95 protein-coding genes, 1 tRNA gene and 1 pseudogene (2 of these 97 running past the window's edge) are annotated in these 115,343 nt (G+C 31.6%); 54 read left to right on the top strand and 43 right to left on the bottom strand.

The window, feature by feature from the left end; all coding sequences use genetic code 11:
• The 3 genes from D6200_RS11185 to D6200_RS11175 all read left to right on the top strand — a co-directional run.
• Positions 1-958 carry the 3' portion of a DUF4302 domain-containing protein gene (locus tag D6200_RS11185; RefSeq protein WP_073182311.1) on the top strand. Its footprint begins 281 nt before the window's first position, so the window shows 958 of its 1,239 coding nt (coding positions 282-1,239); its start codon lies beyond the left edge, outside the window; its stop codon occupies positions 956-958.
• A gap of 136 nt (positions 959-1,094) precedes the next feature.
• On the top strand, positions 1,095-1,385 hold the full coding sequence (locus D6200_RS11180; protein WP_047787990.1) for an HU family DNA-binding protein: 291 nt from the start codon (positions 1,095-1,097) through the stop codon (positions 1,383-1,385).
• 293 nt (positions 1,386-1,678) lie between these two features.
• Positions 1,679-3,223, top strand: a complete 1,545-nt coding sequence (locus D6200_RS11175) for an Rne/Rng family ribonuclease (RefSeq protein WP_047787991.1) — start codon at positions 1,679-1,681, stop codon at positions 3,221-3,223.
• 58 nt (positions 3,224-3,281) lie between these two features.
• Here the strand turns inward: D6200_RS11175 and D6200_RS11170 are convergent, their stop codons facing one another.
• Positions 3,282-5,471, bottom strand: coding sequence for a patatin-like phospholipase family protein (locus D6200_RS11170; RefSeq protein ID WP_073182312.1), 2,190 nt, complete (start codon positions 5,469-5,471; stop codon positions 3,282-3,284).
• Positions 5,468-7,264 carry an excinuclease ABC subunit UvrC gene (gene uvrC / locus D6200_RS11165; RefSeq protein ID WP_073182313.1) on the bottom strand — a complete coding sequence of 599 codons (1,797 nt, stop codon included), beginning with the start codon at positions 7,262-7,264 and terminating at the stop codon, positions 5,468-5,470. Before uvrC ends, D6200_RS11170 begins: the two co-directional genes overlap by 4 nt.
• 66 nt (positions 7,265-7,330) lie before the next feature.
• On the opposite strand from uvrC, the gene moaA reads away from it, so the two are divergent.
• The 5 genes from moaA (at position 7,331) to D6200_RS11140 (ending at position 11,590) form a co-directional block, all read left to right on the top strand.
• Positions 7,331-8,320 (top strand): GTP 3',8-cyclase MoaA, encoded by a 990-nt coding sequence (gene moaA, locus D6200_RS11160; RefSeq protein ID WP_073182314.1) that lies wholly within the window; start codon positions 7,331-7,333, stop codon positions 8,318-8,320.
• 68 nt (positions 8,321-8,388) lie between these two features.
• On the top strand, positions 8,389-9,585 hold the full coding sequence (locus D6200_RS11155) for a molybdopterin molybdotransferase MoeA (protein ID WP_073182315.1): 1,197 nt from the start codon (positions 8,389-8,391) through the stop codon (positions 9,583-9,585).
• 34 nt (positions 9,586-9,619) lie between these two features.
• A complete protein-coding gene (locus D6200_RS11150) occupies positions 9,620-9,859 on the top strand; it encodes a four helix bundle protein (RefSeq protein ID WP_317039771.1) in 240 nt (79 codons plus the stop codon).
• Between the two features lie 143 nt (positions 9,860-10,002).
• A complete protein-coding gene (moaC, locus tag D6200_RS11145) occupies positions 10,003-10,479 on the top strand; it encodes a cyclic pyranopterin monophosphate synthase MoaC (RefSeq protein ID WP_073182316.1) in 477 nt (158 codons plus the stop codon).
• Positions 10,472-11,590 (top strand): NTP transferase domain-containing protein, encoded by a 1,119-nt coding sequence (locus D6200_RS11140; RefSeq protein ID WP_073182317.1) that lies wholly within the window; start codon positions 10,472-10,474, stop codon positions 11,588-11,590. Before moaC ends, D6200_RS11140 begins: the two co-directional genes overlap by 8 nt.
• Before the next feature lie 99 nt (positions 11,591-11,689).
• Here the strand turns inward: D6200_RS11140 and katG are convergent, their stop codons facing one another.
• Positions 11,690-13,972 (bottom strand): catalase/peroxidase HPI, encoded by a 2,283-nt coding sequence (katG, locus tag D6200_RS11135; protein ID WP_073182318.1) that lies wholly within the window; start codon positions 13,970-13,972, stop codon positions 11,690-11,692.
• A 182-nt stretch (positions 13,973-14,154) separates the two neighbouring features.
• Positions 14,155-14,238 (bottom strand) — tRNA-Leu (locus tag D6200_RS11130).
• A gap of 111 nt (positions 14,239-14,349) precedes the next feature.
• On the opposite strand from D6200_RS11130, the gene D6200_RS11125 reads away from it, so the two are divergent.
• The 3 genes from D6200_RS11125 to pth all read left to right on the top strand — a co-directional run bounded on the left by D6200_RS11125 (position 14,350) and on the right by pth (position 16,592).
• Positions 14,350-15,291: a ribose-phosphate pyrophosphokinase gene (locus D6200_RS11125; protein WP_047787999.1), complete on the top strand. Its 942-nt coding sequence runs from the start codon at positions 14,350-14,352 to the stop codon at positions 15,289-15,291.
• 21 nt (positions 15,292-15,312) lie between these two features.
• Complete coding sequence (locus D6200_RS11120; protein ID WP_047788000.1) at positions 15,313-15,888, top strand: 50S ribosomal protein L25/general stress protein Ctc; 576 nt, start codon at positions 15,313-15,315, stop codon at positions 15,886-15,888.
• Between the two features lie 68 nt (positions 15,889-15,956).
• Positions 15,957-16,592 carry an aminoacyl-tRNA hydrolase gene (pth, locus tag D6200_RS11115; protein ID WP_394364653.1) on the top strand — a complete coding sequence of 212 codons (636 nt, stop codon included), beginning with the start codon at positions 15,957-15,959 and terminating at the stop codon, positions 16,590-16,592.
• A gap of 31 nt (positions 16,593-16,623) precedes the next feature.
• On the opposite strand, the gene D6200_RS11110 is transcribed toward pth, so the two are convergent.
• The 3 genes from D6200_RS11110 to D6200_RS11100 form a co-directional block, all read right to left on the bottom strand.
• Positions 16,624-17,073: a 6-pyruvoyl trahydropterin synthase family protein gene (locus D6200_RS11110; protein WP_047788002.1), complete on the bottom strand. Its 450-nt coding sequence runs from the start codon at positions 17,071-17,073 to the stop codon at positions 16,624-16,626.
• Between the two features lie 267 nt (positions 17,074-17,340).
• A complete protein-coding gene (locus D6200_RS11105) occupies positions 17,341-17,886 on the bottom strand; it encodes a hypothetical protein (protein ID WP_073182319.1) in 546 nt (181 codons plus the stop codon).
• 3 nt (positions 17,887-17,889) lie between these two features.
• A complete protein-coding gene (locus D6200_RS11100) occupies positions 17,890-18,264 on the bottom strand; it encodes a lipocalin family protein (RefSeq protein ID WP_047788003.1) in 375 nt (124 codons plus the stop codon).
• Positions 18,265-18,419: 155 nt separating this feature from the next.
• On the opposite strand from D6200_RS11100, the gene D6200_RS11095 reads away from it, so the two are divergent.
• Positions 18,420-19,289 carry an AraC family transcriptional regulator gene (locus tag D6200_RS11095; RefSeq protein ID WP_164505164.1) on the top strand — a complete coding sequence of 290 codons (870 nt, stop codon included), beginning with the start codon at positions 18,420-18,422 and terminating at the stop codon, positions 19,287-19,289.
• A 266-nt stretch (positions 19,290-19,555) separates the two neighbouring features.
• Positions 19,556-20,425 carry a sterol desaturase family protein gene (locus D6200_RS11090; RefSeq protein WP_047788005.1) on the top strand — a complete coding sequence of 290 codons (870 nt, stop codon included), beginning with the start codon at positions 19,556-19,558 and terminating at the stop codon, positions 20,423-20,425.
• A 73-nt stretch (positions 20,426-20,498) separates the two neighbouring features.
• Here the strand turns inward: D6200_RS11090 and D6200_RS11085 are convergent, their stop codons facing one another.
• The 3 genes from D6200_RS11085 to D6200_RS11075 all read right to left on the bottom strand — a co-directional run bounded on the left by D6200_RS11085 (position 20,499) and on the right by D6200_RS11075 (position 23,074).
• The gene (locus D6200_RS11085) at positions 20,499-21,266 is read right to left on the bottom strand and encodes an enoyl-CoA hydratase/isomerase family protein (RefSeq protein ID WP_073182321.1); all 768 of its coding nucleotides are present in this window, start codon (positions 21,264-21,266) and stop codon (positions 20,499-20,501) included.
• Between the two features lie 24 nt (positions 21,267-21,290).
• A complete protein-coding gene (locus tag D6200_RS11080) occupies positions 21,291-22,625 on the bottom strand; it encodes an MATE family efflux transporter (protein WP_073182322.1) in 1,335 nt (444 codons plus the stop codon).
• 71 nt (positions 22,626-22,696) lie between these two features.
• Positions 22,697-23,074: a Fur family transcriptional regulator gene (locus tag D6200_RS11075; protein WP_073182323.1), complete on the bottom strand. Its 378-nt coding sequence runs from the start codon at positions 23,072-23,074 to the stop codon at positions 22,697-22,699.
• A gap of 79 nt (positions 23,075-23,153) precedes the next feature.
• Between D6200_RS11075 and D6200_RS11070 the strand changes: the two genes are divergently transcribed.
• Entirely contained in the window at positions 23,154-23,555 is a 402-nt protein-coding gene (locus tag D6200_RS11070) for a MerC domain-containing protein (protein ID WP_073182324.1), read from the top strand.
• A gap of 12 nt (positions 23,556-23,567) precedes the next feature.
• Complete coding sequence (gene folE / locus D6200_RS11065; protein WP_073182325.1) at positions 23,568-24,227, top strand: GTP cyclohydrolase I FolE; 660 nt, start codon at positions 23,568-23,570, stop codon at positions 24,225-24,227.
• A gap of 8 nt (positions 24,228-24,235) precedes the next feature.
• On the opposite strand, the gene mutS is transcribed toward folE, so the two are convergent.
• Positions 24,236-26,845: a DNA mismatch repair protein MutS gene (gene mutS / locus D6200_RS11060; protein WP_073182326.1), complete on the bottom strand. Its 2,610-nt coding sequence runs from the start codon at positions 26,843-26,845 to the stop codon at positions 24,236-24,238.
• A gap of 104 nt (positions 26,846-26,949) precedes the next feature.
• Here mutS and D6200_RS11055 point away from each other — a divergent pair, with 104 nt between their 5' ends.
• The 6 genes from D6200_RS11055 to D6200_RS15525 all read left to right on the top strand — a co-directional run bounded on the left by D6200_RS11055 (position 26,950) and on the right by D6200_RS15525 (position 33,417).
• A complete protein-coding gene (locus D6200_RS11055; RefSeq protein WP_073182327.1) occupies positions 26,950-27,480 on the top strand; it encodes an RNA methyltransferase in 531 nt (176 codons plus the stop codon).
• A 365-nt stretch (positions 27,481-27,845) separates the two neighbouring features.
• Positions 27,846-29,774: a tetratricopeptide repeat-containing sensor histidine kinase gene (locus tag D6200_RS11050; protein ID WP_125064416.1), complete on the top strand. Its 1,929-nt coding sequence runs from the start codon at positions 27,846-27,848 to the stop codon at positions 29,772-29,774.
• Positions 29,743-30,420 carry a response regulator gene (locus tag D6200_RS11045; protein ID WP_073182329.1) on the top strand — a complete coding sequence of 226 codons (678 nt, stop codon included), beginning with the start codon at positions 29,743-29,745 and terminating at the stop codon, positions 30,418-30,420. The genes D6200_RS11050 and D6200_RS11045 overlap by 32 nt, the downstream gene beginning before the upstream one ends.
• A gap of 711 nt (positions 30,421-31,131) precedes the next feature.
• Complete coding sequence (gene glpK / locus D6200_RS11040; RefSeq protein WP_073182330.1) at positions 31,132-32,616, top strand: glycerol kinase GlpK; 1,485 nt, start codon at positions 31,132-31,134, stop codon at positions 32,614-32,616.
• An 11-nt stretch (positions 32,617-32,627) separates the two neighbouring features.
• Positions 32,628-33,182 (top strand): pyridoxamine 5'-phosphate oxidase family protein, encoded by a 555-nt coding sequence (locus D6200_RS11035; protein ID WP_073182331.1) that lies wholly within the window; start codon positions 32,628-32,630, stop codon positions 33,180-33,182.
• Between the two features lie 100 nt (positions 33,183-33,282).
• Positions 33,283-33,417, top strand: a complete 135-nt coding sequence (locus D6200_RS15525) for a hypothetical protein (protein ID WP_255724753.1) — start codon at positions 33,283-33,285, stop codon at positions 33,415-33,417.
• A gap of 84 nt (positions 33,418-33,501) precedes the next feature.
• Here D6200_RS15525 and D6200_RS11030 read toward each other — a convergent pair whose 3' ends face one another.
• Positions 33,502-34,680: an acyl-CoA dehydrogenase family protein gene (locus tag D6200_RS11030; protein ID WP_047788017.1), complete on the bottom strand. Its 1,179-nt coding sequence runs from the start codon at positions 34,678-34,680 to the stop codon at positions 33,502-33,504.
• A 111-nt stretch (positions 34,681-34,791) separates the two neighbouring features.
• Here D6200_RS11030 and rnpA point away from each other — a divergent pair, with 111 nt between their 5' ends.
• The 4 genes from rnpA (at position 34,792) to purD (ending at position 39,971) form a co-directional block, all read left to right on the top strand.
• Positions 34,792-35,211 carry a ribonuclease P protein component gene (gene rnpA, locus D6200_RS11025; RefSeq protein WP_231128366.1) on the top strand — a complete coding sequence of 140 codons (420 nt, stop codon included), beginning with the start codon at positions 34,792-34,794 and terminating at the stop codon, positions 35,209-35,211.
• Positions 35,201-36,826: a S41 family peptidase gene (locus tag D6200_RS11020; protein ID WP_073182332.1), complete on the top strand. Its 1,626-nt coding sequence runs from the start codon at positions 35,201-35,203 to the stop codon at positions 36,824-36,826. Before rnpA ends, D6200_RS11020 begins: the two co-directional genes overlap by 11 nt.
• 40 nt (positions 36,827-36,866) lie before the next feature.
• Positions 36,867-38,546, top strand: coding sequence for a DUF6909 family protein (locus D6200_RS11015; protein WP_047788019.1), 1,680 nt, complete (start codon positions 36,867-36,869; stop codon positions 38,544-38,546).
• Between the two features lie 150 nt (positions 38,547-38,696).
• Positions 38,697-39,971 (top strand): phosphoribosylamine--glycine ligase, encoded by a 1,275-nt coding sequence (gene purD, locus D6200_RS11010; protein ID WP_073182333.1) that lies wholly within the window; start codon positions 38,697-38,699, stop codon positions 39,969-39,971.
• 39 nt (positions 39,972-40,010) lie between these two features.
• On the opposite strand, the gene D6200_RS11005 is transcribed toward purD, so the two are convergent.
• Positions 40,011-41,057 (bottom strand): sensor histidine kinase, encoded by a 1,047-nt coding sequence (locus D6200_RS11005; protein ID WP_073182334.1) that lies wholly within the window; start codon positions 41,055-41,057, stop codon positions 40,011-40,013.
• A 145-nt stretch (positions 41,058-41,202) separates the two neighbouring features.
• Entirely contained in the window at positions 41,203-41,901 is a 699-nt protein-coding gene (locus D6200_RS11000; RefSeq protein WP_047788022.1) for a response regulator transcription factor, read from the bottom strand.
• A gap of 172 nt (positions 41,902-42,073) precedes the next feature.
• On the opposite strand from D6200_RS11000, the gene D6200_RS10995 reads away from it, so the two are divergent.
• Positions 42,074-43,831, top strand: a complete 1,758-nt coding sequence (locus D6200_RS10995) for a DUF4153 domain-containing protein (protein WP_073182335.1) — start codon at positions 42,074-42,076, stop codon at positions 43,829-43,831.
• Positions 43,821-44,537 (top strand): 3'-5' exonuclease, encoded by a 717-nt coding sequence (locus D6200_RS10990; protein WP_073182336.1) that lies wholly within the window; start codon positions 43,821-43,823, stop codon positions 44,535-44,537. Before D6200_RS10995 ends, D6200_RS10990 begins: the two co-directional genes overlap by 11 nt.
• 7 nt (positions 44,538-44,544) lie before the next feature.
• On the opposite strand, the gene D6200_RS10985 is transcribed toward D6200_RS10990, so the two are convergent.
• The 4 genes from D6200_RS10985 to D6200_RS15330 form a co-directional block, all read right to left on the bottom strand.
• The gene (locus D6200_RS10985) at positions 44,545-46,407 is read right to left on the bottom strand and encodes an ABC-F family ATP-binding cassette domain-containing protein (protein ID WP_073182337.1); all 1,863 of its coding nucleotides are present in this window, start codon (positions 46,405-46,407) and stop codon (positions 44,545-44,547) included.
• A gap of 75 nt (positions 46,408-46,482) precedes the next feature.
• On the bottom strand, positions 46,483-50,730 hold the full coding sequence (locus D6200_RS10980; RefSeq protein ID WP_073182338.1) for a GEVED domain-containing protein: 4,248 nt from the start codon (positions 50,728-50,730) through the stop codon (positions 46,483-46,485).
• 240 nt (positions 50,731-50,970) lie between these two features.
• Entirely contained in the window at positions 50,971-54,456 is a 3,486-nt protein-coding gene (locus D6200_RS10975; RefSeq protein ID WP_073182339.1) for a M4 family metallopeptidase, read from the bottom strand.
• Between the two features lie 67 nt (positions 54,457-54,523).
• On the bottom strand, positions 54,524-57,220 hold the full coding sequence (locus D6200_RS15330; RefSeq protein ID WP_159432117.1) for a GEVED domain-containing protein: 2,697 nt from the start codon (positions 57,218-57,220) through the stop codon (positions 54,524-54,526).
• Positions 57,221-57,525: 305 nt separating this feature from the next.
• Here D6200_RS15330 and D6200_RS10960 point away from each other — a divergent pair, with 305 nt between their 5' ends.
• Genes D6200_RS10960 through D6200_RS10935 form a run of 6 tightly spaced genes read left to right on the top strand, consistent with a single transcriptional unit; the run spans position 57,526 to position 64,334 of the window.
• A complete protein-coding gene (locus D6200_RS10960) occupies positions 57,526-59,187 on the top strand; it encodes an ABC transporter ATP-binding protein (RefSeq protein ID WP_073182340.1) in 1,662 nt (553 codons plus the stop codon).
• Positions 59,188-59,244: 57 nt separating this feature from the next.
• Positions 59,245-60,261, top strand: a complete 1,017-nt coding sequence (locus D6200_RS10955) for a sugar phosphate nucleotidyltransferase (RefSeq protein WP_047788030.1) — start codon at positions 59,245-59,247, stop codon at positions 60,259-60,261.
• Positions 60,239-61,237 (top strand): tetratricopeptide repeat protein, encoded by a 999-nt coding sequence (locus tag D6200_RS10950; RefSeq protein WP_053056620.1) that lies wholly within the window; start codon positions 60,239-60,241, stop codon positions 61,235-61,237. The genes D6200_RS10955 and D6200_RS10950 overlap by 23 nt, the downstream gene beginning before the upstream one ends.
• A 20-nt stretch (positions 61,238-61,257) precedes the next feature.
• Positions 61,258-62,025, top strand: a complete 768-nt coding sequence (locus D6200_RS10945; protein ID WP_047788031.1) for a DUF4292 domain-containing protein — start codon at positions 61,258-61,260, stop codon at positions 62,023-62,025.
• Between the two features lie 2 nt (positions 62,026-62,027).
• A complete protein-coding gene (locus D6200_RS10940; protein WP_206337262.1) occupies positions 62,028-63,245 on the top strand; it encodes a murein hydrolase activator EnvC family protein in 1,218 nt (405 codons plus the stop codon).
• 54 nt (positions 63,246-63,299) lie between these two features.
• Complete coding sequence (locus tag D6200_RS10935; protein WP_073182341.1) at positions 63,300-64,334, top strand: AI-2E family transporter; 1,035 nt, start codon at positions 63,300-63,302, stop codon at positions 64,332-64,334.
• Between the two features lie 6 nt (positions 64,335-64,340).
• Here D6200_RS10935 and D6200_RS10930 read toward each other — a convergent pair whose 3' ends face one another.
• Both D6200_RS10930 and D6200_RS10925 read right to left on the bottom strand, forming a co-directional pair.
• Entirely contained in the window at positions 64,341-64,853 is a 513-nt protein-coding gene (locus tag D6200_RS10930; protein ID WP_047788033.1) for an acyl-CoA thioesterase, read from the bottom strand.
• Between the two features lie 59 nt (positions 64,854-64,912).
• Positions 64,913-65,803 carry an HU domain-containing protein gene (locus tag D6200_RS10925; RefSeq protein ID WP_047788034.1) on the bottom strand — a complete coding sequence of 297 codons (891 nt, stop codon included), beginning with the start codon at positions 65,801-65,803 and terminating at the stop codon, positions 64,913-64,915.
• A 95-nt stretch (positions 65,804-65,898) separates the two neighbouring features.
• On the opposite strand from D6200_RS10925, the gene dprA reads away from it, so the two are divergent.
• Complete coding sequence (gene dprA, locus D6200_RS10920; protein ID WP_125064415.1) at positions 65,899-66,996, top strand: DNA-processing protein DprA; 1,098 nt, start codon at positions 65,899-65,901, stop codon at positions 66,994-66,996.
• A 12-nt stretch (positions 66,997-67,008) separates the two neighbouring features.
• A complete protein-coding gene (locus D6200_RS10915) occupies positions 67,009-68,094 on the top strand; it encodes a hypothetical protein (protein ID WP_047788036.1) in 1,086 nt (361 codons plus the stop codon).
• Here D6200_RS10915 and D6200_RS10910 read toward each other — a convergent pair.
• The 8 genes and pseudogenes from D6200_RS10910 to D6200_RS10875 form a co-directional block, all read right to left on the bottom strand.
• Positions 68,091-68,951: a DMT family transporter gene (locus tag D6200_RS10910; RefSeq protein WP_073182342.1), complete on the bottom strand. Its 861-nt coding sequence runs from the start codon at positions 68,949-68,951 to the stop codon at positions 68,091-68,093. The two genes, D6200_RS10915 and D6200_RS10910, sit on opposite strands and share 4 nt — an antisense overlap.
• Positions 68,952-69,249: 298 nt before the next feature.
• Entirely contained in the window at positions 69,250-69,543 is a 294-nt protein-coding gene (locus tag D6200_RS10905; RefSeq protein WP_047788038.1) for a GIY-YIG nuclease family protein, read from the bottom strand.
• Between the two features lie 259 nt (positions 69,544-69,802).
• The gene (gene mfd, locus D6200_RS10900) at positions 69,803-73,177 is read right to left on the bottom strand and encodes a transcription-repair coupling factor (protein ID WP_073182343.1); all 3,375 of its coding nucleotides are present in this window, start codon (positions 73,175-73,177) and stop codon (positions 69,803-69,805) included.
• Positions 73,178-73,241: 64 nt separating this feature from the next.
• Positions 73,242-74,465 carry a hypothetical protein gene (locus D6200_RS10895; RefSeq protein WP_073182344.1) on the bottom strand — a complete coding sequence of 408 codons (1,224 nt, stop codon included), beginning with the start codon at positions 74,463-74,465 and terminating at the stop codon, positions 73,242-73,244.
• Positions 74,466-75,003: 538 nt separating this feature from the next.
• The gene (locus D6200_RS10890; RefSeq protein WP_073182345.1) at positions 75,004-75,303 is read right to left on the bottom strand and encodes a GIY-YIG nuclease family protein; all 300 of its coding nucleotides are present in this window, start codon (positions 75,301-75,303) and stop codon (positions 75,004-75,006) included.
• 149 nt (positions 75,304-75,452) lie between these two features.
• Entirely contained in the window at positions 75,453-76,682 is a 1,230-nt protein-coding gene (locus tag D6200_RS10885) for a hypothetical protein (RefSeq protein ID WP_073182346.1), read from the bottom strand.
• 244 nt (positions 76,683-76,926) lie between these two features.
• Positions 76,927-80,496 carry a hypothetical protein gene (locus tag D6200_RS10880; protein WP_073182347.1) on the bottom strand — a complete coding sequence of 1,190 codons (3,570 nt, stop codon included), beginning with the start codon at positions 80,494-80,496 and terminating at the stop codon, positions 76,927-76,929.
• Positions 80,497-80,851: 355 nt separating this feature from the next.
• A pseudogene (locus tag D6200_RS10875) lies at positions 80,852-81,223 on the bottom strand (nuclear transport factor 2 family protein); the annotation flags it as partial.
• 531 nt (positions 81,224-81,754) lie between these two features.
• On the opposite strand from D6200_RS10875, the gene D6200_RS10870 reads away from it, so the two are divergent.
• Together D6200_RS10870 and D6200_RS10865 are read left to right on the top strand one after the other, a co-directional pair.
• Positions 81,755-82,189: a tellurite resistance TerB family protein gene (locus D6200_RS10870; protein WP_047788045.1), complete on the top strand. Its 435-nt coding sequence runs from the start codon at positions 81,755-81,757 to the stop codon at positions 82,187-82,189.
• A 56-nt stretch (positions 82,190-82,245) separates the two neighbouring features.
• Positions 82,246-82,839, top strand: coding sequence for a transporter family protein (locus D6200_RS10865; protein WP_047788046.1), 594 nt, complete (start codon positions 82,246-82,248; stop codon positions 82,837-82,839).
• A 52-nt stretch (positions 82,840-82,891) separates the two neighbouring features.
• Here the strand turns inward: D6200_RS10865 and gltX are convergent, their stop codons facing one another.
• From gltX to D6200_RS10850, 3 genes are all read right to left on the bottom strand, one after another.
• Positions 82,892-84,409 carry a glutamate--tRNA ligase gene (gene gltX / locus D6200_RS10860; RefSeq protein WP_073182349.1) on the bottom strand — a complete coding sequence of 506 codons (1,518 nt, stop codon included), beginning with the start codon at positions 84,407-84,409 and terminating at the stop codon, positions 82,892-82,894.
• 354 nt (positions 84,410-84,763) lie between these two features.
• The gene (locus D6200_RS10855; RefSeq protein WP_073182350.1) at positions 84,764-85,609 is read right to left on the bottom strand and encodes a hypothetical protein; all 846 of its coding nucleotides are present in this window, start codon (positions 85,607-85,609) and stop codon (positions 84,764-84,766) included.
• A gap of 129 nt (positions 85,610-85,738) precedes the next feature.
• A complete protein-coding gene (locus tag D6200_RS10850) occupies positions 85,739-85,972 on the bottom strand; it encodes a hypothetical protein (RefSeq protein WP_073182351.1) in 234 nt (77 codons plus the stop codon).
• A 200-nt stretch (positions 85,973-86,172) separates the two neighbouring features.
• On the opposite strand from D6200_RS10850, the gene D6200_RS10845 reads away from it, so the two are divergent.
• The 4 genes from D6200_RS10845 (at position 86,173) to D6200_RS10830 (ending at position 92,833) form a co-directional block, all read left to right on the top strand.
• Positions 86,173-89,466, top strand: a complete 3,294-nt coding sequence (locus D6200_RS10845; RefSeq protein WP_073182352.1) for a DUF4175 family protein — start codon at positions 86,173-86,175, stop codon at positions 89,464-89,466.
• An 87-nt stretch (positions 89,467-89,553) separates the two neighbouring features.
• Positions 89,554-89,970, top strand: coding sequence for an rRNA maturation RNase YbeY (gene ybeY, locus D6200_RS10840; RefSeq protein WP_073182353.1), 417 nt, complete (start codon positions 89,554-89,556; stop codon positions 89,968-89,970).
• Between the two features lie 30 nt (positions 89,971-90,000).
• Complete coding sequence (gene mnmG / locus D6200_RS10835) at positions 90,001-91,878, top strand: tRNA uridine-5-carboxymethylaminomethyl(34) synthesis enzyme MnmG (RefSeq protein ID WP_073182354.1); 1,878 nt, start codon at positions 90,001-90,003, stop codon at positions 91,876-91,878.
• A gap of 61 nt (positions 91,879-91,939) precedes the next feature.
• A complete protein-coding gene (locus D6200_RS10830; RefSeq protein ID WP_083574784.1) occupies positions 91,940-92,833 on the top strand; it encodes a class I SAM-dependent methyltransferase in 894 nt (297 codons plus the stop codon).
• A 143-nt stretch (positions 92,834-92,976) separates the two neighbouring features.
• On the opposite strand, the gene D6200_RS10825 is transcribed toward D6200_RS10830, so the two are convergent.
• A complete protein-coding gene (locus D6200_RS10825; RefSeq protein WP_047788053.1) occupies positions 92,977-93,375 on the bottom strand; it encodes a hypothetical protein in 399 nt (132 codons plus the stop codon).
• Positions 93,376-93,506: 131 nt separating this feature from the next.
• Between D6200_RS10825 and D6200_RS10820 the strand changes: the two genes are divergently transcribed.
• Both D6200_RS10820 and D6200_RS10815 read left to right on the top strand, forming a co-directional pair.
• The gene (locus D6200_RS10820; RefSeq protein ID WP_047788054.1) at positions 93,507-94,433 is read left to right on the top strand and encodes an SPFH domain-containing protein; all 927 of its coding nucleotides are present in this window, start codon (positions 93,507-93,509) and stop codon (positions 94,431-94,433) included.
• Positions 94,434-94,435: 2 nt separating this feature from the next.
• On the top strand, positions 94,436-94,753 hold the full coding sequence (locus D6200_RS10815) for a heavy metal-binding domain-containing protein (protein WP_047788055.1): 318 nt from the start codon (positions 94,436-94,438) through the stop codon (positions 94,751-94,753).
• Between the two features lie 64 nt (positions 94,754-94,817).
• Here the strand turns inward: D6200_RS10815 and D6200_RS10810 are convergent, their stop codons facing one another.
• From D6200_RS10810 to rnr, 4 genes are all read right to left on the bottom strand, one after another.
• Complete coding sequence (locus D6200_RS10810; RefSeq protein ID WP_047788056.1) at positions 94,818-95,009, bottom strand: Sec-independent protein translocase subunit TatA/TatB; 192 nt, start codon at positions 95,007-95,009, stop codon at positions 94,818-94,820.
• Positions 95,010-95,042: 33 nt separating this feature from the next.
• Positions 95,043-95,720 carry a head GIN domain-containing protein gene (locus tag D6200_RS10805; protein ID WP_047788360.1) on the bottom strand — a complete coding sequence of 226 codons (678 nt, stop codon included), beginning with the start codon at positions 95,718-95,720 and terminating at the stop codon, positions 95,043-95,045.
• 78 nt (positions 95,721-95,798) lie between these two features.
• Entirely contained in the window at positions 95,799-96,419 is a 621-nt protein-coding gene (locus D6200_RS10800) for a hypothetical protein (RefSeq protein WP_073182355.1), read from the bottom strand.
• A gap of 19 nt (positions 96,420-96,438) precedes the next feature.
• Positions 96,439-98,634, bottom strand: coding sequence for a ribonuclease R (rnr, locus tag D6200_RS10795; RefSeq protein ID WP_073182356.1), 2,196 nt, complete (start codon positions 98,632-98,634; stop codon positions 96,439-96,441).
• Positions 98,635-98,750: 116 nt separating this feature from the next.
• Here rnr and D6200_RS10790 point away from each other — a divergent pair, with 116 nt between their 5' ends.
• From D6200_RS10790 to D6200_RS10780, 4 genes are all read left to right on the top strand, one after another.
• Positions 98,751-99,662, top strand: a complete 912-nt coding sequence (locus D6200_RS10790) for a diacylglycerol/lipid kinase family protein (RefSeq protein ID WP_073182357.1) — start codon at positions 98,751-98,753, stop codon at positions 99,660-99,662.
• Positions 99,663-99,737: 75 nt separating this feature from the next.
• Positions 99,738-99,902: a hypothetical protein gene (locus D6200_RS15325; protein ID WP_164505163.1), complete on the top strand. Its 165-nt coding sequence runs from the start codon at positions 99,738-99,740 to the stop codon at positions 99,900-99,902.
• A gap of 685 nt (positions 99,903-100,587) precedes the next feature.
• Positions 100,588-101,019 (top strand): ribose 5-phosphate isomerase B, encoded by a 432-nt coding sequence (rpiB, locus tag D6200_RS10785; protein ID WP_073182358.1) that lies wholly within the window; start codon positions 100,588-100,590, stop codon positions 101,017-101,019.
• Positions 101,019-101,459, top strand: coding sequence for a GNAT family N-acetyltransferase (locus tag D6200_RS10780; RefSeq protein ID WP_073182359.1), 441 nt, complete (start codon positions 101,019-101,021; stop codon positions 101,457-101,459). Before rpiB ends, D6200_RS10780 begins: the two co-directional genes overlap by 1 nt.
• Here the strand turns inward: D6200_RS10780 and D6200_RS10775 are convergent.
• Positions 101,456-103,045 carry a T9SS type B sorting domain-containing protein gene (locus D6200_RS10775; protein ID WP_073182360.1) on the bottom strand — a complete coding sequence of 530 codons (1,590 nt, stop codon included), beginning with the start codon at positions 103,043-103,045 and terminating at the stop codon, positions 101,456-101,458. The genes D6200_RS10780 and D6200_RS10775 overlap by 4 nt on opposite strands.
• 31 nt (positions 103,046-103,076) lie before the next feature.
• Entirely contained in the window at positions 103,077-103,652 is a 576-nt protein-coding gene (locus tag D6200_RS10770) for a pseudouridine synthase (RefSeq protein WP_047788063.1), read from the bottom strand.
• Between the two features lie 116 nt (positions 103,653-103,768).
• Here D6200_RS10770 and recA point away from each other — a divergent pair, with 116 nt between their 5' ends.
• Entirely contained in the window at positions 103,769-104,776 is a 1,008-nt protein-coding gene (gene recA / locus D6200_RS10765; protein ID WP_047788064.1) for a recombinase RecA, read from the top strand.
• Between the two features lie 87 nt (positions 104,777-104,863).
• Here the strand turns inward: recA and dut are convergent, their stop codons facing one another.
• Positions 104,864-105,295, bottom strand: coding sequence for a dUTP diphosphatase (gene dut / locus D6200_RS10760; RefSeq protein WP_073182361.1), 432 nt, complete (start codon positions 105,293-105,295; stop codon positions 104,864-104,866).
• A gap of 98 nt (positions 105,296-105,393) precedes the next feature.
• On the opposite strand from dut, the gene D6200_RS10755 reads away from it, so the two are divergent.
• From D6200_RS10755 to D6200_RS10745, 3 genes are all read left to right on the top strand, one after another.
• Positions 105,394-106,389, top strand: coding sequence for an NAD(P)H-dependent glycerol-3-phosphate dehydrogenase (locus D6200_RS10755; RefSeq protein ID WP_073182362.1), 996 nt, complete (start codon positions 105,394-105,396; stop codon positions 106,387-106,389).
• A gap of 228 nt (positions 106,390-106,617) precedes the next feature.
• A complete protein-coding gene (locus tag D6200_RS10750; RefSeq protein ID WP_047788067.1) occupies positions 106,618-107,277 on the top strand; it encodes a hypothetical protein in 660 nt (219 codons plus the stop codon).
• 3 nt (positions 107,278-107,280) lie between these two features.
• On the top strand, positions 107,281-108,549 hold the full coding sequence (locus tag D6200_RS10745; RefSeq protein WP_047788068.1) for an MFS transporter: 1,269 nt from the start codon (positions 107,281-107,283) through the stop codon (positions 108,547-108,549).
• Between the two features lie 79 nt (positions 108,550-108,628).
• Here the strand turns inward: D6200_RS10745 and amaB are convergent, their stop codons facing one another.
• The gene (gene amaB, locus D6200_RS10740) at positions 108,629-110,170 is read right to left on the bottom strand and encodes an L-piperidine-6-carboxylate dehydrogenase (protein ID WP_047788069.1); all 1,542 of its coding nucleotides are present in this window, start codon (positions 110,168-110,170) and stop codon (positions 108,629-108,631) included.
• Between the two features lie 110 nt (positions 110,171-110,280).
• On the opposite strand from amaB, the gene D6200_RS10735 reads away from it, so the two are divergent.
• Positions 110,281-111,333: an isoaspartyl peptidase/L-asparaginase family protein gene (locus D6200_RS10735; RefSeq protein WP_047788070.1), complete on the top strand. Its 1,053-nt coding sequence runs from the start codon at positions 110,281-110,283 to the stop codon at positions 111,331-111,333.
• Here the strand turns inward: D6200_RS10735 and D6200_RS10730 are convergent.
• From D6200_RS10730 to D6200_RS10720, 3 genes are read right to left on the bottom strand one after another with little or no spacing between them, the layout of a single operon-like run.
• A complete protein-coding gene (locus D6200_RS10730) occupies positions 111,330-112,712 on the bottom strand; it encodes an outer membrane beta-barrel protein (protein ID WP_073182363.1) in 1,383 nt (460 codons plus the stop codon). The two genes, D6200_RS10735 and D6200_RS10730, sit on opposite strands and share 4 nt — an antisense overlap.
• Before the next feature lie 3 nt (positions 112,713-112,715).
• Entirely contained in the window at positions 112,716-113,216 is a 501-nt protein-coding gene (locus D6200_RS10725) for an RNA polymerase sigma factor (protein ID WP_317125563.1), read from the bottom strand.
• 43 nt (positions 113,217-113,259) lie between these two features.
• Positions 113,260-113,664 (bottom strand): hypothetical protein, encoded by a 405-nt coding sequence (locus D6200_RS10720; RefSeq protein WP_047788073.1) that lies wholly within the window; start codon positions 113,662-113,664, stop codon positions 113,260-113,262.
• 104 nt (positions 113,665-113,768) lie between these two features.
• On the opposite strand from D6200_RS10720, the gene D6200_RS10715 reads away from it, so the two are divergent.
• Both D6200_RS10715 and D6200_RS10710 read left to right on the top strand, forming a co-directional pair.
• Positions 113,769-114,743, top strand: coding sequence for a LuxE/PaaK family acyltransferase (locus tag D6200_RS10715; RefSeq protein ID WP_073182365.1), 975 nt, complete (start codon positions 113,769-113,771; stop codon positions 114,741-114,743).
• A gap of 57 nt (positions 114,744-114,800) precedes the next feature.
• Positions 114,801-115,343 carry the start of a D-arabinono-1,4-lactone oxidase gene (locus D6200_RS10710; protein WP_073182366.1) on the top strand. The gene runs 744 nt beyond the window's last position, so the window shows 543 of its 1,287 coding nt (coding positions 1-543); its start codon is at positions 114,801-114,803; its stop codon lies beyond the right edge, outside the window.

The raw sequence follows: 115,343 nt of genomic DNA, 5'->3' as shown, positions 1-115,343 counted from the left end.
TAATATTTCACCAGTTGAAAGTGAATATACCATAGGTTTAAACACTACAACAACTTTAATTTTCACAACAAAAAGTGAACTTCATGAATTATCAGATTCTGGTAACTCAGCTCCATTGCCTAATTTTGGTGGTAGTGGATATAAAGGTGATTTTAACTTTATGTACTACGGTGTTGAAAACGATGAAATTGTTTTTAGAACTTCTAGAGATTTTATTGAGGTGAGATTTAAAAAAGCTACAGCAGAAGATTGGACAGATTTTCAAAAGTACCAAGACATGAAAGATTTCCTTAATAGTTCTTCTGGTCATTTAGCTTATGAAAATAATGGAACTGTTCACAATTTTTCTTATATCGGAAACGATGAAATAAGGTTTGCTACAAACCTTGAAGGTAATTCTTCGTTGAACTTCGGAGTAGGCTTCACGTCTAGTGGCATCGAAATTTCACCGGCGATTGATGTTAACGGAACAAAATATTCTGAGTTTACATTAAATGAAACGGAAAATAAATACACTTCGGCTGATGGAAGCTTTTCTATTTCTATAGTGTCTAGTCCTATCGACATGACTGTTACTTGGACTACAGCTGCTAGACCTGCATTTAGTAATCAAGAATTTATTGATACTTTTAACACAGTAAAACCTATCCACGACTCGTTATTTCCATCTTTCCCTTTAAATGACATATATCTTCTTGGTGAAGGTGAGATTACATTTTTAATAGGCTCTACTTCTGGTGTACATGGCATGTCTTTTTCTGGTGTCTTAGGCAATAAAGATTTATTAGCTATAGGTAAATTAGCCCCTGGTAGAAACTGGAGTTTACTACCACATTTAAATCCTCTAGTTGATTTATTAGTGAATAAATCTCCTTATAAAGTGCAGTTAATAAACCCTGATACTGCCATTTTAACAAGTGATGGCGACCCTAACTTTGTGTTTACAATAGTTAAATAAAAGCTTGTTCTCATTAAACTTACCCAAAAAACAATTGTTTTTTGGGTTTTTTATTCTTATTTTTTCCGGAATGAATTAATTATCATATATTTGCACCCTCAATTTTTTAAAAGAAAACAAACAAAATATATTTATAATGACAAAAGCAGATATCGTATCTAAGATTTCAGATAAGAGCGGAATTGAAAAAGCAGATGTTTTAGCCACTGTTGAAGCATTTATGGAAGAGGTAAAAGATGCATTAGAGAATGGTGACAATGTATATTTAAGAGGTTTTGGTAGCTTCATTATTAAAACTAGAGCAGAAAAAACTGGTAGAAACATTTCTAAAAATACAACTATCAAAATTCCTGCACACAACATACCTGCTTTTAAGCCTTCTAAAGTATTTACCGAAGGGGTAAAAACAAAAGTAGCTGTAAAATAATTAAAAAAGTATTAACCCAAAACCTTCAATAAAAAGGTTTTACAAAACATTTTAACTATGCCAAGTGGTAAAAAAAGAAAGAGAGCTAAAATCTCTACACACAAAAGAAAGAAAAGAGCAAGAGCAAATCGCCATAAGAAAAAGTAAGCAGTAGCTTACTTTTTCGTTGCTTTTATAAATTACGTTCATTGACATTAAGGTTTTAACACCTTAAATGGTATAAACAACATACCTGTTTACAAATTTTAATCCGTCTTCGTAAAAATTTACGATGGCACAAAACCATATTCAGAATGAAAACAGAATTAATAATTCGTTCCAATTCTTCTGATATTGATTTCGCCTTACTTAGAGATGGTAAACTTATTGAGTTAAACAAAGAAACGAGCGATCATAATTTTTCAGTCGGTGATATTTTCCTTGCTAAAATAGGAAAGGTAATGACTGGTTTAAATGCCGCTTTTGTAAATGTTGGTTATCCTAAAGATGGTTTTTTACACTATCACGATTTAGGTCCACAAGTACAATCTTTAAATAAATTCATTAAAAAAGTAAGCACAGGTAATTACAAAGAATTCACTTTAAAAAACTTTCGTTTTGAAGAAGATATCAATAAAGACGGAAGTATTAACGATGTACTAAAATCAGGTCAAAATTTATTAGTACAAATTGTAAAAGAACCAATATCTACCAAAGGTCCGCGTATTAGTTCGGAACTTTCTATTGCAGGTAGGTTTTTAGTTTTAGTTCCTTTTTCTAACCGCATATCGGTATCACAGAAAATAGCAGATCCGAAAGAAAAGGAACGTTTAAAAAAATTAGCAAAAAGTATCAGACCAAAAGGGTTTGGACTTATTTTACGTACTGTTGCCGAAGGTAAAAAGGTAGCAGAACTTGACAAAGATTTACAAAACTCACTTGATAGATGGAAAACTATGTGCAAACGCATAGCTAATAATAATACTCCTACAAAAATATTAAGTGAATTAAACAGAGCATCTTCTATTTTAAGAGATGTTATGAACGATTCTTTTACAAGTATTGTAACCAACGATGAAACCTTAAAAGTTGAAATTAAAGAGTACTTACAAGAAATATATCCTGAAAAGGAAAATATTGTAAGACATCATCGTTCTGATGTTCCTATTTTTGAAAAATATGGCATTGAACGACAAATTAAAACATCGTTTGGAAAAACAGTTTCAATGAGTAAAGGAGCTTATTTAGTTATTGAGCATACAGAAGCTTTACATGTTATAGATGTGAATAGTGGTAATCGCTCTAACAAATCCTTAAACCAAGAAGAAACTGCTTTAGAAGTCAATTTAATTGCTGCCAGTGAAATAGCTCGTCAATTACAATTACGAGACATGGGTGGAATTATTGTTGTTGACTTTATTGATATGAAGTCTGCAGAAAATAGACAAAAACTATATCAACATTTAAAAGATGCAATGTCTTTAGACCGTACTAAACATAAAATTTTACCTCCAAGTAAGTTTGGCTTAGTACAAATTACAAGACAACGTGTACGACCTGAATTAGAAATAAAAACACGTGAACCAAACCCTAATAAAAACGGAGAAGTTGAAGCTCCTATTGTTTTATTAGATAAAATAGAATCAGAATTAGAACGTATACTTAATAGCGGCAAAAAATATAAAGAAATCACATTAAATGTGCATCCGTTTATAGCTGCCTATTTAACAAAAGGCGTTAATTCAATTCGTTTTAAGTGGTTTATTCAACACAAAAAGTGGATTAAAATATTACCTCGAGATGCTTACCAATACTTACAGTATAAGTTTTATTTGAAAAAAAACAAAAAAAGTAAGTAAGGCAATCTTATTATGAAATAAAAATCCCATATCGTTTTGATATGGGATTTTTTTATTTTTAGAACCAAAAACCTAAATTAAACAACCAATAATGATCTGAATGATCAGGAGACCATGTGTATTTTAATTCTATAGGACCTAAAAATGTTTCTACACTGTACCCTATAGCATATCCTGATTTGGTGTTTTTAAACAAATCTCCATCCTCAAATATATCTTCTTCAACACGAGCATAATTTGCTATAAACATTGCATAATGTTTTTTATAAACCTCATAGCGTAAGTTAAATTCAGATCTTAAATAAGACTGATTGTTTAGCCCACCTGTATCGTATCCATACATTGGAATAAAATTATTAATATAATTTTGATTATATCCGCCCAAACGATAGTCAAATATTTCAAACGATTTTTTTCCGAGTGTATATCCTGCTTGTGAAGTATATTGAAATGTCAATTTATCATAAAAAGTAGTTGCAAACCCCAACGTACCACCCAATTGTGAAAACTGATGGAAAGGTTCACTACCTTGTATTAATTCATCCAGTCTATTATCTCTATCAGACCATATAAACCACTTAAAACCTATATCTGCATAAAACCCTTTTGTTGGAAACATCTCTTTGTTATAGGTGTCTAATTTTAAAAAAGCGAAAGTGTTTATATAATTGCTTTTATCAAAAAAATCTTCTTTTCCTTCAGTAGAAATGTTTTTTGTTCTTGCATTAATGTTTTTATGTTCTGTTCCTACACCTATTGCAAACTTTTTATCAAATGTTGTTTGCAAATATAAAGAGGTTGAAAAATCTCTATACTTTCCATTTATAATCCCTTTATTATATAAAAAATCACTATTAAAAGTATTATACCTTGTTCTTATTCCATAACTTGGAGATAACCCATTATCAATGAAATACTCTAAATTATACCTTATTTTATCACCAACTCCTACATCTAATGAAAGTTCATCATTCTGGAAAAGCAGCTTTTTATGATTATAATTAAGTAGTACTGCTGATTTGTATAGTAAATCATAATGTAAACCTAGTCTTAAAAAAGATTGTATTTTTTCTTCCTTTACAGTTATCTCTAATTTTTTTCCTTGAAAAGATTTTTCAAAATGATAATCTATTCTTTTAAAGTTTTTTGAAGCTGTTAATGTGTTTATTTTTTTAGAAATTTCTTTGTAAGACACACTATCTCCTTCACGTAGCTGTAGCTTTCCTAAAATATAATTATTAGTATAGTTTTTATTACCCTTTATAATAATTCTATCAACTAAAAACCTTTTTCTTTTTGGTGATATTTTTAGTCTTCTATTCTTTTTGGTTTGCATCTTAGCAATACTATCAAAAACCACTCTATACATTTTAGCTGTTTTTTCTCCTTCTTCTAAAATTTCTTTCTTAGCATCAAACGAAATAACACTGTAGTCAATTACATTTGGTTTTATGTAAACATCTAACAATTTAACCTGTTGGTCTGATTTCTGATACATTTGAAAATTAATTATTTGCATTAACAGAGAGGCCACAGAAGTTAATTCTTCTCTTTTCAATAATTCTCCTTGTACACTAACTCCAATAATTATATCAACACCTTTCTTTTTCATTACATCAACAGGAAAGTTATTAACTACACCGCCATCAACCAATAATTTATTGTCTATATCTACTGGATTTAACAACGAAGGAAAAGCAGCACTTGCTCTTAAAGCCAACGGTAATGAGCCATTCTCTAACACTTCTTCTTCACCTGTTTCTATATTTGTTCCTATACAATAAAAAGGTATTGGTAGTTTAGAAAAATCTGTAATATCATCAACTGGCGCTAATAACTCTGTTAAAAAATTCAACACGTTTTGCCCTTTTGACAAACCCAAAGGCAAGCCTAAACTTCCTTTTTTTATAGGTAACGAAACAGCATATTTTTCTCCATGTTCTTTATTAAAAAAAGGCTTTTGTCTTCTAGAAACTTTATCTTGTAATAAATCTATAAAATTAGTTTCTAAGACAGCCTCTTCTATTTGTTTGGCTGTATAACCAGAAGCATATAAGCCTCCTACTATAGACCCCATACTTGTACCACCTATATAATCTATTTGTACACCTGCTTTTTCAAGCTCTTTTAAAATCCCTATGTGCGCAATCCCTTTTGCACCTCCACCACTTAATACCAGTCCTACTTTAGGTTGGTTTTGCGCCAACATAAATGTTGGCAGCAGTAATAAAATTAATAACTTTTTCATTTCCCTTTTTTATGATAGTGTTTGTATATTTTTTGAGCCCTAGCATTCCCAACCACTTCTTTTAATTCTTCAAAAGTAGCTGATTTTACTCTTTTAGCTGATTTAAACTTACGTAGTAAGTTTGTAATAGTTTGCTTTCCTACATCTGGAATTTGCTCTAATTCTGATTGTATAGCACTTTTACTTCTTTTGTTTCTATGGAAAGTAATTCCAAAACGGTGAGCTTCGTTACGTAGGTACTGAATTATTTTAAGTGTTTCTGATTTTTTATCTAGATATAGCGGAATAGGGTCTCCAGGGTAAAAAATTTCTTCTAATCTTTTTGCAATACCAATTATAGCTATTTTACCCCTTAAACCTAAAGCATCTAAACTCTTTAAGGCTGAAGATAACTGTCCTTTACCTCCATCAATCACTATTAACTGTGGTAGTGGTTGATTTTCATCTAATAATCGTTTATATCTTCGATATACGACTTCTTCCATAGAAGCAAAATCATCAGGGCCTTCAACTGTTTTAATATTAAAATGACGATAGTCTTTTTTACTCGGTTTTCCATCTTTAAAAACCACACACGCAGCAACAGGGTTTGTTCCTTGTATGTTTGAGTTATCAAAACATTCAATATGACGTGGTTCTTTTCTTAGTCTTAAATCTTTTTGCATTTGTGCCATGATTCTTTTTACATGACGATCAGGGTCTACAATCTTTATTTGCTTAAACTGTTCTTGACGATAAAACTTTGCATTACGTTCAGACAATTCAACAATACGCTTTTTGTCTCCTAATTTAGGTATGGTTACTTTAATATCTTTACCAACATTTACTTTAAAAGGAACAAAAATTTCTCTTGATAACGAGTTAAATCGTTGACGAGTTTCAATAATAAACAACTCTAAAAGATCTTTATCTGTCTCTTCTAGTTTTTTCTTAATTTCTGTGGTATAGGATTGTACAATTGAACCGTTCATTATCTTGAAAAAGTTTGCATATCCATGCGACTCGTCAGAAATAATAGAAAACACATCTACATTATTAATTGATGGATTTACTATAGTTGATTTAGCTTGATAGTTTTGTAAAGAAGCTAACTTTTCTTTGATTTTTTGTGCTTCTTCAAATCGCATATCTGCAGCTAAATCAAACATTATTTTTTCAAACTGCTGTAAACTTTCTTTAAAATTTCCTTTTATGATATTTCGAATTGCTCTAATGTCCTCTAAATAATCCTCTTCACTTTGGTATGCTTCACAAGGGCCTTTACAATTACCTAAATGATATTCTAAACAAACTTTATACTTATCAGCATCAATCTTTTCTTGACTTAAATCATAATTACAAGTGCGTAGCGGATATAGTTCTTTAATCAAGTCTAACAATGCATATACAGTTCGTACATTAGTATAAGGTCCAAAATACTCCGATCCATCTTTAACAACTCTTCTTGTAGAAAATATACGAGGAAATCGCTCTTTCTTTATACAAATCCACGGATATGTTTTATCATCTTTTAACAAAACATTGTATCTAGGTTTATACTTCTTTATAAGATTATTTTCAAGAAGTAGCGCATCTGTTTCAGTATCAACCACCACATGCTCTATTCTAACAATTTTTTTTACTAGAACTCGTGTTTTACCATTCTCATGATTTTTAGTAAAGTACGATGAAACTCGTTTCTTTAAATTCTTCGCTTTTCCAACATAAATAATTGTATCATCTTTATCAAAATATTGATAAACTCCTGGTGAGTTCGGTAGTGTTTGTACTTGAAGTTCGAGTGATGTTGGCATACTACGAAAATACGATTTTTTACCCTTTTAAAAGGGTATGATTTTTAGTTTTACTACCTTTACAATATGAGCAAACTCATAGATAATTTTGGAAGACAAATTAGCTACGTTCGTTTAGCAGTAACCGACCGCTGTAACTTACGTTGTCAATATTGTATGCCTGCTCAAGGAATTGATATTGTTCCAAGAAAAGAGCTACTTACCTACAAAGAAATGTACCGAATAATTCGAGTACTTACTGAGTTGGGTGTTAACAAAGTTCGTTTAACAGGTGGAGAACCTTTTGTTAGAAAAGATTTTGTTTCTTTTTTAGAAATGTTATCGTATAATGATTTGTTAGAGGATATTAATATCACGACCAACGGAGCGCTTATTTCCAAACACATCAAAACGATAGAAAACCTTAAAAAGGTAAAGAATATCAATTTAAGCATTGATAGTTTACACCCTGAAAAGTTTGCTAAAATTACCCGTAGAGATGTTTTCCCAGAAGTATATAAAACCTTTGAGTTATTAGAAAAAAGTTCGTTGAATTTAAAACTGAATGTAGTTGTTCAGTCTGGATTTAACACTGATGAAATTAACAATTTTGTGCAGCTTACTAAAGACAAGGATATTGCAGTTCGTTTTATTGAAGAAATGCCTTTTAATGGTAGAGGACAACGAAATGCAGAAGAGGTTTGGAACTACAACAAAATCTTAGATGAAATCCAGTCTCAGTTCACTGTAACTAAGCTCCCCTCAAAAAAATCATCTACTTCTAGAAATTTTTCAATAGAGAATCATAAGGGAACTATAGGGATAATCCCTGCATTCACTCGTACTATTTGTAATGATTGCAACCGAATTAGGATTACCTCAACAGGAACTTTTAAAAATTGCCTGTTTGATGATGGCGTTTTCAACCTACGTGACTTTATTAGAAATGGTGCAAGCAATGAAGATTTAAAAGCCTTGTTTTTATCATTGATAAAAGAAAAGCCTGAAAATGGTTTTGTGGCTGAAGCAAATAGAAAAGGAAACGTAACCGAAAGTATGAGTACCATTGGGGGGTAATTTCAATGTATCAATTAGATAATTTGAAAATGTAACAATTAAACTTTTTAACAGTTACACTTTAACATATGATAACAGTAGAAGAAGCCAAACATATAGTTTTAGAAAACACACAAGATTTCGGAATTGAAGAAATTCCTTTTTTAGAAGCTGTCGGAAGAGTTTTAAAGGAAGATATTGTTGCTGATAGAGATTTTCCTCCATTCAACCGAGTGGCAATGGATGGTATTGCTATCAATCATCGTTTTTTTGAGCACGGTGTTCGCGATTTTAAAATTGAAGGAATCCAAGCTGCTGGAAGTCCACAACAAACACTAGATAATGCCGCCAACTGTTATGAGGTAATGACAGGAGCTGTATTACCTAACAATACTGATACGGTAATTCGCTATGAAGATGTTGATATTAATACGCTAGTAGCTACTATTACTATTGATGAAATTAAAGAAGGACAAAACATACACATACAGGGTTCTGATAAAAGTGAAGGTACAATTCTAATAAAAAAGAACACTATAATTTCTGCTGCTGAAATAGGGGTTTTAGCTACTGTAGGTAAAGCCACTGTTAAAGTTGCCAAACAACCTAAAGTAATGATTGTTTCTACAGGTGATGAATTGGTTGATGTAAATGAATATCCGTTAGACCACCAAATTCGTAGAAGCAATGTATACACATTAGTTTCCTTATTGAACGATTTAAAAATCCCAGCAGATACAGCTAATATTACTGATGAAAAACAAATTTTAAAAGAAAATATAGCGTCTTTTCTACAAGAATATGACGTGCTTTTATTTAGTGGTGCTGTTAGTAAAGGTAAGTTTGATTTTTTACCCGAAGTTTTAGATGAATTGGGTGTTAAAAAATTATTCCATAGAGTTTCACAAAGACCAGGAAAACCTTTTTGGGCTGGTGTTACCGATAACTGCAAAGTGTTTGCTTTTCCTGGAAATCCAGTTTCAACCTTTGTAAATTGTTTGGTCTATTTTTATCCTTGGTATTATAAATCTATAGGTGTACAACAAGAAAAACAAACAGCAACTTTAGCAAAAAACATTACTTTTAAACCTAATCTAAGCTGTTTTTTACAAGTAAAATTAACCTCGGAAAACGGACAAGTATATGCAACTCCAATACAAGGAAATGGTTCTGGTGATTTAGCTAGTTTGGTTGAAGCTGATAGTTTTATTGAACTCCCAAAAACTGAAGAGATAGAATTTAAAAAAGGAAGTGTTTTTCCGATACTAACGTATCGGGGTTTTTAATTATTAATGTTTAGTTTTGAGTTAAAAATTTAAAATGAAGGAAAGTATTGTTCAAGGCAAGAGTTTTCAATTCTCTTTAAAAATAATTTCTCTGTACAAAAAACTACAACAAGAAAAAGAGTTTATAATTTCAAAACAGCTTTTAAGAAGTGGAACTTCAATAGGAGCAAATATAGAAGAGGCTTTAGCTGGTCAAAGTAAGAGAGACTTTATTTCTAAAATGTCTATTTCTTCAAAAGAAGCTAGAGAAACTAATATTGGTTACGTTTATTAAAAGAAAGTGACTTAACAAATATTGATATTACAGATATACTTTCGGACATTCACGAGCTAATTAGGCTATTAACAGCAATTGTAAAAACATCACAACAGAGTTTAACTAAAAATTAAAAACTCAACATTTAAAATTTATACAGAGTGAGCAACTTTTCCCATATAAACGAACAAAATCAACCTAAAATGGTAAATGTTTCTGATAAAAAAATCACGAAACGTACAGCCATTGCTAAAGCTACTATGTTTTTAGGTTCAGAAATTGTGAGTCATTTTACCAATAATGAACTCATCACTAAAAAAGGACCTGTTTTTCAAACCGCTATCATTGCTGGAATTCAAGCAGTGAAAAAAACCTCTGATATTATTCCAATGTGTCATCCTTTGTTAATCAATGGAGTGGATATCGACATCAATATTGTAGACGATGAGTATGTAGAGGTTTTTTGTAAAGTGACCATTGAAGGAAAAACAGGAGTAGAAATGGAAGCGCTTACAGGAGCTTCTGCAACTTGTTTAACCATTTACGATATGTGTAAAGCTATTAGTCAAAAAATGGTGATTCAAGAAGTGAAATTGGTAGAGAAAACTGGTGGTAAATCGGATATTAAAAATGGATAAAAAACATACTAAACATACAAATCTAGTTAAGAAGTATAATGATAATTTTGCGCCTAATGAAGTAGCTATCTTAGGAACCAAATGTAGAATTATTGCTGATTTAGTTCATGAAGTCTCAAAAAAATTATCACAATACAATTTAGGATATTTCGACGCTTCACATGCTAAAGATGTCGAACAAAATACGTTAGCTGAATATACCTTTCATCATGAAGGAAATTTACAAATAAACACTTCTTCACCTGTAAACAAGTACGAACAACGTTTACAGTTTTACAATCACGATTTTGTCTTTATTAATGGAAATCATTACGAAGGGGCGAAACAAATTTTGATTTTAGATGATGAGAAAGAAGCTTCTGTAAAAAAAAGGTTAGATCAATTAACAAACATTCAGTTTATAGTTAAGTTGAATAAAAACTCAAGATATTTTGATTGTTTGTTAGAACGTTTTCCAAACATCAAAAATAGCACCTCTTATACGATTAATGAGATTGATAAAATATCTAATCATATACATAATCTCATTAAAGAAAATATTGCTCCTGTAAAAGGGTTGGTTTTAATAGGCGGGAAAAGTACTCGAATGGGTCGTGACAAATCGGAATTATTGTACTATAAAAAGCCTCAAAAAGAACATGTAAAAGAGTTACTAGAAAACAACAATTTAGAAACTTTTTACTCTGTAAGAGATTTATCTACCTCTCCAGAAACGACAAATGAAATTCCAGATACCTATTTAAATCTAGGACCTTTTGGAGGTATTTGTTCTGCTTTTCAAAAAGATCCAAACTCAGCATGGTTGGTAATGGCTACAGATATTCCATTTGTAAATAATGAGCTTATTCAATTATTATTACAAAAAAGAAATCCATCTAAAATTGCAACTACAGTTAAAGGAAAAAACAAAGAATTTCCTGAACCTTTAATCACAATATACGAACCAAAAGCTTACGGAAAATTATTAGCCTATTTAGCACAAGGTTATTCGTGTCCTCGTAAAATGTTAATTAATTCTGATGTTGAAATTATTGAGGTTGATGATAATTTAATTAGAAACATCAACACTCCAGAAGATTATAAAGAAGCTATAAAAGAGGTTAACTCTTAAAAGCTACAAACAAAATTAGATTTAATAAGAAAACCTATACCAGAAACATCTTGGTATAGGTTTATATATTTATAATATTTCCTTCTTGTACTGTATTATTTAAGACTTCAAATCAAACCTATCTAGGTTCATCACCTTAACCCAAGCTGCAATAAAATCTTTTGCAAACTTTTCTTTTGCATCATTACTCGCATATACCTCAGCTAAAGCTCTTAATTCAGAATTAGATCCAAAAATTAAATCTGCTCTAGTTGCTGTCCATTTTACCTCATTTGTAACTCTATCTTTTCCTTCAAAAATTAATTGTTCTTCAGAGATAGGCTCCCAATACGTATTCATATCCAACAGATTTATAAAGAAGTCGTTTGTCAACACTCCTAGTTGGGTTGTAAAAACTCCTTTTTTTGAACTATCATAATTTGCATTTAAAGCTCGCATACCACCAACCAACACCGTCATTTCAGGAGCTGTTAGAGTTAATAATTGTGCTTTATCAACTAACAATTCTTCTGGTTTAAGTGTGTATTTCTTTTTTTGATAGTTTCTAAAACCATCAGCCATTGGTTCTAAAACAGCAAAAGATTTTACATCGGTTTGTTCTTGCGTAGCATCCATTCTACCAGGATTAAAAGGAACTTTTATTGAAAATCCTGCTCTTTCTACTGCCTTTTCTACTGCTGCGGATCCTCCTAAAACAATTAAATCAGCCATGGAAACTTTTTTCTCCTTTAACGATTCATTGAATTTATTTTGAATTTTCTCATAAACTGCCAACACCTTTTTTAATTGCGCTGGATTATTACTTTCCCAATTAACTTGTGGTTCTAAACGAATACGAGCTCCATTTGCTCCTCCTCTTCTGTCTGAACCTCTATAAGAAGACGCTGAAGCCCAAGCTGTTTCTATTAACTGATTATAAGGAATTCCCGAATTTAAAATTTCTTTTTTAAGAGAATTGATATCTGCTTCGGTTATCAGTTTATGAGTACGTGTAGGAATAGGATCTTGCCAAATAAATTCTTCTTGTGGAATATCTGATCCTAAGTATGTTGTTTTAGGCCCCATATCTCTGTGGGTTAATTTAAACCATGCACGAGCAAAGGCTTTATCAAAAGATAATGGGTCTTCTAAAAACTTCTCACAAACTTTCTTATATTCAGAATCAAACTTTAAAGCTAAATCTGAAGTTAACATCGTAGGTCTATGTCTCTTATTTTTATCAAAAGCATCTGGAAAAACCTCTCCAACGTCTTTTGCTACCCATTGATGTGCTCCTGCAGGACTCTTGGTTAGTTCCCATTCATTATCAAATAACGTATTTAAAAAAGCATGACTCCAACGAGTAGGCGTAGGCGTCCAAATAACTTCTAACCCAGAAGTAATAGCGTCTTTCCCTTTTCCTGATTTGTAGCTACTTTTCCATCCTAATCCTTGTTCTTCAATGCCAGCAGCCTCTGGTGAAGGTCCTACGTTATCAGCTGGTCCTGCTCCGTGAGTTTTTCCGAAGGTATGTCCCCCTGCTATTAAAGCAACTGTTTCTTCATCATTCATTCCCATTCTACCAAATGAAATACGTATGTTTTTTGCTGATGCTACTGGGTCTGGGTTTCCATCTGGACCTTCAGGGTTTACATAAATCAATCCCATTTGTACAGCTGCTAGAGGGTTTTCTACTTCTAAATCTAGCTCTCCATCCTCATTTAACCTTCTGCTTTCTAACCAGCCTGATTCAGAACCCCAATACACATCCTCTTGTGGTACCCAAACATCTTCTCTTCCTCCTGCAAACCCTATAGTTTTTAATCCCATAGACTCTATAGCTACATTTCCTGTTAAAATCATCAAATCAGCCCAAGAAATTTTCTTGCCGTACTTTTGTTTAATAGGCCATAACAATCTTCTAGCTTTATCTAGGTTAGCATTATCTGGCCAACTATTTTGTGGAGCAAAACGCTGAATTCCCATACGGGTTCCTCCTCTACCATCTCCTGTACGGTATGTTCCGGCGCTATGCCACGCCATACGAATAAATAAAGGTCCGTAGTGTCCGTAATCAGCAGGCCACCAATCTTGAGAATCTGTCATTAGCTTAGTTAGGTCTGCCTTTAACGCTACATAATCTAGCTTATTAAATTCATCAGCATAATTAAATTCTTCTCCCATCGGATTCGATAATTCCGAGTTTTGTGCAAGTACATCTAAATCTAACTTATTGGGCCACCAATCTTTGTTTGACTTAGTTTCTTTTAACTGTTCTTTTTTGTGTCCTTTGTCAAAACCAAAAGGACATCCTCCCTTTTCTTTTTCTTCTCCATGGTTTTGTTTACCACTGCAAGAAAAAAGCAAAGAAGCTGTTACTACGCTTAAGATTATTTTTTTCATTATAAATTATTAATTGATTTTCAGCAAATCTATATTTGAAATAATTATGTTTTTTAGATTTTAAATAGAAATAATTTATATTAATGTAGTTTAGATTTATTTTTGAGCAAGTGATAATTCTCTACTTTTAAATTAGGCGCATAAAAAAAGCACACTATTTTTAAAAAAACAGTGTGCTTTTGTACCAAAGGTGGGACTCGAACCCACACGCCCTTGCGAGCATCGGATTTTGAATCCGACGTGTCTACCAATTCCACCACTTTGGCTTTTGGTGAGTGCAAATCTATAAAATATTTCATTTAAAATATCTTTTAAACTCTTAAAATAGTTTTATTTTTGCCCCAACAACAACACTAACTAAAAATATTTTTTTGTAAATGGCTACAAATCAATTAAGCCCAAAAATCTTTGCGTGTTCACAAAGTATTGAACTAGCAGAGGAAATTGCCAGTGCCTACGGAACCAAACTAGGAAATGTAATTACCACACATTTTAGTGATGGTGAATTCCAACCAGCTTTTGAAGAATCAATCAGAGGAAGAAGAGTTTTCATCGTTGGATCAACCTTTCCTTCTACTGATAACTTAATGGAAATGTTATTAATGTGTGATGCTGCAAAACGTGCATCGGCAAGACATATTACCGCTGTAATGCCTTATTTTGGTTGGGCTCGTCAAGACAGAAAAGACAAGCCTCGTGTAGCAATTGGCGCTAAATTAGTGGCTAAATTATTAGAAACTGCAGGAGCAACTAGAATTATGACCATGGATTTACATGCTGATCAAATTCAAGGTTTCTTTGAAAAGCCAGTAGATCATTTATATGCTTCTACAATTTTTTTACCATATGTTAAAAGTTTAAAGCTTGATAATTTAACGATTGCTTCTCCTGATATGGGAGGTTCAAAAAGAGCTTATGCTTATTCCAAATACTTGGAAAGTGATGTTGTTATTTGCTACAAGCAGCGTCAAAAAGCCAATGTAATTGCTCATATGGAACTCATTGGTGAAGTAGAAGGTAAAAATGTAATTCTTGTTGATGACATGATTGATACAGGAGGAACACTTACAAAGGCAGCCGATTTAATGATGGAACGTGGTGCAAAAAGTGTACGTGCTATTTGTACACACCCAATTCTTTCAGGAAATGCCTACGAAAGAATTCAAAATTCACAGTTGACAGAGCTAATCGTTTCAGATACAATTCCTTTAAAAAAGAGTATTTCTAAAATAAAAGTTGTATCTTGCGCCGCTTTATTTGCTGATGTGATGCATAAAGTTCAAGACAATACATCTATTAGCGATAAGTTTTTAATGTAAATAAATTTAATAAACAAAGTAATGAAATCAATTACAATCAAAGGATCTCAAAGAGAAAGCGTAGGTAAAAAAGCAACAAAAGCCTTACGTAATGCTGGAAAGGTTCCTTGCGTATTATACGGAGGAGACAAGCCTGTTCACTTTTCAGCTGAAGAAAAATCGTTCAAGCCATTAGTATATACTCCAGACGTATTTACTGCTACGATTGAATTAGATGGTGTAACATATAGCGCTGTATTACAAGACATACAGTTTCACCCAGTAAATGATAGCATTTTACACGTAGACTTTTACCAATTATTTGAAGACAAGGCTGTGACTATGGATATTCCTGTACGTTTAGTAGGATCTTCTAAAGGTGTTATGGTAGGTGGTGCTTTACGTCACAACTTACGTAAATTAAAAGTAAAAGCATTACCAGCTAACTTACCAGATTTTATTGAAGCTAATATTACTGAGTTAGAAATTGGTAATAAATTATATGTTACTGAGTTAAAGAATGACAACTATACGTTATTACACCCAGATAACACAGTGGTTGCTCAAGTTCGTATGTCTCGTAACGCCGCTAAAGCAGCAGCTGAGGCTGAAGCATAGACTGCAAAACAATAATCATACAAAAGCGTTACCATGTGTAGCGCTTTTTTTATTTTTGATGTATGATTATTACACCTTTTTTTAAACAATTATTTGGTTTTTCTACAAAACAATTAACAGATAAAGAAGACGATTCTATGAATAAATTTTTAATTGTAGGCTTAGGTAATATTGGCGAAAAATATGACAATACACGTCACAATATAGGTTTTAAAATCGCAGATGCTTTTGTTAAAGAGCATGAAGGCTCTTTTGAAACCGAAAAGTTAGGAGATATAGCTAAACTTAAAATTAAGGGTAAAACAGTACTTGTTTTAAAACCTAATACTTATATGAATTTAAGTGGTAAAGCGGTTAAATACTGGATGCAAAAAGAAAACATTCAAGTTGAAAACTTGTTAATTATTACTGATGACCTAAATATTGATTTTGGAAAAATTCGTATCAAAGGAAAAGGAAGTTCTGGCGGACATAACGGTCTAAAAGACATCCAAGATAAGTTTAATACAGGTGCTTATCCTCGTTTTCGCTTCGGTGTAGGAGCTGAATATAGTAAAGGTCGTCAAGTAGATTACGTTTTAGGCAAATGGAATCCTGATGAGGAAAGCGCAATGATTGAGCGTATTCCTTTTTCTGTAAAAGCGGTTACTTCTTTTATTACAGCTGGTTTAGCTAATACCATGAATGAGTTTAACGGAAAATAATTACGTTTTACGCCGTTAACTTATTCAAAAACTAATTATCAGAAGCATACCACTCAGCAAAACTAGTATCTGTTTCTTGTAGCTTAATGCCGTGTAATTTTATGTTTTCTGGAAGCCTTTTTTGAATTTTCTTAGCAAAATCAATCACCATCATTTCGCTTGTTGGTTGATAGTCTACTAAAATAACATGATGTCCACGGTCTTTTAACTCTTTAGCTAACTCTACATGGGGAGTATTCTTATTGAATACCGTAGCATGGTCAAATACATCTACAATCTCTTCTTTTACAATCTTCTTTAAATCTCCAAAATCAATTACCATTCCGTACTTCACATTGGATGTATCAGTAATTGGAGAGCCTATCACTGTAACCGAAAGCTTGTAACTATGCCCATGAACATTTTTACATTTTCCATCATAACCATACAACGCATGTCCAGTTTCAAAAGTAAACTGCTTGGTAATTCGAATCTTACTCATAAATATCTATCTCTAAAGTGAAATAAACTTAAAAAATTACTTCTCTTTTAACCTGCCTTAAATGACGACTAAAGATGTGTATTGACTCTTATTTTCTTTTAAACTTTTTGTTTGCTCTGTATTTATTAAAGAAATAAACTACAGCTACACCCGCCGCTAAAATGGCAAATAAATAATCTCCACCCATAATATTTTACTTTTATTTGCCGAAAGTACGAATTTGATTTTAAATGCTATTATTTTTTCACTCTCTAGAGAATAAAATCTTTAAAAATTAACACCTAACTCCAATTCAAGGTTAAATTCTTTATTTAATACGTTAGAATTGATAAAATGCTGTTTGTAATTTATACCTAAAACTATACCTAGCTCTTCCCAAGGAATTAACCTTATTCCTTGTTTAGATTCAAGCCCAATTAAGAGTTTGGATTTTTTTTCGTTATTCAGCCCCCTAGTTGTTTCATATCCAAAAGGAACATTTATACCAACACCTACATAAATACCTTTGTAAAATTTAATAAACCCATCTAAACCAGCTCCTAATAAAAACTGATTAAAACTTTTATACCCCTTACTCTTTAAAAGGTTGGGTTTTAATTGATAGTTATTGAATGAAAATACAGTTGGAATTATAAAATCCTCCTCTGTATCTGAAAACTCAGAGTATTTTATTTTAAATCCTTTATAGTGTTTACTAAAAACAGTATTGTAAGAAAGTATATGAATGGTTCTTGGGGCTTTTTTATTACTTATGCTAGGGTTTTGAGCATGAACGAAGCTAACAAAAAAAATTAACCAAAATAAGCAGCGCATATTTTATTGTTTTTTATAGTGAAAAATAATGTAGTTTAATTCTTTAGTGTTGTACTTTATAGTTAAAAAATCTGAGGTAATTTGTAATACAGTAGCATCTAAAATTTCATTATTGTCTACTATCAGAGATATTTTAGTCTCCCCGTTTAGTCTCCAAGTTCCTTTATCATGATATCCTTCAGAGAAGGCTTCAAAAAACATGTTAGTTTTAAATAAGATATAATCATTACTCTCTTTTAAAGAAGGTTGATGCACTTCACCAAATACCTCATAGTTTTGAATGCGCCATTTTCCAATTAATTTAGATTTTAGACTTTTTTGAGAAAAAAGAGATAGAGATATTAAAAACAAGATGACAAGTAAAACAATTCGATACATATTACAAGTGGTTATTAAATTTCAGGTAAAAGTATAAGGCAAGTAAAATGTGAGTTTGTTTATTTAAGACAATGATTATTTTATTACCTTTTGTCGTAAATAGACAAACTATAAAGTAAGAACCTATTGTAATTTTGATGGATAAAGCATCACAAATGAAAAACTCAACACAAATAGAGCGATATAATAAGTTGTTAGATTTTTTAGAAAAGCGTTTTAAAACATCAATTCACACACATGAAATAGAAGATGTTTCCTTTTACTCTTATCGAAATATCAATAGAATATTTTTAGCGTTACAACATGAAACTATTGGTCAATTTCTTAAAAGAAGAAAACTAGAAAAAGCTGCACAGTATTTAAAATTTTCAGATATTGAAATTTCAGATATTGCCCTAGAAGTTGGGTATAGTGATGTGGCAGCTTTTAGTAAAGCTTTTAAAAAACATTTTCGCTGTACACCTTCTAGCTTTAAAAGCTCTTATACATTTCAACAAAAAATTACGAATCAAATTTTAGAAGAACCTAATAAAAAAAATGATCCTTTATTACAGTTTGAAATTGAAATTATACCATCATTTCAAATGTTGTATTTACAATATCAAGGAACTTATGAAGATATAAAAGGGATTGAAAGAACATGGAAACAGCTTTTAAAGTATGCTGATAAGCATGATTTATTAACTGATAAAACTATTATTGTTGGTGAAATTTTGGATGATGATGAAATAACAGAGTTTGTTAATTGTAGGTATAATGCAGGGATTATACTTACAGAAGCACAAAAAATTGAAGTTAAAGGAATGTTTAAAGTTAAAGAAGTTATCTCTCAAAAATATGCCAAGTTTATTCATAAAGGAAGTCATGAAAGCTGTTTTGAAACATACAATACAATTTATGCACATTGGATGTATGATGTCAAATTAGAGTTTGCGGACGCACCAATTTTAGAGTTTTATTTAAATGACGATAAAAATACTCCTCAAGAAGAATTAATAACAGAAATTTACATTCCTATTGTTTAACGCAAAACCAACAAATAAAAATTAATATTTTTTCTTTGAAATTTATACTTCCTCTTTGTCCTAAATAAACAAACACACCTACATTTTCCAGCCTACTTTTGTGTTATTAAACAAATAAAACACATGAAAAGTTACAAATTACAAAAGTATTGGCACATAGATTCTTACCTTCTTCTGGGATTGTATAATTGGCTTTTCTCAAGGAAACAATTCTATTTTGGTTTTCTTGTCCTATTCCTAAATACATAATTAAAAAAAGTTACGAAATGAGTTTTGCTAAATTAATATCACTTTTTGAAGAGTCTACAATCATGTTGTATATCGGTTACTTTTTTTTATTTAATACAAGTTTAATAGTATTGGAAATAATTATTGATGTGCTGTTTAGAAAAAAGAGAAAATGGAAAGATACCTTAGCCAATATATCTATTTTTTTTATGAATCAACTTATAGAAAAAACAATTATAGGATCGATTGGTGTAATTTGTTTAATGCCTTTTCATTGGATAACACCAATAACGATTCCTAGTAATGTATATACATGGATCCTGGCTTTTATTATAGCAGATGTAACGTATTATTGGATGCATCGTTTAGAGCATGAACATCGAATATTATGGGCTAGCCATAGTGTTCACCATTCTTCAGAAGATTATAACTTAACTATTTCTATGCGATTAAGTATTGTAGAAGGATTGTTTGAATGGGCTTTTTTAATACCGATGGTACTAATAGGTTTTTCACCATTTCAGGCTATTGTAGGATTAATATTAGTCGCACAATTTCAAACATGGATTCATACGGAGCGAATTGGTAAGTTAGGGTGGTTAGATGAAATATTCAACACACCATCCAATCATAGAGTACATCATGGATCTAACCGAAAATATTTAGATAAAAATTACGGAGGTGTTTTTATTATATGGGATAAACTTTTTGGAACATTTCAAAGAGAACAAGAAAAAGTAGTTTATGGGCTTACAAAGAATATAAAAACTAACAACCCTATTAAAATTAATTTTATAGAATATATTAATATTTACAAAGAAGTAAAAAGGTGCAAAACACTAAAACATAAGCTAAAAATAATTTTTGGAAACCTAATTTGGAAGCCTGATTATTTTAAAAGTAAATAAGTTCAGCTTAAGCTTACTATATATTTGGAACGGTATTAGTTAGTTTAAAGTTTATACCTAATACCGTACTTTTTTACTTCTTAAATTTTTCTAAGGCTTTTTTGGTAAACTCAGATAAAACAAGCTTTCCAGAAGTCTCTGCACGTTCTATTAACAGTTCTTCCCAGTGCTCGGTTCCAATCCACAACGCTCTTTTCATTTCAACCAATGCTTCTGGGTTATACGAAGCTAATTTTTCTGATAATATTTCAACCTCTTTATCTAATTCACTTTGTGTTTCAAAAACACGCGCATACAACCCTTTTTCTTTCGCCCAATACGCATTTTTCCAGCTCGTTGCATCTAAGGTTAACTCTGCCAATCCGCTTACGCTTATTTTGCGTTCTACGGCAGGTGCAATTACAAACGGACCAATACCTATCGTAAACTCAGAAAGTTTAATAGAAGCGTGCTCTGTAGCTAATACATAATCACAAGCAGCTGCTAATCCAACTCCACCGCCCACAGTTTTTCCTTGTACTCTACCAACAACTAGCTTCGAACAACGACGCATCGCATTAATTACATTGGCAAACCCTGAGAAAAAAGCTTTCCCATCTTCTAAATTATCAATTGCTACCAATTCATCAAAAGAAGCTCCAGCACAAAAAGCTCGTTCTCCTTCTGATTTTAGTACAATTACTGAAACTTCATTATTAATTGAAAGCTTATCAAATTCATTTGCTAAACGTTCTAATAACACACTTGGAAAGGAGTTACTTGCTGGATGCCCAAATTCAATCGTAGCAATCTTATTTTCAATATGTGTATATAAACTTCCGTTTTCTCTAGTTGTAGTCATTTGTTTATTGTTGTTTGCTCAAAATTACGTTTTTTGAGCAAGTGGTAAAAACTTTCTTCTAAACTTTATAATTAATGGAGTTCCTCTAGCAATCATCCACAGGAAAAAAGCAATCCAAATAGCATACAGTTTATAATCTAGTGAATCAAAAAATAATAAGGTTGGGACAAATACGAATCCTGTTGCTAATAATAAAACGTTTCGTAAGTACTTCATTTCTCCCATACCTTTAAACATTCCGTCATAAATAAAAGCGATAGAACATACAGGTTGCATGAGTAAAATAATCCAAAAAGTATTGTAAAATTGTTTTAAAACCTCAGGTTCTTTCGTGAATATTTTTCCTATAAATTGATATAAAACAAAACCTACAACTGTGAGTAAGAGTCCGAAAAGGAATCCGTATGTAATTAATCGATTTCCTAACATGACTAAGGTTTTATATGCTTTTGCTCCTAATAATTTTCCTGATAATATATTTCCTGCAGAAGAGTAGCCGTCAATCATAAAAGCGCCCATAAGCCATAAATTGAAACCAATCGTATAAGCTGCGATATAAGCGTCGCCATAATCAGTAGCATAGGAAGTACCAAAATATAAAGCAACATTTAACGCTATAGTTCGCACAAATAAATTTAAAACCATGTTTATAAACTTTGGTATTTCAGCATTAAGAGGCAGGCTGAACCTTAATGGAATATCTGTCTTCTTTAACAATAATACCGCCGAAATTATTGCCATAGTAGCTTGTGCTACAACACTTGCATAGGCTGCACCTTGAATATGCATTGCAGGAATCAAGCCTTCTATTCCATATACCAATACAACATCCAACCCTATATTAATAAACGTACCTATGAGTGCTATTACCATCGGATAATACGTGTTTTGCAACCCTCTAAACGTACCAAAAACAGCAATCGTAAAAAGCGTAAACGGGAATCCGAAAACACGAATTTTGTAATACGAAACAGAATAGTCTAAAATGGTTCCTGAAGCATTATACAACTCAAAAATTTCTTTTGCAAAAGGGTAACTAATTCCTAAAATAAGCGCACTTACCCCTAACACAATAACAATAGCTTGTGCTGGTAGGTTTTTTATTTCGTCAAGTTTATCAGCTCCTAAATATTGAGAAACGATAGAAGAAATTCCGCTACGTGTTTGCCCAAATACCCAAATTAACATGGATAAAAAAGCCCCTACAATACCAATCGCAGCAATACTTTCGGTAGCATTGTGCTCAATGTTACCTACGATGGCTAAATCTGTGGTAGAAAGTAACGGTTCAGCAACACCTGCAATTAATGCAGGCATTGCTAATTTATTTATGTGTTTAAAACTAATGTTGTGTTGCATAATAGTTAACAAAAATAACTATTATTGAAGTTGGAAAATGAAATTGCAGTGTATTGTTTTATTAATGTTATTTAAGAGCAAATCTCACATTTACCTGTTAAAAAAACAGTAGCACTCTCTATGATATGATTTTCAACCTGAGGAATTGAAATATCAACTGATAAACATGTTACTTTTTTGCAGTCAGTACATTGAAAATGAGGATGTATATCATTATGATGATGCGAAGAACAACTAGCACATTTAGCATACCATTTTACACCTTCTTTCCCCATAAAAGAATGTATAACGCCATCGTTTTCCAGACGATCCAAAACTCTATAAACCGTAGTTTTATTCATTTCGTCATTTAATTTACTTACTAAATCAACAGCAGCAATTGCTGAGACTCCAGACTCAAATAAGCTTAATAATTTTTTTACTGCTTTTGTTTTCCTAATAACTCCCATAAAACTAATTAATGCAACATTGTTGCAATTAAAAAAATAACGTACTTTTGCTTTTCAAAATACTAATTTAAGAAAATCAATGGTACTCAAACAAAAATCAGATACATTAGGAGCTTTGTCGAGCGGTCTATGTTTGGTACATTGCCTATTTACACCTTTTCTGTTTGTTATACAATCTCATGCTGCTTGTTGTAGTCATGAAGCAGTTCCTTTTTGGTGGAAAAGTATAGACGTTTTATTTCTAGTCATTTCATTTTTTGCTATTCAAAAATCCGTTCAAACTACTTCAAAAAAATGGATGCAGTATGCTCTTTGGATTACGTTTTTGATTTTGTTTATAATCATTTTAAACGAATATACACAAGCCATGAAATTACCTGAAAAAAGTATTTATGTACCATCATTAGGTTTAGTGTTTCTACATATATATAATAGAAAGTATTGTCAATGTGCAAACAACACTTGTTGCGCTAATAATTAAATAGTTTAAGTAATGAACAAGCATGATTACATAGGTGATAATCACATTTTAACAAATATTAAAACACCTTTAACACCAAACGCTTTTGATAAATCAGACGAAGAAAAGATTGTAAATATTCAAGGTCATTTTGCAAAAATAATGGAGGAGCTTGGTTTGGATTTAACAGATGATAGTTTGTCTGGGACACCTTATCGTTTTGCTAAAATGTATGTTAAAGAGTTGTTTTATGGATTGAACCCAGCTAATAAACCCAAAGTTTCTACTTTTGATAATAAATACGGTTATAGTAAAATGTTAGTGGAACAAAACATTACTATCGATTCTTCATGTGAACACCATTTTCTTCCTATTAGTGGCTATGCACATATTGGTTATATTCCAAAAAATAGGGTTATCGAGCTTTCGAAAATTAATCGTTTAGTAGATTATTATTCACACAGACCACAGGTACAAGAGCGATTATGTTTACAAATCTTAACAGATTTACAAGAAACTTTGGAAACGGAAGATGTAATTGTACTGGTGAATGCAAAGCACCTATGTGTTTCTTCTCGCGGAATTAAAGACAAGAATAGTTACACAACAACTATTGAGTACGGAGGAAGTTTTAATGATTTAGCTGTTCGTAATGAGTTTTTTAAAATTTGTGAGTTTGAAAATAGAGAATAATTAACCTATTACTTCTTCGTTAACATTCGTTTTATTTCATTCAGCTTCATTAAAGCTTCAATAGGTGTTAGTGTATCGATGTTTGTAGTTAAAATTTCTTCTCGAATATCTTCTAACAACGGATCATCTAACTGAAAAAAGCTCATTTGCATATCTTCATGCTGTGCTTCTTTCAAGGTTTCTTTTACCTCCTTGTGTGAATGTGAGTTTTCTAACTCTTTTAGAATTTTGTTTGCTCTATGAATTACCATACTTGGCATTCCTGCTAATTTCGCCACGTGAATTCCAAAACTATGATTACTTCCTCCAGCTACTAACTTACGTAAGAAAATAATACTATTATCTAGCTCTTTTACCGATACATTAAAGTTCTTAATACGTTCAAACGTGGAAGTCATTTCGTTTAACTCGTGATAATGCGTTGCAAATAGTGTTTTTGCTTTCGATGGGTGTTCGTGTAAGTATTCCGAAATTGCCCAAGCAATAGAAATTCCGTCATAGGTAGATGTTCCACGTCCAATTTCATCTAACAACACCAAACTACGATCAGAAATGTTATTTAAGATCGATGCGGTTTCATTCATTTCAACCATGAATGTCGACTCTCCCATCGAAATATTATCACTCGCACCTACTCTTGTAAAAATCTTATCCACCATACCTATTCGAGCATTTTGAGCAGGAACGTAACTTCCCATTTGTGCCAATAATACAATCAAAGCTGTTTGACGTAAAATTGCTGATTTACCAGACATGTTAGGACCTGTGATCATGATAATTTGTTGCTGATTACGGTTCAGCACCACATCGTTCGCTATGTATTCTTCGCCTATTGGTAATTGTTTTTCAATAACCGGGTGGCGACCATTTTTGATTTCAATATCGGTACTATCGTCCATTAAAGGGCGCACATAATTATTCTCGGTAGCTAAGGTTGCGAAAGATTGCAACACATCAATCTTAGCTACATTTTGTGCATTTTGTTGTACTGGTTGTACAAAGCCTATAATGTACTGTACTAACTTGGCAAAAATCTCCGTTTCTAATTGCTGAATTTTCTCTTCTGCTCCTAAAATTTTTGCTTCGTATTCTTTTAATTCTTCAGTAATGTAACGCTCTGCATTCACTAGAGTTTGCTTACGAATCCACTCTTCAGGAACTTTATCTTTATGCGTATTTCTAACTTCAATATAGTATCCAAAAACATTATTAAACGCAATTTTTAAACTCGGAATCCCTGTACGTTCTGTTTCACGAGCTAGCATCGTATCTAAATACTCTTTTCCAGAGTTTGAAATGTTACGCAATTCATCTAACTCTTCTGAAACTCCGTTTGCAATCGCATTTCCTTTATTTATATTTACAGGGGCTTCTTCTAAAACAGTCTCGGTAATTTTATCAATTAATTCATCACAAGTATTAATTTTTTCTCCTAATAACCTAACGGCAGCGTTTTCGCTGCTTTCTGCGGATTCTTTTATAGGAAGAATCGCTTTTAACGAATTTTTCAACAAGATGACCTCTCTTGGAGATACTTTTCCTGTCGCAACTTTCGATATCAATCGTTCGATATCAGAAATTTGTTTTAATTGGTAGGTTACAGTTTCAGAAAAAGTATCGTTATCAATTAAAAATTTCACTAATTCGTGTCGCTGCTGAATTTGGTCTAAATCTTTTAACGGAAGCGCTAACCAACGTTTTAACAATCTCCCTCCCATTGGAGAAATCGTTTTATCGATTACATCTAATAACGAAACCGAATTCACAGAATTACCTCCGTATAACTCTAAGTTTTTTACGGTAAAGCGATCCATCCACACATAATTATCTTCCGCAATTCTGCTAATAGATTGTATGTGCTCTATTTTGTTGTGTTGTGTTTCCGATAAATAGTACATTGCTACACCTCCAGCCACAATTCCATATTCTAACTCTTCAACTCCAAATCCTTTTAACGTTTTTACCTTAAAATGATTTCGAAGTAATTCATCACCATATTCTTTTTGAAACACCCAATCATCCAAATAAAAAGCATGAAAACGATTGGTAAAAGCTTCTAAAAATCGTTGCTTGTATTTTTTTTCTACCAAAACTTCACTTGGCGCAAAGTTTTGTAAAAGCTTATCGATGTACTCTTCATTTCCTTGTGCAATGAGGAATTCTCCAGTTGACACATCTAAAAACGAAACTCCTAATAGCTTTTTCCCAAAATGAACGGCTGCTAAAAAGTTATTCGACTTCGATTGTAATACCTCATCGTTCAACGCAACTCCAGGAGTTACCAATTCCGTCACTCCCCGTTTCACAATCTTCTTAGTCATTTTTGGATCTTCTAACTGATCACAAATAGCAACACGCAATCCAGATTTTACTAATTTAGGCAAATACGTGTTTAAAGAATGGTGCGGAAACCCTGCCAATGCTGTTTCACTTTCGCTGCCACTTCCTCTTTTGGTTAAAATAATACCTAAAACTTCTGACGCTTTTACAGCATCTTCTCCAAAGGTTTCATAAAAATCGCCTACTCTAAATAATAACATCGCATCCGGATATTTTGCCTTGATTCCGTTATACTGCTGCATTAATGGAGTTACCTTTTTTGCCTTTGTTTTTGCCAAGTTTCTAGATTTTTTGGGTTAGTTTTGCGAAGATAGAAAAGTTTAGAGTTTCTTTTGTTTCAAGTTATCCACAACTTTAAACTTTTGAACCTGAAAACCACTTTATGAGAAAATTAAAAAACAGCGAACTAGGCAGGAAAACAGTTGAAGAGTTTAAGCAAACTAACAAAACTCCCATCATTGTAGTATTGGATAATATTCGTAGTTTGAATAACGTAGGTTCTGTTTTTAGAACTTCGGATGCTTTTTTGATTGAAAAAATTTACTTGTGTGGTATCACTGCTACGCCCCCTAACAAAGAAATTCATAAAACTGCTTTAGGTGCCACTGAATCTGTAGATTGGGAATATGTTGAAAATACTATAGACTTGGTTGAAAAATTACAAGCAGAAAACGTAAAGATCTTATCTATAGAACAAGCAGAAAATAGTACAATGTTAGATACTTTTACTCCTGAAATTGACCAAAAATACGCAGTAGTGTTTGGAAATGAAGTAAAAGGTGTACAACAAAAGGTTGTTTCTGCTTCTGATGTTTGTATTGAAATTCCGCAATTAGGAACCAAACACTCATTAAATATTTCTGTGAGTTGTGGTGTGGTTTTATGGGATTTGTTTACTAAAATGAAAAAGTAACATCATTATTAGCAACAATAATAACTAAGTAATTTACTTATTTAGAGTTCATAATTCAAAGATTGCTTCACTTTAGCCTGTCTTTAGCGACAGTCGAAAGATTCGTAATGACAATATCATTCTTTTAAAGTAGAGTGTTAAATTTTTGAATTTATCCTAAAAACCTACTATATTAGGCACTTGATTACCCCATCCCCCAAGAGTTATTTTGTAATTAAAAACCCTATTTAATATGGAAAACAAGTACTTAAAAGAAACAGCAATGAGTTTAAGCCCTGGTGGAGATACTGAAATTACTGAAGGAGGTAGTGATACTGGTGGAGCAACAGGAAGTGACGGAGGTGATTAGAGCCAAAAAATTACATTTGGCACACAACATAAGTTTAAAAACCATTACTTTTGGAAAAGTAATGGTTTTATTTTATAACTACTCTATGAAAAACTTCCTTTACATTATTCTATTTTGTTCTTCCTTTGTATTTTCTCAGGAAAATAAGGATTATTTTTCTAAAAGAGATACATTAATAGAATCAGGAAGGCAGGCATTTTTTGATAAAAACCTTGCATTATTAAATACAGTCACCTTACAGGTTGATTCTTTATACAAAAGAACTAATGACTCTATTCTACTTGCCAAATACTTTCACTTTAAAGCCCTACAAAATAAACTTACTTATACTAACGATAGTGCTTTTTACTATTATCATCTTTCAAAAGATATCTCTAAAAAAATCAATGATTCTTTAGCTGTCGGAAGGCGTTTATTAAGTTTAGCTATTTTACAAAAAGAAGCTAAAGATTTTTTAGGTAGTGAAATAAGTTTAATTGAAGCTTTACAATACTTAGAACCTATCAATTCTGTTATTTATTTGGAAAGTGTTTATAATAATTTAGGAATTGTTTCGGAAGAATTGAAACAACAAAACGAAGCTTTATCATACTACAACAAAGCATTAACTTATAATAAAATAAACAAAAAAAACACTGGTTATTTATACATTATTAATAATTTAGGTTTTTTTTATCAAAGTAAAGGACAGTATAAAAAAGCTATTTCTCTTTTTAAAAAAGGATTATCAAAAGATAGTATTAAAGAAAAGTATCCAATACAATATGCTTTGTTATTAGAAAATTTAGCTGCTAGTAATTTTTTATTGGGTAAAAAAGAAAATGTGCTAAAACAATATAATGAAGTTCTCAGCATAAGGAAAGAAGAAAATGATTTTGCAGAATTAAGCACAACACATATAAACTTGGCAGATTATTACAAAAATCTTAATCAACTAAAAAAAGCTCAACACCATTCTAGCGAAGCTTTAAAATATGCCGAACAAACCCACAACAATAAAAAATGGTTAGAAGCTTTAAAAAACCTTTCAGATTTAACTAGCGGAGAACAATCAAAACAATATTTAGAAGAGTATATTACCTTAAATGATAGTCTATTCCAAAATGAACGCAGGTTAAAAAATCAATTTGCTAAAATTAGATATGAAACGGATAAAAAAGAAAAAGAAAACTCTGTTTTAAAAACTGAAAACGAGAAAAAACAGGCAGAAATACTTCAACACAAACAACAAAAAACTATAGGTTGGTTATTGTTCGTTCTTAGTTTATTGTTATTTGGAGTAGGAGTACTGTTTTATTTTAACAGAAAAAGAAAACTACTCTATCAAGCCCAGTTAGAAAGAATTCAGGCAAGAGAACATGAACGTAAACAAATAGCTAAATCTTTACATGATGAAGTTGCTGGTGATTTACGTTTACTACATCGTAAATTAGAGAAATCTAACTTATTAGAGGAAGCTCAAAAATTAGATGCAGTAAAAGAAAATGTGCGTAATTTATCACATCAACTAAGTAGTGTTAGTTTTGATAAAGTTTCCTTTAAAAATCAAATTATCAATTTAGTGAGTGATTATTTTGAACCTGATTTTAAAATAAAAGTGAATGGATTGCAAAACTACGATTGGACGACAATTAATAATTCTATTAAACGTTTACTTTACTTAAGTATTCGCGAAAGTATACAGAACTGTAAAAAACACGCAAAAGCGAGTAAAATAACTATCAATTTTTCTGTACGTAAAAAATACGTACATTTGGGTATTATTGATAATGGTATTGGCTTTAATACCACCGTTAATAAAAAAGGAATTGGTTTACAAAACCTACAAGAACGCATTGAAGAGTTAAATGGTAAATTAACTATTAATAGTGAAGTAGGTAAAGGAACCCAAACCAGTATTCAAATACCCTTAAATGGCTGGACAAACAAAAATACTTTTAGTTGATGATCATCAATTGATTTTGGAAGGAATTCTTTCATATCTAAAAGATATAGATAACTTAGAAATTGAAACAGCTAATTCATGCGATGAAGCTTTTTCTAAAATAAAATCAAGTTTAAGCGAAAATCCATTTCATATCGTTTTTACCGACTTGAGTTTTGACAACCAAAACAAAAATGTTATTTTAGATGGAGGAGAAGCTTTTATAAAATCTATACTTAAAGAAGCAATTCCTATTAAAGTAGGTGTAATTACAGGACACTCTGAAACAAACAGAATTTTTAATGTTATACATAATTTAAGCCCTTCTGCCTATATTTTAAAGGGAAAGTGTAGCACAGATGAACTAACCTTTGCTATTCAAAAAATGTTAAAAGGTGAAATATACTATACGCATGAAATTCACCAAAAACTCTTAAAAAGGGCTTTAGTTGAAATACAAATGGATGATATTGCCATCCAAATTTTAAAAGAGCTACCTAAACATTCTAAAATTTCTAACTTAGAAGGCTTAATTAAAAAGGACGATGGATCATTAATAAAAGTCAGATCCATAGAAAGCAAACTATCTAAACTAAGAACAGACTTACAAGCCAATAATAATACAGACCTGGTATTAAAAGCAAAAGAATTAGGAATTATAGATTAAGCTTAACCTCTTTTTGCGGAAATACACATTTATTTTTGCGGTTATCCCATTTTACAAATTACAACTAAACAGTAATTTCGCAATGGAATTCAAACCATTGTTGGGAAGAATCTTGAAAAGAGAGAGAATGTAAAAAAAGCCTTTAAATATTTAAAGGCTTTTTTATGCTACCTATCTCGCCCTAAAATATGCTATTGTAAAATTGACTTATTTTTTCTCTTGCGGAAAACCACACGTTTTTTTGCGGAAATACCCTTTTTTAACCTTTAATCTCTCTTTACATTTGTGGCATCTTCTTTTCAAGATTAATTGGAAAAAGACATTTAAGGGGAATAATGAACCTTCTAGAAATTCTAGAAGGTTTTTTTTATGCTATTTCGGAAAATTGCACTTTTAACTTCGGAAATCCCTTTTTATACCCCTGATTATCAGCATATATTTGACATGTTCATTATTTAATGACAATTAATTAAAGGGGAATTAATTAAATCATTTTAAAAATGGGGAAACTACTATTACGTAAAATGAGCAGAGGTTTTAACACTTTACTTTCAGTTCTAGCCGAATTCGGTAAAGGTGCTGGATATGCTCTAAGACACTAAAAGTTAATTAACCAAACTTAAACGTGTAAACCTTCTAGAAATTCTAGAAGGTTTTTTTTATTACCATTACTAAAATTGTAAATTAGGCGTTCAATCATTTTATGCCTAAATGACTCAAAAATATATTATTGCTCTAGACCAAGGAACAACTAGTTGTCGTACCGTAATTCTTAATAAAGAGGAAAAGATTATAGCAAAAACTCAACAAGAGTTTCAACAAATATTTCCACAACCTGGTTGGGTAGAACATGATGCTAATGAAATTTTACAAACTCAGTTAAAAACCTTACAACAAGCTATTGAGCAGGCTCAAATATCACCTTCACAAATAGCAGGAATAGGTATTACTAATCAGCGTGAAACAACTGTAGTTTGGAATAAAAACACAGGTAAACCAATATACAATGCTATTGTTTGGCAAGATAAAAGAACAGCTGATACTTGTGAGTTACTCAAAGAAACTGGACTCGAAAACTATGTGCGTAAAACTACTGGACTGGTAATTGACAGTTATTTTTCTGCAACTAAAATTCATTGGATCTTAAATCATGTAAAGGGAGCTCAAAAAGAAGCTGAAAAAGGAAATTTGTTATTTGGAACTATTGATTCTTGGCTTTTATGGAACTTAACCAATAAAAAAGTTCATGCAACAGACTATAGTAATGCCTCACGTACCATGCTATACGACATAAAAAACTTGTGTTGGGATGAAACTTTAATAAAAGAACTAAATATTCCAATTTCAATGTTACCTGAAGTAAAACCCTCATCTTTTCATTTTGGAAACTACGAATTAGAGGGAGTTCAAATTCCAATTGCTGGAATAGCAGGAGATCAGCAATCTGCTTTATTTGGACAAGCATGTTTTAAAAAAGGAGAAGCAAAAAACACCTACGGAACAGGGTGTTTTATGTTAATGAACACAGGTGAAAACTTAGAATACTCTGAAAACGGTTTAATTTCTACAATTGCTTGGGGAATTAACAACAAAGTGTATTACGCTCTTGAAGGAAGTGTTTTTGTTGCTGGTTCAGCAATTCAATGGTTACGAGATGGACTACAAATTATCAATAATGCAGAGGAAAGTGAACTTTTTGCTGAAGAAGTTACCGAAGAAAACCCTGTTTACGTAGTTCCTGCTTTTGCTGGCTTGGGCGCTCCGTATTGGGATATGTACGCTAGAGGTGCTGTTTTTGGTTTGACTCGTGATACAGGAAAAAATCACTTAATTAAAGCCACATTACAATCATTAGCTTATCAAACCAAAGATATTTTAGATGTTATGCAAAAAGATAGCATGCTTCAACTCTCTTCTTTAAAAGTAGATGGCGGAGCATGTGCTAATAATTTACTGATGCAATTTCAGGCAGATATCTTAAATGTAGCTGTAGAGCGTCCTGAAGAAATTGAGACCACCGTAATGGGAGCTGCTTATTTGGCCGGTTTCTGTGTTGGTTTTTGGCAACAAAACGATATTGTTAACAAAAGAAAAATAGATAAAACATTTACTCCTTCTTTCTCTAAACAAAAAAGAGAAAAATTATACCGTACTTGGCAAAAAGCTGTTGAACGTACTAAAGATTGGATTGATTAAAAATAAAAATCATGGCAAAGTTTTACGATAAAATAACAACTAGAATTCAACAGTTTATTGAAGCACAAAAGCTCTTTTTTGTTGCTACAGCAGCAAAAGAAGGACGAATTAATCTTTCTCCTAAAGGAATGGATACCTTTAGGATACTTAACGAAAATACAGTAGCTTGGTTAAGTGTTACAGGAAGCGGTAACGAAACCTCTGCACATTTGTTAGCTGATAACCGAATAACAATTATGTTTTGTGCTTTTGAAGGAGCTCCAAACATACTAAGACTATACGGAAGGGCAGAAGAAATTCTTCCAACTTATAATAAATGGGAGAATTATGTCAAGTTGTTTCCTAATTTTCCAGGTACTCGTCAAATATTTATTGTGTCTGTTGAAAGTGTACAAACCTCTTGTGGAATGTCTATTCCTTTTTATGAATACCAAGGAGAACGAAATCAATTAAATGATTGGGCTATTGAAAAAGGTGAAGAAGGAATTAAACAATATTGGAATGACAGAAACCAAACTAGTATCGATGGCTTTGATTCTTTATTAAAAGAAGAAACATCTTCTTAAATTATTTAAAAAAATATCTTCTTTTTTCAAAATCCTGATAAAAATCATGTTTTTACTTAAACTATGCTTGTACTTTTGAGACAGTAAAGTATAAGAAGAAATGGTACAATTAATGAACATCCCAATGGTATCTTGGACAAACGGAACCATTATGATGGTTATTTTCGGTTTGGTTTGTATAGGTTTAATAACCGCTCTTTTAATTCTTGTTAATGGTGGCAAGAAGAAAGAGTAGGTAAATTTAGTTTTAATAGTTGATTGAAGAAGCACTCTTTAATAATGTGTTAGTGGTTTAACGTTTGAGTGCTTCTTCTTCTTTTTATTTGAATGCGTTTAATCCTGTGATATCCAATCCTGTGATTAATAAATGTACATCGTGCGTTCCTTCGTAGGTTATTACACTTTCTAAATTCATTGCATGCCTCATAATTGAGTATTCTCCAGAAATACCCATTGCACCTAACACTTGTCTTGCTTCACGTGCTATTTTTAATGCCATGTCCACATTGTTTCGTTTCGCCATAGATATTTGAGCAGATGTTGCACGACCCTCATTTTTTAATACTCCCAATCGCCATGTTAACAACTGTGCTTTGGTAATTTCGGTAATCATTTCCGCTAGCTTTTTTTGTTGTAACTGAAACTGTCCTATTGGTTTTCCAAATTGTGTACGTTCTTTCGCATAGCGTAACGCTGTATCGTAACAATCCATTGCAGCACCAATAGCACCCCAAGCAATACCATAACGTGCAGAATCAAGACACAACAATGGTGCTCCTAACCCAGATTTATTAGGTAATAAGTTTTCTTTTGGAACTTTTACATTATCAAAAATTAACTCCCCAGTAATGGAGGCTCTTAACGACCACTTGTTGTGAGTTTCTGGTGTAGAAAAACCTTCCATACCACGTTCTACTATCAAACCATGAATACGTCCTTCTTCATTTTTTGCCCATACAACTGCTACATCACAAATTGGTGCATTTGAAATCCACATCTTTGCTCCATTTAACAAGTAATGGTCTCCCATGTCTTTAAACTTAGTCTCCATTCCTCCAGGGTTACTACCATGATTAGGTTCTGTTAACCCAAAACTCCCCATCCATTCACCAGAAGCTAATTTTGGTAAATATTTTTGTCGTTGAGCTTCCGTTCCGTAGTTATAAATAGGCCCCATAACAAGAGAAGACTGTACTGAAGCAGTAGATCGAATTCCACTATCACCTCTTTCTAGCTCTTGCATAATTAACCCGTAAGAAATTTGGTCTAACCCAGCACCTCCGTACTCTTCAGGGATATAAGATCCAAAAGCTCCCACTTCTGCCAATCCGTTAATTAATTCCTTTGGAAACTCAGCACGTTGTGCATATTCTTCTATAATTGGAGACAAGTTTTTCTTAACCCATTCACGAGCTGTATCACGAATAAGTTTATGTTCATCAGTTAATAAATCGTCTACTTGATAATAATCTGGCGCTTGAAATAAATCAGACTTCATAAATATGTTTTAAAATTAATTTTTACTAATTGTATAAGAGAAGTGTAAAATTAATCGCGGTTTGATTTTATGTGATTTCTTAAAAGAATTGTTTCAAAAATACTTAAAAAAATGGTTATTCGTGCAGGTTTGCGTATGTTTGTACTAATGAGATTTACTTTAGGAAAAGAGGAGCGCTTAAAAAGCAAAAAGCTCATAGAAAGACTATATGAAGAGGGAAAAGTGATAAAAGTTTTTCCACTAAGAATGGTATATGTACAAACCGAACATACCTCTAAGTTTCCTGCACAAGTTGGAGTTTCTGTACCTAAACGTAATTTTAAAAAAGCGGTGGATAGAAATCGTATTAAACGATTACTTCGTGAAACTTACCGTAAAGAAAAGCATACTATTTATGAGACTGTAGATAAACCGTATGTGTTTATGATTTCTTATCTTGCAAGAGATGAATGGAAATATGCCGATATTGAGCATAAAATGAAGAAATTATTAACACAATTTATTACAGAAGTTACTCAAGATGAAAAATAAAAAACTCCTTTTTTTTGGTTCACTTATAGTCATCTCCCTTTTCTTTTCTTTTCAATCTCGTTTTTTTGAGATTGCTAAACAAATAGAAATCTATAACAACCTTTTTAAAGAGTTGAACATTAATTATATTGATGAAATCAACCCTGGTGATTTAACTGACAAAGCGATAAAAAACACCCTTAAAAATTTAGATCCATATACTAATTTTTACAACGAACAAGATGTTGAAGATGCACGTATTCGTCGTGAAGGTGAATATGGAGGTATTGGTATTTCTACATTTTACGCCAAAAGAGGAATTGTGGTTTCTGAAATTTATAAAGGTTTTTCGGCAGATAAAGCTGGCTTAAAAGCAGGTGATATTATTACCAATGTAAACGGACAAGAATTAGCTTCCTTGGAAAGAAGTCAATTTTCACAAATGCTAAAAGGTGTACCAGGAAAAGAGCTTTCTTTAAAGGTAGAAAGAAACGGTCAAACAAAAAGTGTGTCAGTTAAACTTGACAAAGTTATTTTAGACCCTGTCCCTTTTTACGATATGATTGATAACGAAACGGGGTATATTGTTTTAACACGATTTATCAGTCAAAAAGCTACCGAAAGCGTTGTCAACGCGTTTAGTGATCTTAAAAAAAGAGGGATGAAAAAATTGGTTTTTGACTTAAGGTACAATCCTGGTGGCTCTTTATTTGATGCAGTAAATATTACCAATTTATTTATTCCTAAAGGCTTGAAAGTTGTAGATACTCGTGGAAAAACTCAAAAAAACAGTAGAACCTATAAAACAAATAAAGCTCCTTTAGATGCTGAAATTCCTATTGTAGTTTTAATTAATGGTCGATCGGCTTCTGCTTCAGAGATTGTTTCAGGTGCTTTGCAAGACTATGACCGAGCTGTAATTATGGGGGAGCGTTCTTTTGGAAAAGGACTGGTGCAACGTTACTTTGATTTGAGTTACGGAACACAAATGAAAATAACAATTTCTAAATATTACACCCCAAGCGGACGTTGTATTCAAGAATTAGATTATGCCAATAGAGATCCTAAAACAGGTGAAGTACCTAAGTTTTCTGATACTACTCTTAATGAGTTCACAACTCAAAACGGACGAAAAGTATATGATGGTGGAGGGGTAACTCCAGATATAACAAGTGAGTTTTCTAAAAAAACAGAAGAAACAGATGATTTACTAAAATCAAGAGCAATATTCAATTTTGTAACAGATTTCACATATCAAAATCCTAATTTATCTACTGAAAACTATACTTTTTCTTCTTCTGATTTCAATAACTTTAAAGAATATTTACTTCGTAAAGACACTGCTTTTGTATCTAAAGAAGAAAAGCTTTTCCAAGAAGCATATGAATCAGTAGAAAACAACAAAAAAATCACTTCTGAATATAACGCGATTATCCAACAATTAAAAGCAGCTAAAGTTGCTAAAGTTTTGGTAAATGAAGATCTTTTATCAAAAGAAATTGAAAATGAAATTATTGAGCGTTATGCGTACAAAGAAGGAATGTATAAGCATTTATTTAAAAATGATATAACTATAAAAAATGCTGTTAACTTGCTAAATAATCCTAAAAAATATAGCAGTATTTTAAAAAAATAGCTTCTTTAACATAATTTGTATATTTGTACTTTAAAAACATATGTCAAAACCTATCCTAAAAGAACGTACAAGAGCCCAAGAATCTACAAATGCTATTGAGCGTTTATACATTTCAATGCGACACTTATTTAGTCGCGGTTTTTACAAACCAATGGGTGTTTCTGGTGAAACCTTACGAAAATCACTATTATCTTTACGTCCAGAAATTTATGGTTCTATTGCAGAAAACAAAACTGAGTTAAACGGACTGGTATACGTTATTGAACGCTTACCTGAAGGAATTGAAGAATGTCAGTTTATATATTTAACCGCAGATGAGGGATATCGTAACTCAAAATTTAAGGCTATCGTTCCTCCTAAAAGAAGGAGAAATTGCTATCGCATTGATAAAGATCAAATGAATATTGAAATTACTAGAGGACGCTCAGAAATTTACGATATTCTTACACACTTAACTTTTTTATTTATTGAATCTCACAAAATTAAAGACCGTGTAGTTTTTAATAATGGAGAAAGCTTTATTCGTGAATGGCTATTATTAGAAGATATTGTAATACACAATAAAACACTTACGGATGAAGAAAAAGATGTAATTGTTGTACATCTTGGTAATATTTTAGGAAGAACTTACGATGAGGTATATGATGCTTATAACACATTTTCAACAAAAGAGAACCCTAACAGGTTTTTCCATCTAATTTACTGGTTAGGTAAATTAGCTATTAATGAAACATTGTATGACCAAAAACGTTCTATTAAATTCAGTTCTGTTCTAACTCAAGAAATAGGACACCATTATTATGGAGAAATGTGGGCTAACAATATTAAAAAAGTATTGTTAGACAACGAGTTAATAGAACGTCCTATCCATATCATTAGTGCAAACATGCACAGTGTAATGAATAGTATTTACGCTCAAAATGCTTTACCAAAAGAAGCTAAAAAACATAAAGATTTTCAACTTTTTGAAGTATTGAGTAATGCTAATAGCAGTACTTTACAGTCTGCCGTTAAAAATTATGCTTCCGAAAACGGACTGATATATATCAAAGATACATCTGGGACTAACATTAATGTTCAGGTAATTGATACCCAAAAAATTAATTTTGAAACGAACTCTTTTAACAAAGTTAATTCTATTGGAAAAGACCCTGTAATTATTGTGATGGACTATGCCTTTGGTGAACAGGCTTTTGAAACTATGGATGAATTGTTAAAGCCTTATAAAACAAAAGGAGAAAAAATTCATTTAGATGTTCAATCTGTTTCTATCATGGGAAAAGCAGGTATTTTAGAAGGTGGCAAAGGAGATATTATGATTCCTTCTTCACATATTTTTGAGGGAACTGCTGATAACTATCCATTTAAAAACGAATTATCAAAAGAAGATTTAGAAGGTTTTGGTGTTCACGTTTTTGATGGTGCAATGATTACTGTGTTAGGAACTTCATTACAAAATAAAGATTTACTACGATTCTTCCACGATTCAACTTGGGATGTAATTGGATTAGAAATGGAAGGTGCACACTACCAAAAAGCCATTCAATCTGCCTCGAAAATTAGAGGAAATATTTCAGAAAATGTGAAAGTACGTTATGCGTATTATGCTTCTGACAACCCGCTAGAAACTGGTGCTACACTTGCTTCTGGAGGTCTTGGAATGAGTGGAGTAACACCAACTTACGCTATTACACAAAAGATACTAGAACAAATATTTTAGTCATAGAACGACTATCAAAAACTTAGTTATACTACAAAAAAGCATCATTTCAAATGAAATGATGCTTTTTTATGCAATTTTAAAGACTGGTTTTGTTCATAGCCTTTTTTCTTATTTTATATTTGCACCTACAATACAACAACACACACAATGAATATTCTAATTTTAGGATCGGGCGGTAGAGAACACGCCTTTGCTAAAAAACTTTCAGAAAGCACGAAAATCAACAACCTTTTTGTAGCTCCTGGTAATGCAGGAACTGATGCAATTGCTAAAAATGTAGCCATTAATCCAACTGATTTTGCACAGGTAAAAGAAACCGTTTTACAACACGACATCAACATGGTAGTTGTAGGTCCTGAAGCACCTTTAGTTGAAGGAGTTCACGACTTTTTCTTAGCAGATGAAGAGTTGAAAAACATTCCTGTAATCGGACCTAAAAAAGATGGTGCTTTATTAGAGGGAAGTAAAGATTTTTCAAAGCAATTTATGGAAAAACACAACATTCCAACAGCTCGTTACCAATCTTTTACTACTGAAACCTTAGCTGAAGGAAAAAAATTCTTAGAAAGCTTAGGCGCTCCTTATGTATTAAAAGCGGATGGATTAGCTGCTGGAAAAGGAGTTTTAATCTTAAATAATTTAGACGAAGCCAAAGCTGAATTAGAAGAAATGCTTTCTAATCAAAAATTTGGAAGCGCTTCATCAACTGTAGTAATTGAAGAATTTTTAAAGGGAATTGAATTATCTGTTTTCGTTTTAACTGATGGAAAAAATTATAAAATTTTACCTTCTGCTAAAGATTACAAACGTATTGGAGAAGGTGATACAGGTCTAAATACAGGTGGTATGGGCGCTATTTCTCCTGTTCCTTTTGCAACGGGTGATTTTTTAACGAAAGTGGAAGAATTAATCGTTAAACCAACGATAGACGGTTTGCAAAAAGACGGAATTGATTATAGAGGATTTATTTTTATCGGATTGATGAATGATAATGGAAATCCATCTGTTGTTGAATACAACGTTCGTATGGGAGATCCTGAAACAGAAGTAGTATTACCTCGTATACAATCAGATTTAGTCGATTTATTTGAAGGAGTTGCAACACAAACTTTAGGAGAAAAATCATATGAGGTTACTCCACAAACAGCAACTACCGTTATGTTAGTTTCTGGTGGATATCCTGAAGCTTACGAAAAAGGAAAAGAAATTACAGGTTTTAATACTGTGGAAGATTCTATTGTTTTTCATGCAGGAACTACTTTAAAAGATGGTAAAGTAGTTACTAGTGGTGGACGTGTTATGGCAATTACTTCTTTTGGAGATTCTATGGAAGAAGCCTTAGAAAAATCATACAAAAACATTGATAAAATAACTTTTGATAAAATGAATTATCGAAAAGATATTGGGTTCGATTTAAAATAAATAACAATAAAAAAAGGAGTTGATAGTCAACTCCTTTTTTTATTTCATTGCTTTTTCTAGCGTAAACGAGAATTCAGAACCTTGACCATGTACACTCTTTAAAAGAATTGTTTCATTATGTGCTTCAATAATATGCTTAACAATAGAAAGTCCTAATCCAGACCCTCCTTGTTCACGAGACCTGCTTTGATCTACACGATAAAAACGCTCAAATAAACGTGAAAGGTGTTCTTGCTTTATTCCTTCACCATTATCATTTATTTTAATGATAAGCTTATGCTGATTATAGGGTTCAACACTTACAGTAGTAATTCCTCCCACTCTACCATATTTAATAGAATTTACAACAAGGTTAATTAACACTTGTTCTATTCGCTCAACATCACCTTTTACCAAATGCGGAAAGTCATACACACGGTCAAAACGCAATGTAATATTTCTCTTTTTTGCTTTCATTTCAAACAAGTCAAATACGTTTTGAATTAGCTCAATAATGTTAAAAGTTTGCATATTCATTTTCATTCCCTCTGTTTCTAACTTAGCAATCATATCTAAATCTTTCACAATTGAGGTTAATCTTTCCACTCCTTTATTAGCTCTTTCTAAATATTTTTCAAGAATTTCTTTGTCTTCAGCAGCTCCTTCAATAAGGGTTAAAATATAGCCTTGTACGGTAAAAAGTGGCGTTTTTAACTCATGAGCAACATTACCTAAGAAGTCTCGACGAAATGAATCTCGTTGTGTTAAACTAGCAATTTCTTCACTCTTACCTTCTACATATTCTTGTACACTTTTGGTTAACGCTTCTATATCTGTAGTTACTTTATTTCTTTTTAAGTCATTCACATCTAAAATAGAGATATCTTCATACATCTTTTTTACTCGTTGATAAATAAAGTGTTCTGCTCTATATTGAATTACGAAAAAAGAGATGATAAACATTGCAATACCAAAAATTACAATGGTTATTACTCCTAAGCTATTTAATAAAAATAAATACGATAATACTGCTATAATTATAGATAATAATGTTGAGTATAAAGCCGACCAAAGTGCGTAGTTATATGTTTTTTTTATTTTTTTCATCTGTTTATTTTCTATTGTTTTTAAATATCAGATGTAATTCGCTAATAGTTATCTTGCATAATATCAAGAATTATTATAGCTCATTTCATGATAAAAAAATAGATTGCTAGCTAGCAATCTACTTATTAATTTTTGAGTTTAAAAATTATTTGTCTGTTTCGTCTAGCACAAACTTGTATCCAACTCCTTTTACTGTTTTAAAATAGTGATCTCCTATTTTCTCTCGGAGTTTACGTATGTGTACATCTATAGTTCTCCCCCCTACAACTACTTCATTTCCCCAAACACTGTCTAAAATAACTTCTCTTTTAAATACTTTTCCTGGTTTTGAAGTTAATAAAGAGAATAATTCAAATTCTTTTCTTGGTAAAGATATTTTTTCTTCTCCTTTAAAAACTACATATTCATCTCTATTGATGACTATATCTCCAATTTTTGTAGTAGTATCTGCTTTTTCTTCTGTCTTTAAACGACGTAATAACGATTTAACCTTACTTATAAGTACTTTTGGCTTTACTGGTTTAGTTATGTAGTCGTCTGCTCCAGCGTCAAAACCTGCTACTTGCGAGTAGTCTTCTCCTCTAGCGGTTAAAAAAGAAATTATAACGTCTTCGAGAGATTTTACGTTTCTAATTTTTTCACACGCTTCGATACCATCCATCTCAGGCATCATAATATCTAATAAAATTAAATGTGGAGTTACTTTTTTTGCTGTTTTAACAGCTTCTGCACCATTATTTGCAGTAAAAACCTGATATCCTTCTGATTTTAAATTGTATCCTACAATTTCTAAGATATCTGGTTCATCATCAACTAGTAAAATTTTAATGTCGCTAGTGTTCATTATTCATTTTTATTGTGTTACTCAAAAGTAATCATAAAAAAATAAACCCTTTATATGCATGCTTAACTTAACGTTCATTTAATATTTACTAAACTTTTGCTTAAAAGAAATACAAGAAATCTTTTGTTTTTCATTTTTTGTCGTTTTTGTATCTTTATACAAATTGTTTACTATGAAAATCATTTCTTCTCTTGGGGAAATTACTTCCAGAGCTAAAAATACCTTTAAGCGATTCCCTATAACATTGTTCTGGGCAATTGTAGGTACCTTATTTACGTTATTTACAATTGAAACTAATACTTTTGATAGTGTTTTTTACGGCAAGGTTATTTTAATTTTTATCTTAGGAGTTAGTTGGTTGATTGCAACTCGTTTTTTTGAAGAACAATTTAAAAAAGATAAAACTTGGATATTCTTACTAACTTTAGGTTTTCTAAGCCTGTTCTATATTAGTATTGAGGTTGATGGTTTTGAAATTCATCAAAACTCAATCATTCGTTTTGTTCTTTACTTCATAACTGGGCATTTACTTGTAATGGTAACTCCTTTCATATTCAGTTGGAATAAATCTGCGTATTTTAATTATTTAAAATCCCTTTTTATAGCCTTAGTTAGAAGTCTTTTTTTCTCTCTGGTTTTATATTTAGGAATTGTATTAGCACTTCTGGCTATTAAACATTTGTTTGCTATTGATTTTAAAGGAGAACGTTTTTTTCAGGTTTTTGTGTTTTGTATAGGAATTATAAATACCTGGATTTATCTTTCTGATTTTCCAAAAGATGTTCATAATCAACTTGCTATTAACTACACCAAAGCTTTAGAGGTATTGGTTAAGTACATCTTAATTCCGCTAGTAATTTTATACCTCATCATTTTATACGCCTATAGTTTAAAAATAGTAATCAACTGGAACTTGCCTAAAGGATGGGTTTCTTATTTAGTTATTGCTCTTTCTTTCTTAGGATTTATTGTTCAAATACTTATCAATCCTATTCAAAAAACTATAAATTCTCGTACAATTAAAAAGTTTTATCCATGGTTTTATTATTTATTATTACCGTTAATTGTTTTACTTTTTGTTGCTATTTTTAGACGTATTAATGAATATGGTATCACCGAAAACCGTTATTTCGTATTTGTTTTAGCTTGTTGGATTTTAGCCATGTGCCTCTACATACTTTTTAGTAAACGTAAAAAAATTAAGATATTTCCTTTTAGTTTGGCTCTTATTACTTTTCTAGTTTCTTTTGGGTTTTGGGGCGTTTTTTCGGTATCAACTAAAAGTCAACTTCTTCGATTTGAAAAGGTATATACTGATATTAAAAAAGATAACTTTTCTACCACGTTTGAAAAGAAAAATCAACTTCGTTCTATTATTAGATACTTAAACAATAAACATGAATTGCATAAAGTAAAGAACATCTTAGGTTATAACCCAAAAACAACTTTTAAAACTGATAGTCGTTGGCAATTACAAAATAGATTAATGGATAGTTTAGATATAAAAGTAACTGATAATGTAACTCATCCCTATACAAATCATTACTATAGTATTGATGAAAATAATGCTATTAACATTAAAAACTACGATATTTTAAAGAAACTTTATATCAACAGATATAAAAAACAAAATTCTATAAATGGATATCATTTTTCTTTAAGTAAAGAATCAAATATTGTTGAAATAACTAAAAATGAGATCTTAATAGGGAAAGTTAATTGTTCTGAAATGATAAAAAAACTTAAGGCTCAACAAAAAAACCATAATATATCACCTAATTTAATGACTATTGAACAGCATTTTAAAACACTAAGTGTAAAGTTTATTTTCAAAAGTATTAGCTTGTCAAAAATAGATGATGGTGCTACCGAAAATTATTTATCTAACGCTGATATTTACGCCTTAATCAAAGAAAAAAATGCTGAATAAAATCAACTTACAAAACATCTTGTTTTTAGATATTGAAACCGTTCCTGAAGTAGAATTGTTTGCTGATTTATCTCCTGAAATGAAAGAGTTGTATGCTTTAAAAACACAATATCAACGTAAAGATGAATTTACTCCTGAAGAGTTTTACCATCGAGCTGGTATTTGGGCTGAGTTTGGGAAAATAATCTGTATTTCAGTCGGGTATTTTGTAGAACGTAAAGGTGAAAACCAACTTCGAGTTACCTCTTTTTATGGTGATAATGAACACAAAATTTTGGTTGATTTTAAAAATTTGTTAGACACACACTTTAATCACCCAAACCACCTTTTATGTGCACACAACGGTAAAGAATTTGACTTTCCGTATATCGCACGACGTATGATTATCAATCAAATTGAATTGCCTAATAAACTCAATTTATTTGGTAAAAAACCCTGGGAGGTTCCGCATTTAGATACGATGGATTTATGGAAATTTGGCGATTATAAGCACTACACTTCTTTAAAATTACTGACTGCTATTTTAGGAATTCCATCACCCAAGCAAGATATCGATGGAAGTGAAGTTGCTAATGTATATTACCAAGAAAAAAACCTATCGCGTATTGTTGAGTATTGTGAACGAGATACCGTAGCGGTAGCTCAACTTTTATTGCGGTTTTTAAATAAGCCTTTGGTGGAGGAAATTGATATTATAAAAGTGTAATTTCAACCTATTCTCCTTCCAGTTTCATGGAAAGCTCAAACCAACGTTCTTCTTTTTCCTCTAAACTATCTATAACTTCTTGTAATTCGAGTGATTTTTCATTGATATCGTCCATCGCTATTTCTCCGTTGGTAAATTGCGATTCTAATTTTGCTTTCTTTTTTTGCAACTTTTCAATATCTACTTCTAATTGACCAAACTCTCGTTTTTCGTTATAACTTAACTTCCCTTTCTGTGGTGTTTTTTCTTGCTTTTCAGCTACTTTCTTTTCTTCTTTAGGTTCTGATGGTAAAGAGCTTTCATATGCTCTGTAATCTGAGTAATTTCCTGGAAAATTCTCTACTTCTCCATTTCCTTTAAAAACAAATAAACCGTCAACTATCTTATCCATAAAATAACGGTCGTGCGATACTACCATTAAGTTTCCGGGATAATCCAATAAGAAGCTTTCTAACACATTTAACGTTACTACATCTAAATCGTTGGTAGGCTCATCAAGAATTAAAAAGTTAGGGTTTTGAATTAACACCGCACATAAATACAAACGCTTTTGCTCTCCTCCACTTAACTTTTCAACAAAATCGTGTTGTTTTTTTCGGTCGAATAAAAAACGTTCTAATAATTGAGCTGCAGAAATTCTTCTTCCTTTAGTTAACGGAATTTCTTCTCCAAATTCTTTGATGACTTCTATTACTTTTTGCCCTTCTTTTATTTGGATTCCTTTTTGAGTGTAGTACCCAAACTTTACCGTTTCACCTACAATTACTTTTCCACCATCAACAGGAATTTTACCTGTTAACATATTTAAGAAAGAAGATTTTCCTGTTCCGTTTTTCCCAATAATTCCTATACGTTCTCCTCTTTTAAAAACGTAATCAAATCCATCTAAAATAACTTTATCTCCAAAGTTCTTTTTTAATTTATGAAGCTCTACAATTTTGCTTCCTAAACGCTCCATGTTAATTTCTAACTGAACTTCGTGTTCTTTTCTACGTTGATGTGCTTTCTTTTTTATTTCAAAAAAGTCGTCAATACGTGATTTAGATTTGGTTGTACGGGCTTTTGGTTGACGACGCATCCAATCCAACTCTTTTTTAAATAAGCTTTTAGCTTTACTTAAATTTGTGGCTTCTAAAGCCATTCGTTCTTCTTTATTTTGAAGATAGTAGGAATAGTTTCCTTTGTATTTATATAGTTTTCCGTTGTCTAATTCAATAATCTCATTACACACACGCTCTAAAAAATAACGGTCGTGCGTAACCATAAACAACGTAATTTTTTCTTTCGCAAAAAAGGCTTCTAACCATTCAATCATTTCTAAATCTAAATGGTTAGTTGGCTCATCTAGTATTAATAAATCTGGTTTATTAATTAGAATAATAGCTAACGACAATCGCTTCTTTTGTCCTCCAGAAAGATTTCCTACTTTTTGTGATAAATCATCAAGTTTTAACTTGAATAAAATTTGTTTGTATTGTGTTTCGAAATCCCATGCATTGTGTTGCTCCATCAATTCAAATGCCTTTTGATATGCTTCTGCATCATCAGGATTTTGCAATGCTTTTTCGTATTGCTGAATAATTGGAAGAATAGTGTTTTCTGTAGAAAAAATCGTTTCTTCAATGGTTAAATCTAGATTCAAGTCATCATCTTGCGCCAAATAAGCAATATTAATTCCTTTCCTACTTATAACTTGTCCTTCATCTGGTGTATCCTTTCCAGCAATAATATTTAAAATAGAGGTTTTTCCGCTACCATTTTTAGCAACAAAGGCTATTTTTTGATCTTTATTAATTCCGAAAGAAATATCTTCAAATAAGACCTTTTCACCATACGATTTTGCTATGTTTTCTACTGATAGGTAATTCATTCTCTATAATTTTATGCAAAGAAACAAAAAACCCGAGCAATTGCTCGGGTTTTATTATAATTAAAAGAAATGCTTTTATTTCTTCATTAATTTAATGGTTTCTGATTTTTTACCATCATTTGCTTCTAATAAATATATTCCTGTTTTTAAGTTAGAAACATTTACAGTACCATTAACTGTTTTTCCAGTTAACACAACTCTACCAATGGTATTTGTTATTTTATAACTTACATTTTCATTACTTCCAAATTTTACAGTAACATTACTTACAGCTGGGTTTGGATATGCTATTAAGCTTGATTTTGCTTCCTTGTCTAATGGCTCAGCAAACTCATCACTTGTACTTGAAACTGCTACTGAAGACGATGAATTAACAATATTCACTGTATAATCTTCTACCTCTCCATCTGCAAAAGTTTCACAAGCTGTTGATGCTCCGTTATATTTCATAGAAACACGCATTCTTGTTTGTCCTAATAACGCGTCTGCTGGAATAGAGATATTAGCTGACCTGTTTGCTGCTGTACTAGACGAACCTAAAGAAGTTTGTTCACTAGCCTCAAAAGTTCCATTACGGTTGTAGTCAATCCAAACGGTAAAATACTCAGTATATGAAGAACCACTAAATCCTGCACTTACAATAATTTGATTGGTTGTTCCTTGAGTAACTGTTGCTGTTTTACTAGTAAAGTCACCATATCCTCCATTTGCAGCAGTAATATTAGTCATTCCTCCAAAAGAAACATAATCTATCCATTCATAAGTAACTCTATTTCCTTTTGAAGCACAATAAGTAACAACATTATCTAATGTAGTAACATTTACTGTATTGCTTGCTGCAGAAATATTCCCTGCTGCATCTGTTGCTTTTACAGAGAATGTATAAGCTGTATTAGCGGTTAATCCTGTTACATTGTAAGATGTTGTTGTAACAGTTGTTAACTTAGTTGTTCCTTGATATACATCATATCCTGTTACCCCTACATTATCTGTTGATGCTGTCCATGATAAGGTTAATGTAGTTTGTGCTACACTTGATGAAGCTAAACTACTAGGTGCGGTTGGTGCTTGAGTATCTGCTACAGCAGCTGTAATATTTACTGTATAATCTTCTACTTCACCATAAGAGAATGATGCCTCACAAGCTGTTGGTGTTGCATTATACTTCATAACGATTCTCATTCTTGTAGTTCCATCCATCGCTGAACTAGGCACTGTAAATGATGTACTTACAGGAGTATCTTTCGATTTAGCTTTTGTCCAAACCGTTTCTCCGGCATCAGAAAAATCTCCATCTTGGTTGTAATCAATCCAAACTCCATACCCTTCGTCGTATTTTGTTCCTGTCCAGGTTGGTGTGATCGTAATGGTGTTTGATTTTCCTTTTTCTAAATCGGTAGAAATTCCAGTATGGTCAGAGTATCCATTTCCTCCTCCTGAAGAATTATCAATACTTCCTAACTGAACTCTTCCAATATACTCATCTGAAACGCTATTTCCTTTAGAGGTACAATACGTAATTGTTGCTGCTGTAGTAGTAGCATTTGCTGTATTACTCACTACTGAAATATTTCCTGCAGCATCTTTTGCTTTTACAGTAAATGTATATGCTGTACTTGCTGTTAAACCTGTTACATTATATGAAGTTGTTGTTGAGCTTCCTATTTTAGTTGCTCCTTGGTACACATCATACCCTGTAACACCTACGTTATCTGTTGATGCTGTCCAATTTAATGTTAAACTTGTTGCTGTTATAGAACTCGCAGCTAAATTAGTTGGAGCAGAAGGTGCTTCTGTATCGGCAGCTGCATTACTTGTAAATGAACCTGTAAACACTCCTCTACCGTAGGTAGATGCAATTACTTTATTGGTGACATGATCTCCACTTACGTTCCAATAATCAAATGAAGTAACACTAACATCACTCATTCCATTATACGCTTGATTCCAATTAGGGTTTGCATCATTAAAGTTTAATGTAGACCAAACTCCTAATTGTGTTGCTAAAATAGCTTCTGTTCTATCTAATGGGTTCTGTAAAATATCTCTTACAGGAATATTTGGTAGGTTTCCTTCTTTGCTTACCCAATTTGCACCTCCATCAGAAGTAGCCCAAACACTTGTTACCCCGTAGTTATGCATTGTTACGAAAATATCATCTTCAGTGGCTCCGAATCTTACTGAAGATACCGAACCAACAAAAGGTGTATTGATATTTGACCATGTAGCATTAGAATTAGTAACATTTGTTAACTTTAATAGTTTACCATTCGCTAATCCCACAAACCATGCGTTATTTGTAAAAGGAGATGCTTGAAAAGCTGTTGGACTTGCATCTAATAATGCATTTGTAATATTTCCTTTTGAATTTGATGCTACATTAATACTCAAAATTGAGTTAGCAGAACTTGTTGATGCATTTGATAATAGACGGTTTGCATCATTATCATACCCCATTGGGTTTACAAAGTCTCCCGTATTTTGATCGCTTGATAATGTTGTTGCTCCTCCTTGTCGTCTACCTAATCCGTTCCAAGGTAAGTTAAACCTATATATTACGTTGTTTACATATGTAGCAATCATATAGTCTCCATCTTTATCAACGAAAGTATAGAATCCATCACCATCACTTAATTCAGTTGAACTATTAATTCCTGCTACTGCATTTCTGAATGCTTGTGTTCCATTGTCTTGAGCACCCGCACTAAAAATTCCATTAACATCTCCTGCGCCATCAGGACCAATTCCTGCTTTTACAAACTGAGTTACATTATAGCCTTTGTTTCTTACACTAATTGTACTTCCTGCATTTCCTGAATAATAGATTCCTCCATCATTTCCGAATAATATTTTAGAAGAGTCATTATTTCCAAAAGCCATTGAATGTTGATCTGCGTGAACATTTTGGTGACCAAAACCTCCATACCAGTGTGATAACTGAGACCAAGAAGAACCTCCGTTTGTCGTTTTAAATAAATCAATACCTCCAACATATACTATGTTGTCATTTGTTGGATCTGCTTCAATTACTAAATCATAAAATGCTTGTCCACGACAAAAATCGTTCGCTGCAATTCCAGTATCAGCATCATTTGGTAATGATGTTGCACTTGCTGTTGAAAAAGCATTGGTTGTTTTATAAATATGAACAGGCGCTGTACTTGTTGTACCTTGTGTTAATGCGTAAATTTTATTTGCATCGGTAGCAGAAGGTTCAATTTCTACTCTATTAGATTCAGTTAATGGAGATGCAGCTGCTTCTGTCCAAGTACCTCCATTTGTAGAGCTAAACACTCTACCTCCGCCTTGACCTAAAGCAGAACCGATAGTTCCCATCCATAGTGTATTATTTGCACTTACTTCTAAATCATTAGCTATGTAATAGTAATCTTTTCCACCGAAGGTATACTTCATGTTAGCAGATTCTATTCTGTTCCATGTAGCCCCATTATCTGTAGATCGGTACAATCCTGCAGACTGTAAACCTAACCAATTTCTAGGACTAGAAGAATCTCCATACACATGTGCTCCTACTGCAACAAATAATTCTGTTGAAGCTCCATTATCCCATGCTAATACATCGTTAACATAATGAATTCCTGATAAGAAAACATTACTTGCATTATGATTAATAATTGCTTCTCCAGCTGCTGGTATATTAACTGCATTCCATGTTGTACCTCCATCGGTAGTTACATAAACGCCATTTCCTACTACGTCTCCTGCTGTATATTGTTCTCCTGTACCTACATACCATCTGTTAGAGTTTCTTGGATCTACTGTGATAGAGGTTACAGATAAATTTCCTGGTACATTTTGTACTCTTGTCCATTGTGAGTTCGCATTACTTATGTCTGTATTTTTCCATAAACCTCCACTTACTCCACCTGCATATACGGTATTGTTTGTAGCATCGTTTGGATCAAATAAAACAACTCTTGTACGTCCTCCTACATTGTTAGGACCTCTTTCTGTCCAAGAATTTCCATTGTCTCCAGGATTTTTTTGTTGTGCTCTCTTTTTTAACAGATCTTCTCTCAATCCTGCTAGACTTCCATCTTCCATTTTTCCTGTAGCTGGATTCATGGTAAGTAATTGCATTTGATCAAAATACCTATTAGGTGGTAACCCTCTAAGTTTTCTTTCTTTTTTCCCCCATTTTAACGATTCATTTAAAGGGCTTTCCTTTAAAAAAGTACAGTGTACTTTACGTTGTTCGGCCAGTTTATCAGCAACATCTTGCTTTTTAAGATAATCTGAACCAATAATTGAAACTGCTGCAACAGACAGCCCTCCAACCAGAAATTTAAACTTTTTGTTCATTTGAATTAATTTAATTAAATAATTAAGTTTTTATTTCCTAGCTCTTTTATAATACTACCTTTTCTTCGTCTCTTACCTTTTTGAATAGACTCATTTTTTAACCCTTTATAAACCAACTTTAATAGTTCAGCCACCCCTAGCTAAGTCAAAGATTTTATTCTCAATGGTATTTACAATTTAAAACAAGCAAAAGCCTGAGTAAAAACTCAGACTTTTGTTTTTCTTTAATGTTTTTAAAACTTACTTTTTAAACAGTTTTGTTGTGAGTAGTTTTTGTCCGTCATTTATTTCTAAAATGTACATTCCAGTATTTAATTTTGAAACGTCTAGATTAGAAGATTTTAAACGACCTTCTTTTATTACTTTACCCACAGTATTTATAAGTTTATAATGTATTTTTTCTGCTTTTGAAGCTAGTTTTACTTGTACAAAATCTGCTGCTGGATTAGGATATGTTAGTAAGTCTAAACTTTCTTCATTTCCTATTGCTTCTCCATTAATATTTGCTGCAAAACCAGCTATTGTAGTTACTGAAGAGCCAGAAGAAATGTTAACAGTATAATCTTCTACCTCACCGTAAGTAAATGTTTCACATGCCGTTTGAGCACTATTGTACTTCATAGAAACTCTGAGTCTTGTAGTTCCTGAAACATTCGATGGTATTGTAAAGTCTTCATAAATATCTCCTGCACTTGATGAAGAACCACTTAACACAACTTCTGTATCTTCAAAAATACCATCTTTATCGTAGTCAATCCATGCTTTCCAGTACTCGGTATAAGAAGAGCTATTAAATCCAGCACTCACATATAATCGATTAGCTCCTTGGGCTACATTCATAGTTAAGTTTGTATAATCTTTATAACCACCATCATTTCCTGTAGTGTTATCAACTCCTCCCATAGAAACTCTGTCAATCCATTCGTAAGAAGAATTGTTTCCTTGAGAAGTACAATATTCTACTACAGATACATCTTTGGTTGTAAAAGTGGCTGTATTACTTGCTGCTGAAACATTTCCTGCAGCATCTTTAGCTTTTACTGTAAAGTTATATGTAGTATTTGCAGTTAACCCAGTTAAATTCATTGATGTACCACTAACAGTTCCTGCACTTGTAGTTCCATTAAATACTTCGTAACTAGCTACTCCTACATTATCTGTTGATGCTGTCCAACTTAATGTTGCTGTTGTTTCTTCAATATTAGATGCTGTTACTGAAGAAGGTGCTGTGGGTGCTTCTGTATCTGGTGTAGCATTTGTAATATTAACTGTATAATCTTCTACTTCACCATAAGAGAATGTTGCTTCACAAGCTGTTGGTGTAGCATTGTATTTTAATACAATTCTCATTCTAGTAGTTCCTTGAGTTGCTGAAGCTGGCACTGTAAATGATGTACTTACAGGAGTATCTTTCGATGCTGCTTTTGTCCAAACAGTTTCTCCAGCATCAGAAAAATCTCCATCTTGATTATAATCAATCCATACTCCATAACCTTCACTGTAAACAGTACCTGTCCATTTTGGAGTGATAGTTATTGTATTAGATTCACCAATAGATAAATCTGTTGAAATTGTAGTGAAATCAGAGTACCCACCACCACCGTCAGAAGTGTTATCTATGCTTCCTAATTGAACTCTTTCTATATATTCATCAGCAACACTATTTCCTTTTGAAGAACAATAATTAAGTGGTGGTGTACCTGTTGTCGTTACATTTAATGTTGCTGGTGTTCCTGTTCCACCTGCTGTACATTTAGCAGCTACAGATACAATATATTCTGTTCCGCTTAATAACCCTGTAGCATTAAATGTTGTTCCTGCTACATTTGTTGTATTTCCTCCAATGGTTACATCGTAAGAAGCTGCTCCTGAAACTGCCGTCCAAGTTACTGTAAATCCATTATCACCAATATTTGATGAATTTAAGTTTGTTGGTGCTGCTAAAGCACAAGTTTGTACAAATTCTTCTCCTACATTTACTGCATAAAAAGCATTTGTTGTTGAAATTACTTCTTGAGAGTTTGCTCCGTATAAATCGGTAGCTGCTTGAATTGCTGCTGTTCTTGCGTCAGCATATGTTGAATTGGCTGATAAGTAATTAGCTTCGGTACGATACGCTATTTTTGCAGCTTTTGCCATACCAATTCCAATAACATTGTATGTATCAGACGCATCATTTGTTCCTGATCCTCCAACAGTTAATAAATAAAACCATTTATTTAAAACTCCTGAGTTTGTATGAACTCCACAGTAGTCATTAAATCTTGTAGGTGTTCCACAGTTTGGGTTCTTCCAATAAGTTCCTCCGTAAGTATCTGGTTGCCCTTGTGATTTTGGATCGTTCATAGAACGTAAAGCAGCAGAACCACTACGCCTGTCTATTTCGTCTCCAATTAACCATACAGAAAGGTCTGGGTTTGAATCATTTCCATTCCCTTTAGCAAAATGTTCTACTGCTGCTCCCCAAATATCTGAAAAAGCTTCATTTAAAGCTCCTGATTCTCTTTGGTAGGCTAAGTTTGCTGTATGGGTACAAACTGCGTGGCCTATTTCATGAGCAGCTACATCAATAGAAGTTAACGCATCAAAGTTTCCATTTCCTTCTTGTCCGTTAGAAGAACCGTCTCCATAAGACATTACAGAACCATTCCAAAAGGCATTATCATAGTTAGTATCAACATGTACATAACTTCTAATTTGAGCTCCACTGTTGTCATAGCTATTTCTATTGTGTTTTTGTAAAAAGTACTCATATGTCATTATAGCTCCCCAATGAGCATCTAAGGCTGCATCATCTTTATTTGCACTATGTTCAGCTGTAGTCCAATTATTATCATTATCAGTAAACTGGTCATAATTTGTAACATAGGGATAAGTAGAACCTGGAGCTTGGTTTTTTGCATCTCTTGTATGGATTTTCCTTCCGGAGTCACTCAAAATGTAATTCCCTCCACTTAGTGATGTTTCTATTGTTCTAGTTCCACTGTAACGAGTTTGTGCAGTACCTGATGCTAATGTGGTAGTAATAGCTTCTGCTACTTTTTTACTTTTTTTGGCATGCTTAGTAAGCTCTCCTACATGACCAAATTTATCTGCATGCTTAATTATAGCGTTATAAAATAACGTTTCTCCTGTATGAGCATCTATGTATAAATACCCTCTGCTTAGCGGTTTTGTAGCAAAAATGTCGAATTTATAAGCTAGCCTTGCTTCTTTTTTCCCTATAACTTCTCTTGGAAGAATTAATAACTCTCCTTTAGGTTTCTCATAATTATCCATTTCTTTAGCTGCTTCAGGATATTCCCATAAATAATTCTCTGCACCTGTATGCGATAAAGCTTTTCGAAATGCTTGATCTTTGGATAATTTTGGGCTTATATTAACCTTTCCAACATCGTAAAACTCACCATTCATGCTCATTAAAGCACCATTTTTTGCGTGGGCTGTATAAGTGGCAAATTCTACTTTTATTCCTTTAAATTTTTGTTGAAATTTCTCGTGTGTAAAACCTAAATCATCTCTATTTGATTGGATTTTTTGTAAGCCATCATTTTTAAATAGCTTTAATTTTTTTCTAATTAAATCTGGTGCCTTTTGTAAAGACAGTTTTGAAGATTTGTTGAACTTAAGGTGTTTTAACTCTCTATTTTCTTGGGCATTTATTGTATAAACTCCTGCGAATAGAAAAGCAGATAAAAACACAGTTCTTGCATAATTGTGTTTCATTTTTGAAGGGTTTAGTTAATTGATTTTAATTAAAAAGCCTGAGTTATTTCTCAGGCTTTTGTAAGATTTATTTTTTAAATACCTTAGTAGTTAGTAGTTTTTGACCATCATTAACTTCTAAGATATACATACCTGTATTTAGTTTAGAAACGTCGATATTTGATGAATTTAAACGACCTGATTTCATTACTCTACCAATTGTATTTACAATTTTATAAGTCATATTATCAGCCCTAGAAGCTAATTTTACTTGTATAAAATCTACTGCTGGATTAGGGTATGCCATGAAGTCTAAATTGTTTTCATTACCCAATCTTTCTCCACTCACACTAGCTGAATGGTTTTGTCTTGTACTAGAAACAATATTTACAGTGTAGTCTTCAACTTCTCCATAAGTAAATGTTTCACACGCTGTTTGAGCAGAGTTATACTTCATAGAAACACGCATTCTTGTTGTTCCTAAAGCGGCTCCTGCAGGAACATCAACCGTAGATGTTAAGTTATTAGCACTTGATGAAGATCCTGTTACGACTTTTTCACTGTTCTCAAATGTTCCGTTTTGATTAAAATCAATCCAAACAGCCCAATGTTCTGTATATGAAGAGCTATTAAATCCTGCGCTAACAGTCATTTGGTTTGAACTTCCAACTGCCAATGTTGCTGTTTTAGAGGTAAAGTCTGCATACCCTCCATTATTTCCAGTTGCATTCGTCATTCCTCCTAACTCAACGTTATCAATCCACTCATACGAAGAATTATTTCCTTTTGAGTCACAGTATGAAACGGAGTTTGATAAAGTTGTTACGTTTATTGCACTACTAGAAGCAGAAGCATTTCCTGCTGCATCTTTTGCTCTTACTGAGAAAGTATAGGCAGTAGCAGCTGATAATCCTGTTACATTCATTGTAGTTGCTGTTACAGATCCTATGTTTGTTGTTCCTTGATAAACATCATAACCTGTTACCCCAACGTTATCTGTTGAAGCAGACCAATTTAGTGTTAATGATGTTTGTGTTACACTAGAAGCTGCTAAGTTTGTTGGTACAGTTGGTGCTGTTGTATCTGCTGTTCCTGCTCCTATTACTACTGTATAATCTTCTACTTCACCGTAAGAAAATGAAGCTTCACATGCCGTTGGAGTTGCATTATATTTTAAAACTATACGCATTCTTGTTGCTCCATCTGTAGCTGTAGCTGGCACTGTAAAAGATGTACTAACTGGTGTGTCTTTTGATGGTGCCTTTGTCCAAACTGTTTCTCCGGCATCAGCAAAATCACCATCTTGGTTATAATCTATCCAAATACCATATCCTTCATTGTACACTGTTCCTGTCCAAATTGGTGTAATAGTAATTGTATGAGAAGTTCCTTTTGCTAAATTTGTTGAAATGGCTGTATGATCTGAATATCCATTTCCTCCTCCTGTGCTATTATCAATAGTTCCTAATTGTACTCTTCCAATATACTCATCAGAAACACTGTTTCCTTTTGAGGAGCAATAAGAAAGTGTAACTTCAGGAGTAGTAAAAGTTGAAGATGCACTATACGCTGAGTTTGATCCATCAGAACACTTACTACGCACCTGTACTTCATATTGAGTTAAAGCTGATAATCCGCTTAAAGATGTTGATGTTCCTGAAACTGCATTAGTTGTCCAAGATGATGTTCCTGTTTGGCGGTATCTTACATCATAAGTAGCTCCTGAAACTACTGTCCAAGAAACTGATGCTTCAGATGAAGTTACACCAGATACTGTTACTCCTGTTGGTACAGTTGCTGTACATGAAGTAGAACCTCCTGTTTTATCAGATAATGCTAAGCTCCTACGTACGCCACCAGATTCTAAAACAGCACGCATCCTGTTTTTTTGTCCAAGTGTATATAAATTCATACAAGAGTCATCTGAGTAATCCATATAATTTTCAACCATATCCTCTGAACCACAAGATGTGTGTCCTGTTGAGCATCCATAATTTGCAGCGTCAGACTCTGGAGTATCAGAAACAAAATCATCAACACCACAGCCTCCATCACCCCAAATATGTCTTAGGTTTAAAAAGTGACCTACTTCATGCGTAGTTGTTCTTCCTTTGTCAAAAGGAGCTGATAAGTAAAAACCTGATCCTTTATCTGAACTACCAAAATATTGTGGACTCATTACAACTCCATCGGTAGATGCACTACCTCCTGGAAACTGTGCATATCCTAAAATTCCACCACCAATATTACATACCCACATATTAAGATACTCAGAAGTATCCCATGGATCTACTCCTCCTTGTGAAGATTTTTTCATTGCATCATTAGTTCCCCATGAAGTTCTAGTAGAAGACTTTCTTGTTATTCCATTTGTTGGATTACCATTAGGATCAACTTGAGCTAAATAAAACTCTATTTCTGTATCTGCTGCTTGTGACCATTTGTTTGTTTTATCTGAATTAGTTCTTCTGAAGTCTTCATTTAAAACATCCATTTGTGATTGAATTTGTGCCACACTAATATTCTCTTGAGAATTGTTATAAATTACATGGACAACTACAGGAATTTGAATTATATTTCCTACTATTTTTCCTTGTTGATTCTTCTTTTCAGCTAGTCTCCTCTGGGTAAAGGATTCTATTTCTTGCATTTTACTTTTTAAAGAAGGATTGAGGGATTGTCTGTACTCAAGGTTTTCCATTGAGTGGCAGTTTCTTTTTTCTTGGGCATACAAAGCACCAACAAAAAATAAGCACATAAGTGCTAGAGTAATTTTGTTTTTCATTTTGAAGGGTTTTTAATTGAGTTAATAAAATTTAAGAGCTTTTTTATTTCGACTCTTAATTATTTGTTAAAACATTGACAAATATATAAAAAAAGATAAAAAAATATAAATTTAAAATAGTTAATTAACTGTTTATATTCACTTTACAAAACAAAAACATTGTTTTACACCAATTAAACACTAGGTTTTATAGGATATAGAGAAATTTTTTTATTATTACTCACTATCAAACAGTTATAGCAAAATCTTCTTTCAAGGAAAGAAAATGGAAATATTAATCGTATTTTTATTAAAATTTATAATTAATGCTTCAAGTTAAAGATTTAGAAATATCCTTTAAAAACTCTCTACCCATAGTTCAACAAGTTTCTTTTAGCCTTCAAAAAAACAAAATACTAGGAATTGTTGGTGAAAGCGGTAGTGGAAAATCAATAAGTTCTTTAGCTATTTTAGGATTACTTCCTAAAACTGCTTCCATAAGAGGGGAGATACTTTTTAACAAACAATCTTTGTTGAGTTTTAATGAGCAAGATTTTCAAAAAATACGTGGTAACCAAATAGCCATGATTTTTCAAGAACCTATGAGTTCTCTGAACCCTACATTAACTTGTGGTGTTCAAGTTGCTGAAATGCTACAACAGCATACACAATTATCTAATCAAGAAATTAAGGAGGAAGTTATTTCCTTATTCTCAAAGGTAAAACTTCCCAGACCTGAAACTATTTACGATTCGTATCCTCATCAAATAAGTGGCGGGCAAAAGCAACGTGTGATGATTGCTATGGCAATTGCCTGCAAGCCACAATTACTTATTGCTGATGAGCCTACAACAGCATTGGATGTAACCGTACAAAAAGAAATTATTTTACTTTTGAAAGAACTACAACAAGAGTTTGAAATGGGAATTATTTTTATTTCACACGATTTAGCATTGGTTTCTGAAATTGCAGATTCTGTTGTGGTAATGCATAAAGGAAAAATAGTAGAAAAGGGAAGTGCTAATCATGTTTTTTTACACCCAAAAGAAAGTTATACAAAAGCTTTAATCAACTCAAAACCAAATACAGAAAAACGATTAAAAACTTTACCTACAGTTAACGATTTTATTAATGAAACTATAAACTCTACAGTGTATACAAATGAGGAGCGCACTGCTTTTCATCAAACAATATATAATAAACCTCCGTTGTTAGAAATTATTGATTTGCATAAAGATTTTATCAGCAATGCTTCATGGTTTTCAAAACCAACTGTTGTAAAAGCCGTCAATGACGTTTCTTTTAAGATTTATAAAGGTGAAACTTTAGGACTAGTAGGAGAAAGTGGTTGTGGAAAAACCACTTTAAGTAGGACTATTTTACAACTAGAAAAAGCCACTTCGGGAAGTATTCTATATAACGGAAAAGATATTACTAAACTCTCGAGAAAAGACTTTAAAAAACTTCGGAAAGAAATTCAGATTATATTTCAAGATCCGTTTTCTTCATTGAATCCAAGAATTACTGTTGGTGATGCTATTTTAGAACCGATGAAAGTTCATAACATTTTAAATTCTAATAAAGAGCGAAAAGAATATGTCTGCAACTTATTAGAAAAAGTAGGTTTAGAAGCAACTCACTTTAATCGTTACCCACATGAATTTTCTGGCGGACAGCGCCAACGTATAGGAATTGCTCGTGCTATAGCTCTACAACCAAAACTAATTATTTGTGACGAATCGGTTTCTGCACTCGATGTATCAGTGCAAGCACAAGTATTAAACTTATTGAATCAATTAAAAACAGAATTTAATTTTACTTATATATTTATTTCTCATGATTTATCTGTGGTAAAATACATGGCAGATCAATTAGTTGTAATGAACAAGGGTAGAATTGAAGAAATAGCTGATGCTGACGAAATTTACCAACATCCAAAGACAAAATACACCCAAACTTTAATAGAAGCCATCCCAAAAGGGCTGTAACTTTTTTCACTGCGTTATTAATGGTATATTGCACCGTTAAAAACGAAAAGAAAGAATATGAAGATTATAGTACCAATGGCAGGAATTGGGTCTCGTTTAAGACCTCATACATTAACAACTCCTAAGCCGTTAACAGTTATTGCTGGTAAATCAATTGTACAACGATTAGTGGAAGATATCACTTCTGTTGTAGATCAACCTATAGAGGAAATTGCTTTTATAATTGGACCTGCTTCTAAAGGGTTTCCTGCAGATACAAAAGATAAATTAATAAAAATAGCCGAAAACTTAGGAGCAAAAGGTTCTGTATACGTCCAAGAAGAAGCATTAGGAACTGCTCACGCTATTTATTGTGCTAAAGAATCATTAGGAGGTTCTTGTGTGGTGGCTTTTGCCGATACCTTATTTAAGGCCGATTTTACATTAGATGCTAACGCTGATGGGGCTATTTGGGTGAAGCAAGTAGAAGATCCTAGTGCTTTTGGTGTAGTAAAATTAAAAGACGGATTTATTACTGATTTTGTTGAAAAACCAAAAGAATTTGTCTCTGATTTAGCAATTATTGGTATTTATTATTTTAAAGATGCCGATAAATTATTAGAAGAGATAAAATATTTAATTGATAATGATATCAGACCTTCTGGTGAATATCAACTAACAGAAGCTCTAGAAGCTTTAAAAGTAAAAGGAGCCAAGTTTATTCCTGGAAAAGTAAATACTTGGATGGATTGCGGTAAGAAAGACCCTACAGTAGATACCAACAAACAAGTTTTAGGCTTTGAACAAGCAGACGGCAACAATTTAGTATCTGAAGACGTTGTATTAGAGAACGCTGAAATTATTCAACCTTGTTATGTTGGAAAAAATGTAGTGTTAAAAAACACCAAAATAGGTCCTTTTGTTTCAATTGGTGAAAACAGTGTTGTTGAAAACTCAACAATTACTAACTCTTTAATTCAAACAAACGTGCATATTTCAAATGCCAATTTAGATAATGCTATGGTTGGTAACCATGCAAAATACAATGCTAATTATACATCGGTAAGTATAGGTGATTATACAGAACTTACATAAAAACTCAATAGAAAAGAGAAGAGAGAAAAGAGAAAAAAAGTTTTTTTCTAAAGCAATACTGTCTTTTTTCTTTCTCTTCTTTTCATACTTTCTAAACGCTCAAGATAGCATTCCAGCATCAATTAACATTGCTGAAAAAAACAATATTGAATTTCAACAATATTTTTTTAAAGCGCTTTCAAACAAAGCTATTTTTAATTACCAAAAAGCTATACAAAATTTAGAAGAGTGTAACAGAATACTTCCAAATAATAAAGCTGTTTTATTTGAACTTTCTAAAAACTATGAAAAATTAGGTAGAAATCCTGAAGCTCTATCTTACATTGATTTAGCTTTAGAAACAGAACCTAATAATGTTTGGATGCTTGAACACAAAGTGTTTATTTTAAGAAAGTTAGCTGATTTTGAGGACGCTATTATTACGCAACAAAAAATAGCTACAACAAACCCAAAGAAAAAACAGTTACTTGTTTTCTTACATCTCCAAAACAAAGATGTTACCTCTGCTAAAAAAGTATTAACAGAGTTAAAAGAAGCTAAATTATTAAATGCCAGACTTCGCTCTATTGAAAGAAAAATAAATGCTCGAAAAACAACCGAGGCACAACCAAAAAAAATCACTGAAAACCTTGATCCAAAATCACTTTTTGAGAAAGAAAAATCTTATACCAATTTAAAAACGTTACTAGATAAGTTGGCCGCAAACAATGATACTGACTTATTAAAATACAGTGAACAAGGTTTAGTTCTTTTTCCTGCGCAACCTTTTGTATATTTAATGAACGGAAAAGCGTTTAATAACAATAAAGATTATAAAAAAGCAATAGAAACCTTACAGAACGGCATTGATTTTGTTATTGACAATAATGAAATAGAAGCTAAATTTTACTTAGAAATATCTAAAGCTTACCAAGGATTGAATGATGTTAAAAAAGCCAATTCTTATAAAAACAAAGCTGAAAAGATTTTAAAATAGGTTTCGTTAGTATAAAATTTATGAAATACACCACTTTATTACTTATATTATTTTTAGGTTTAACTTCATGTAAATCTACCAAAAACGTTACTGGTGATGTCGTTATTAAAGAATTATCGGCACGCAAAGTAGCTAAAAAACACATTGCCTCAAATTTTGACAAAAAAACGGTAGATGCTCGTTTAAAAGTTAATTACAAAAACAATAAAGAAAGTTTAGGCTTTTCAGTAAGAATGAAGATTAAAAAAGACGAAGTTATTTGGTTAAAAGGAACCAAAATCATCTCTATTTTTAAAGCTAAAATCACTCCTACCAAAGTGCAATTTTACTCTCCATATGAAAAAAGCTACTTTGATGGAGATTTTATGATGCTAAAAAAACTATTAGGAACCGATATTAATTTTAAACAGTTACAAAGCATGTTATTAGGTGAGGCGTTGATGGATGTAAAATCTGAACGTCAAGAAGTTCAAATTCAAGAAAAATCATATCAATTGTCTCCTAAAAAACAACCTACTTTATTCGACTTATTTTTTTATGTAAACCCTAAACACTTTAAACTAAACAAGCAATTAATAGTAAACTCGTTAAAAGACCAACGTTTAGACATTAGTTATCCAAAATATCATAAGAAAAACACTACCTTTTTTCCTGAAAAAATTAACATAAGAGCTAAAGAAAAAAATAAGTTTACTATTATTGATATTACAACTCGTTCAGTAGAATATAACACTAAGTTAAATGTAAGTTTTAATATCCCTAACGGTTATAAAGAAATTCAATTATAATTATGAAGTACCCTATTTTTTACATCTCTTTTTTATGCCTATTTTTTGTAGGAATTTCTTCTTTTGCTCAAAGTAGGAAAGAGCTTGAAAATAGGCGAAAGAAACTTAAAAATGAAATAGAGCTAGTTAATAATCTTTTGTTCACAACAAAGAAAAAAAAGACTAGTGCTTTAGACGATTTAAAAGACTTAAACCAAAAAATAAGTGTTAGAGAACGTTTAATTGAAACTATTGAGTTAGAGACAAAATTACTTTCTCAAGAAATCAATACAAACGAGCAGCAATTAAAAAAATATAATGACGAGCTAGAAAAATTAAAAAATGACTATCGAGATATGGTCGTTAAATCTTACAAAAGTAAATCGCAACAAAGTAAAACCATGTTTTTATTGTCTTCAGAAAGCTTTTATCAAGCTTATAAGAGATTAAAATACATGCAACAATATAAAGATTACAGAAAAAAACAAGGAGAAGAAATTATAGTTAAAGCGAAAGAAGTAGAACAACTAAACGACTCGTTAACTGCGCAAAAAAAATCAAAAGAAGCGTTACTTTCTGACGAGAAAAGTCAGAAAAAAGAAATTGAAGACGATAAGAAAAATCAAGAGCAATTAATTTCAAAAATTAAAAAGGAAGAGAAAAAATACAAAAGCGATTTACAAAAGAAACAACGAGAAGAAAAAAGAATTGCTGCCAGAATTGATAAGTTAATTAGAGATGCTATTGCTAAAGCAAACAAAGGCAAAAAAACTACAAAAGGTAAAACCAAAAGCTCTGGTTTTATTCTAAATGCCGAAGAAAAAGCTTTACTTGCTAACTTTGAGCAAAATAGAGGTAATTTACCTTGGCCGGTTAAAGGTGTTATTACACGAAAATATGGAGTTCAACCACACCCTACATTTCCTGGAATTACTATCAATAGCCACGGGTTATACATTGCAACCAAAGCAAATACCGATGTAAAGAGTATTTTTAACGGAAAAGTTTTAGTTATTCAATTACATCCTGATGGAAGAAAATCAGTTTTAGTACAACATGGTAACTATATTTCTGCATACAATAAGTTAAAAGAAGTTTATGTAAAAAAAGGTGATGCTGTTAAAACTGGCGACAAACTAGGAAAAGTATTCACTAACAAAGTAACAGGTAAAACACAACTTAGTTTTATGTTGTATAAAGACCGAAACCGATTGAACCCTGCACAATGGATTCGTTCTTAACACCATTAAAACAGTTATAAATTTTATTTTTAAATTGTAACCAAATTTAAACGTGTGAAAAACGCATCAAACTTTATTATTGTAACTGTAGCAATTATTGCAACATTAGTCATTGGCAAAGGGATTTTAATTCCTTTTATTTTTGCTATTATTTTTTGGTTTTTAACACGTGAAATCCGAAAAACAATATATAGAATACCTTTTGCAAAACGATTTATTCCATTTTGGTTAAGTAATGTTTTTGTATTTACATTAATTATACTTGGTTTTGGTTTTATTTCTGAAATTATAACAAATAGTATTTCAAACTTAACCACATCATATTCAAAATATGAACCAAATATTGATGCTATTATAAAGCGTTTTAATGCTTACTTTCATATAGATATTGTTACATCACTTAAATCTGTTATTGGAGATTTTGACTATGGCTCTGTTTTAGGTGATATCGCGAACGGAATCAGCAGCTTGCTCGGTGATACCTTTATGATAATAATTTATGCTTTATTTATCTTTTTAGAGGAAAGTAACTTTAAAAAAAAGTTACAAAAGGTTTTTTTAGATACCTCAGAGAATTCAAAAGGTTTTCAAGCAATTTTAAAAAAAGTAGAAACCTCTATTTCTAATTACTTACGATTAAAAACATATGTAAGCCTACTAACAGGTGTTTTAAGCTACTTTATTTTATTAATGGTTGGAGTAGATGGCGCTCCTTTTTGGGCTTTCTTAATCTTCCTTTTAAATTATATACCAACTATTGGTTCATTGGTAGCTACAGCTTTTCCTGCAATTTTTTGCCTAATACAATTTGGAGAGTTTGCTCCTTTTTTAATTGTTGCTATAGCAGTAGGAGCCGTTCAAGTTATTGTTGGTAATGTTGTAGAACCAAAAGTTTTTGGAAGGTCGCTAAACTTAAGCCCACTTGTAACAATACTTTCTTTAGCTGTTTGGGGAGAAATTTGGGGAATAACTGGTATGATATTATCGGTACCAATTACAGTAATTATGATTATTATTTTCTCTCAGTTTGAAAAAACAAAAAACATTGCCATCTTTCTATCAGAAAATGGCAATGTTGATGACATATAAACGATTTTAATCCATAAAAATAGATTTCAACTCCAAAGCCTCCTTAGGATCCATTTTACCTGCTAAAACTAAGCTTAATTGCTTTCTACGTAATGCAGCTTCATAACGTTGTTTCTCTAATTCGGTTTCTGGTTCAATTTGAGGAATTGGTACTGGTTTTCCTGTTTCATCAACAGCAACAAACGTATAAATTCCTTCATTTACCTTCGTTTTTTCACCCGATTGACGATCTTCAATCCAAACATCTACATAAATCTCCATTGACGATTTAAAAGCACGTGAAACCTTTGCTTCTAAGGTAACCACACTTCCTACAGGTACCGATTTGGTAAAGGCTACGTGATTTACAGAGGCTGTTACTACAATTCTTCTCGAATGACGGCGTGCAGCAATACTACAAGCTCTATCCATACGAGCTAATAACTCTCCTCCAAAAAGGTTATCTAAATAATTTGTTTCTCCTGGTAAAACTAAATCGGTAAGTACAGTTAACGATTCTCTTGGTGATTTTGCTCTCATCAATTAAATTTTGATACAAAGATACAGCAACAAAAAAATCTACCTAAAATAAATGTAGTTTATTTAACCAACAACCAAGCGTCTTCGCTAACAGATTCTTTAATAATTTCTAGAGCTTTTCTAGCTTCTTCTTTAGTTGCATAGCTTGCAAAAGCTACTTGAGTTAAGCCTAATCTGTTCTTTCCAACAATAGAAGCATCATAGCCCTTATCTTCTAACTCTGTTAATTTGTTTTCAGCATTATGCTCTTCTTGAAAAGCTCCAGCTATGATATGAAAGTTTCTATCTTCTTTACTAACGTTTAAGTTAATTGTTGGTAACGGGTTCTCTATTACAAAAGTTGCTGATTGAATTTTCTTCTCAACAGCTTCTTCTTGATTTGCTAATACTTGTTGTTGATTTTGAACACCATTCCAACCCACATAGGCAATTCCTACAAAAACAGCTGCAGCAGCAGTCCTTTTTAAATACAACGGAATTGTTTTTCTGTTTTCTTTAGTAGTAGGTAATGACTTAATTGTTACTTCTTTTACTCTTTCTACAGAAGGTGTTGAAACCTCAGCTAATCCAAAAGATTCTTTTAAAAAGTTACTTGATGGATTTGGTTCAAAAATAATTTGTTTTGCCTCGTTTAATGACAAGCTTCCTACAGAAGCAACAGTAACAGTTGCTGTTGCTAACTTTTCTTTCCATTGTGCAACTTCCTCTGCAATAAAAGCAGTAGCTTCTTCAAAAGAAATATTTTTACTCGAAGCTATATAATTTGCCAATAAACCGTCATTATGCTGTAAATATGCATTAAACGTGAGTTGTTTTTTTGGCGGATAAAAAGTGTGAGTAGTTGTATTTACTCTAGCACCAATTTTATTGGTTACAAATCCTCCAAAATTAGGAACAATTACGCAATCGTATCTATATAATAAATCGTTAATGTAGTTGGCTAATGTCATAATAACAAATATAGTTTTTTAGTGAATTACTTTCAAGTAATCTTGTAATTTTTATCAACAGTTTTTTGTATATTGATACTCAAATTATTGCTATCATGAATACAGAAAAATTACTTGCTATTTTACGTTTACAAGCAACTAAAAACATAGGTGATATTTTGGCAAAAAGGCTAATTACCTCTATAGGAAGTGTTGAACAAGTATTTTTAGAGAAGAAAAATGTACTCCATAAAATTAACGGAATAGGAACTCATGTAACTCAATATCTTTTTGATGAAAGTAACCTGAAAAGAGCAGAGGAGGAGCTGTATTATATTCAACAAAACAACACTACTTTTTCTTATTTTTTAGATGACAATTATCCGCAACAGCTAAAACATTGTATTGATGCTCCAATCTTACTTTTTAAAGACGGCAACCTCAACTTAAACAATGATAAAATTATTTCGATTGTAGGAACTCGGAAAATGAGTTCGTACGGACGCGATTTCTGCAATCAACTTATTAAAGACTTAAAAGAATACAATCCTATAATTGTAAGTGGTTTTGCTTATGGAGTAGATATTTGCGCACACAAAGCTGCAATAAAAAACAACCTGCAAACTATTGCTGTCTTAGCACACGGATTGGATGAAGTATACCCAAAAACACATAAAAAATATATTCATCAAGTAAATGAGAATGGTGGTTTTATTACCGAGTTTTGGCACCATGAGCAACCTATGAGAGAAAATTTTTTAAAACGAAATCGTATTGTAGCTGGGCTATCTAAAGCAACCATTATTATTGAATCTGCTAAAAAAGGAGGGTCGTTAGTTACTGCTGATATTGCCAATTCGTACAATCGTGATGTGTTTGCGCTACCGGGTAGAGCAACCGATATATATAGCAAAGGTTGTAACAACCTCATTAAAAACAATCAAGCACATTTATTAACCTCTTCTGAAGATATTGTAAAAATGCTTAATTGGGATCTGCCGAGAGCCTCGGCACCTATTCAAAACAAGCTTTTTGTTGATTTGAATGAAACCGAACAAAAAATACACAATTACTTACAACAAAATGGTAAACAGTTGTTAGATGTTATTGCGTTAGATTGTAATCTTCCTACTTATCAACTATCCTCTATTTTGGTTCAAATGGAATTAAAAGGGGTTATAAAACCTTTACCCGGAAAAATGTTTGAAGTTTAGTACCTTTGAAGCATGTCAGAATATAAACTCATATCACAAAAAAAACCAGCTTTTCCTGTTACCAAAAAACTAGGAAACTACTTAAAAAGACATAACAGAACTATAAAAATTCCTATTTTTTATGATGATTTGTTGCGTTTTCAAGGTTCGGTTGCTGTGTATGATAAACACGATAATGATACCTTATGGATACGCGTTTTTTATAATGAGTTTGAGCGGGCTGAAATTGATTTATACCTAAAAAAAGTATATAATATCTTACACTCTAACGGTTCTGACGCCAGTATTAAGCATTTGAATGTTGATGCTATCGATTTTTGTACGTTTGGTAACTCTAAACCTTTTCGTATAAAAATTCGAAATATTTTAAATGATAACTACACCTATTTTTACGTAAAGAAAACCGATGCTTCTCGTATTTACGGACTAGAGTTAGAGGATATTTTATCTCCTTACAACCTAAACTTTTTGGTATATGAAGACACGTTGATAGAAGAGCATATATCAGGAATTCCTGGTGATGTTTTTATCAATGATTATTTAGATGATTGTTTAGACATTGAAAAAGCACAACTAGCTAAAGAGTTTGTTAAATTTAACGAGCGTTGTATGATTCGTTTGTTGGGCGATATGCGTTCGTATAACTACGTAGTAGTACCTACACACGATTTTGAAAATGTTGTGTATAAAATTCGTCCGATAGATTTTGACCAGCAATGTTACGAAGGTAAATTTAAAGTGTATTATCCACAGTTTTTTAAAGAAAATTTAAAGCTCGTTCAACTGGTAGGAGATAAGCTTACTTCAGAATCTATTGAGCAATATCAAATAGAAGAGCGATCAATTGTTGCTAAAAGAATTTTAGGTTCTCGTTCTCGATTGAATCGTTTGCTTTCCGCTATGAAATCAGATAATATTTCTATACCAAAAAATATCGAACAATTAAAATCAGAAATTTTTGAATTTACAGGAGATATTAATTTTAGAGATAGTGATGGTATGGGTGAAGTTTTAGACAGTGCACTAACTTTTGTTCGTAGAAATTACGAAGATGTGAGTATGAAAACCATTATTCAACAACAGCAAAGATTACACTAGCCTTTTCTACTTCGAATACTTTCAATAATCACTGTTGCTAAAATTAAGCTTCCACCAATAAACGTGTTCCACGTAGGAATTTCGTTTAAGAAAATAAACGCTAACAAAATTCCGAAAACAGGTTGAATGCTACTAATTATACTTGCGGTTGATGCCGAAAAAAACTGTAGTGAATGTACCATTAAACTATGTCCGATAGCCGTAGTTAACAAGGCTAATAATAGTAAATAGGGGAGTTGCTCTTGAAATCCTGAAACATCCATAAAAAATAAAACGGGAACTAAAGTTATGGTAATTATTACCACTTGATAAAACATCAACATTACTCCGTTGTATTGTTGTACGTACTGCTTTAAAATCAAAATTCTAACAGAATAACACAATGCAGAAAGCAAGCCAAATAACACGCCTTGTACTTGTGTGTTTTTAATATCAAAATCAGGGGCTAGAATGTATAAACCTAGCAACACCATCAACCCTAAAACAATATGAATCGGGTTGAATTTTATTTTTAAAAACAGGGGTTCTAAAAAGGAAATCATTACTGGAAACGTGTACAATGACAACATTCCAATAGCTACATTGGACAGTTTTAACGCATAGAAATAAGTAATCCAATGTGCACCCATAAAAATTCCCCCCATTAAAAAAGGGAACAAGTGCCTTCTTGATTGTATGGTTAAATCAATCTTTTTGAATCGGCAAAAGACATACAAAATCACCATAGCAAATGCCGAACGAAACCACACAATAACTTCTGAAGGCATTGCAATATACTTACCTAACACACCCGATGTACTGATGAATAAGGTAGCTAATAATAGCCCTGAAAGGTTTTTTATATGGTTAGTTTGCATAAGGGTAAATGTATGTCATTTCAACCAGAGGAAGAAATCTTAAGAAGATGAGTTACTCAATTGAATGAGATTTCTCGCTACCGCTCAAAATGACGTTTTGTTTGTTCTCGTCATTGCGAATGGACACTGAGCGGAATCGAAGTGGAAATGAAGCAATCTTCCAGTTGTGAATTTAATTGTCACATCGAGTGAATTTCTTTTTCGATAGAGGAAAGAAATTTGTATCGAGATGTATAGACTAGTTCTCGATACAATTTTCACTCATTCCAATCGTGAAAACCACTCGAACTGACAAAGCTTAATTATTAAACTTCTTCTTTGCTAAGTTCGGTAGTTTTTCAAACTCGTTATTTATAAGAGCTTCTTTTTTTGATCTTGACCATTTTTTAATTTGTTTTTCTTTTTCAATAGCCATTTCTACATTAGTAAACTCACAATAAAAAACCAATTCAACAGGTCTTCTTTTTGAAGTGTAACTATCTTTAAAAGTTCCGTTTTGGTGCTGAAATATTCGTTGAGAAAGGTTGGAAGTTACTCCTGTATAATAACTTTTATCTGAACATTGTAATATGTAAACAAAGTATATTTTCATTTTAAAATTTTTCAACAAACTAGTTACTTTTTACAAAAATGACAATTCTTTATTCCTTTATTGCTGAAGTAGCGTGCCCATATTTTGGTTATGAGTTTACATTGTCACATCGAGTGAATTTCTTTTTCGATAGAAGGAAGAAATTTGTATCGAGATGTATACAAACTAGTTCTCGATACAATTTTCACTCATTCCAATCGTGAAAACCACTCGAACTGACAACTTCTTTGTACCGTCATTGCGAGCGAGAAATGACGTTTTATACTTTCTGTAAGGTTTCTAACGCCTTGTGTACACTATCAATTTTAATAAACGTGATGAGTAAGCGCAATCCGTTTTTGGTTTTCTTTTCTTTCATTACACAACTCTTCGGATTTTGCTGTACATACCTCAACATTTTGGTAAATGATTCAGTTTGATAAAAAGCACTTTGCTGATCGGATACAAAATACCCTAACATGCGTTTTTGCTTTAAAATCACCTTTTCTAAACCTAATTCTTTTGCCAACCATTTAATACGAACACTGTCTAATAAATCGGCAACTTGGGTTGGATATTCTCCAAAACGGTCGATAATTTCAGTCTCAAAGGTTTGTAATTCCTCTTCCGTAGTTAAAGTTCCTAATTTGTTGTATAAACTCAAACGTTCGGTAACTGAATTCACATAATCATCTGGGAATAGAATTTCAAAATCGGTATCAATTTGTACCTCTTTTACATACTCTTTTGGCGCATTTTCATCCGTAGGATATAAGTCTTTGAATTCATTTTCCTTGAGTTCTTCAATGGCTTCATGTAAGATTTTCTGATAGGTATCAAAACCAATATCGTTGATAAATCCGCTTTGTTCTCCACCTAATAAATCTCCAGCACCACGAATCTCTAAGTCCTTCATGGCAATGTTCAATCCGCTTCCTAAATCAGAAAACAACTCTAATGCCTGAATTCGTTTACGTGCATCATCGGTCATATGATGATACGGTGGTGTGATAAAATAACAGAAGGCTTTTTTGTTTGAACGCCCTACACGACCACGCATTTGGTGTAAATCCGACAGTCCGAAATTATTCGCATTGTTGATGAAAATCGTATTCGCATTCGGTACATCCAATCCACTTTCAATAATCGTGGTAGACACCAACACATCAAACTCATTGTTCATAAAACCAAGCATGAGTTCTTCTAACTTTTTTCCTTCCATTTGTCCGTGTCCAATGCCAATTTTTGCACTTGGCACCAAACGTTGTAACAATCCTGCTACTTCTTTGATGTTTTCAATACGGTTATGGATAAAAAACACCTGTCCACCACGAGAAATCTCGTACGAAATCGCATCGCGAATGGTTTCTTCACTAAAGCGAATCACGTTGGTTTCTATGGGGTGACGGTTGGGTGGTGGTGTTTTAATTACCGATAAATCACGCGCCGCCATCAAACTAAACTGTAAAGTACGCGGGATTGGTGTTGCTGTTAAGGTCAATGTATCTACATTTTCCTTAATCGTTTTTAGCTTATCTTTCGCTGCTACCCCGAATTTTTGTTCCTCATCAATAACCAATAATCCCAAATCTTTAAACTGAACTGCTTTATTGGTTAACTGGTGTGTTCCTATCACAATATCTACACTTCCATCAGCAACCCCTTCTAACACGCCTTTGCGCTGTTTTGTGGTTCTAAAACGGTTTAGGTAGTCAATCGTAACCGGAAAGTCTTTTAATCGCTTAGAAAAGGTTTTAAAGTGCTGAAATGCTAAAACTGTAGTTGGTACAAGCACCGCAACCTGTTTTCCGTTATCTACCGCTTTAAAAGCCGCTCTAATGGCAATTTCTGTTTTTCCAAAACCAACATCACCACACACCAAACGATCCATCGGTTGTTCTTTTTCCATATCAGCTTTTACTTCTTGGGTAGAAGAGAACTGATCGGGTGTGTCTTCGTATAAGAAACTCGCTTCCAACTCGTGTTGCATATGCGTGTCGGGTCCGAAAGCAAATCCTTTTTGTAGTTTTCGTTTTGCGTATAACTGAATTAAGTTGAACGCAATATGTTTTACACGGGCTTTGGTTTTTTGCTTGACTTTTTTCCAAGCATTCGACCCTAGTTTATATACTTTAGGCGGTTTTCCGTCTTTTCCGTTGAATTTGGAAATTTTGTGTAGCGAGTGAATACTCACGTATAAAATATCGCGATCGCCATAAATTAACTTAATGGCCTCTTGTTTTTTGCCTTCTACATCTATTTTTTGAAGTCCGCCAAACTTTCCAATACCGTGGTCGATATGTGTTACATAGTCGCCTACGTCTAATTTGGTGAGCTCTTGTAGGGTGATGGATTGCTTTTTCGCGTATCCGTTTTTGAGTCGGAATTTGTAATAACGCTCAAAGATTTGATGATCAGTATAACAAACAATTTTGCTATCAATATCCACAAATCCTTGATACAACGGAAACACAATGGTTTCATAAGAAACCTCTTCTTCATGGTCGTCAAAAATATCGTGGAAACGTTGTGCTTGCTGTTCGTTAGAACATAAAATATAATTGGTAAATCCTTTGGCCGAAAACTCATTGAAATTCTGAATTAACAGGTCGAATTTTTTGTTGAAAGACGGTTGTGGGTGGGTATCGAAGTTGATGCTTACGTTAGTGAGATTTAGCTCCGCTGAACCTTGCGGTTTCTCACTTCGTTCAGAATGACGGTTTTTACCAATGTCAACCGTTGTAAAATCTTGTAGTTGATTACGTATGAGTTCTCCGTTGCAAAACAATTCTTCTGGTTTTGCGTGTTTGATTTCGGTAGATAATTCGTTAAACGATAGTTCTGCTTTTCGATAGAATTTATCTAGTGAATCACTTAGTAAATCTAAATTCTTAACGAAAACAGCGGTTTTTGCTGATATGTATTTTAAAAAGCTTTCTCTGCTTTCTTGTAGTGTTTTGTTTTCTACATTGGGCATAATGCTCACTTTCTTCAGTTTTTCTTTAGAAAGTTGCGTTTCTACATCAAAAGTTCGGATGCTGTCTACCTCATCACCAAAAAACTCAATACGATAGGGTTCGTCGTGTGAAAACGAAAACACGTCGATAATTCCACCACGTACCGAAAACTCTCCTGGTTCGGTTACAAAATCGACACGTTTAAAATGGTATTCGAATAATACTTCGTTGACAAAATCGAGCGATACTTGCTCGCCCACCACCACTTTTAGCGTGTTTTTTTCCAGTTCTTTTTTGGTGACTACTTTTTCGAACAGGGCAGTAGGGTAAGTAACAATAATCGCAGGTTTTTTACGAGAATTGATACGGTTTAACACCTCTGAACGTAGCAGTACATTGGCATTGTCGGTTTCTTCAATCTGGTACGGTCTGCGATACGAACCCGGATAAAACAGCACGTTTTTATCGCCCAATAACTGCTCTAAATCGTTTAGATAATAAGCAGCTTCTTCCTTGTCGTTAAAAATTAACAAGTAGGGTTTATCGGCTTGTTTAAAAGTTTCGGAAATGACAAAAGACAACGAAGAACCGACCAAATTCGTTAGTTGAAAATGGTGTGGATCTTGTTGAAGCTGATGAACAATCTGTTTTACATTTTCAGATTGTTGATAGTGATTTACAATTGCTTGCTTGCTCAACGTACAAAAATTTTGAGCAAAGATAATATATTGGGGGTAACGGTTAAAGTTCTATACTGCTAACTTAATTCTTTCCTCTTTTTATTAAAGAATCATAAATTTTTTCTCTTAAGAAATCAATTGCCTTAATATCTTCATGAGCTATTATTGATTCTAATTTATCCATTTTTTCTAATAAGTCAACTAAAGAATTAACTCTACCTTTTAAGGTATTTTTAAGTTTAGTTTTATATTTTTTTATTTCCTCATTATTTGACTTATCAATTTTTTTGGATAAAAAACTCTGAATATCTTCAAACTTCTTAAGTTTATTAATGTTTTTATAATTATCTATTGAATCAGCAATATACTGACTTATGTTATCAGGTAAGCTATTTATATAATCCTTTGCCTTTCTTATTGTGTACCCATGCCTTATACTTAAAACTGAAGTTTTGACATTGTTTTTAGTATAAACAGCACCTCTTTTAGTGTTAATTATAAAGTTACCGTTAAGCTTAACTGCTTTACTTTTTATCTCACTATTTGTTAATTCTAAAGCAAATGTAAGTGTGACATCCTTTTCTATCTTTTGAGTTGAGTTTGTTTGCCTAAAAAGTACATAAATTTCAGAATCGTCAAAACTAAATTGTTCTACTTCAAAAGAATAACCTAACTTATTTAGAGCATTAAGTTGAAACAAGGCCATAAAAACAGAAAAATTATTGTTATAATCTTTATATACACTAGTTGATGTTATAGCTCTAGTAAAAAGTTCTCCTTCTTCATCTTCCAAAAATCTCAATTTTATTTTCTTAGAATTATTTTTATTCAACTCTTCTAGTTTATCAATTGTAGACTCTATTAATTCCTCAAATTCAATTGATTTCAAGTGGGTAAGAAATTTATCTGCTTTATATAAACCATCTAATAAATCTGTTCTTACGGTATAAAAGGATTTAGAAGTTAATCTATCTACTTGATATCTTTTAAGTAAGTCCTCATCTGCTAAATTTAACAACTCAATTTCTATGCTTTTTTTGTCATAATACTTGCCTATATGAATGCTACTTATTTCAGTATCAACATCAAATTTATAAACTTTTTTTTCAAGTCTTAATAAAGCATTAACTAGAGTCTTTGCTCCTTTTATTTTTAAAAAAGGGTTTTCATTTAAATCTATATCAAACTTATTAATCAGTTCTTCTTTAAGTTCAAAGTTCTCTACTAACTTAAAAGCCTCTTTTAAATCAACTCCTTTATCTAAATCGTCAATTTCTCTAACACTTATTCTTTTAACAATACCCAATTTATTATTTATTTTATGTTTTAGTCAAACTTATACATAAACAATCACTATTCTTTACGGCAATCCATAAAGAAGTGTTTGTTATTACTTTTTAAATAAAAAAATAGTTGAGATAAGGGGTAGTACTACTTTTTACTTTTTAGCGTGTTAAACATAGTAAAAAAAGAGGAGAGAGGCAAGGGTTATTTATTTGTGTGTGAGTTTGTAAGGGTGTTTGTAGCTTTTAAGAGTATTTGTAACTCTCTTTAAAAAGATTTCTCCCTGCGGTCGAAATGACAGGACACCATGCAACTTCAACGTCATTTCGAACTGGAGTGCAACGGAAGTGAGAAATCTTATAATTGTGTATTGAGCACTTTCAAGTGTATTTGTAACTCCCGTGAGTGAGATTTCTCCCTGCGGTCGAAATGACAACTTACACGTCATTTCGAAGAAGGTGACGACTGAGAAATCTTATGGATGTGTGTTGGGTACTTTCAAGAGTGTTTCTGACTCTCGTGAGTGAGATTTCTCCCTTCGGTCGAAATGACAGTATTAATTAAAACACTTCATTATTCAAAAAACGCCACTCAGGATTGAAACTGTTAATTAAGTTTTCTTTCTTTTCTCTACTCCATTTTTTTAATTCTTTTTCTCTGTGAATTGCTTCGTTTATCGTTTCAAAAGCTTCATAATAAATCAAATAATAGCAATTATATTTTCCTGCAAATGATTTTTTAGCATGCTCGCTATCAAAATAATGTTGAGATAATCGTTTTTGAAGATTGTTGGTAACACCAATATACAATGTAGTTTTATTCTTGTTTGTAATGATGTATACAACGTATTTGTTTAGCATTTTTCTTTTAAAGATAGAATAATTTTTTTAGTGTCATTTCGAAGGAGGTGACGACTGAGAAATCTTAAAATTGCGTGTTAGGTACTTTCACAGGTATTTCTGACTCCCTTGAGAGAGATTTCTCGCTATCGCTCGAAATGACAGTAAGGTTATCCCTTATGAATAACAATCGCTTCAACCCGTGCTAACTGACTTACAAAATCAAATACATCCATTAATTCCCAAGTAGGAGTGAGGTGATTTTGTAATTCTTCAAAGCTTATGGTTTCTCCTATGTTTAGCTTTTCTATAATTGTGTTTAGTTGTGAGTTATTACTAACAACAACTTCATTTCCTCTTGCCATTATACAGGTTTTCTCTGTGTTTTCTGTATGTATTAACAACGGAAAAATTGTCTTTCCCTTAATTTGAAATGGCGGGTTGGGTAAACTTTCTTTGTTCTCAACTATTGAAGGTTGTAAAACTCCTGCGTTACTTTTTAGCCTAGTAATATATTTTGAAAGTGTTTTTTTGTATTGCTGTTCCCACGTTTTACGGTTTAATAAGCTATTCCAATCCAATTCGTCGGTGGTTACATCTACTGGTGGTAAATACCCTACATTCGGATTTTTTTGTAGCTCTTTTGAGGCTATTTGTGTGGCAATTGTTTTTTCTAAATAGTCTCTCGACGGATTTATATAATCCATTACCACACTCAACGAAAACTCATCGGTTTTTGCAATATGATATAGATGATGCGGAATAAACATCGCCGATTTTGCCTTTAACGGATATGTTGTAGATGTTGGTAACATTGCATCTACCTCGTGGAACACTTGCGTATTATGTTCTATTTGATTGTATTCTTCAATATCCCAAGTATAAAAGTCTTTAGAGTTTGGGCCTAAATGAAACAAGAAACCTTCTTCTCCTTTGGCTTCTTTATGAATTCCGAAAGGGGTAAAGCCATAGTTTCCCATAAAAAATAAAAAAGAGAGTCCGCCCAAGGGCATTCCTGCTTTTTGAAGTAATGGAGCAACAATCTGACACATTTTCTCGGTAAATTCATTACTAAAGCTTTCTAAACTATTGAAAACAACTCCGAATTTTTGATCTCTGAAAAGCTTTATACACCATTGTTCAATAGTTTCCTCTTCTTTTGGTCTATTGGCTACCATTTCTTCTGCTATTCCGTTTTGCAGTTCGTGGTTTATGTATACTTTAATGCCTTTGTGCAATTCTCCTTTGTCTAAAAACCGATTGATTATGTTTTTTAATTCTTGTTTTAAAAAGATTACATCGTCATCAGAAAGTATGTTATCTACAGAGGTTGGTTTGGTGAGTTCTTGTGAGTTTTGATAGAGTTTTTTCCAAGTTTCAGAATTCTTCTCGTTGTTCATAGGTTGGTTTTAAAGCTTATGTTGATAAAAATAAGGTATTTTGAAAATTATTTTTACGCTTTTATTCCTTTATTTTAATCAGTTATACCTGCTCTATGTTATTATGATGTAGGTGAGGGGTGAAGTAATTTGTTTGTTGGGAACAAACGACTGAAAGATTGCTTCGTTAGCACTCGCAATGACGGTTTAAATGACAATAAAGGTATGAATAAAAAAGCTGTCTAAAATAGACAGCTTTTTGTTTTTACATCGTTTCTGAAGTGTTTAAGACACTTTCTGCAGCATCTCTTACCATTCTGGATACATCTTCTAAAAAAGGTTTTAAAACATTTGTAGCTTCTTCAGATTCGGAAAGCATTTCTATTAGTTCTACACGTTTGTCAACTGAAAAGTTTTGTGATAAATCAAACAGTTTTTCTGCTCCTAAAGCAATAAACCAATGTTTTGAGGCTTCATTATATTCATCAAGTGCTATATCTGCAATGTATAATGGATTAACTTCTAAACTATCCAAAAGGTTTAGTAGGTATGTAAATGCTGCTTCTTTGTACTCTTCTTCTTCTGATTTTTCTCTTATTTCTTCTAAACTAACTTCTTTTTCACGTACTTTCATTCGTAAAAATGCTTTGGTAAAGTCTCTCGTCAACATTTTGGTTCCTTCGAGGCTGTGATTTGCAAAAAGTTTGATAAAACGATGTTGTTTTTCCTCAGATAGCATCCAAATAAATTGCTGAATTGTCATCGCTGAATAATTTCTATCATAGGCGTTGAAATCTTCTTTTTTGAGCATTTTATTACATAATGATGCCATATCTGCATAACTCACCTCATCATCTAAATATTCTTGTAATTTGGTAACTAACATTTCAACATCTTCTGCATCGGTAGTTTGGTTACGAATGGCGTTTAAAATTGCTTCTGTATCTATTTCTTCTGGAAATAACACAAACTGACCGTATGGTAATGATACTTTTTTTGATGTTATTTGTGAGTCTTCAAGCCTATGGTCATTATACGATTTATCTAACTGTAAAATAACGAGTTCTTCTCCTTTCTTTTGAAGTAATTGAACTTGGTTATAGTCGTTAATTTTTGTGGAAAGGTTGGTAACTGCGTTTGGATGAAATGATATTGGCAATTTTTCTAAAGCAGAGGTTTCTTTATTTTCATCGTTATAGTAATTATAAAAACTTTTGCAAATGGTGTCATTGTATGTAGCCAATCTTTTATACCACGGTACTAAGTTTTCTTGAAATAATTTACTTACTGTTTCTTTAAATGCTTCTGGTTGATTGAAAGGAAAACGTTCATTTTGTAACGATAAATCGATAAAATATTCAATTCGTCTATGCGCATCAATGTAGTGCATTCCTTCATCTAAGGCTAGTGCACGCTTTTTATCTATTACATCAAACATACCTGTTGCGGTACTGTCTATTTCATTATATTTATCTAACCATACTAAATATGGGGCTTTATCTCCTTCCCAACTATTATGAAACATTTTTTGAGCTACTACCATTTGAAAAGCAATACTTTGTGATTTTGGTACTCCATTTTTTTCAATTCTGTCGTAAAAATCAATTTCTTTTAATGGATTTTCAAATGAATAGTCGTATTCATCGTCTGCTGTTATTTTTGCTAATAATTGTATTACTTTTTGTGGAGCTAAAGCAACCCATAGTTTCCACAATCGCTTTGCTTGATGCTGACTTGGTAATGGCATTTGTGATAACCAATAACAAATAAGTACTGTACGTTGATTGTCTTCGTAGGCATTATCGAATAAATCGTACTTTTTTTGTTTAGTACTTGCTTCTTTTCCTTCTTCTACCAAAAGTATTCTACTAAAAGCTTCTAACGCTTCTTCTTCTGTTAACGTGGTATTTGCCTCAGTGATATATCCTAAAGCTTGCTCCTTAATAGGATCTAAGTCTTTATTTTTTTCATCAATAGGATTTACCAATGATTCTTCTACCATTTTAGCTATCAACGTCCAAACATTTTCATTAACGTAGTTAAAAAGTCTTTGTGTATAATCATCTCCAACACGTTGTTGAAAGTCTTGAAAAAGTAGGTGCGTTGCTAAAGCACAACATCCTAAATTGTCTTTTGGCCACCAAGAGCAATCGCGTCGTTCTCTTTTTTCTTCAAAAACAAAAGCTGCATCGTCAAAATTCTTTTTAGAAAGTTTTGTATCAAGATCTGCAAACTCTCGTAATACTTCTATTATGATATTTTTTTCATGCTTTTCTTTCTCTTCTGGTGTTGCTTCTTTTGAAAGCTGCGGATGATAACGTTGCTGATATTCTTCAACACTTAATAAAGGATCGTTTTTAGTTACAACATCTTTAATATCGTCATCAAACGGTTTTTTACCAAAGGCGTAATAAAACACATCTAGTATACGTAAATACATAGCGTTACGTTCTTGTTGTCTTTGTGCTACTTCTGTATCTTCTGGTGTACCTGTAGGTCGTGTTTTAATGGTAAGAATTAGACCGTTTTGATAGATTTTTTCAACATCATCTTCTTCTAATGACAGCAATTCTGCTGTAACATCACTAATAATATTTTCTAGAGATTCACGAACTTCATTTTCATCACGATAACCACCTGTGAAATACAGCATTCGTAAGTACATAACACGAGCATGCTCTTTAGCTAAGGGTAATAAATCTGTCTGTGGTAAATCGTTTAAAGCTTCTTTATGTTGACCTGTTTGTACATATTTCCAAAGATCTGCACCACGATGTAAATGTAAGATTAACTCTTTTACACTTTTTAAACCGTCTCCATATTCATAATTATCAAAATAGGCTTCTCTTTCTTCGTCTTCGTCCTTTTCTCTTTGCGCCTCTTCATTAATTTTACTTAAAGGTTTTTGAAGTGTATTTTTAATCTTTTTTTCTAAATCAAATGCCTCATTTTCTAAGGTGTCTTCAATAAAATGTTCTTGTAATACCTCTTCATTATCCTCTATCGACTCAGCCCATTCTTCAGCAACAACTACTAAACTGAAGTAAATATCTAATACAGGATGCGTTTCTTCTGGGTCATCATCACCGTAAGGTAATAGTACTGGTTCTTCTACAAATCGCTCTTGAAGCGCTCGTTTAAAATAGGTATATTCTTCTGGATTTGCTTTTAAATAATTTCCTAATGATTTTTCTTGTGATGTTACAATTGCTTGTCTAAAATAACTATTATCACACCAAATAAAAGCTTTAATCATAGGTCTATTCCATCCATTTTTTTGGAATAAATCGCGTAAATACTCTTCGTAACCTACAGCGTGTTCATCATCCCAATAAGGAATTAAAAATTGCGATAATAAGTAGGTATAATTAGCATCTGTTAGCGCTAGCATATACAACGCCTCGATACCAAAAACACGCATATCGTCTATCCATAAATTCCAAGTATCATTAAAACGCCTACTGTGTGCTACTATTGCTTTTGCGGTGGTAACTACCGCTTCTTTTAATGAAGGATACTCTAGTGCAATGGCAAAAAAGAGTACTTCTGAAATATAAATTTCATCAGTATCTCCAATATGGTTTGGGTAATAGCTTGGACCTCCATCTGGTCCCATGTTCAGTGCATTTTTTACCAACTTTTGATTGTTGGTATCTGCTACTTGAATACGACGTTGAGTATCGTTTTCAATAATTTTAAACTCTACATCAAACACCTGGTTTACGACTGCTTTATTGCTGTCTAATAGTTCTTTGTACTTTACTAGAGCTTCTTTAATAGAGGTTTCGTTTCCTAAATAAAAAGGAATGATTTGATGCTTATCAAATTGATTCATTTACAATAAAATTTTTAGTTTTCTTTTCAATTTTTTTGAGAAGAGTGACTGAATAGAAACTACAGCAATGTTTTTGCTATTCTTTTTTTAAGCTGAAGTAATTAACAATCGTGGGGAACTCTGCGCAAATTTACGTTTTCGTTCAGGTTTTACACTTAATAAAATTCAAATTTTACAATACTTTAACAGATGAAAAAAAGGTGTTTTTCTTAGTTATTTAGTTTTGAATTAGATACATTTTTTTAAGCCAGCTTCAGTTTTCATAGGATGTTTGCTACTAAAAATTAAAACAGACTTCTCTTTAAAGTCGAAATAAAAAATGTAGAATAAGAGAACTTAAAAGTTATTATCTAATTCACAAACATTTACCTGACTCAAAATCTTCTTTGGTAATTGATTTTCCTTTTATAGTGTCAGTATCCCAATCTTGTGTAATTAACCAAGTATTTTCCTTTTTTTTTAGTACCACGTGGAACCTACCATATACTGTGCGAGGTTCTTTATATTTTTCAGTATATGTGACCCGATAATACCCTACTTCATAACCTGTGTTTTCTTTATAGATTCTTTGATTAAAACAAAAATCTATTTGTCTTTTTTTTGTTGTTGGTTTTTGATAGGATGTTTGTATTGAATTCTTGTATTCTTCTCCTTTGCGTATTCCGTACTTATTTACTCTTAACACATCGTTAGTATGTAAATTATTAAATGATTCCCAATCTCTAGCTTCAAAAGATTTTTTAAATGGTTACCATATTTGTTGATTAACCTCTTTTTCTATTATTCCATTGTTTTGTGAAAAACTCAACGCAACCGAAACTAATAAAATTAAAATAGTATATACCGTTTTCATTTTTGATAAGATTAGAATTTCATTTGTTAACAAGTTAGTGATTTTTAAAGAGTAAAAACTACTTTAAGTTTTATCAATTGTTATTTTTAGTTTTATAAGTATTATTTATTCTTTTATTTTTTCTCTATCTTTTTTTATTTAAACTAACGTAATCGGTGTTTTAAAGGGTTTAAAAAAGCTGCCCTAAGGATTTGTATTAGCTAAAAATAAAAAGCCTTTAAATCAGATAAAAAAACACTGTTTTAAATTAACATACCTTATGTATTTATAAATTACGATAAGAAAAAATAATACTTCGTTTTTGACTAGAATTGTTAACTTTCGGCGATATTTTTGTGACTTTATTTAAAACTTGTTTTTAAATAAATACACTTTACTTTCAATTAAAAAAATTTAAAAAAAATTATGTCAATATCAGATTTATATTCAAGTGGAAAACATAAACAAGAAATAGGACACTTTGCTAGTATAGTTAAAATTGCTAAAACTGATGGAGTAATTTCTGAAGGAGAACAATTACTATTGGACAGAGCTGCAAAAAAATTAAATATTAACGAGGAAGAATATAAAGGTATTTTAAAAAATCCTGAGAAGTATCCAATAAATGCACCTATTAGTTACGAAGAGCGTATTGAACGTTTATTTCATTTAACAAAAATGATTTTTGCTGATGAAAATGTAGCCAAAGAAGAAGTTGGTATACTACGTAAAATAGCTATAGCTTTACATTTCTCTACTGATAATGCTGAGAAAGTTTGCGATGAAGCCGTTCATTTAGTTTTAAACAATAACGACTTAGATAATTTTACCGAAGCTATTAAAAAGGTAAATGCCAATTAAAATAATTATACTAAAAACTTATTAAACCAGTTATTACTCTAAACACTTATCTCCCGATGAAACATAAAATTTTATTCATAGCAATACTTACCTGTTTAACAACGTCTGTTTTTTCACAAAATTTAAACGACTCTTGGCAAATAGGTGTAGGTTTTGGAATAACAAAATTTAGTGAAAGTGACGCCGCTTTTATTGGTGATCAATATTTATTTCAAGTGCCTACTGTAAGTTTAACCATGCCTATTGGCGATCGTTTTTCTTTAGATGGTGCTGTATCTTTTAATACTATTGATGACGTTGGTTTTATCAAAAACTCTGCAAAGTATTTTTCTATGGATGCTTCATTTCGTTATAACTTAAATGCTATTTTTAACAAGTTTGCTCCGTATGTTTTTATAGGAGGTAGTGTAGTAGATTCTGAACGTAAAATGACACCTACACTTAATGTTGGTGCTGGTGGAATTTATTGGGTTAGTGATAATATTGGTATTAACCCACAACTATACTACAAACATTCTTTTGAAGGTTATGAAAGTATGCGTTCACATATTCAAGGAACTCTAGGTGTTGTATTTAAACTAAATTGGAACAATGGAGGTGATAACAATGCTCGTAATGCTGCAAAACATTTAGGAGGTTGTATGTTTTAATCTTCTAATTTAATATACAAAAAAGCCGCTTTAAAAGCGGCTTTTTTTTGCTTTATGATAACGCGTTAATCGCGTTTTGTATTCTGGTAATAGTAGTTTCTTTGCCTATCATTGTCATGATATCAAACAAATCTGGACCTGCTAGTTTTCCTACCAAACTTAAACGAAGTGGTTGCATTACTTTACCAAATCCTATTTCTTTAGAAGTAATCCATCCTTTGATTTCTGTTTGAGTATTTTCAATTGAAAAATCTTCTATTTTAGAAATTACTTCTACTAATTCTTGCATTAATTCACTCGTAGTATCTTTCCATTGTTTTTTAACCGCTTTTTCATCGTATTCTGAAGGGTTTTCAAAGAAAAAGTTAGATAACTCCCAAAAATCAGCTACAAACGTCGCACGCTCTTTTATTAAAGAAACTACTTTTTCTGCCTGATCTTTATCTTTTGTTATGCCTTTTTCTTCAAGAATAGGTATAAATAAGGCTGTAAGCTCTTTGTTAGACTTTTGTTGTAAATACTGTTGGTTAAACCATTTTGTTTTATCTGGACTAAACTTAGCTCCTGATTTACTTACACGCGCTAAATCGAACGCTTCTGTTAATTCCTCTAAACTAAAAATTTCTTGTTCTGTTCCTGGGTTCCATCCTAAGAATGCTAACATATTTATAAATGCATCAGCAAAATAACCGTCTTCTTTGTATCCACGTGAAACATCACCTGTTTGCTCATTGGTATATTCTAACGGAAATACTGGAAAACCTAGTTTATCGCCATCACGCTTACTTAATTTTCCTTTTCCTACTGGTTTTAAAATTAATGGTAAGTGTGCAAATTTTGGTGCTTTCCAATCAAATGCACGATATAATAACTCATGAAGTGGGAGAGAAGGTAACCACTCTTCACCACGAATTACATGTGAAATTTCCATTAAATGGTCATCTACAATATTTGCTAAATGATATGTTGGCATACCATCAGATTTAAACAATACTTTATCATCTAAGGTGTTTGTTTCCACTTTAATCGTACCACGGATTTCATCTTGTAAAATTAAGGTCTCGTCTTGTGGAGTTTTAAAACGGATCACATACTTTTCTCCTGCATTTATTTTTTCTGAAACTTCATTAGCAGAAAGAGCCAACGAATTGTTTAACTTTAAACGATTATGCCAATTATAAATAAAGGTTTTTCCTTTTTCTTCATGATCTTTACGGTGTGCATCTAATTCTTCAGCTGTATCAAAAGCATAATATGCCCAACCAGATTCAATTAACTGATCTGCGTATTTTTTATACAAATCTTTACGTTCTGACTGACGATAGGGTCCGAATTTTTCGTTTTTACCTGGACCTTCATCAAACGGAATGTTACACCATTCTAAAGAATCGATTATGTATTTTTCTGCATTAGCTACATAACGTGTTTGATCGGTATCTTCAATACGTAAAACAAAGGTTCCGTTATGTTTTTTAGCAAATAAATAATTGAATAAAGCAGTTCTTACACCACCTATGTGTAATGGTCCTGTCGGACTCGGAGCAAAGCGTACTCTTACGTTCTCAGTCATTTTTTTATTGATTTGAAAGCGCAAAGATAGTTTTATGTTAATAGAAAAGAAAAGGGAGGTAAGAGAAAAAAAGAAAAAAGCGAGTTAAACTCGCTTTTAAAATTTTATTTATACTGGCAGTAGCCATGAAAACAATACATATCTCTTCTTGGACAGTCTTGATCATATTTACACCTGGTAAGTCCGAAACCTCCATTAATATTTTTCTGCTCTGTCTTTTTTAAGGTAGTACCTAAATTTGAAATGTGTTTTAACATCTTTAAAGTTTTTAAAATTAGTAGTAGCAATTTAATTTAACTTTAAAAATTCTTCGTTTATTTTACCTTACAAAATGTAAGGAAAAGCCTTACTTTTTTAAAACTTATGATACAATCCAAAACTCAATGCTGGAGCTTTAGCTACATTTCTTCCCGCAAAAGCACCTCCGAAACCAACATTAGCTCCAAAAGATTTATTGAACTCACCTATAAGTTTTAATCCAAAGGCAGCATAGCTTTGATCGTTTACATACAAACCTGTAGCCAAATTTTCTTGAGGCAATATAACGTCTCCATTTTTTAAAGAGGCAACACCGTCTAAAAATCCTGCTACCCATAACCAATTTAGTGCTTTGTAACCAACTTCTCCTCCTAATTTATAGTTAGAGCTATAGTCGTTTGTTCTAATATCAAATCCTGTAAATGCTTGTATATACCATGAATCAAAACCTCTTCCTGTTAAAAACAACGGTGTGAATGTCCACGCATCATAGCCACTTCGTATTCCTGAATTTTCTTTATAACTGCTTGTATTCGCTTCAATAGAAAGTTGTCCTGATAACAACCATTTGTTATTAGAAAAGTTGTGTTTTATTCCTAATTGAATATTTCCTAATAAGGTTTCAGAAGTTTCTTCAATAGTAAAAGAAGGAAAAATTACAGACATATCTTCAGTAAAGTCACCTGTTTTAACCATTTTCAAAGGAATGTTAGCAAATAGTGTTGTTTTGTCTGTTACACCATATTCTCCGTACAGTTGTACTGTATTGTCGGTGATTTCTCGTTGGGGTTTGTAGTCTGGATTACCATAGATTTTATCATAACTTCCAATAGTAGTAAATGAAGCTTGAAGATATCCTTCATTTTTATTTTTTGTCCATGGACTTTGAGAAAAAGCATTAAATGTAATTAAAAATAATGCTGGTAAAATTAGTTGTTTCATGCTTAAAAGATTTTATAATTAGTTTACAAAAGCTTTCATTCCTTACAAAAGGATATTATTTTTTATAATACCTTTCTAAAAAATAAAGTAGTATTTTAATTAACACTACTTTCATACATTTTCTGGATCTTAGCTTATACAACATAAATGATTTTGTATAATCCCTGTACAACTTATTCCTGTCGGTGTATCAAACGCACATGGATTACCTTCTCCAAAACCTACATATCCATTTCCTCCCGGATACCTTTCATGACAACCTGTAATATCACATCCATTATTTCCTGAAAAGAAACCTCCTTTTATGTTTTTTTGTGCTACCTTATTAAGTAAAACACCTAAGCTTGAAATGTTTTTTAACATCTTTAAAGTTTTTAAAATTAGTACCAGCAATTTAATTCAACTTTAAAAACTCTTCGTCTTTTTTCCCTTATAAAAGGTATGGTAAATCCTTATTTTTTCTTCAAATAACATATTTAAAGGGGATTATTAATGAAAAATAGGGGTTTAAATAAATCTTTAACTAAAATTCTCTCTTAAAACACGTATTTTTATACTTAGATATGGAAGATTTTAATAAAATACAGCAAAAGCTAAAGCAGTTTAGTAAGAAGTTTTATACAAATGAATTGATAAAAGGAAGCATTTTATTTGTTTCTTTAGGATTAATTTATTTGCTCTTTACTCTGTTTATTGAATACTTTTTGTGGTTAAAACCAACCGCCAGAACTTTTTTATTTTGGTTATTTATTATAGTAGAAGTGTTCTTATTTTTCCGTTTTATTTGTTTTCCTATTTTTAAAATTGCAGGTTTACAAAAAGGAATTTCTTTTGAAGAAGCTTCTAAAATTATCGGAAATCACTTTCCTAAAGTAAAAGATAAATTATTAAATGTTTTACAGCTACAACAAAACAATCAGCAGTCTGATTTATTAGCTGCTAGTATTGAACAAAAATCGAAAGAATTACAACCTGTTTCTTTTAATAAGGCCATTGACTTTAGTAGAAATAGAAAGTATGTAAAATATGTTTTAATTCCTTTCTTAATTTGGGGAATTTCATTACTTACAGGAACCTCTAAAAAGCTCTCACAAAGTTTTAATCGTGTAGTAAATCATTCAGTAGCATATAATCCTCCAGCTCCTTTTTATTTTAATTTAACCTCAAAAGATTTACGTGTTATTAAAGGAAAAGATATAACTGTATATATACAAACAGAAGGGGAGGTGATACCACAAGAAACCAAAATTCATTTTAATGGTCAACAATATTTTATGGAAAATGAAGGAAATGGTTTGTTTTCATACACCTTCTCTGAAGTTCAAAATCCTATCTTATTTTATGCAAGTGCCAACGGAATTGAATCTAATGAGTATACTATAACGATTATTAAAACTCCATCGATTCAAAATATTTCATTAAATCTAACCTATCCATCATACATAGGGAAAGCTTCTGAAACAATCAACAACACCGGAAACTTAAATGTTCCACAAGGAACAATTATAAAATGGGATATTAAAACTTCTGAAACCGATACAGTTACATTTTTAGAAAAAGAAAAAAGAACAATTTTTAAACAAAAAGAAAATAACGAATTTGAGTTTTCTAAACGTGTACTGAACAATACTAATTATCAAATTACAACATCAAACAAAAACCTAACAGATTACGAGCAGCTACAGTTTTCTATTAATGTAACTAAAGATGAATATCCAACTATCAATGTAAATTCAAATATTGATAGTATTTCTCGTGGAAATGCCCAGTTTGTTGGTCAAATTGCTGATGATTATGGTTTTAAGAGGTTAGAATTGGTTTATTACGATAAAGAAAATAATCAAAATACTAATAATCAAGTAATTAAAATAAATAAAGAGAACATTCAAACCTTTTATTTTGAATTTCCTGGAAGTTTGGATTTAAAAGAGGGAATAGACTATGAAATGTACTTTCAAGTATACGATAATGATCTTGTAAATGGTAGTAAAAAAGCCATGAGTAGAAAGTTTAGATACCAACAAAAAACAAAAGAAGAAATAGAGGAAGAGCTATTACAAGAACAAAAAAACTACATAGAAAACATAACTAACTCACTAGATCAACAACAAAAAAGTAAGAAAGATTTAGAGAAAATACAGTTTGATTTACAAAACAAAAAGAATATTAACTGGAACGATCAAAAGAAAATTCAGAATTTAATAAAGCGTCAGGAACAATACAAGCAAATGATGCAACGTCAAACACAAAAATTACAAGAGAATTTTTCTGAAAAGAAAGAGGAAAATGAAACTCTTGAGCAGAAAAAAGAAAACCTAAAAAAACGTATTGAAGAACTTAAAAAGTTAGAAAAGCAACAAAAATTATTAGATGAATTACACAAGCTAGCAGATAAACTTAAAAAAGAAGATTTAATTAAAAAGACAAAAGAACTAGCTGAACAAAACAAACAACAAGAACGTAGTTTGGAACGTATTTTAGAAATGACTAAGCGCTTTTATGTAGAACAAAAGATGAATCAATTAGCAAACAAACTAGAAGATTTGTCAAAAAAACAAGAAGAGTTAAGTAACAAAGAATCTAGTAAAGAAGAACAGCAACAAATTAATGAAGAATTTCAAAAGGCAAAGAAAGAGTTAGATGACTTAAAGAAAGATAATGAAGCATTAAAACAACCCATGGAAATGCCTTCTATGGAAAATTTAGAAAAGCAAACTCAAGAAGAACTGAATAAAGCTGAAGAAAATTTAGATAAAAATAACGCTTCTGAAACAAAGAAAAATCAAAAAAAAGTTGCTAAAAAGATGCAGGAAATGAGTCAGAAGATGCAACAATCAATGCAATCGATGAGTGCAGAAATGGAAGAAGAAAACATGGAAGGTTTACGTCAAATATTAGAAAACCTTATTACTTTTTCATTTGATCAAGAAGCTTTAATGAATGAATTTTCTTCCTCAAATTCATCACATCCTAACTTTGGTAAAAACCTTCAGAAACAACACCAACTTAAAACCTATTTTGAACATATTGATGATAGCTTATTTGTGCTTTCAATGCGAGTTCCTAGTATATCTTCAAAAATTCAAGATCACTTAGCACAAGCACATTATAACTTAGATCAATCTTTAGAAAATTTTGCAGATAATTATTTTCAAAACGGAATCTCTAATCAACAGTATGTAATGACTTCAGCAAATACATTAGCGGATATGTTGAGTAATACTTTAGATGCTATGCAAAATCCTAAACCTGGAAATGGAAAAGGGAAGGGGAAAGGTAAATCGTTTAGCTTGCCAGACATCATTCAAAAGCAAAGTGAATTAATGGAAAAGATGAAACAAGGCATGCAAAAGAAAAATCAAGGAAACCCAAAAGATGGAAAAGACGGTAAAAATAAAGGTGAAAAAGAAGGGCAAAACGGTGAACAAAGTGATGATTTAGATGGTGAATTATATCAAATTTACAAAGAACAATCACAACTTAGAGAACAGTTAAAAAATGCTATTAACGAAGGAAATGCAGGAAATAAAGAAGCTAAAAAAGCTTTAAAAAAGATGGAGGAGTTAGAAAATCAAATTTTGGAAAAAGGTTTTACACAAGAGAGTATTAATAGAATGCAGCAATTAAACTACGAGCTACTTAAATTAGACAAAGCTACATTCGAACAAAACAGAGATAAACAACGTAAATCAAACACCAATTTACAAGAGTTTAATAACAATACAACTAAGGAATTGAAGTTTAAAAAGTTGTTTTATAACCAAACTGAGATATTAAACAGACAATCACTACCTTTGCGCCAAAATTACAAAAAGAAGGTGCAAGAGTACTTTAGCCTTCCAAAGGATAGAAAATAACGTATTAAAAAGCCTTTAGATTACACAAAATACTATTGCTTTTTAATTAAGTTTTTAAATAATAACAATAGTATTTGATATAAAAAAATGATCGCATTTAATTACGAAACCAAGTTTCAATTAAACAATGAAGAAAACACTTCTAAATGGATACAAGAATGTATCGAAAGAGAAGGTTTTGAATTGGGAGAAATCAACTATATTTTTTGTGATGACGCTTATTTACATAAAATAAATATAGAGTTTTTACAACACGATACATTAACTGATATTATTAGTTTTGATTATACGTTAGGTAAGTTAGTTGGAGGTGATATTTTTATTTCAGTAGAAAGAGTAGAAGAGAATGCAAAGGAGTTTAATACTTCTTTTGAAAATGAATTACACCGCGTAATAATTCATGGTATTTTACATTACATGAAATACAAAGATAAGACTGATGAAGAGAAGCAAATTATGCGCTCTAAAGAAAATGAATGTTTAGAAATTTTAGATAAAAAATAAAAGAGTTCCACGTGGAACTGATTATAAAAAATGAGTTTATTTAATACAACATACGATGTAATTGTAGTAGGAGGTGGACATGCTGGTAGCGAAGCAGCTGCAGCAAGTGCAAACATGGGAGCACACACTTTGTTAATTACAATGAACTTACAAAACATTGCTCAAATGAGTTGCAATCCTGCTATGGGTGGAATTGCAAAAGGGCAAATAGTTCGTGAAATTGATGCACTTGGTGGTTACAGTGGTATTGTAACTGACAAGACCGCGATTCAATTTAAAATGCTAAATAAATCTAAAGGACCAGCTATGTGGAGCCCTAGAGCTCAATCGGACAGAATGCAATTCGCAGAGTGCTGGAGAACCATGTTAGAGCAAACTGATAATTTGGATTTTTATCAAGATTCTGTTAATGGATTATTATTTGATGGCGATACAATTATTGGTGTTAAAACTGCCTTAGGTTTAGAAATAAAAGCTAAAACAGTAATTGTTACAGCAGGTACTTTTTTAAACGGATTGATTCATATTGGTGAAAAAACGTTTGGTGGTGGTAGAGCAGGAGAAGGAGCTTCAACTGGTATTACTGAAGATTTAGTAGCTAAAGGTTTTGAAGCTGGTAGAATGAAAACAGGAACTCCTCCTCGTGTAGACGGACGCTCTTTGGATTACTCTAAAATGACCGAACAACCTGGTGACGATGCTCCAGAAAAATTCTCTTATTTACCAATAACAAAAACATTAACAAAACAACGTTCTTGTTATCTTACTTACACCAATCCTGAAGTACACAATTTACTTCGTGAGGGTTTTGAACGCTCACCAATGTTTAATGGTAGAATTAAATCTACAGGACCACGTTATTGTCCATCTGTAGAAGACAAAATCAATCGTTTTGCAGAGAAAGAACGTCATCAAATTTTTGTTGAACCAGAAGGGTGGAACACTGTTGAGATTTATGTAAATGGATTCTCAACATCACTTCCTGAAGACATTCAAGACAAAGCTATCCGTTCTATTCCTGGATTTGAAAACGTAAAATTCTTTAGATACGGTTATGCAATTGAGTACGATTATTTTCCACCAACACAATTAAAACACAACTTAGAAACTAAGTTAATTGAGAACTTATTTTTTGCTGGTCAAATTAATGGTACAACAGGTTATGAAGAAGCAGCTGCTCAAGGTTTAATGGCAGGTGTAAATGCTGCGTTAAAAACTCAAAATAAAGAGCCTTTTATTCTAAAAAGAAGCGAAGCCTATATAGGTGTTTTAATTGATGATTTAATCACAAAAGGGACAGAGGAACCGTATCGTATGTTTACTTCTCGTGCTGAATATAGAACTCTTTTACGACAAGATAATGCAGATTTACGCTTAACAGAAAAATCTTATAAATTAGGATTAGCTTCTCAAGAAAGAATGGATAGAGTAGAAGAGAAGAAAAACAAGACTCAAAACTTAATCGATTATATTAAAGGATTAAGTGTAACAAAAGAGGATATCAACCCTATTCTAGAAGAGAAAAATTTAGCAACTATTAATCAATCTATGAAATTGTATAAAATTGCTGCGAGACCTCAATTAACGTTTTCAGATTTTAGATCGATTGATAAGCTTGAAAATTATATTCAGGAAAACGAAATTGATAATGAAATTATAGAGCAAGTTGAAATCCACTTAAAATACTCTGGTTATATTGAAAAAGAAAAGAATAATGCAGACAAATTAAATAGATTAGAAAACGTGCCTATTCCCGCTACTTTTGATTATAGTAAAGTGAAATCTTTATCATATGAAGCTAGAGAAAAATTATCTAAAATACAACCTACTTCAATATCACAAGCAAGTAGAATAAGTGGAGTATCACCAAGTGATATATCTGTATTACTTGTATATATGGGTAGATAAAAATAAAACGTTCCATGTGGAACGTTTTATTTTTTTATGTATAATTGTTCCATTAAAACTAATGTTCCACAAGGAACACTCAACACAACATATTAATTTGATTACAGAAAAAAAGTTATATAAAGACTTAAAACCTTTTTTAAATTGTATCGATCATACAGTATCTAAAGAAAGTTATGAGGTAATGAAAAATGAAGAATACGATATATTAGTAACTTCACCTGTACCTAATAATTTAGATAAATATTATGCTAGTGAAGATTATATTTCACATACAGATAGTAAAACATCTCTTTTTGATAAAACATATCAGTTTGTAAAAAACTATACTTTAAAAAAGAAACTAAAATTAATTAACTCTTTTAACACAGAAGATAAATTAATTTTAGATGTTGGTGCTGGTACTGGTGATTTTTTAAAAGTATGTGAAAATGGTGGTTGGAAAATTGCTGGTGTTGAACCTTCTGAAAAAGCAAGAAGTTTTGCTAAAAATAAAAACATAAATCTTTTAAAAGATCTTTCAAAAATAGAAGGCAAACAATTTGATGTTATTACTCTTTGGCATGTCTTAGAACATATTCCTAATTTAACAGAATACATACAACAATTAAAATCACTTTTAAAAACAAATGGTGTTTTAATTATTGCTGTTCCTAATCATAAAAGCTTTGATGCAAAACACTACAAAGAATTTTGGGCAGCTTATGATGTTCCAAGACACTTGTGGCATTTTTCAAGAATATCAATATCAAAAATATTTTCATTGGTTGAAATGAAAGTAGAAAAAACACTTCCAATGAAATTTGATTCTTTTTATGTTTCTTTATTATCTGAAAAATATAAAACAAAAAAATCAAGACCAATTCGTGCTTTTTTAACTGGATTGAAATCAAATTTTAAAGCAAATCGTTCTGGTGAGTATTCTTCTTTGATTTACATCTTAAAAAACAAGTAAAACTTAATTTAACATTGTTTTTAACTACTTTTAAAAATAAAATATACAAATACCTTACTAAAATTTAAAAACCTCTTAAAAAGTACTTTTTAAGAGGTTTTTAAATAATCAAAAATTATATTAAATATGAATATATATAATTTTTATCTATTTAATAAATAAACAGCTAAAATTGCAATTATAAAGTAAACTGCTAATGTCATAGCTCCTGCATAGTCTTTTGCTAATCGCTGACCAACTAATAAAAAGATTAAAGTTACTGCTGATAACTCAGCACCAATTAAAGCTATATTGTGGTTACCTGTTGTTGATAAATGAAAAATTCCAACAAACATTAATGCACCAGCTAATAATTCCATTACTAAAATTATAGCAAGTAAAAGAGGTACCGAATTTTTTAAGGGAGAGTCTTTAAAGTGCCCTCTGATAAAAGATAAATTTCCTTTCCAGTCTGTTACCTTATCTATTCCGGATTGTAAAAAAGTAACGATTAAAAAAAGTAAAAGTAAGATTTCTGTTATGCTTTGTTGTATAAGTTCCATATAATTGATTTTTTACAAATATAAATTTTAAATAAGAATTGTAACAATTCAAATAAAATTCGTCTAATAATTATCTACTATTAAATAGTATCTTTATCAAAAAAATTACTAACATTTAAAAATTAAAAACTATGTCAATTTATATGTATCCGGTTATTGTTATCGGAATTCTAGTATTTTTATCATTATTCTTTATTGTTAAGCAACAAACAGCAGCTATTATTGAGCGTTTTGGTCGCTTTCAAAGCATTCGTCATTCTGGTTTACAATTAAAAATTCCTATTGTGGATAGAATTGCTGGTAAGTTGAGTTTAAAAATTCAACAACTAGATGTAATTGTGGAAACAAAAACCTTAGACGATGTATTTGTTAAGTTAAAAGTTTCTGTACAATACAAAGTAATTCGTGATAAGGTGTACGATGCTTTTTATAAGCTAGATTATCCGCACGATCAAATTACATCTTATGTATTTGATGTAGTACGTGCAGAAGTACCTAAAATGAAGTTAGATGATGTATTTGTTAAAAAAGATGATATTGCAATCGCCGTTAAAACTGAATTAAACGATGCCATGGCTGATTATGGTTATGATATTATAAAAACTTTAGTAACTGATATTGATCCAGATGCACAAGTAAAAGCAGCAATGAACCGTATTAATGCTTCTGAACGTGAAAAAATCGCAGCTCAATTTGAAGGAGACGCACAACGTATTTTAATTGTTGAAAAAGCTAAAGCAGAAGCTGAAAGCAAACGTTTGCAAGGACAAGGTATAGCTGATCAACGTAGAGAAATTGCTCGTGGTTTAGAAGAATCTGTTGAAGTTTTAAATAAAGTAGGAATTAACAGTCAAGAAGCATCAGCTTTAATTGTTGTTACACAACACTACGATACTTTACAATCAATTGGTGAAGAAACTAACAGTAACTTAATTTTACTACCAAATTCACCACAAGCAGGTAGTAATATGTTAAATGATATGGTAGCTAGCTTTACAGCAAGTAATCAAATAGGTGAGGCAATGAAGAAAGCACAAGAAAATAAAGACAAAGAATAATTATGATACTATCAACTACACCTTCAATAGAAAATAAACCAGCTAAAGAATATCTAGGTATTGTTACTGGTGAAACAATTATAGGTGCAAACATTTTTAAGGACTTCTTTGCCGGTATTAGAGATATAGTAGGAGGTAGGTCTGGTTCTTATGAAAAAGTTCTAAGAGAAGCTAAAGAAATAGCTTTAAAAGAGATGGAAGAGAGAGCTCTAAAATTAGGAGCTGATGCAGTTATAGGAATCGACTTAGATTATGAAACCGTTGGCGCCAATGGAGGTATGCTAATGGTTACTGCTTCTGGAACAGCGGTAAAACTTTAATTAAATAAAAAACCGAAACATTAAATGTTTCGGTTTTCTTTTTATTGTTAATAAGATAATGATCTTATTTCTTTTCTTCTACTTTATCAGTATTCTCTTCATCTTTAGTGGCATCTTTGAATTCTTTAATACCAGTACCTAAACCTCTCATTAATTCAGGAATTTTTTTTCCTCCGAATAATAATAGTACTAATGCAACGACTATAGCTATTTGCCATGGCCCAATAATTCCTAAAAATATAGTAAGTAAATTCATTTTTATTAAATTTTGCGCTACAAAGATACAAAATTAACTTCGGTGTTCTATTACTCCGCCAATTACTTTTTTGTCTCTAAATACTTCTGGTTTTCCTTTATAAAAAATAGAGCCTCCAAACGATACTTTAGCATCTAAGGTTTCTCCAGCTTGTACTTCAACCTTAGAACCAGATCCTGCTTTTACAGCTGTCATTTCTTCTACCGATAATTTGTAACCGTGATACATTCCTCCTAGATCAGCATTAACATTTTGATTCTTTGTTGCTCCAGAAAGCCTAATAACCGCTCCTGAAGAACTTTTTACATTCAAATGCTTAACATTCACCACAAGGTTGATAAAAGCTCCTTCTTGAGCTCTAATTTCGACTTTTTGTTGGTTAATGTCTTTACCTGTAATCGTTGCTCCTTCATTTGCATCAATAATTGATAAAGTTTTATTGTAATATAACGTTGCTTTAACTTTACCATCAGCAGTAGTTTCTGGGAACCTTAATAATACTTTTAAGGTCGTTCCATCCAACTTAATTTTAACTTTGTCTGTTTTTTCGCCAGTAACTATTATTTTAGATTCATCAGATTTTACTAGTTTTAAATCTATACCATTGTACACTTTTACTATTGAAAAGTCTCCTAAATTCTTAGTTATGGTTGTTTGAGCTGATGCTAAAACGGTCATCAAGAACAAACTTAATATTGCTAACTTCTTCATAATAAATTCCATTAGTTAATTGAGTATAACCAATAATTATACCAATACTATAAAGGTAAATACTTAAAAATATTGTTTTTAACTGAATATTAATTCTGTATTATTCTTAAATTTTATAATTTCTCCTACTTTAGGTTTCTTAATTGTATTAACAAGGCCTACTATAAAAATAAGTATAAAAATTCCTCCAATTATTAATACTCCAGTTGGTCCCAAAAAGTCTGCTACTCCTACAAATATTTTTTTTATTAAACCTCTTCTGCCACTTGTGTTTAATGTTTCACCATTTTGTAAACTTAGAGCAGTGTTATGTAGGATCCAGGTAACAACTCCAAATAATAATAAACCAAATATATAAGATTTAATTTGTTTGAAAAGTGAATAATTTTTTACTGCTATACCTTTTAAATTATTTAATAAATATGTTTTAATTTCTGAATAAGTAGCTGAATTAATTATTATTTCAATTTCATTTTCCTTATCATCTTTTAAGTTAATTGTTATAATCTGATCTGTATCATTTAATAAAATTTCTTTTATTTCTTCAAATCTTATAATAGTAGTATTTGTTAACTTCTGTTCTGAAATTAGATTACTAACATCAACTTCAACAGGTTGTTCTGTTATCCACAGGGATTTCTTATTAGCAATTAGATAAATATTATTTTTTTCTTCTTCAGTAGTAATCCAAATTTTCATAGTTTTTTATATATAATTTTTAATGTGATATTAAGTTAAAATCTAAATGTTTGCGTTCTAAATCGGTATGTTTTACTTTTACAACAACTTCATCCCCTAATTGAATAATATTTTTAGTTGACTGTCCAACCACAGCATATTGTTTTTCATCAAAGATATAATAATCATCCTTAATGTCTTTAATACGTACCATACCTTCGCATTTATTGGATTTTATTTCAACATAAATTCCCCATTCTGTAACACCTGAAATTACTCCCTCAAATTCTTGATCTTTATGATCTTGCATGTATTTAACCTGCATATATTTAATGGAATCTCTTTCAGCTTTTGAAGCTAATTCTTCCATTTTAGAAGAATGTTTACACTTTTCTTCATAAATTTCGGCTTTTGGTGAGTTTCCGCCATCTAAATAGTGTTGTAATAAACGATGTGTCATCACATCAGGATAACGACGTATTGGTGAAGTAAAGTGGCTGTAATAATCAAAAGCTAAACCATAGTGACCTATATTTTGTGTAGTATATTCAGCTTTACTCATTGAACGAATGGCTAAGGTTTCTACCATGTTGGCTTCTCCCTTGCCATGAACGTCTGATAATAATTTATTTAAACTATCAGATGTTTTTTGGCGTGTTTCTGTATTGATTTTATATCCAAATTTACTAACAATATTTTGTAACGATGCTAGTTTTTCTACATCTGGTTCATCGTGTACACGATAAACAAAAGTTTTCTTACTTGGTCTCCCTGCAGAAAGCCCTATAAATTCAGCTACTTTTTTGTTTGCTAATAACATAAATTCTTCAATCAGTTTATTAGCGTCTTTAGCTTCTTTAAAGAAAACTCCTGTAGGGTTAGCATTTTCATCTAAATGAAATTTAACTTCAACTCTATCAAAAGAAATAGCTCCTGATTTCATACGTTTTTTACGCATTTTTTTAGCTAGTTCATCAAGTTTTAATGTAGCTTCAACAATAGTTTCATCAACTTCATATACTTCTCCAGTTAAAGAAACATCAGCAGGAATTATATTATTTTTATTCTCAATGATTGCTTGTGCTTCTTCATAAGCAAAGCGTTTATCAGAATAAGTAACAGTTCTTCCAAACCATTGGTTAATAACATGTGCTTTCTCGTTTATTTCAAATACTGCTGAAAAAGTTAATTTTTCTTCATTTGGTCGTAAAGAACAAACTCCGTTACTTAACATTTCAGGTAGCATTGGTACCACTCTATCAACTAAATATACTGATGTAGCACGATCATAAGCTTCATCATCTAAAACAGTTTTTGGTTGTAAATAATGAGAAACATCAGCAATATGAATACCTATTTCATAATTACCATTTTCAAGTTTTGTAAATGATAAAGCATCGTCAAAATCTTTAGCATCTTTAGGATCTATGGTAAATGTTAAATCTCCTCGCATATCTCTACGCTTAGCTATTTCCTCCTTAGTAATTTCAATAGGTAATTCAGATGCTTCTTTCTCTACTTCAGTAGGAAATTCATAAGGTAAACCATATTCTAATAAAATAGAATGGATTTCTGTATCGTGATCTCCTGGTCTTCCTAAAACTTGAGTAATTTTTCCAAACGGATTTTTAGAATTCTCTGGCCAATCAGTCATTGTAGCAACAACCTTATCACCATCTTTTGCGCCATTAAGTTTACTTTGAGAAATAAAAATGTCTGCATACATTTTAGTGCTATCTGGTATAACAAATCCGAAATTTTTATTCATTTGTAATACACCAACAAATTCAGTTTTTGCTCTCTCAATAATTTCTACAACATCGGCTTCATGTTTATTACTTCTACGCTTTTTATACACATAGGCTTTTACAGTATCATTATGTAAGCCTTTACCTAAGTTTACTGAAGGTACAAAAATATCGTGTTCAAAATCATCACAAATAAAATAAGCATTGCCATTAGAGGTAGCATCTAAAGTACCAACATGGTATTTACGGTCTTCATTTATTTGATATTTACCTCTATCAACTTCTTTAATTTTCTTATTAGCTGTTAATTCTGCTAATTTTTTTATAATCTGATTTTTACCATCAGTATCAGAAACTTTCAATTTAGAAGCAATCTGTTTGTAATTGTAATATTTATTACTGTCTTCGTTAAGTATTTTGAAAATGTTACGGGTAAGATCTTTGATAACTTTACCCTTTTTTTTGTAGATTTTTTTCTTTCTAGTCATTAATCTTTCGTCTTATTTAATTTTCAACCAAAGTACGAATAAAATTAATGCTAGTAATTTAAATAACTGTTATAAATTGATTTCGTACTTTTCCAGTCTTTATTTAAAGTGATGGTATGAATAATTCTTGGTTTGTTATTGTTAATCCTATAGCTGGTAACGGTAAGTTCAATAAATATTGGTTTGATATTCAACAGGAATTAAAATTTAATAATATAACCTATGAATATGCAAAAACTGAATATTCTAATCACGAAAAAATTATTGTTCAACAAGCTATTAACAAAGGTTATAAGAAAATAATTTCTGTTGGGGGTGATGGTACTTTACATCATATTATTAACGGAATTATGACTCAAAATACTATAAAACCTGAAGAAATAACTATTGCTGTTATTCCATTAGGTACTGGTAATGACTGGATTAAAACTTATAATATACCTAAGAATATAAAAGCTACCGTTAGTTTAATAAAACACGGAAAAACTATTTTTCAAGACATCGGTTACTTAGAATTACCTGATACTTCTTCCTATTTTAATAATGTAGCTGGTATTGGTTATGACGGATATGTTGTTAATAAGTTGAATAAATTAAAGAGATTTGGATCTATAGCCTACTTATTGAGTGGGATAGCGGGTTTATTACTCTATAAAAAAACTACTTTTAACATAACTATTAACAATAAATCTGTTGAAACAAAGTGTTTAATGACTTTGTTTGGTATTTGTAAATATTCAGCAGGAGGTATGCAATTAACTGATTATAAAGATTCTAATAATGGTTTATTTGATATAACAATAGCTAAAAATCTGTCCTTTTGGGACTTACTATTTTCAATTAAAAAATTATACAACGGAAAAATTCTTCAGCATAAAAAAGTAGAAACGCATTTGGCTAACTCATTGTTAATAACTCCTAAAAACAATGATGAACTTCCTTATATTCAAGCAGATGGTGAGTTAATAGGTAGAGGACAAGTTAAAGTTAGTATTCTAAAAAGTGCTATTCAAATAGTTATTCCTTAAAAAGTTAAAAAAAACTTAATAAAATTGTAACGTTTCTTAAATTCATACGTCTTTATAGTAAGAAAGTCGTTATAAATGAAAAACTTACGCAAAATAATAGCACTGTTTATTTTCATATTCATTACAGGAATTATCGTAACAGTAGTGAGTATAAATACAACTTTAAACAAAAAAACTCCTTCAGAAGTAGTAACTAAAGATACTATTTACCTTATTAAAGCATCTAAAAAAGCTGTTTAAGTCTTTTTCTCTCACTTATTATCACTTTTCAACAAACGTGGTATTTACGCCTTATTTTTTGCAATTTGCCCTAAAAGAAGACAAAGAGGTTACACTAGTTTTTTAAACTCAGTAAATGATTAGTAGAAGAATTTGTAAAACTCAAAACTTCAAAAAAACTGTTATTAACATATTATATTATTAATAAAAGAGATTTTAAAAATTTAAAAAAAGAAATGATTGTTATTATAGTGTGTTAATATGTAGCATAAAAAGTATATTTTATTTTTGGTGAAGTGACTTATTAAAATAAATAAACAAGTTATTAGTTAAATAAAACTTTAAAAATCAACTATAAAATAGAGTTATTAACAAAAGTTATAAACAGCAATTCACTGAAAATTTTGAATAGTTAATTTTTTTTTCAATGTAAAAAAAGGGTTAATTTAATGTTGATAAATGTTCATTAAAATCTCAAAAAAAAAGTTGCATAATTAATTCTTGTTCTTGTATTGTAAAAAATATCTAGAAAATCAAATTTTCTTTTCAGAACATACTATTACTTCTTAACAATTTGATAATATAGCTTAACTTATTAATTTTAAATAGGTTATTAAGAATGCTAAAAAAAGCATTGTTAATTACTGTTGATAACCGTGAATAACTGTATTTTTGTAATTCACAACTGAATTAAAATCAACAAATTATGACAATCGCTGTAGGAAACGATCACGCAGGCACCGAATACAAATTTGAAATAGTTAAGCTTTTAGAAGAATTAGGACATAAAGTAATCAACTTTGGTACGAATGAAACCGATAGTATGGATTACCCAGATACAATTCATCCAGCTGCTGAAGCTGTGGAGACAGGACAAGCAGAAATGGGAATTATTTTATGTGGAAGTGGTAATGGAGCGCAAATGACCGCTAACAAACACCAGGGAGTTCGTGCAGCTTTGTGTTGGAACAATGAATTGGTGGAATTAACACGTCAGCATAATGATGCTAACATTTTAACAATTCCAGCTCGTTTTGTTTCGTTACAACAAGCCTTAGGTTTTGTAAAGATTTTCTTATCTACCGAATTTGAAGGAGGTCGTCACGCGAATAGAGTAAATAAAATAGCTTGCTGTTAATGAATTTTATAGTAAAAAGATTTCAAGAATTAACAACTTCAGAACTGTATGAGCTTTTGCAATTACGTTCTGAAGTTTTTGTTGTTGAACAAGATTGTGTCTATCAAGATATTGATGGTAAAGATCAAAAGGCTTTACACGTTATAGGAGTTAAAGAAGGTAAAATAGTAGCTTATACACGATTATTTAATAGTGGTGAATATTTTGATACACCAAGTATTGGTAGGGTAGTAGTTAAAGAAACGGAACGTAAATATGGTTACGGACACGATTTGATTAAAGCATCCATAAAAGCTATTGTTGATAACTACAATGAAACTACCATAACGATTTCTGCACAAACCTATTTGCAAAAATTCTACGAATCTCACGGATTTAAACAAATAGGTGAAGGTTATTTAGAAGATGGTATTCCGCATATAAGAATGGTTAGAAATTAGTTTCTAATTAAAGCAAAAGCACCATTTTTAGCCTCTCCGTTTGTAAAAATTATTTGATACCAGTATGTAGTACTTGGAAGTGGTTTTCCATTGTATAAACCATTCCAACCAATAGTGTTTGGTTTAATTTTACCTACTATCTTTCCAAATCTATCAGTAATATAAATTTCTTTAATAAGATTGTTATTAGCGTTTACAATCCAAGTATCATTGTTACCATCGTTATTTGGAGTAAAAAAGTTTGGAATGGTAACATCTCTTTCTTCCTCTATAAGAATGGTAAAACTACTTTCATTATTACAATTAGTATTTATAGGGTTTACATTATAAATAAAAATTGTTTGAGAATCAGTAATAATATCTCCAGAATTTAATTGATTTCCATTTCCTCCAGATTCAGTATAATAATTTCCATTTATTAGATTAGGTAAAGTAAATTCATTAATAGCAAAAACATCATTTAAAATATCAACATCAGGTGAATTGTTTATAGTAACCATAAATGAAGATTCAATTGAACAAGAAGGATTACTTGAATCTTCGTTATAAATAAAAATTGTTTGAGATTTATTTATAATATCTCCAGGGTTCAATCGATTTCCATTTCCATTAGATTCAGTATAGTATTTTCCATCAGATAAACTAGGTAAAGAGTAATTATCACAGGTGATAACATCATTTAAAGTATCTACTGTAATAGTACATGTAGTTTGGTTACATTCATTTGTATTTTCTTTAAAAACAGTATTATCATCTATTTGAGTCCAGTTTGTTATACTATAGTTTACATTATCAACTAAAACACATGTAAGGTTAGGATTATATCTTAAATCGAAACTATTTGATAAAATATTAGTGTTGTTATTGTTTCTTATATCAAGATTAGTTAATTGATTGTATCTACAGTTTAAAAATGTTAGTTCTTTATTATTAATTAAATTTAACTCTTTAATGGAGTTATTAAAACAATCTAATCTTGCTAATTTTAAATTATTACTTAAATCTAAACTTGATATTTTATTAAAATAAATATCCAACCAATATAAATCGGGATTGTTAGAAGTATTTAGTTGAGTAAGATTATTACTTGAACAACTTAAAAACCTTAATTTAAGATTATTTGAAATATCTAGGTCACTAAGATCATTACCATAAATAACAAAGTGCTCTAATTTAATATTCTTGGTAACATTTATACTAGAAAGTTTTGAATCATTAACAGAAAGAAACTTTATTAAAGTGTTATTTGTTACATCTAATGTATTTAGATTACCTGCACCACAAATTAAGGTTTCTAATTTAATAAGTTGACTAACATCAATATTGGTAAAAAAATTATCAGAACAATCTAAGTATGTTAAAGAAACAAAATCTTGAATACCTGTCATATCACTAATATTCTTATTTTCTAGATCTAATTTTTTTATTGTTTCAATATTACTAGTCAAAACATAATTATCCAAAGGACCAGAATCATAGCCTGAATCAATTAAAAATTGTTCAAAATTATCATCGGGTACATAAGTATTTTGTGAGTAAGAAAATAAAGTAAAAAAGAAAAGTAAAAGAGTTATATATTTTTTCATGGCTTTTTTATAAAGCTGTAAAAGTAACAAACTAAATCAATTCCTCAACTTCTTTAACTTCACCAACTTGCATATTACCTAATAAAATATTACCCACACGAACACGTACTAAACGAAGTGTAGGAAAACCAACAGCTGAGGTCATTTTACGTACTTGCCTGAATTTTCCTTCGGTTAAGGTAATTGATATCCAGGGAGTAGGACCGTGACGAGCATCTCTAATTTTTTTAGAACGTTCAGGTAAATCTGGCGTATCCATTGCTCTGACTTTGCAAGCTTTAGTTATATATTTCTTTCCGTCAAAACCAATTTCAACCCCATTTTTTAATTGATCAATAGCTTCTGAAGTAATTGCTCCGTCTAACTGGACATAATATTCTTTTTCAACTCCACCTCTGGTAGTAATAAAATCACTTACTTTTCCGTCGGTTGTAAGTAATAATAAACCTTCAGATTTTACATCCAATCTACCAACAGCCATTGTTTTTTCAGGAAAATTGTATAATTCACCTAACAATTTGTGTTTACCTCCTTTTTTTTGATTCGTAATAAATTGTGATAAAAAACCATAAGGTTTATAAATCATGAAGTGACGATGGTTTGACATCTTTTCTTTTTTTTAAGAAGCACAATATTACAAAATGTAACATAAAAAGATAGGATATTAAAGCTAGTTTTTCATAACTTAGCCGTTCTTATTACTTAAAATAATTAGCACGATTTATGGCAGCAGATAAAGAAAAAGAAGCGAAATTAAAAGCGCTTCAACTTACACTAGATAAGTTAGATAAAACTTACGGTAAAGGAACCGTAATGAAGTTAGGAGATAGCCAAGTAGAAGATGTAGATGCAATATCGTCAGGTTCTTTAGGATTAGATTTAGCCTTAGGAGTAGGAGGGTATCCTCGTGGAAGAATTATAGAAATTTACGGACCAGAATCATCAGGTAAAACAACTTTAACAATACATGCAATTGCAGAAGCTCAAAAAGCAGGAGGTATTGCTGCTTTTATTGATGCGGAACATGCTTTTGATCGTTTTTATGCTGAAAGTTTAGGTGTAGATGTTGATAATTTAATTATTTCCCAACCAGATCATGGAGAACAAGCATTAGAAATTGCTGATAATTTAATTCGTTCGGGAGCTATTGACATTGTAGTTATTGATTCGGTTGCAGCCTTAACACCAAAATCTGAAATTGAAGGTGAAATGGGTGATTCTAAAATGGGATTACATGCACGTTTAATGTCACAAGCTCTACGTAAATTAACAGGTACAATTAGTAAAACAAACTGTACAGTTATATTTATTAACCAATTACGTGAAAAGATTGGAGTTATGTTTGGTAACCCAGAAACTACAACAGGAGGTAACGCTTTAAAGTTTTATGCATCTGTTCGTTTAGATATTCGTCGTAGAACACAAATTAAAGATGGCGATAAAGTAATTGGTAACAGTACTAAAGTTAAGATTGTAAAGAATAAAGTAGCTCCACCATTCCAACAAGCAGAATTTGATATTATGTATGGTGCAGGAATATCAAAAGTTGGTGAAGTTTTGGATATTGGAGTAGAATACGGAATTATAAAGAAAAGTGGTTCATGGTTTAGTTATGGAGACACTAAATTAGGTCAGGGTAGAGATGCTGTAAAAGGTGTTATTAAAGACAACCCTGAATTAATGGAAGAGTTAGAAAATAAAATAAAAGATGCTATTGAAAATCAAGATTAAGTTTTAAATTTAAAAGTTCTAACTATTACTAAAAAGCTGTTGAAAACTTCAACAGCTTTTTTTCTTTAGAAAGAATAAGATATGTGTTTAAATTCCAGTACTACCAAAACCACCAGTACCACGTTCAGTTCCGTTTAAAACTTCTACTTCTTGCCAGTTTACACGTTCGTGTTTTGTAATAACTAATTGCGCAATTCGCTCACCATCGTTAACTGTAAAATCTTCGTTAGATAAATTTACTAAAATCACCCCAATTTCTCCACGATAATCAGCATCAACTGTACCAGGAGAATTTAATACGGTAATCCCTTTTTTGGCTGCGAGTCCACTACGTGGACGAACTTGAGCTTCATACCCAACAGGAAGCGCAATAAATAAACCTGTTTTAATAATAGCTCTCTCTAAAGGTTTTAAAATAATAGCAGCATCTATATTTGCACGTAAATCCATTCCTGCAGATCCCTCGGTTTCATAAGCTGGTGTTTGATGTTTGGATTTGTTTATGATTTGTACGTTCATATGTTTCATATAGTTTTTAAAATTCAAATATAATAAGCTTTAAGTTTAGAGAGTCGATTATAGATTTCTTAATTTTGTAATACAAACAAATACTACTTATGAACAATCAAACTAAAATAGCCGTTTTAGGAGGTGGAAGTTGGGCAACAGCTATTGTTAAAATGTTATCTGAAAACTTAGAAACTATTGGTTGGTATATGCGCAGCATATATGCTATTGAACATATTAAACGTAACAAACATAATCCTAGTTATTTAAGTTCTGCAGAGTTACATCCTGAACAGTTAGATTTGTCTGAAAATATAAATTACATTGTAGAAAATTATGACGTGTTAATTTTTGCCGTTCCTTCTGCTTTTTTAAACGGAGAATTAGAAAAACTTACTGCTTCTTTAGAGAATAAAGTTATTTTTTCAGCCATTAAAGGAATTGTACCAGAATCAGGATTAATTGTTGGTGAACATTTTCATGAAAAATACAATATACCATATGAAAATATAGGGGTAATATCTGGACCATGTCATGCAGAAGAAGTAGCCATGGAACGCTTATCGTATTTAACACTTGCTTGTCAAGATGAAGAAAAAGCAAAAAAACTTAGTGAAGCTATTGCAGGACGCTATATTAAAACTAAAATTTCTGATGATATTATTGGTACTGAATATGCAGCGATGTTAAAAAATATTTATGCTATAGCTGCAGGAATTGCTCATGGTTTAGGCTATGGAGATAATTTTCAAGCGGTATTAATGAGTAATGGTATTAGAGAAATGAAACGCTTTATTAAAAAGATTCATAAAATGAAGCGCAATATTAACAATTCAGCATACCTAGGTGATTTATTAGTTACTGGATATTCTACATTTAGTAGAAATAGAATGTTTGGAAATATGATAGGAAAAGGCTACACTGTAAAATCTGCAATGTTAGAAATGAGTATGGTTGCTGAAGGATACTATGCAACAAAAAGCGCCTATAAAATTAATCAAAAAAACAAAGCTAAAACTCCAATAATAGACGCTGTTTACAACGTTTTATACGACAAAAAAGAAGCGAAAGATGAGTTTTTAAAGTTAACAAATAGATTAGATTAGTTGTTTGCATTTGTACAAATAATCCTTCTTAATAAAAATTAAGAAGCCCCATCAATCGCTCCTATATTTAGTTGTGTATAGGTCTTGTATACAAGATACAATAGTAACAAATTTAGATTAAAATTCTGATTAACAAAGTTTTTAATTAAAAATATTAGATATTTTAATTATGAAATAATTTTACTATAAGTTTTATTTTTGTTTCTTTGGTTTAAAATTAAACAAAAAATGAAAACAATTCAAGAAGCTGTTGAAATAACTATCAGAAAAACTCCTTTCATAGAGGAGGCTCTTAATGAAAAGTTAATTAATGTGTCATCGTTAGCAAGAGAAATTTTACCTGAAGTTTCTAAACTTTTAAAAAAAGAAGTAAAAGTAGGTGCTGTAATGATGGCTATTAACAGATTATCTCCAGCAAATGAATTGAGAGTTAGAAAAAATATTAAAAGACTTGCTTTAAATTTGGGTGACGTGATTGTCCGTTCTGATTTATGTGATTTTACATTCAAAAATACAACGTCTTTATTAAAAGAAATTGCTAAAATTTTAAGTAAATCAGCAGATAGTAAAGATTATTTCTTAACGGTTTCACAAGGTATTTTTGAAACAAATATTGTAACAAGTAAAAACTTACAACCTTTTGTTGAAGAAATTTTTAAGAAAGAAGCATTAATTAATAATGTAAACGATTTAGCTTCTATAACTATAAAACTACCAAAAGGAAACTTAGATCAATCAGGTATATACTATTTTATTTTAAAACAATTTGCTTGGGCAAATATAGCGGTACAAGAAGTAATTTCTACAACACATGAAATGACTATAGTAGTAAAGGAAAGAGATGTAAATGAAACATTTGCAATTTTAATGGATTTGAAATTAAATTAATTTATGGAAAAAAAAGACCCCTATGCTTCCTTAAGAATTAAAGAATTTAATATTTTTCTTTTAGTACGTTTTGCCTTAGTATTTGCATGGTCTATGCAATTTATTATTATCGAATGGCAGGTTTACAGTATCACTAAAAATCCATTATCATTAGGAATTATTGGACTAATGGAAGTAATTCCTGCAGTATCCATGGCGTTGTTTGCTGGTCATATTGTAGATCAAAAAGAAAAAAGAAATCTACTAGCCTTGTGTATTGGCCTATTTTCACTCATAAGTTTAGGACTATTCTTTTTAACATTGCCTAGTTTCATTGAAGATTGGAATAAAAATACTGTGCTATATGCTATTTATGCTCTGGTCTTTTTTGGTGGATTATTACGTTCTTTTTTCGGACCTACGATTTTTTCATTAATTGCTTTAATTGTACCTAAAAAATTATATCCTAACGCTGCAACATGGAGTAGTTCAACTTGGCAAATAGCTTCAGTATTAGGACCAGCTTTTGCAGGGTTTACTATTTCTTGGATTGGAGTACATTGGTCTTTATGTGTTGTATTTGGTTTAGTTTCAATATCATTTTTTACGGTATTTTTTATCAAAAAGAAACCAATTCTAAATCCAAAAATTGGAGAACCCGTAATGAAAAGTTTAAAAGAAGGAGTACGTTTTGTATATAAAACAAAAGCTATTTTAGGAGCACTTACATTAGATATGATTTCGGTATTATTTGGTGGAGCAGTAGCATTATTACCAGTATATGCTCAAGATATTTTAAAAGTTGGACCAGAAGGGTTTGGTGCATTGCGTGCAGCACCAGCCATAGGAGCCTTTTTAACGATGTTAGTTACTGCATATATACCTATAAGTAGAAATGCAGGAATGAAGCTTTTAACAGCTATATTTGGTTTCGGAATTTGTATTATAGTATTTGGTTTATCAACCGTTTTTTGGATTTCTATTGTAGCCCTATTTTTTAGTGGTGTAACCGATGGTGTTTCTATGGTAATTCGTCAAACCATTTTACAGTTAAAAACACCTGATCATATGCGTGGTAGAGTAGCTTCAGTAAATTCTATGTTTGTAGGTTCTTCTAACGAATTAGGAGCTTTTGAAAGTGGGGTAACAGCAAAGTTAATGGGAACAGTAACAGCAGTGGTTTTTGGTGGTACTATGACTTTAATTACCGTTATTACTACTGGAGTTTTAAATCCAACGCTTAGAAAGTTAGATTTAACTAAAGATTTGGAAGAGCATGAGAAGGAAGAATAATAAGATTAATTATACAGACATAAAAAAGCCCAAAAACTTTGTTTCTGGGCTTTTTTTATGTTTTGAAAATTATATTTTCTTATAAATCAAACTTAATTCCCTGTGCTAAAGGTAATTCATCAGAATAGTTTACTGTGTTTGTTTGACGACGCATGTATACTTTCCAAGCATCAGATCCAGACTCACGTCCACCACCTGTTTCTTTTTCACCTCCGAAAGCACCTCCGATCTCAGCACCAGAAGTTCCTATATTTACATTTGCAATTCCACAATCAGACCCTGCAAATGATAAGAATTTTTCAGCTTCTTTCATTTCACTTGTCATAATTGAAGAAGATAATCCTTGCGCTACTCCATTTTGTAATTCAATAGCGTTTTCAACATCTCCTGAATACTTCATCAAGTATAAAATTGGAGCAAATGTTTCATGTTGAACAATTTCATAATGGTTTTCAGCTTCAATAATTGCTGGTTTAACGTAACAACCGCTTTCATAACCTTCTCCTTCTAAAACGCCTCCTTCAACTAATACCTTACCTCCTTCAGCTTTTGCTTTTTCAATAGCAGCTAAATACGTATTTACAGAGTCTTTATCAATTAATGGTCCAACGTGATTGTTTTCATCTAATGGGTTTCCAATCTTAATTTGACCGTAAGCTCCAACAATCGCATCTCTTACTTTATCATATACAGATTCGTGGATGATTAAACGACGTGTTGATGTACAACGCTGACCACAAGTACCTACAGCACCAAATACAGCTCCAGGAACTACTACTTTTAAATCAGCAGTTGGAGTAATAATAATTGCATTGTTTCCTCCTAATTCTAATAATGATTTACCGAAACGCTCAGCAACTTTAGCACCAACAATACGTCCCATTCTTGTAGAACCAGTAGCTGATACTAAAGGAATACGAGTATCTTCAGTAATGTATTCACCAACCTTGTAATCTCCATTAACAATACAAGAAATTCCTTCTGGTAAATCGTTAGCTTTTAAAACCTCAGCTATAATATTTTGGCAAGCTACTGAACATAAAGGAGCTTTTTCTGAACCTTTCCATACACATACGTTACCACAAATCCAAGCTAATGCTGTATTCCAAGACCAAACAGCCACAGGGAAATTAAATGCTGATATAATACCAACCACTCCTAATGGGTGCCATTGCTCTCTCATTACGTGTCCTGGTCTTTCTGATGGAATTACTTGTCCGTTTAACTGACGAGATAAACCTACAGCAAAATCACAGATATCAATCATTTCTTGAACCTCACCTAAACCTTCTTGGTAAGATTTTCCCATTTCGTAAGAAACTAACTTACCTAATGGTTCTTTTAATTCTCTTAACTTGTTTCCAAATTGACGAACAATTTCTCCACGTTGAGGTGCAGGCATTGCTCTCCACTCTTTAAAAGCAGTTGTAGCTACATCCATCACCTTATTATAATCTTCACGAGTACTTGCTACTACTTTACCAATTAACTTACCATCAACAGGTGAATAACTTTCAATAACTTCTCCATTTGCAAAGTTTACTGAACCTGTAGAAGTTCCGTTGTTTATATCTTTTAAGCCTAATTGAGCTAAAGCTTCTTTAATACCAAAATCTGCCATGTTTTATATTGTAATTTTAGTTTTTATATTTAAAACTCAAAACTACGAATAATTTTACAATTAATAAATTAAACAAAAACAACTTAGTTTGTTTAAAAATTAACAAAATAATGAAAAATATTTACAACTACCTTGCTTTAATTTTGTTACTATTTTCTTGCAATCAATCTAAAGTAACTTCCAAAGAGCTAAATAATACTCCTACTAATGAGTTCGCTATTATTATTCATGGGGGTGCTGGTACCATTTTAAAAGAGAATATGACTCCCGAAAAAGAAACTGCTTATAAAACTAAGCTAAAGGAAGCTATAAAAACAGGATATGAGATATTAAAGAATGGAGGATCTAGTAACGATGCTGTTGTAAAAACTATTCAGGTTATGGAAGAATCTCCTCTTTTCAATGCTGGAAAAGGAGCTGTATTTACACATGAAGAAACTAATGAATTAGATGCTTCTTTTATGGATGGAAAAACATTGAATGCAGGTGCTGTAGCTGGGGTAAAAGATATAAAAAGCCCTATTGAAGCTGCTAGAACGGTGATGACAAACTCTGATCATGTGCTGCTTTCTGGAAGTGGAGCTTCCAAATTTGCTAAAGAACAAGGGTTGAAAATTGTAGACCCGAGTTATTTTTATACTGAAAATCGCTTTAAATCTTTACAACGAATTAAAGACAAAGAAAAAACGGAGTTAGATCATGATGATAAAGAAGCTGCTTTTTATGATATTGACATTAAAAATAGTAAATTCGGTACAGTAGGTTGCGTTGCTCTGGATAAAAAAGGAAACATTTCTGCAGGAACTTCTACTGGAGGTATGACTAACAAACGTTGGGGACGAATTGGAGATTCTCCTATTATTGGTTCAGGTACTTATGCAAATAATAAAACCTGTGGTGTTTCTTCAACTGGTTGGGGTGAATACTTTATAAGATCTCAAGTAGCGTATGATATTTCTGCTCAAATGGAATATCAACAAAAATCATTAAAAGAAGCTACCAAAGATGTGATTCAAAATAAATTAACCAAGCTTGGTGGAACTGGTGGTGTTGTTGCACTTGATAAAAATGGAAATATGTCTTTTGAGTTTAATACTGCAGGAATGTACAGAGCTTCAATGGATGATAAAGGTAATTTAGTAATTAAAATTTACAACGATTAAAACTGATAATTTAAACCTGTATAAATACCAATAAAGTATGGCTGAAACCCATTTGAATCGTTTTTAAATGTATTTAACTGGGTTTTTAGCATTGGATTAATATTTAGAGACCATTTTTTACTGAACTTATAACTAAAATCTACCCCTAAATTTCCACTAAAGTTAACGCTATTTAAGTTGTTTGCTTCTCCTGATGTTGAAAAATCTGTAGTTTTTAAGTTTACATCATTCTTATTTAAAAACAAAGAACTAAAACCCATAACTAATTGTGTTTTTAGCTTTTTTCCTTCTAATACACTATACTTAACTTCTACTGGAACTTCAATATATCCATAACTTTGATTCAACTTACCATCTAGACTACCTGAGCTAATGGATACTGAATTTGTACTAAAATTTATTTGAGAAGTATCATTTAACTCATAACTTTCTCCTGAACTAAAAGCTACACTTGCACTACTTGAATTTGCAGGATTAACAGCTACGTTGGTATTAGAATACTCCATTTCTTGGAGGTGTACTCCTGACTGAATAGACCATTTTTTACTTAATTGATAAGCAATTTGAACACCATAAGAATAACTTGTACTTCCTTTTGTAGAGTTTGATAAACTTGCATCTATTGGAGATGATTTAGAAAAAGAATTTGAGTTTAATACTGCTACTGTTGGAGAAACGGTCCAAAGTTTCTTTATCTTATCCTCTTCTTTTTTATCCTTTTCAGCATTTACAACCGCTAAAAAATCTTTTTTTGGTTTTATAATCTTACGAATTGTATCATTGTTTTTTTTGAAAAAACTTATTTCTTCTTTTTTAAGAACTGGCAAGCTATTTTCAAGCTTGCCAGCAGAATTTTCTTCTTTCACAACATCATTTTTAGCCAGTAAAGCCCCTTCAACTACTCTACTTGACACGTTATTGCTATCTTTTTCTTGCAATTCTTTTTTACTAACCTTCACAACATGATTAGCGGTTAAAACTTCGTTTTTACGATGTTTTTCTTTCAAATTATTTTTCTTTTTCGTTACTTCTTTTACAACAAGTATTTCCCTTATATTTTCTTTTGTTGGTTTTATTAATAAATTATCTTTTAATTCTTCATTTTTATTTTCTTGCTCTTTAGTTGCTGGTTTTGGTGATTCAACTATAATTACATCTGTATCATCTATATTTCCCTTTTCATAAGTAAATGGATAAAACAAAAAACCTAAAACAAGCATAGCTGCAACCCCTCCAGAAAACCACCAAATAGGAAAAACACGCTGTTTTTTCTTTTTTTGGAGCTTTTCTTCAATAGCATTCCATACATTTTCATTTGGAGTTACCTCCAAATCTTTAAGTTTTTCTTGAAATAGTCTATCGATATTTTTTTCTTCCATCAGTTATGCTTTTGCCTCTTTTGCTTGATACAATTCCATTTCTTTTTTCAATATCTGTCTTGCTCGTGATAAGTTTGATTTTGATGTTCCTACAGAAATATTTAATAATTCTGCTATTTCTTTATGTGAATAATTATCTAATACATACAAGTTAAAAACTAAGCGATACCTATCTGGTAAACTTTGAATGAGCTCTAATAAAACATCAATATTCACATTTTCAGTTTCAAGCTCTATTTCTTCTACTATTTCCTCATCAGGAGCTTCTGAAACTAACTGTAAAGGTGATTTTTCTCTATACTTTTGTAATGCTGTATTTATAGTTATTCTCTTCATCCATCCTTCAAAAGAACCTTTATGCTGATATTGAGGCATCTTTTTAAAAATAGTTAAAAAACTATCTTGTAATGTATCTTCTGCATCTTGATAATTACGTGAATACTTTAAACACAGCGCAAAAAGTTTACCAGAAAACAACTGGTAAACTTGCGCTTGCGCTGTGATATTTTGATGACAGCATCCTTGTATGAGTTTTTCTAAATTGATGTTACAAATTTACTGGAATTACCACTTCTTCGTATACATCTTCTCCTTCATCATTTTTACCTTTCCAAAACTTAAAAACATAATCTTCTTCTTGTGTTGCCTCAACAGGAAAAGCATATTCTTCTTGTCTTACATCTTGAGTGCAAGCAACATCAAGAGCTACTATTGCTGTACCAGCTACAATTCTAGTTGTATCTACTTTTTGATAATACAATCCATTAAAAGAGTAACAACTATTGGGTAGTGTATACTTTATCTTAATTGTATCAACTTCTCCGAATGTAAAACTTTCAGGAGTTGTAGCACTATCAACCTTTAAAAACTCATATCTAACATTAGGGCTGTCATCATCTAAACAAGAATAAAACGTAAATACACTTAAAAAAAGGATTAAAATTTTTTTCATGACATATATAATTAGGGTTATTATTTTAACTTTCCATGGTTTATGTAGTAGATGAAAAAAAATTAAAAAGGTTGCGTCGAATACTCTTACTTTTGTAAAAGTTTATGAAGAACACCATTTTTAACATACAGTCTACAGAAGATTTTAATAAAACTGCACTACAAGTTTTTAAACATCAGTTTACAAATAATAAAGTGTATCGTTCTTTTTGTGATTTGATATACGTTCATCCTTCTGATGTACATACTATTGAACAAATTCCGTTTTTACCTATTCAGTTTTTTAAAACTCGAGAAGTACTTTCGTCTACAAATGAAATTCAAGAAACCTTTACAAGTTCTGGTACTACAGGAAGTACAACCAGTAAGCATTTAGTTACCGATTTATCTTGGTACGAAACCAGCTATTTAAAAGGTTTTGAACATTTTTACGGTAATATTGAAGACTATGTTGTACTAGCTTTGTTACCCAATTATTTAGAACGTAAAGGATCTTCTTTGATTTATATGGTTGAAGACTTAATTAAACGTTCTCAACATCCTGAAAGTGGATTTTACCTCAACAATTTAGATGAACTTGCTCAAAAGCTTACAAATTTAGATTCACAAGGAAAAAAAGTATTACTTATAGGCGTTTCTTTTGCTTTATTAGATTTGGTAGAACAATATGAATTCAATCTTTCTAATACCATTATTATGGAAACTGGTGGAATGAAAGGAAGAAGAAAAGAACTTATTCGTAACGAATTACATGCGATTTTAAGCAATGGTTTTGGAGTAAATGAAATTCATTCTGAATATGGAATGACAGAATTATTAAGTCAAGGATATTCAAAAGGAAATGGTGTTTTTAACTGTCCGCCTTGGATGCAAGTCTTAACTCGTGATACTGAAGATGCTTTGACTATTTTACCTAAAGGAAAATCAGGTGGAATTAATGTAATTGATTTAGCAAACTACAATTCTTGTTCTTTTATTGCGACACAAGATTTAGGAAAAGTATACCAAGACAATAGTTTTGAAATTATAGGACGTTTTGATAACTCTGATATACGCGGTTGTAATTTAATGGTTTTATAATTCTTTTTATTTTTTACTATCTTCCCAGTCAATTAACCTCTATTATTTCAATGTTTTATGAAAAACTGGGCAGAAAATGTACAGTGGAATCCATCCGCAGTTGCATTTCCTCATTCGGAAAATGAAATTCAACAACTTGTTTTAAAAGCTATACGATTTAATCAAAAAATTAGAGTCATTGGTTCTGGTCACTCTTTTACTTCTTTATGTAGTACTGACGAAATATTGGTAACTCTAGATAACTTTCAAGGGCTCATTTCAATTGATAAAGAAAAAAATCAAGCTACTGTAAAAGCAGGAACGAAACTTTCTTTGTTAGGAGAACTTCTTTTTAAAGAAGGATTAGCCATGGAAAACATGGGAGACATCAACGTTCAGTCAATTGCAGGCGCCATAAGTACAGGTACACATGGAACAGGTGTTGGTCTAAAATCTATCAGCAACCAAGTCGTTGGATTAAAATTTGTGAATGGAAAAGGTGAAATCATTGAGTGTTCTACCGAAAAAAATATTGAGTTATTCAAAGCTGCTCAAGTATCATTAGGTTGTTTAGGTATTATCACTGAAGTTACTTTACGATGTATTCCTGCTTATAAACTA

It is taken from the genome of Tenacibaculum mesophilum (assembly GCF_003867075.1).
Taxonomy (GTDB): Bacteria; Bacteroidota; Bacteroidia; order Flavobacteriales; family Flavobacteriaceae; genus Polaribacter; species Polaribacter mesophilus.
Note: the sequence above shows the minus strand (reverse complement) of the source record. Positions and strands in the feature narration are given on the sequence as shown.

Excerpts from the sequence above, each read along its gene's own strand:
- D6200_RS10770 (WP_047788063.1), bottom strand. The coding sequence starts at position 103,652 with ATGTCAAACCATCGTCACTTCATGATTTATAAACCTTATGGTTTTTTA.
- D6200_RS10905 (WP_047788038.1), bottom strand. The coding sequence starts at position 69,543 with ATGAAAATATACTTTGTTTACATATTACAATGTTCAGATAAAAGTTAT.
- D6200_RS10780 (WP_073182359.1), top strand. The coding sequence starts at position 101,019 with ATGAATTTTATAGTAAAAAGATTTCAAGAATTAACAACTTCAGAACTG.
- folE (WP_073182325.1), top strand. The coding sequence starts at position 23,568 with ATGAACAAGCATGATTACATAGGTGATAATCACATTTTAACAAATATT.
- recA (WP_047788064.1), top strand. The coding sequence starts at position 103,769 with ATGGCAGCAGATAAAGAAAAAGAAGCGAAATTAAAAGCGCTTCAACTT.
- dprA (WP_125064415.1), top strand. The coding sequence starts at position 65,899 with ATGAATACAGAAAAATTACTTGCTATTTTACGTTTACAAGCAACTAAA.
- D6200_RS11100 (WP_047788003.1), bottom strand. The coding sequence starts at position 18,264 with ATGTATCGAATTGTTTTACTTGTCATCTTGTTTTTAATATCTCTATCT.
- D6200_RS10745 (WP_047788068.1), top strand. The coding sequence starts at position 107,281 with ATGGAAAAAAAAGACCCCTATGCTTCCTTAAGAATTAAAGAATTTAAT.
- D6200_RS10940 (WP_206337262.1), top strand. The coding sequence starts at position 62,028 with ATGAAGTACCCTATTTTTTACATCTCTTTTTTATGCCTATTTTTTGTA.
- D6200_RS15330 (WP_159432117.1), bottom strand. The coding sequence starts at position 57,220 with ATGAAAAACAAAATTACTCTAGCACTTATGTGCTTATTTTTTGTTGGT.
- D6200_RS10825 (WP_047788053.1), bottom strand. The coding sequence starts at position 93,375 with ATGGAACTTATACAACAAAGCATAACAGAAATCTTACTTTTACTTTTT.
- D6200_RS15325 (WP_164505163.1), top strand. The coding sequence starts at position 99,738 with ATGAAAAACTTACGCAAAATAATAGCACTGTTTATTTTCATATTCATT.
- gltX (WP_073182349.1), bottom strand. The coding sequence starts at position 84,409 with ATGACTGAGAACGTAAGAGTACGCTTTGCTCCGAGTCCGACAGGACCA.
- D6200_RS11035 (WP_073182331.1), top strand. The coding sequence starts at position 32,628 with ATGGCAAAGTTTTACGATAAAATAACAACTAGAATTCAACAGTTTATT.
- D6200_RS11080 (WP_073182322.1), bottom strand. The coding sequence starts at position 22,625 with ATGCAACACAACATTAGTTTTAAACACATAAATAAATTAGCAATGCCT.
- D6200_RS10890 (WP_073182345.1), bottom strand. The coding sequence starts at position 75,303 with ATGCTAAACAAATACGTTGTATACATCATTACAAACAAGAATAAAACT.
- amaB (WP_047788069.1), bottom strand. The coding sequence starts at position 110,170 with ATGGCAGATTTTGGTATTAAAGAAGCTTTAGCTCAATTAGGCTTAAAA.
- D6200_RS11120 (WP_047788000.1), top strand. The coding sequence starts at position 15,313 with ATGAAATCAATTACAATCAAAGGATCTCAAAGAGAAAGCGTAGGTAAA.
- D6200_RS10820 (WP_047788054.1), top strand. The coding sequence starts at position 93,507 with ATGTCAATTTATATGTATCCGGTTATTGTTATCGGAATTCTAGTATTT.
- D6200_RS11000 (WP_047788022.1), bottom strand. The coding sequence starts at position 41,901 with ATGAACACTAGCGACATTAAAATTTTACTAGTTGATGATGAACCAGAT.
- rnpA (WP_231128366.1), top strand. The coding sequence starts at position 34,792 with ATGGTTATTCGTGCAGGTTTGCGTATGTTTGTACTAATGAGATTTACT.
- D6200_RS11055 (WP_073182327.1), top strand. The coding sequence starts at position 26,950 with ATGAGAAAATTAAAAAACAGCGAACTAGGCAGGAAAACAGTTGAAGAG.
- D6200_RS11170 (WP_073182312.1), bottom strand. The coding sequence starts at position 5,471 with ATGAAAAAGTTATTAATTTTATTACTGCTGCCAACATTTATGTTGGCG.
- D6200_RS11075 (WP_073182323.1), bottom strand. The coding sequence starts at position 23,074 with ATGGGAGTTATTAGGAAAACAAAAGCAGTAAAAAAATTATTAAGCTTA.
- D6200_RS11020 (WP_073182332.1), top strand. The coding sequence starts at position 35,201 with ATGAAAAATAAAAAACTCCTTTTTTTTGGTTCACTTATAGTCATCTCC.
- D6200_RS10790 (WP_073182357.1), top strand. The coding sequence starts at position 98,751 with ATGAATAATTCTTGGTTTGTTATTGTTAATCCTATAGCTGGTAACGGT.
- moaA (WP_073182314.1), top strand. The coding sequence starts at position 7,331 with ATGAGCAAACTCATAGATAATTTTGGAAGACAAATTAGCTACGTTCGT.
- D6200_RS11005 (WP_073182334.1), bottom strand. The coding sequence starts at position 41,057 with ATGAAAAAAATAAAAAAAACATATAACTACGCACTTTGGTCGGCTTTA.
- D6200_RS11110 (WP_047788002.1), bottom strand. The coding sequence starts at position 17,073 with ATGAGTAAGATTCGAATTACCAAGCAGTTTACTTTTGAAACTGGACAT.
- D6200_RS10915 (WP_047788036.1), top strand. The coding sequence starts at position 67,009 with ATGTCAGAATATAAACTCATATCACAAAAAAAACCAGCTTTTCCTGTT.
- D6200_RS10730 (WP_073182363.1), bottom strand. The coding sequence starts at position 112,712 with ATGGAAGAAAAAAATATCGATAGACTATTTCAAGAAAAACTTAAAGAT.
- D6200_RS10870 (WP_047788045.1), top strand. The coding sequence starts at position 81,755 with ATGTCAATATCAGATTTATATTCAAGTGGAAAACATAAACAAGAAATA.
- D6200_RS11150 (WP_317039771.1), top strand. The coding sequence starts at position 9,620 with ATGAAGGAAAGTATTGTTCAAGGCAAGAGTTTTCAATTCTCTTTAAAA.
- D6200_RS10925 (WP_047788034.1), bottom strand. The coding sequence starts at position 65,803 with ATGACATTAGCCAACTACATTAACGATTTATTATATAGATACGATTGC.
- ybeY (WP_073182353.1), top strand. The coding sequence starts at position 89,554 with ATGATCGCATTTAATTACGAAACCAAGTTTCAATTAAACAATGAAGAA.
- D6200_RS10855 (WP_073182350.1), bottom strand. The coding sequence starts at position 85,609 with ATGAAACAACTAATTTTACCAGCATTATTTTTAATTACATTTAATGCT.
- D6200_RS11095 (WP_164505164.1), top strand. The coding sequence starts at position 18,420 with ATGAAAAACTCAACACAAATAGAGCGATATAATAAGTTGTTAGATTTT.
- D6200_RS10720 (WP_047788073.1), bottom strand. The coding sequence starts at position 113,664 with ATGAAAAAAATTTTAATCCTTTTTTTAAGTGTATTTACGTTTTATTCT.
- D6200_RS10910 (WP_073182342.1), bottom strand. The coding sequence starts at position 68,951 with ATGCAAACTAACCATATAAAAAACCTTTCAGGGCTATTATTAGCTACC.
- glpK (WP_073182330.1), top strand. The coding sequence starts at position 31,132 with ATGACTCAAAAATATATTATTGCTCTAGACCAAGGAACAACTAGTTGT.
- D6200_RS11125 (WP_047787999.1), top strand. The coding sequence starts at position 14,350 with ATGGCTACAAATCAATTAAGCCCAAAAATCTTTGCGTGTTCACAAAGT.
- purD (WP_073182333.1), top strand. The coding sequence starts at position 38,697 with ATGAATATTCTAATTTTAGGATCGGGCGGTAGAGAACACGCCTTTGCT.
- D6200_RS10850 (WP_073182351.1), bottom strand. The coding sequence starts at position 85,972 with ATGTTAAAAAACATTTCAAGCTTAGGTGTTTTACTTAATAAGGTAGCA.
- D6200_RS10960 (WP_073182340.1), top strand. The coding sequence starts at position 57,526 with ATGCTTCAAGTTAAAGATTTAGAAATATCCTTTAAAAACTCTCTACCC.
- uvrC (WP_073182313.1), bottom strand. The coding sequence starts at position 7,264 with ATGCCAACATCACTCGAACTTCAAGTACAAACACTACCGAACTCACCA.
- D6200_RS10980 (WP_073182338.1), bottom strand. The coding sequence starts at position 50,730 with ATGAACAAAAAGTTTAAATTTCTGGTTGGAGGGCTGTCTGTTGCAGCA.
- D6200_RS10775 (WP_073182360.1), bottom strand. The coding sequence starts at position 103,045 with ATGAAAAAATATATAACTCTTTTACTTTTCTTTTTTACTTTATTTTCT.
- D6200_RS10985 (WP_073182337.1), bottom strand. The coding sequence starts at position 46,407 with ATGAATTACCTATCAGTAGAAAACATAGCAAAATCGTATGGTGAAAAG.
- D6200_RS11180 (WP_047787990.1), top strand. The coding sequence starts at position 1,095 with ATGACAAAAGCAGATATCGTATCTAAGATTTCAGATAAGAGCGGAATT.
- D6200_RS10735 (WP_047788070.1), top strand. The coding sequence starts at position 110,281 with ATGAAAAATATTTACAACTACCTTGCTTTAATTTTGTTACTATTTTCT.
- D6200_RS10885 (WP_073182346.1), bottom strand. The coding sequence starts at position 76,682 with ATGAACAACGAGAAGAATTCTGAAACTTGGAAAAAACTCTATCAAAAC.
- mnmG (WP_073182354.1), top strand. The coding sequence starts at position 90,001 with ATGAGTTTATTTAATACAACATACGATGTAATTGTAGTAGGAGGTGGA.
- D6200_RS10800 (WP_073182355.1), bottom strand. The coding sequence starts at position 96,419 with ATGAAAATTTGGATTACTACTGAAGAAGAAAAAAATAATATTTATCTA.
- dut (WP_073182361.1), bottom strand. The coding sequence starts at position 105,295 with ATGAACGTACAAATCATAAACAAATCCAAACATCAAACACCAGCTTAT.
- D6200_RS10975 (WP_073182339.1), bottom strand. The coding sequence starts at position 54,456 with ATGAAACACAATTATGCAAGAACTGTGTTTTTATCTGCTTTTCTATTC.
- D6200_RS11140 (WP_073182317.1), top strand. The coding sequence starts at position 10,472 with ATGGATAAAAAACATACTAAACATACAAATCTAGTTAAGAAGTATAAT.
- D6200_RS11030 (WP_047788017.1), bottom strand. The coding sequence starts at position 34,680 with ATGAAGTCTGATTTATTTCAAGCGCCAGATTATTATCAAGTAGACGAT.
- D6200_RS11085 (WP_073182321.1), bottom strand. The coding sequence starts at position 21,266 with ATGACTACAACTAGAGAAAACGGAAGTTTATATACACATATTGAAAAT.
- D6200_RS10945 (WP_047788031.1), top strand. The coding sequence starts at position 61,258 with ATGAAATACACCACTTTATTACTTATATTATTTTTAGGTTTAACTTCA.
- D6200_RS10810 (WP_047788056.1), bottom strand. The coding sequence starts at position 95,009 with ATGAATTTACTTACTATATTTTTAGGAATTATTGGGCCATGGCAAATA.
- rpiB (WP_073182358.1), top strand. The coding sequence starts at position 100,588 with ATGACAATCGCTGTAGGAAACGATCACGCAGGCACCGAATACAAATTT.
- D6200_RS10715 (WP_073182365.1), top strand. The coding sequence starts at position 113,769 with ATGAAGAACACCATTTTTAACATACAGTCTACAGAAGATTTTAATAAA.
- rnr (WP_073182356.1), bottom strand. The coding sequence starts at position 98,634 with ATGACTAGAAAGAAAAAAATCTACAAAAAAAAGGGTAAAGTTATCAAA.
- D6200_RS15525 (WP_255724753.1), top strand. The coding sequence starts at position 33,283 with ATGGTACAATTAATGAACATCCCAATGGTATCTTGGACAAACGGAACC.
- D6200_RS10830 (WP_083574784.1), top strand. The coding sequence starts at position 91,940 with ATGTTCCACAAGGAACACTCAACACAACATATTAATTTGATTACAGAA.
- D6200_RS11045 (WP_073182329.1), top strand. The coding sequence starts at position 29,743 with ATGGCTGGACAAACAAAAATACTTTTAGTTGATGATCATCAATTGATT.
- katG (WP_073182318.1), bottom strand. The coding sequence starts at position 13,972 with ATGAAAAAAATAATCTTAAGCGTAGTAACAGCTTCTTTGCTTTTTTCT.
- D6200_RS10930 (WP_047788033.1), bottom strand. The coding sequence starts at position 64,853 with ATGAGAGCAAAATCACCAAGAGAATCGTTAACTGTACTTACCGATTTA.
- D6200_RS11155 (WP_073182315.1), top strand. The coding sequence starts at position 8,389 with ATGATAACAGTAGAAGAAGCCAAACATATAGTTTTAGAAAACACACAA.
- D6200_RS11090 (WP_047788005.1), top strand. The coding sequence starts at position 19,556 with ATGAGTTTTGCTAAATTAATATCACTTTTTGAAGAGTCTACAATCATG.
- D6200_RS11015 (WP_047788019.1), top strand. The coding sequence starts at position 36,867 with ATGTCAAAACCTATCCTAAAAGAACGTACAAGAGCCCAAGAATCTACA.
- D6200_RS11105 (WP_073182319.1), bottom strand. The coding sequence starts at position 17,886 with ATGCGCTGCTTATTTTGGTTAATTTTTTTTGTTAGCTTCGTTCATGCT.
- D6200_RS11070 (WP_073182324.1), top strand. The coding sequence starts at position 23,154 with ATGGTACTCAAACAAAAATCAGATACATTAGGAGCTTTGTCGAGCGGT.
- D6200_RS10990 (WP_073182336.1), top strand. The coding sequence starts at position 43,821 with ATGCTGAATAAAATCAACTTACAAAACATCTTGTTTTTAGATATTGAA.
- D6200_RS10815 (WP_047788055.1), top strand. The coding sequence starts at position 94,436 with ATGATACTATCAACTACACCTTCAATAGAAAATAAACCAGCTAAAGAA.
- D6200_RS10755 (WP_073182362.1), top strand. The coding sequence starts at position 105,394 with ATGAACAATCAAACTAAAATAGCCGTTTTAGGAGGTGGAAGTTGGGCA.
- D6200_RS10880 (WP_073182347.1), bottom strand. The coding sequence starts at position 80,496 with ATGAATCAATTTGATAAGCATCAAATCATTCCTTTTTATTTAGGAAAC.
- D6200_RS10750 (WP_047788067.1), top strand. The coding sequence starts at position 106,618 with ATGAAAACAATTCAAGAAGCTGTTGAAATAACTATCAGAAAAACTCCT.
- D6200_RS10845 (WP_073182352.1), top strand. The coding sequence starts at position 86,173 with ATGGAAGATTTTAATAAAATACAGCAAAAGCTAAAGCAGTTTAGTAAG.
- D6200_RS10805 (WP_047788360.1), bottom strand. The coding sequence starts at position 95,720 with ATGAAGAAGTTAGCAATATTAAGTTTGTTCTTGATGACCGTTTTAGCA.
- D6200_RS10995 (WP_073182335.1), top strand. The coding sequence starts at position 42,074 with ATGAAAATCATTTCTTCTCTTGGGGAAATTACTTCCAGAGCTAAAAAT.
- D6200_RS10865 (WP_047788046.1), top strand. The coding sequence starts at position 82,246 with ATGAAACATAAAATTTTATTCATAGCAATACTTACCTGTTTAACAACG.
- D6200_RS11175 (WP_047787991.1), top strand. The coding sequence starts at position 1,679 with ATGAAAACAGAATTAATAATTCGTTCCAATTCTTCTGATATTGATTTC.
- D6200_RS10955 (WP_047788030.1), top strand. The coding sequence starts at position 59,245 with ATGAAGATTATAGTACCAATGGCAGGAATTGGGTCTCGTTTAAGACCT.